The sequence below is a fragment of the Hymenobacter lapidiphilus genome (assembly GCF_003417065.2).
GTDB lineage: Bacteria > Bacteroidota > Bacteroidia > Cytophagales > Hymenobacteraceae > Hymenobacter.
Genome location: NZ_QVLT01000008.1, coordinates 56,977 through 155,708 on the forward strand (window position 1 = coordinate 56,977; position 98,732 = coordinate 155,708).

General features: G+C 61.0%; 97 protein-coding genes and 2 pseudogenes (1 of these 99 running past the window's edge). 65 read left to right on the top strand and 34 right to left on the bottom strand.

The window, feature by feature from the left end:
- Positions 1-661 carry the 5' end (the start) of a TonB-dependent receptor gene (locus tag D0N36_RS06585; RefSeq protein ID WP_116940609.1) on the bottom strand. It extends 1,592 nt beyond the left edge of the window, so 661 of the gene's 2,253 nt are visible here — the first part of the coding sequence; the start codon lies at positions 659-661; its stop codon lies beyond the left edge, outside the window.
- A gap of 93 nt (positions 662-754) precedes the next feature.
- On the bottom strand, positions 755-1,195 hold the full coding sequence (locus tag D0N36_RS06590; RefSeq protein WP_147320773.1) for an HYC_CC_PP family protein: 441 nt from the start codon (positions 1,193-1,195) through the stop codon (positions 755-757).
- Positions 1,196-1,390: 195 nt separating this feature from the next.
- Between D0N36_RS06590 and rsmH the strand changes: the two genes are divergently transcribed.
- The 12 genes from rsmH (at position 1,391) to ftsZ (ending at position 17,785) form a co-directional block, all read left to right on the top strand.
- Positions 1,391-2,320, top strand: coding sequence for a 16S rRNA (cytosine(1402)-N(4))-methyltransferase RsmH (gene rsmH, locus D0N36_RS06595; protein ID WP_116940702.1), 930 nt, complete (start codon positions 1,391-1,393; stop codon positions 2,318-2,320).
- Between the two features lie 4 nt (positions 2,321-2,324).
- Positions 2,325-3,053, top strand: a complete 729-nt coding sequence (locus D0N36_RS06600) for an FtsL-like putative cell division protein (protein WP_190242553.1) — start codon at positions 2,325-2,327, stop codon at positions 3,051-3,053.
- The gene (locus D0N36_RS06605) at positions 3,050-5,215 is read left to right on the top strand and encodes a penicillin-binding protein (protein WP_116940611.1); all 2,166 of its coding nucleotides are present in this window, start codon (positions 3,050-3,052) and stop codon (positions 5,213-5,215) included. The genes D0N36_RS06600 and D0N36_RS06605 overlap by 4 nt, the downstream gene beginning before the upstream one ends.
- A gap of 87 nt (positions 5,216-5,302) precedes the next feature.
- Positions 5,303-6,769, top strand: coding sequence for a UDP-N-acetylmuramoyl-L-alanyl-D-glutamate--2,6-diaminopimelate ligase (locus tag D0N36_RS06610; protein WP_190242554.1), 1,467 nt, complete (start codon positions 5,303-5,305; stop codon positions 6,767-6,769).
- Between the two features lie 220 nt (positions 6,770-6,989).
- Positions 6,990-8,210 carry a phospho-N-acetylmuramoyl-pentapeptide-transferase gene (mraY, locus tag D0N36_RS06615; RefSeq protein WP_116940612.1) on the top strand — a complete coding sequence of 407 codons (1,221 nt, stop codon included), beginning with the start codon at positions 6,990-6,992 and terminating at the stop codon, positions 8,208-8,210.
- Between the two features lie 92 nt (positions 8,211-8,302).
- Positions 8,303-9,667, top strand: a complete 1,365-nt coding sequence (murD, locus tag D0N36_RS06620; protein WP_116940613.1) for a UDP-N-acetylmuramoyl-L-alanine--D-glutamate ligase — start codon at positions 8,303-8,305, stop codon at positions 9,665-9,667.
- Between the two features lie 216 nt (positions 9,668-9,883).
- Positions 9,884-11,056, top strand: coding sequence for an FtsW/RodA/SpoVE family cell cycle protein (locus D0N36_RS06625; protein ID WP_116940614.1), 1,173 nt, complete (start codon positions 9,884-9,886; stop codon positions 11,054-11,056).
- A gap of 83 nt (positions 11,057-11,139) precedes the next feature.
- Complete coding sequence (gene murG, locus D0N36_RS06630) at positions 11,140-12,234, top strand: undecaprenyldiphospho-muramoylpentapeptide beta-N-acetylglucosaminyltransferase (RefSeq protein WP_116940615.1); 1,095 nt, start codon at positions 11,140-11,142, stop codon at positions 12,232-12,234.
- A gap of 126 nt (positions 12,235-12,360) precedes the next feature.
- Positions 12,361-13,875 carry a UDP-N-acetylmuramate--L-alanine ligase gene (locus tag D0N36_RS06635; RefSeq protein WP_116940616.1) on the top strand — a complete coding sequence of 505 codons (1,515 nt, stop codon included), beginning with the start codon at positions 12,361-12,363 and terminating at the stop codon, positions 13,873-13,875.
- A gap of 97 nt (positions 13,876-13,972) precedes the next feature.
- Complete coding sequence (locus D0N36_RS06640) at positions 13,973-14,731, top strand: cell division protein FtsQ/DivIB (RefSeq protein WP_116940617.1); 759 nt, start codon at positions 13,973-13,975, stop codon at positions 14,729-14,731.
- A gap of 84 nt (positions 14,732-14,815) precedes the next feature.
- Positions 14,816-16,195: a cell division protein FtsA gene (ftsA, locus tag D0N36_RS06645; RefSeq protein WP_116940618.1), complete on the top strand. Its 1,380-nt coding sequence runs from the start codon at positions 14,816-14,818 to the stop codon at positions 16,193-16,195.
- Positions 16,196-16,300: 105 nt separating this feature from the next.
- Positions 16,301-17,785 carry a cell division protein FtsZ gene (gene ftsZ / locus D0N36_RS06650; protein WP_116940619.1) on the top strand — a complete coding sequence of 495 codons (1,485 nt, stop codon included), beginning with the start codon at positions 16,301-16,303 and terminating at the stop codon, positions 17,783-17,785.
- Positions 17,786-17,859: 74 nt separating this feature from the next.
- On the opposite strand, the gene D0N36_RS06655 is transcribed toward ftsZ, so the two are convergent.
- The 5 genes from D0N36_RS06655 to D0N36_RS06675 form a co-directional block, all read right to left on the bottom strand.
- Positions 17,860-18,024, bottom strand: a complete 165-nt coding sequence (locus tag D0N36_RS06655; RefSeq protein ID WP_190242555.1) for a hypothetical protein — start codon at positions 18,022-18,024, stop codon at positions 17,860-17,862.
- Positions 18,025-18,154: 130 nt separating this feature from the next.
- Entirely contained in the window at positions 18,155-18,682 is a 528-nt protein-coding gene (locus D0N36_RS06660; RefSeq protein WP_116940620.1) for an NADPH-dependent FMN reductase, read from the bottom strand.
- A gap of 119 nt (positions 18,683-18,801) precedes the next feature.
- Positions 18,802-19,557, bottom strand: coding sequence for a succinate dehydrogenase/fumarate reductase iron-sulfur subunit (locus tag D0N36_RS06665; RefSeq protein WP_116940704.1), 756 nt, complete (start codon positions 19,555-19,557; stop codon positions 18,802-18,804).
- Between the two features lie 132 nt (positions 19,558-19,689).
- A complete protein-coding gene (locus D0N36_RS06670; protein WP_116940621.1) occupies positions 19,690-21,624 on the bottom strand; it encodes a fumarate reductase/succinate dehydrogenase flavoprotein subunit in 1,935 nt (644 codons plus the stop codon).
- Between the two features lie 26 nt (positions 21,625-21,650).
- Positions 21,651-22,421, bottom strand: a complete 771-nt coding sequence (locus tag D0N36_RS06675) for a succinate dehydrogenase cytochrome b subunit (RefSeq protein WP_116940622.1) — start codon at positions 22,419-22,421, stop codon at positions 21,651-21,653.
- Between the two features lie 237 nt (positions 22,422-22,658).
- Between D0N36_RS06675 and D0N36_RS06680 the strand changes: the two genes are divergently transcribed.
- On the top strand, positions 22,659-25,505 hold the full coding sequence (locus D0N36_RS06680; RefSeq protein ID WP_116940623.1) for a T9SS type B sorting domain-containing protein: 2,847 nt from the start codon (positions 22,659-22,661) through the stop codon (positions 25,503-25,505).
- A gap of 203 nt (positions 25,506-25,708) precedes the next feature.
- Complete coding sequence (gene fabD, locus D0N36_RS06685; RefSeq protein WP_116940624.1) at positions 25,709-26,596, top strand: ACP S-malonyltransferase; 888 nt, start codon at positions 25,709-25,711, stop codon at positions 26,594-26,596.
- Positions 26,597-26,682: 86 nt separating this feature from the next.
- Here fabD and folK read toward each other — a convergent pair whose 3' ends face one another.
- The 3 genes from folK to D0N36_RS06700 are packed head-to-tail and all read right to left on the bottom strand — an operon-like array spanning position 26,683 to position 28,662.
- A complete protein-coding gene (gene folK / locus D0N36_RS06690; RefSeq protein WP_116940625.1) occupies positions 26,683-27,177 on the bottom strand; it encodes a 2-amino-4-hydroxy-6-hydroxymethyldihydropteridine diphosphokinase in 495 nt (164 codons plus the stop codon).
- A 4-nt stretch (positions 27,178-27,181) separates the two neighbouring features.
- Positions 27,182-27,778 carry a hypothetical protein gene (locus D0N36_RS06695; protein WP_116940626.1) on the bottom strand — a complete coding sequence of 199 codons (597 nt, stop codon included), beginning with the start codon at positions 27,776-27,778 and terminating at the stop codon, positions 27,182-27,184.
- A gap of 5 nt (positions 27,779-27,783) precedes the next feature.
- Entirely contained in the window at positions 27,784-28,662 is an 879-nt protein-coding gene (locus D0N36_RS06700) for an alpha/beta hydrolase family protein (protein ID WP_116940627.1), read from the bottom strand.
- 168 nt (positions 28,663-28,830) lie between these two features.
- Between D0N36_RS06700 and D0N36_RS06705 the strand changes: the two genes are divergently transcribed.
- Positions 28,831-29,811 carry a polyprenyl synthetase family protein gene (locus D0N36_RS06705; RefSeq protein ID WP_116940628.1) on the top strand — a complete coding sequence of 327 codons (981 nt, stop codon included), beginning with the start codon at positions 28,831-28,833 and terminating at the stop codon, positions 29,809-29,811.
- A gap of 31 nt (positions 29,812-29,842) precedes the next feature.
- Entirely contained in the window at positions 29,843-31,282 is a 1,440-nt protein-coding gene (locus tag D0N36_RS06710) for a hypothetical protein (RefSeq protein WP_116940629.1), read from the top strand.
- Positions 31,283-31,455: 173 nt separating this feature from the next.
- Here the strand turns inward: D0N36_RS06710 and D0N36_RS06715 are convergent, their stop codons facing one another.
- From D0N36_RS06715 to D0N36_RS06725, 3 genes are all read right to left on the bottom strand, one after another.
- Complete coding sequence (locus D0N36_RS06715) at positions 31,456-31,752, bottom strand: hypothetical protein (RefSeq protein WP_116940630.1); 297 nt, start codon at positions 31,750-31,752, stop codon at positions 31,456-31,458.
- A 172-nt stretch (positions 31,753-31,924) separates the two neighbouring features.
- On the bottom strand, positions 31,925-32,791 hold the full coding sequence (locus D0N36_RS06720) for a universal stress protein (RefSeq protein ID WP_116940631.1): 867 nt from the start codon (positions 32,789-32,791) through the stop codon (positions 31,925-31,927).
- Between the two features lie 127 nt (positions 32,792-32,918).
- Positions 32,919-34,226 (bottom strand): peroxiredoxin family protein, encoded by a 1,308-nt coding sequence (locus tag D0N36_RS06725; protein ID WP_116940632.1) that lies wholly within the window; start codon positions 34,224-34,226, stop codon positions 32,919-32,921.
- A 233-nt stretch (positions 34,227-34,459) separates the two neighbouring features.
- Here D0N36_RS06725 and D0N36_RS06730 point away from each other — a divergent pair, with 233 nt between their 5' ends.
- The 4 genes from D0N36_RS06730 (at position 34,460) to D0N36_RS06745 (ending at position 39,343) form a co-directional block, all read left to right on the top strand.
- On the top strand, positions 34,460-36,757 hold the full coding sequence (locus D0N36_RS06730; RefSeq protein ID WP_116940633.1) for an aconitate hydratase: 2,298 nt from the start codon (positions 34,460-34,462) through the stop codon (positions 36,755-36,757).
- Positions 36,758-36,894: 137 nt separating this feature from the next.
- Positions 36,895-37,377 (top strand): hypothetical protein, encoded by a 483-nt coding sequence (locus tag D0N36_RS06735; RefSeq protein WP_147320774.1) that lies wholly within the window; start codon positions 36,895-36,897, stop codon positions 37,375-37,377.
- Positions 37,378-37,486: 109 nt separating this feature from the next.
- On the top strand, positions 37,487-38,473 hold the full coding sequence (locus tag D0N36_RS06740; RefSeq protein ID WP_199798315.1) for an SEC-C metal-binding domain-containing protein: 987 nt from the start codon (positions 37,487-37,489) through the stop codon (positions 38,471-38,473).
- Between the two features lie 174 nt (positions 38,474-38,647).
- Entirely contained in the window at positions 38,648-39,343 is a 696-nt protein-coding gene (locus tag D0N36_RS06745) for a TIGR02117 family protein (protein ID WP_116940635.1), read from the top strand.
- Positions 39,344-39,649: 306 nt separating this feature from the next.
- On the opposite strand, the gene D0N36_RS06750 is transcribed toward D0N36_RS06745, so the two are convergent.
- The gene (locus tag D0N36_RS06750) at positions 39,650-39,865 is read right to left on the bottom strand and encodes a hypothetical protein (protein ID WP_116940636.1); all 216 of its coding nucleotides are present in this window, start codon (positions 39,863-39,865) and stop codon (positions 39,650-39,652) included.
- A gap of 260 nt (positions 39,866-40,125) precedes the next feature.
- Positions 40,126-42,909, bottom strand: coding sequence for a S8 family peptidase (locus D0N36_RS06755; protein ID WP_207190721.1), 2,784 nt, complete (start codon positions 42,907-42,909; stop codon positions 40,126-40,128).
- 361 nt (positions 42,910-43,270) lie between these two features.
- On the opposite strand from D0N36_RS06755, the gene paaN reads away from it, so the two are divergent.
- Complete coding sequence (gene paaN / locus D0N36_RS06760) at positions 43,271-44,953, top strand: phenylacetic acid degradation protein PaaN (RefSeq protein ID WP_116940638.1); 1,683 nt, start codon at positions 43,271-43,273, stop codon at positions 44,951-44,953.
- 195 nt (positions 44,954-45,148) lie between these two features.
- On the opposite strand, the gene D0N36_RS06765 is transcribed toward paaN, so the two are convergent.
- The 8 genes and pseudogenes from D0N36_RS06765 to D0N36_RS06800 form a co-directional block, all read right to left on the bottom strand.
- A complete protein-coding gene (locus D0N36_RS06765) occupies positions 45,149-45,325 on the bottom strand; it encodes a hypothetical protein (RefSeq protein WP_207190722.1) in 177 nt (58 codons plus the stop codon).
- A 222-nt stretch (positions 45,326-45,547) separates the two neighbouring features.
- Positions 45,548-46,296, bottom strand: a pseudogene (locus D0N36_RS20235) (LytR/AlgR family response regulator transcription factor).
- Between the two features lie 155 nt (positions 46,297-46,451).
- Positions 46,452-47,621 (bottom strand): sensor histidine kinase, encoded by a 1,170-nt coding sequence (locus tag D0N36_RS06775; protein ID WP_147320775.1) that lies wholly within the window; start codon positions 47,619-47,621, stop codon positions 46,452-46,454.
- Complete coding sequence (locus tag D0N36_RS06780) at positions 47,621-48,223, bottom strand: DUF7010 family protein (RefSeq protein WP_116940641.1); 603 nt, start codon at positions 48,221-48,223, stop codon at positions 47,621-47,623. Before D0N36_RS06780 ends, D0N36_RS06775 begins: the two co-directional genes overlap by 1 nt.
- A gap of 49 nt (positions 48,224-48,272) precedes the next feature.
- Positions 48,273-49,175, bottom strand: coding sequence for an alpha/beta fold hydrolase (locus D0N36_RS06785; RefSeq protein ID WP_116940642.1), 903 nt, complete (start codon positions 49,173-49,175; stop codon positions 48,273-48,275).
- A gap of 135 nt (positions 49,176-49,310) precedes the next feature.
- Complete coding sequence (locus D0N36_RS06790) at positions 49,311-49,640, bottom strand: hypothetical protein (RefSeq protein ID WP_116940643.1); 330 nt, start codon at positions 49,638-49,640, stop codon at positions 49,311-49,313.
- A gap of 85 nt (positions 49,641-49,725) precedes the next feature.
- Complete coding sequence (locus tag D0N36_RS06795; protein ID WP_116940644.1) at positions 49,726-50,277, bottom strand: hypothetical protein; 552 nt, start codon at positions 50,275-50,277, stop codon at positions 49,726-49,728.
- 55 nt (positions 50,278-50,332) lie between these two features.
- Positions 50,333-51,013 carry a hypothetical protein gene (locus D0N36_RS06800; RefSeq protein WP_116940645.1) on the bottom strand — a complete coding sequence of 227 codons (681 nt, stop codon included), beginning with the start codon at positions 51,011-51,013 and terminating at the stop codon, positions 50,333-50,335.
- A gap of 128 nt (positions 51,014-51,141) precedes the next feature.
- Between D0N36_RS06800 and D0N36_RS06805 the strand changes: the two genes are divergently transcribed.
- Together D0N36_RS06805 and D0N36_RS20240 are read left to right on the top strand one after the other, a co-directional pair.
- On the top strand, positions 51,142-52,059 hold the full coding sequence (locus D0N36_RS06805) for a TonB-dependent receptor (RefSeq protein WP_116940646.1): 918 nt from the start codon (positions 51,142-51,144) through the stop codon (positions 52,057-52,059).
- Complete coding sequence (locus D0N36_RS20240) at positions 51,993-53,273, top strand: TonB-dependent receptor domain-containing protein (RefSeq protein ID WP_410504153.1); 1,281 nt, start codon at positions 51,993-51,995, stop codon at positions 53,271-53,273. The genes D0N36_RS06805 and D0N36_RS20240 overlap by 67 nt, the downstream gene beginning before the upstream one ends.
- 162 nt (positions 53,274-53,435) lie before the next feature.
- Here the strand turns inward: D0N36_RS20240 and D0N36_RS06810 are convergent, their stop codons facing one another.
- Together D0N36_RS06810 and D0N36_RS06815 are read right to left on the bottom strand one after the other, a co-directional pair.
- Positions 53,436-53,726 (bottom strand): hypothetical protein, encoded by a 291-nt coding sequence (locus tag D0N36_RS06810; RefSeq protein ID WP_116940648.1) that lies wholly within the window; start codon positions 53,724-53,726, stop codon positions 53,436-53,438.
- Between the two features lie 41 nt (positions 53,727-53,767).
- A complete protein-coding gene (locus D0N36_RS06815; protein ID WP_116940649.1) occupies positions 53,768-54,244 on the bottom strand; it encodes a hypothetical protein in 477 nt (158 codons plus the stop codon).
- Positions 54,245-54,394: 150 nt separating this feature from the next.
- Here D0N36_RS06815 and D0N36_RS06820 point away from each other — a divergent pair, with 150 nt between their 5' ends.
- Entirely contained in the window at positions 54,395-54,679 is a 285-nt protein-coding gene (locus tag D0N36_RS06820) for a GNAT family N-acetyltransferase (protein ID WP_116940650.1), read from the top strand.
- Positions 54,680-54,772: 93 nt separating this feature from the next.
- Here the strand turns inward: D0N36_RS06820 and D0N36_RS19915 are convergent, their stop codons facing one another.
- The 3 genes from D0N36_RS19915 to D0N36_RS06835 form a co-directional block, all read right to left on the bottom strand.
- The gene (locus D0N36_RS19915) at positions 54,773-56,422 is read right to left on the bottom strand and encodes a Calx-beta domain-containing protein (protein WP_116940651.1); all 1,650 of its coding nucleotides are present in this window, start codon (positions 56,420-56,422) and stop codon (positions 54,773-54,775) included.
- A 32-nt stretch (positions 56,423-56,454) separates the two neighbouring features.
- The gene (locus tag D0N36_RS19920) at positions 56,455-57,102 is read right to left on the bottom strand and encodes an endonuclease (RefSeq protein WP_116940652.1); all 648 of its coding nucleotides are present in this window, start codon (positions 57,100-57,102) and stop codon (positions 56,455-56,457) included.
- 181 nt (positions 57,103-57,283) lie between these two features.
- Positions 57,284-57,775, bottom strand: a complete 492-nt coding sequence (locus tag D0N36_RS06835; RefSeq protein ID WP_242478826.1) for a fasciclin domain-containing protein — start codon at positions 57,773-57,775, stop codon at positions 57,284-57,286.
- Between the two features lie 571 nt (positions 57,776-58,346).
- Between D0N36_RS06835 and D0N36_RS06840 the strand changes: the two genes are divergently transcribed.
- From D0N36_RS06840 to D0N36_RS06855, 4 genes are all read left to right on the top strand, one after another.
- Positions 58,347-59,594 carry a site-specific integrase gene (locus tag D0N36_RS06840; protein ID WP_116940653.1) on the top strand — a complete coding sequence of 416 codons (1,248 nt, stop codon included), beginning with the start codon at positions 58,347-58,349 and terminating at the stop codon, positions 59,592-59,594.
- Between the two features lie 286 nt (positions 59,595-59,880).
- Positions 59,881-60,219, top strand: coding sequence for a helix-turn-helix domain-containing protein (locus D0N36_RS06845; protein ID WP_147320776.1), 339 nt, complete (start codon positions 59,881-59,883; stop codon positions 60,217-60,219).
- Between the two features lie 10 nt (positions 60,220-60,229).
- Entirely contained in the window at positions 60,230-61,186 is a 957-nt protein-coding gene (locus D0N36_RS06850) for a hypothetical protein (protein WP_116940655.1), read from the top strand.
- A gap of 265 nt (positions 61,187-61,451) precedes the next feature.
- On the top strand, positions 61,452-62,333 hold the full coding sequence (locus D0N36_RS06855) for a hypothetical protein (RefSeq protein WP_147320777.1): 882 nt from the start codon (positions 61,452-61,454) through the stop codon (positions 62,331-62,333).
- A gap of 1,388 nt (positions 62,334-63,721) precedes the next feature.
- Here the strand turns inward: D0N36_RS06855 and D0N36_RS06860 are convergent.
- From D0N36_RS06860 to D0N36_RS06870, 3 genes are all read right to left on the bottom strand, one after another.
- On the bottom strand, positions 63,722-65,089 hold the full coding sequence (locus D0N36_RS06860; protein WP_116940659.1) for a site-specific integrase: 1,368 nt from the start codon (positions 65,087-65,089) through the stop codon (positions 63,722-63,724).
- Positions 65,090-65,091: 2 nt separating this feature from the next.
- Positions 65,092-66,087: a DUF4236 domain-containing protein gene (locus D0N36_RS06865; protein ID WP_116940660.1), complete on the bottom strand. Its 996-nt coding sequence runs from the start codon at positions 66,085-66,087 to the stop codon at positions 65,092-65,094.
- Between the two features lie 244 nt (positions 66,088-66,331).
- Positions 66,332-67,063 carry a LexA family transcriptional regulator gene (locus D0N36_RS06870; protein WP_116940661.1) on the bottom strand — a complete coding sequence of 244 codons (732 nt, stop codon included), beginning with the start codon at positions 67,061-67,063 and terminating at the stop codon, positions 66,332-66,334.
- Between the two features lie 378 nt (positions 67,064-67,441).
- Between D0N36_RS06870 and D0N36_RS06875 the strand changes: the two genes are divergently transcribed.
- From D0N36_RS06875 to D0N36_RS06940, 14 genes are all read left to right on the top strand, one after another.
- Entirely contained in the window at positions 67,442-67,798 is a 357-nt protein-coding gene (locus tag D0N36_RS06875; protein ID WP_116940662.1) for a hypothetical protein, read from the top strand.
- A 3-nt stretch (positions 67,799-67,801) separates the two neighbouring features.
- Positions 67,802-68,038 carry a hypothetical protein gene (locus tag D0N36_RS06880; RefSeq protein ID WP_116940663.1) on the top strand — a complete coding sequence of 79 codons (237 nt, stop codon included), beginning with the start codon at positions 67,802-67,804 and terminating at the stop codon, positions 68,036-68,038.
- Positions 68,039-68,052: 14 nt separating this feature from the next.
- The gene (locus D0N36_RS06885; RefSeq protein ID WP_116940664.1) at positions 68,053-68,376 is read left to right on the top strand and encodes a hypothetical protein; all 324 of its coding nucleotides are present in this window, start codon (positions 68,053-68,055) and stop codon (positions 68,374-68,376) included.
- A 30-nt stretch (positions 68,377-68,406) separates the two neighbouring features.
- Positions 68,407-68,652, top strand: coding sequence for a hypothetical protein (locus D0N36_RS06890; RefSeq protein WP_116940665.1), 246 nt, complete (start codon positions 68,407-68,409; stop codon positions 68,650-68,652).
- Positions 68,653-68,654: 2 nt separating this feature from the next.
- On the top strand, positions 68,655-68,843 hold the full coding sequence (locus D0N36_RS06895) for a hypothetical protein (protein WP_116940666.1): 189 nt from the start codon (positions 68,655-68,657) through the stop codon (positions 68,841-68,843).
- 67 nt (positions 68,844-68,910) lie between these two features.
- Positions 68,911-69,651, top strand: a complete 741-nt coding sequence (locus tag D0N36_RS06900; protein ID WP_116940667.1) for a hypothetical protein — start codon at positions 68,911-68,913, stop codon at positions 69,649-69,651.
- On the top strand, positions 69,641-70,432 hold the full coding sequence (locus D0N36_RS06905) for a hypothetical protein (RefSeq protein WP_116940668.1): 792 nt from the start codon (positions 69,641-69,643) through the stop codon (positions 70,430-70,432). Before D0N36_RS06900 ends, D0N36_RS06905 begins: the two co-directional genes overlap by 11 nt.
- A 28-nt stretch (positions 70,433-70,460) precedes the next feature.
- Positions 70,461-70,886 (top strand): hypothetical protein, encoded by a 426-nt coding sequence (locus tag D0N36_RS06910; RefSeq protein WP_116940669.1) that lies wholly within the window; start codon positions 70,461-70,463, stop codon positions 70,884-70,886.
- A gap of 45 nt (positions 70,887-70,931) precedes the next feature.
- A complete protein-coding gene (locus tag D0N36_RS06915; protein WP_116940670.1) occupies positions 70,932-71,654 on the top strand; it encodes a hypothetical protein in 723 nt (240 codons plus the stop codon).
- Between the two features lie 62 nt (positions 71,655-71,716).
- Positions 71,717-72,883 carry a hypothetical protein gene (locus D0N36_RS06920; RefSeq protein ID WP_116940671.1) on the top strand — a complete coding sequence of 389 codons (1,167 nt, stop codon included), beginning with the start codon at positions 71,717-71,719 and terminating at the stop codon, positions 72,881-72,883.
- Positions 72,840-73,562 carry a hypothetical protein gene (locus D0N36_RS06925; RefSeq protein ID WP_190242557.1) on the top strand — a complete coding sequence of 241 codons (723 nt, stop codon included), beginning with the start codon at positions 72,840-72,842 and terminating at the stop codon, positions 73,560-73,562. The genes D0N36_RS06920 and D0N36_RS06925 overlap by 44 nt, the downstream gene beginning before the upstream one ends.
- A complete protein-coding gene (locus tag D0N36_RS06930; RefSeq protein WP_116940673.1) occupies positions 73,559-73,834 on the top strand; it encodes a hypothetical protein in 276 nt (91 codons plus the stop codon). The genes D0N36_RS06925 and D0N36_RS06930 overlap by 4 nt, the downstream gene beginning before the upstream one ends.
- 58 nt (positions 73,835-73,892) lie before the next feature.
- Entirely contained in the window at positions 73,893-74,603 is a 711-nt protein-coding gene (locus D0N36_RS06935; protein WP_116940674.1) for a hypothetical protein, read from the top strand.
- Between the two features lie 53 nt (positions 74,604-74,656).
- On the top strand, positions 74,657-75,196 hold the full coding sequence (locus D0N36_RS06940) for a hypothetical protein (RefSeq protein WP_116940675.1): 540 nt from the start codon (positions 74,657-74,659) through the stop codon (positions 75,194-75,196).
- Between the two features lie 124 nt (positions 75,197-75,320).
- Here D0N36_RS06940 and D0N36_RS20245 read toward each other — a convergent pair.
- Positions 75,321-75,374 (bottom strand): annotated as a pseudogene (locus D0N36_RS20245) (hypothetical protein); the annotation flags it as partial.
- A gap of 154 nt (positions 75,375-75,528) precedes the next feature.
- On the opposite strand from D0N36_RS20245, the gene D0N36_RS06950 reads away from it, so the two are divergent.
- From D0N36_RS06950 to D0N36_RS07005, 12 genes are all read left to right on the top strand, one after another.
- The gene (locus D0N36_RS06950) at positions 75,529-75,831 is read left to right on the top strand and encodes a hypothetical protein (RefSeq protein ID WP_116940677.1); all 303 of its coding nucleotides are present in this window, start codon (positions 75,529-75,531) and stop codon (positions 75,829-75,831) included.
- Between the two features lie 96 nt (positions 75,832-75,927).
- Positions 75,928-76,686 carry a terminase small subunit gene (locus tag D0N36_RS06955; RefSeq protein ID WP_116940678.1) on the top strand — a complete coding sequence of 253 codons (759 nt, stop codon included), beginning with the start codon at positions 75,928-75,930 and terminating at the stop codon, positions 76,684-76,686.
- A complete protein-coding gene (locus D0N36_RS06960; protein WP_116940679.1) occupies positions 76,683-78,173 on the top strand; it encodes a hypothetical protein in 1,491 nt (496 codons plus the stop codon). The genes D0N36_RS06955 and D0N36_RS06960 overlap by 4 nt, the downstream gene beginning before the upstream one ends.
- Positions 78,173-78,874: a hypothetical protein gene (locus D0N36_RS06965; RefSeq protein ID WP_116940680.1), complete on the top strand. Its 702-nt coding sequence runs from the start codon at positions 78,173-78,175 to the stop codon at positions 78,872-78,874. The genes D0N36_RS06960 and D0N36_RS06965 overlap by 1 nt, the downstream gene beginning before the upstream one ends.
- Complete coding sequence (locus D0N36_RS06970; protein WP_190242558.1) at positions 78,805-78,957, top strand: hypothetical protein; 153 nt, start codon at positions 78,805-78,807, stop codon at positions 78,955-78,957. The genes D0N36_RS06965 and D0N36_RS06970 overlap by 70 nt, the downstream gene beginning before the upstream one ends.
- 3 nt (positions 78,958-78,960) lie before the next feature.
- On the top strand, positions 78,961-79,401 hold the full coding sequence (locus tag D0N36_RS06975; protein WP_116940681.1) for a hypothetical protein: 441 nt from the start codon (positions 78,961-78,963) through the stop codon (positions 79,399-79,401).
- Between the two features lie 5 nt (positions 79,402-79,406).
- Complete coding sequence (locus tag D0N36_RS06980; RefSeq protein ID WP_116940682.1) at positions 79,407-79,883, top strand: hypothetical protein; 477 nt, start codon at positions 79,407-79,409, stop codon at positions 79,881-79,883.
- Entirely contained in the window at positions 79,883-81,289 is a 1,407-nt protein-coding gene (locus tag D0N36_RS06985) for a hypothetical protein (RefSeq protein ID WP_116940683.1), read from the top strand. Before D0N36_RS06980 ends, D0N36_RS06985 begins: the two co-directional genes overlap by 1 nt.
- 2 nt (positions 81,290-81,291) lie before the next feature.
- On the top strand, positions 81,292-82,167 hold the full coding sequence (locus D0N36_RS06990) for a hypothetical protein (protein WP_116940684.1): 876 nt from the start codon (positions 81,292-81,294) through the stop codon (positions 82,165-82,167).
- A 14-nt stretch (positions 82,168-82,181) separates the two neighbouring features.
- Entirely contained in the window at positions 82,182-82,403 is a 222-nt protein-coding gene (locus tag D0N36_RS06995; RefSeq protein WP_116940685.1) for a hypothetical protein, read from the top strand.
- 5 nt (positions 82,404-82,408) lie between these two features.
- Entirely contained in the window at positions 82,409-82,921 is a 513-nt protein-coding gene (locus tag D0N36_RS07000; protein ID WP_116940686.1) for a hypothetical protein, read from the top strand.
- Positions 82,922-82,976: 55 nt separating this feature from the next.
- Positions 82,977-85,073 (top strand): glycoside hydrolase family protein, encoded by a 2,097-nt coding sequence (locus D0N36_RS07005; RefSeq protein ID WP_147320778.1) that lies wholly within the window; start codon positions 82,977-82,979, stop codon positions 85,071-85,073.
- A gap of 30 nt (positions 85,074-85,103) precedes the next feature.
- Here the strand turns inward: D0N36_RS07005 and D0N36_RS07010 are convergent, their stop codons facing one another.
- Entirely contained in the window at positions 85,104-86,234 is a 1,131-nt protein-coding gene (locus D0N36_RS07010) for an acyltransferase family protein (RefSeq protein ID WP_116940688.1), read from the bottom strand.
- 163 nt (positions 86,235-86,397) lie between these two features.
- Here D0N36_RS07010 and D0N36_RS07015 point away from each other — a divergent pair, with 163 nt between their 5' ends.
- From D0N36_RS07015 to D0N36_RS07030, 4 genes are read left to right on the top strand one after another with little or no spacing between them, the layout of a single operon-like run.
- On the top strand, positions 86,398-86,817 hold the full coding sequence (locus tag D0N36_RS07015; protein ID WP_116940689.1) for a hypothetical protein: 420 nt from the start codon (positions 86,398-86,400) through the stop codon (positions 86,815-86,817).
- Positions 86,817-88,865, top strand: a complete 2,049-nt coding sequence (locus D0N36_RS07020; RefSeq protein WP_116940690.1) for a hypothetical protein — start codon at positions 86,817-86,819, stop codon at positions 88,863-88,865. The genes D0N36_RS07015 and D0N36_RS07020 overlap by 1 nt, the downstream gene beginning before the upstream one ends.
- A 4-nt stretch (positions 88,866-88,869) precedes the next feature.
- Positions 88,870-91,959: a coiled-coil domain-containing protein gene (locus D0N36_RS07025; RefSeq protein ID WP_116940691.1), complete on the top strand. Its 3,090-nt coding sequence runs from the start codon at positions 88,870-88,872 to the stop codon at positions 91,957-91,959.
- 8 nt (positions 91,960-91,967) lie between these two features.
- Positions 91,968-92,216: a hypothetical protein gene (locus D0N36_RS07030; protein ID WP_116940692.1), complete on the top strand. Its 249-nt coding sequence runs from the start codon at positions 91,968-91,970 to the stop codon at positions 92,214-92,216.
- On the opposite strand, the gene D0N36_RS07035 is transcribed toward D0N36_RS07030, so the two are convergent.
- On the bottom strand, positions 92,213-92,815 hold the full coding sequence (locus tag D0N36_RS07035; protein WP_147320779.1) for a DUF4468 domain-containing protein: 603 nt from the start codon (positions 92,813-92,815) through the stop codon (positions 92,213-92,215). The two genes, D0N36_RS07030 and D0N36_RS07035, sit on opposite strands and share 4 nt — an antisense overlap.
- A 101-nt stretch (positions 92,816-92,916) precedes the next feature.
- Between D0N36_RS07035 and D0N36_RS07040 the strand changes: the two genes are divergently transcribed.
- From D0N36_RS07040 to D0N36_RS07070, 7 genes are all read left to right on the top strand, one after another.
- A complete protein-coding gene (locus D0N36_RS07040) occupies positions 92,917-94,104 on the top strand; it encodes a Clp protease ClpP (RefSeq protein WP_116940694.1) in 1,188 nt (395 codons plus the stop codon).
- Positions 94,105-94,166: 62 nt separating this feature from the next.
- Positions 94,167-95,267 (top strand): hypothetical protein, encoded by a 1,101-nt coding sequence (locus tag D0N36_RS07045; RefSeq protein WP_116940695.1) that lies wholly within the window; start codon positions 94,167-94,169, stop codon positions 95,265-95,267.
- Positions 95,268-95,357: 90 nt separating this feature from the next.
- On the top strand, positions 95,358-95,933 hold the full coding sequence (locus D0N36_RS07050; RefSeq protein ID WP_116940696.1) for a hypothetical protein: 576 nt from the start codon (positions 95,358-95,360) through the stop codon (positions 95,931-95,933).
- 15 nt (positions 95,934-95,948) lie between these two features.
- Positions 95,949-96,548, top strand: a complete 600-nt coding sequence (locus tag D0N36_RS07055) for a hypothetical protein (protein ID WP_147320780.1) — start codon at positions 95,949-95,951, stop codon at positions 96,546-96,548.
- A 59-nt stretch (positions 96,549-96,607) separates the two neighbouring features.
- Positions 96,608-97,924: a hypothetical protein gene (locus D0N36_RS07060; protein WP_116940698.1), complete on the top strand. Its 1,317-nt coding sequence runs from the start codon at positions 96,608-96,610 to the stop codon at positions 97,922-97,924.
- Positions 97,905-98,429, top strand: a complete 525-nt coding sequence (locus tag D0N36_RS07065) for a DUF6712 family protein (protein WP_116940699.1) — start codon at positions 97,905-97,907, stop codon at positions 98,427-98,429. Before D0N36_RS07060 ends, D0N36_RS07065 begins: the two co-directional genes overlap by 20 nt.
- Before the next feature lie 29 nt (positions 98,430-98,458).
- On the top strand, positions 98,459-98,732 hold a 274-nt coding region (locus D0N36_RS07070), incomplete at its 3' end, for a hypothetical protein (protein WP_147320781.1).

The following is a 98,732-nucleotide window of genomic DNA, read 5'->3' on the forward strand; positions in this document are numbered from 1 at the left end:
AGCCCATGCCCTTAATAATGTCGATGCTTTCAATCCAGGGGCCGGCGAGGTAGCCCAGGCGGTATGGCGTGGCCAGCCCGCGTAGGGCCGGCAGGTTTTCCAGCGTCAGCAGCGTGTAGGCTCCATCGAGGCCCAACAGCTGAATCTGCTTGGCGCCCGAGGTCGCGTCGGTGGTCGATACTTCGACCGAGGCATTGGTTTCGAAGCTCTCGGCCAAGTTGCAGCAGGCCGATTTGGTGAGGTCGCGACTGGTGATGACCTGGGTGTTGGTAGGCGTGAGGCCCGAGTAAGCGAGGGCGCGGGCTTCTACCTTCACCTCGCCTAGCTCGGCAGAGCGGCGCAGCGGCACGCGCAGGTAGCGTGTGCCCTCGGCCCGCACGGTATCGGCCAGGTAACCCAGAAAGTTGATGATGAGCCGGTTGTCGGTGCCAGCGGGGCGCACCAGCGAGAAGGCGCCCTGGGCGTCGGTGGTGGCGGCCCCGGCGGGGTTGCTCAGCCAGCGGACGACTGCGCCGGGCACGGGCGAGTTGTTGGTGGCGTCGAGCACCTGCCCACGTACTGGGGCCACAGAAGGGTCGGGCGTTTGGGCCTGCGCGGCAGTGGCGGCCAGCACGAGGCCGGCTACCGCCAGCGCCCGGCTGTACCGGATAGAGGAATGCATAAGAAGCAGATGTTTAGCGTTTTCCGAGGTAAGCACCGGCCCAATCGGGCCTGGCGAAGCGGGCTGCCCAAACGGCAGCCTCCGGAAAAAACACTAAACGACCAATACGCCCACCCGCGTGAGCAGCGCCCGCCCGCCCAGCGGCGGCGACGAATCGGCCGCGTACCAGCGCGGGGCCGGCTGATGCAGGCTGGCAGCCTTAAAGGCCGGGAACGGGGCAGCGGGCCAGGCCGGCAGCAAAGCCGGCACCGATACTTTCGCCCAGTTCAACTGAGCCGAAGCGGCATCGAGCTTGTGAAAATCAGCCCCAAACTCGCAGCACGACTTCAACAGGTGGCCTGCTTCGGCCTCGTGGGGCTCAGCGGCTACTTGAACTGGCGCACAGCCGTGGCTGGCCGGCTGGAAAATAACGTCGGTGCTGCTTTGGCCGCTTTGCAGGCACAGATGCTGCTGCACCGCCAGGCCCACCGAGGAGGTGAGCACCAACAGGGCCAGCCAGACACTGAAGAGCCGATGGAGCAGTGGACGTTTCATAAGCAGCAGCCACAAAGATACGGAATACCACGCGGGGGCTGCGTGCGGAATTGCGAGGGGCGTGTTCAGTATTAGGGGTTTTAGAAAGCTGTGCCCCAAGAAAAACCGGTTTGCAGCCCTGGGCCGTTGGCGTTGCCCTTTGGATGCGTACTTTTGATTTTCGCCGATTTCAACGCGGAACCCGAATTACCTGCCGTGAACGACTACGCCAACGATACCGCCTACCACCGCCCGGTGATGCTGCGCGAGTGCCTCGAAGCCCTCGATCTGCAGCCCGGGGGCCGCTACGTGGACGTTACTTTCGGCGGCGGCGGCCACTCGGCCCGCATGCTGGAGCGCCTGCAAAGCCCCGGCCACCTCTACAGCTTCGACCAGGATGCCGACGCCGAGGCCGAGGCCGCCCAGCTGGCACGCCCCGAGTTCACGTTCATCCGCGCCAACTTCCGCCACCTGTTTCAGGAGCTCAACCAGCGCGGGGTACTGCCCGTCGATGGCCTGCTGGCCGATTTGGGCGTGTCGTCGCACCAGTTCGATACGCCGGAGCGCGGCTTCAGCACCCGTTTCGACGGGCCGCTGGATATGCGCATGGACCCCGACGGCCCCGACGCCTCGGCCGCCGACCTCATCAACGAGTACTCGGAGGCTGAGCTGCACCGTATTTTTGGCATGTATGGCGAGGTAACTAATGCCCGCACGCTGGCCGCCACGGTGGTTTCGGCGCGGCGCGGGCAGTCCATTACCACTATTTCGGCCCTCAAGAAAGCCATTGCGCCCTGCACGCCGCGGGGCAAGGAGAACAAGTACCTGGCCCAGGTTTTCCAGGCCCTGCGCATCGAGGCCAACGACGAAATGGCCGCTTTGCGCGAGATGCTCGAACAAACCACTCAGGTGCTGCGCCCCGGCGGCCGGCTGGTGGTCATGAGCTACCACTCGCTCGAAGACCGGCTGGTGAAGAACTTTCTGGCTAAGGGTAAATTCTTCGGCGAAGCCGATAAGGATTTGTTTGGCCGTACCGATTTGCCCTTCGAAGTCGTTACCCGCAAGCCCATGGAGGCCACGGCCGAAGAAATTGCCCTCAACAGTCGCGCCCGTTCGGCGAAGCTGCGCATCGCAATCAAAAAGTAAGAAGATGTCCGCCAATACCGTTCGTCCTGCTACCAATCCGCCTCGCACCAACGCGCCCCGCGCCGTGGAGCCAGCGCCGGTGCGCCCGCCGGCAGTGGCCGAGCCGGAGCCGGAAGCGGCCCCCGAGCGGGCACCCCGACCAGTGCGGGCGGCCCGGCCGGTGGCCCCGAAGCGGAGCACGTGGAGCGTGTTTACGCTGCTGGAGCGGGCCACGCCCATGGACGGGCTGTTTCGGGAGGGCCTGCCGGTGCGGCTGCTGCCGCATCTGCTGTTCATCATGTTTCTGGTGCTGCTCTACATCGGCAACACGCACTACGCCACCCGTATGAACCGCAGCATTCAGAAGCTCAAGACTGAAACTGAGGACCTGCGGGCCGACTACACCACGCTCAAATCGGACTACATGGAGGCCAGCAAGCAGAGCGAAGTGGCCCGGCGCGTGGCCGCTTACGGGCTGGCCGAAAGCTCCTCGCCGCCTTTCCGCATTGCCGTGCCCGCCGGGGGCCTCGATGAGGCCAAGCTGGACATGATGCCCGGGCTTACGGCCGACTCGGTGGCCGCCATGACTGCCCGCGCCCGCGTTGACTCGTTGCGCCGGGTAGTGGGCCCGGCCCTGGGCATCGACTCAGTGGTGGAAGTGGGCGCGCCGCCCGTTCCTATCGGCACCGACCTCAACGGCGAGCCAGCTCCGGCCGCCGCTTCATCCAACCGAGCTACAACCCGCCGTCGATGAAAGGAAACGTTAAAAAAAGCATTGTTACCCGCGTACGGCTGGCCTTCCTGGGGGTCTGCCTGTTTTCGGCGGCCATTGTGTGGCGCATCACCCATATTCAGTTTACCGAAGGAGCCAAGTGGAGCGCCCTGGAGCAGGAACGGCGCGTTATCTACCAGCCGGTATTTGCCACCCGCGGCAATATATACTCTGATAATGAGAGTATTATGGCTACCTCGCTGCCCTTTTACCGGGTGGCCTGGGACCCTAGCGTGGTAAACGATGCGCTGTTCAACCAGAAGGTGGACTCGCTGGCCGGGCTGCTGGCTGGCTTTTTTGGCGACCGAAGCAAGCAGGAATATTTCCGCAAGCTCAAGAACGCCCACGACCCCAAAAAGGGCGTGCGCTATATCCGCCTCAACTCGCGGCAAATCAATTATCAGGAGAAAAAGGAGCTGACTTCGTGGCCCATCTTCCGGGAGGGTAAAAACCGGGGCGGGGTTATTTTCGAGAAGATTGATAAGCGCTTCCGGCCCTTTGGCGGGTTGGCCCAGCGCACAATTGGCTTCGTAAACGAAGACAAGAATGGGGCGGGCCTGGAATTCACCTTCAACCGCCACCTGGCCGGCCGCGACGGTGAGGCCCTGTTCGAGCGCCTGCCGGGCGGCAATAAGCCCATCTACGACGGTACCGAGGTGAAGCCCCAGCCGGGCTACGACGTGAAGACGACGCTCGATATCAACCTCCAGGACATGGCCGAAAGTGCCCTCTACAAGTCGCTGGTGCAGAACAACGCCCAGTATGGCACTGTCATTCTGATGGAAGTGGCCACCGGCCACATCAAAGCCGTAGCCAACCTGGGCCGGGTCGCCGACGGCGTGTACCGCGAAAACTACAACTACGCCATTGCCGACCAGGGCCGCACCGAGCCGGGCTCGACCTTCAAGCTGGCCTCGATGATGGCCGTATTTGAGGAAAACCCTGATTTGCAGCTTAACGACACGATTGACACCGGCCGCTCGGGGGCCATGCGCATCGGCGGGGCCGTGAAGACCGACTCGCACCCTTATGGCCGGATTTCCATCCAGCAGGTGTTCGAGAAATCGTCGAACATCGGCGTAGCGCTGCTCACCGACCGCACCTTTAATAAGAACCCCGAGAAGTACACCGACCACCTGAAAAGCTACGGACTCGATAAGCCGCTGGGCTTCCAGATGGCTGGCGAGGCACGGCCCTACATTAAGGACCCCAACGACCGGAGCTGGAGCCGCACGTCGCTGAGTACCATGAGCATCGGCTACGAGCTGAAGCTGGCTCCGCTCCAGACGCTGGCCTTTTACAACGCCGTGGCCAATAATGGGGTGAAGATGCAGCCCATGATTGTAAGCGAAATCAAGCAGGCCGATAAGGTGATTGAGCGGTTTGAGCCGGTGGTACTCAACCCCAAAATCTGCTCCGAGGAAACCTTGCAGAAAGTGCGCACGATGATGGAAGGCGTGGTAGAGCACGGCACGGCCCGCGGCATCCGCACCAGCGACTACCTGATTGCGGGCAAAACCGGTACGGCCTGGAAGTTCAAAAATGGTGCTTACACCCGCACCTATTCCACCAGCTTCTGCGGCTACTTCCCGGCCGACAAGCCCAAGTACAGCTGCATTGTAGTAGTCGATTCGCCCAAAAACGGCCGTATTTACGGTGGCGACGTGGCCGCACCGGTGTTTCGCGAGCTGGCCGACAAGGCTATGGCCCGCGACGCGGCCTCGGAGCGGCCGCTGCTGGCCCGCGCCCCGGTGCGTCGCTCGCCCGTGCCGCTGGTGAAGGCTGGCCTGCAGGACGAGCTGACGATGATGTTCAGCCAGCTGGGGGTGCGCCACCAGGCCACGGCCCCCACCGAAGACTGGGTGCGCACCGCCCGCCCCGACTCGCAGGCCGCCGACGTGCAGCTGCTGCCACTGCCGCTGCGCCCCGGCCGCGTGCCCAACGTGGAGGGCCTGACGCTGCGCGACGCGCTGTTTCTGCTCGAAAACCGCGGCTTGCGGGTACGCACCAGCGGCTCGGGCCGGGTAACCAGCCAGTCGGTAGCCGCCGGCACGCCCGCTAAGCGCGGTACTACAGTAGTGTTGCAGTTGGAGCCGATTGGTATGCTGCCGCCGCCGCTGGCAGTGGTTACTACTGTGCCTTAATAATTGAACTGAGAAATGGCGTAGAGACGCAAAATATTGCGTCTCTGCACCGTTCAATAGTACTGCGAAACACTGCGAGAAATCAACTTGAAAAACCTGCAACTCCTCACCCAGAGCGTAACCGTGCTCGACCAGCGCGGGCCGACGGACGCTCCCGTTACCGCCCTCACGCTTGATTCGCGCCAGGCGGGGCCGGGAACCGTGTTTTTTGCCCTGCGCGGCACGGCTGCCGACGGCCACCAGTTTATCCAGAAAGCAGTAGAAAGGGGCGCGACCGTGGTAGTGTGCGAGGAGCTGCCGGCCGAGCTGAACCCGGCCACCAGCTACGTGCAAGTGGCCGATTCGGCGGAGGCCATGGCCCTGATGGCGGCCGAGTTTTACGGGCATCCGTCGCGGCAGCTGCAGCTGGTGGGCATTACGGGCACCAACGGTAAAACCACCTGCGCCACCATGCTGCACAAGCTGTTCCGCGAGCTAGGCTACCACTGCGGGCTGCTGAGCACGGTGCAGAACCAGATAAACGAGCAGGTGATTCCGAGCACCCACACCACGCCCGACGCCATCCGCCTGAACGAGCTGCTGGCCCAGATGCTGCGCGCCGGCTGCACCCACGTATTTATAGAAGTCAGCTCGCACGCCGTGGTCCAGCACCGCGTTACGGGCCTGCACTTCGCGGGCGGCGTGTTCACCAACCTCAGCCACGACCACCTCGACTACCACGGTACCTTCGACGCGTATCTGAAGGCCAAAAAGGGCTTTTTCGATATGCTGCCGAAGTCGGGCTTTGCCCTGAGCAACGCCGACGACAAGCGCGGGGCCGTGATGCTGCAGAACGTGGCCGGGCGCCGCGAGCTGTACTCGTTGCGCGGCCACGGTGAGTTTCGGGCGCGGCTGCTGGAAAACGCGGTGCACGGCCTCCACCTTGAAATTGAGGGCCGGGAGGTGCAGTTCCGGCTCATCGGCGTGTTCAACGCCTACAACCTGCTAGCCATTTACGGTACGGCGGTGCTGCTGGGTGAGGACCCCACCGAAGTGCTGACGGTGCTGTCAGGCCTGACCTCGGCGCCCGGCCGCTTCGAGCCGGTGGTATCGGAGAAAGCGCGCATCACGGGTATCGTAGATTACGCCCACACGCCCGACGCGCTGGAAAACGTGCTCCAGACCTTGGCCGACATCCGCCAGCCCAGCCAGCAGATTATTACGATAGTGGGCTGCGGCGGCAACCGCGACGGAGCCAAGCGCCCCGAAATGGCCCGCCTCGCCGCCGTGCTGTCCGACCGCGCCGTGCTGACCTCCGACAACCCGCGCTTCGAAGACCCCAACGATATTCTCGCCCAGATGCAGACCGGCGTACCGGCCGCCGCGCTGGGTAAAGTCCTCACCATTGCCGACCGGCGCGAAGCCATCAAAACCGCCGTAGCCCTGGCCCAGCCCGGCGACATCGTGCTGGTAGCCGGCAAAGGCCACGAAACCTACCAGGAAATCAAAGGCATCAAAAACGACTTCGACGATAAGCAGGTGCTGATAGAGCTGTTCGCGCTGCTGGGGAAGTGAGTTTGGTAGTTGAGAAAGAACGTCATGCAGAGCGCAGCGAAGCATCTCGCGTGCTGACGTTGAGTTACCATTCCAACGTCAGCACGCGAGATGCTTCGCTGCGCTCTGCATGACAGGTTCTATTTCACCCTTCATCCTCCAAAAACTCCCCACTTACTATTAATCACTAACCACTAAAATCTACCTTTGCGCTTCAACCCGCCCGCCGACCACCGCGCCCATGCTGTACTACCTGTTCAATTACCTTTATAAGGTACACCACATTCCGGGCACCGGCGTGATGCAGTACAGCTCGTTTCGGGCGGCGCTGGCCATCGTTTCGTCGCTGATTATTGCGCAGTACTTCGGCGCGCCGCTGATTCGGCTGCTGCAGCGCCAGCAGATTGGCGAAACCATTCGCGACCTGGGTCTGCAGGGGCAGGCCGAGAAAAAGGGCACCCCCACCATGGGCGGCCTCATTATTCTGCTGGCCATTCTGGTGCCGGTGCTGCTGTTTGCCAAGCTCGACAATATCTACATCATCCTCATGCTGCTCAGCACCGTTTGGCTGGGGTTGATTGGCTTCGTCGACGACTATATTAAGGTGGTGAAGAAGGACAAGGAGGGGCTGGCCGGGCGCTTCAAGATTCTGGGCCAGGTGGGCCTGGGCCTCACGGTGGGCTGGGTGCTATTCTTCAGCAACGACGTAACCGTGCGCCAGTATGTGCTGGCCGACGGTTCATTTTCGGCCGTAGATGCCAGCACAGTGTACCAGGACGTGAAGCTGATGATTACCACGGTGCCGTTCATCAAGAACAACGAGCTTAACTATGGCGACCTGTTTGCCACGGCCGGCGACTTTTTCAACGAGTACTACGCCTTCTTCTACATTCCCATCGTCATCCTCATCATCACCGCCGTCAGCAATGGGGCCAACCTCACCGACGGCCTCGACGGGCTGGCGGCGGGCACCTCGGCCATTATTGGTACCACGCTGGCCGTTTTTGCCTTCGTGAGCGGCAACGCCCTGCTGGCCGACTACCTCGATGTCATGTTCATTCCGAATTCGGGCGAGCTGGTCATCTTCTGTGCCGCTTTCGTGGGGGCTTGCGTGGGCTTTCTGTGGTACAATAGCTACCCGGCCCAGGTGTTTATGGGCGACACCGGCTCGCTGGCCATCGGCGGTATCATTGCCGTGCTGGCCCTCATCGTGCGTAAGGAGCTGCTGATTCCGGTACTCTGCGGGGTGTTTCTGATTGAAAGCCTCTCGGTGATGGCGCAGGTGAGCTACTTCAAATACACCCGTCGCAAATACGGCGAGGGCCGGCGGCTGCTCCGTATGTCGCCCTTGCACCACCACTACCAGAAGCTTGGTTATCACGAGTCCAAAATAGTGTCGCGCTTCTGGATTGTGAGCATCATGCTGGCCGTATTGACTTTGGTTACCTTGAAGCTCCGCTAACAATTTTTCACGCAGGGTCTCGCAGTGGCTGACGCAGTGTCGCGCAGTGAACGACCACCGCGAGATCCTGCGTGAACCCCAAAAGAACAACTATGCACTACGTAATTCTGGGAGCCGGCGAGAGTGGGGTAGGGGCGGCGCTGCTGGCCCAGGCCAAGGGCCACACCGTTTTCGTGTCCGACCAAAGCCCTATTCAGCCCAAATACCAGGCGAAGCTGCGCAACGCCAATATCCGGTTCGAGGAAGGCGGGCACACGCTGGCCGAAATCCTGACGGCCGATGAGGTGGTGAAAAGCCCTGGCATCCCGGAAAAAGCGGCCGTTATTCAGGAGCTGCGCAAAAAGGGTACGCCTATTATTTCCGAAATTGAGCTGGCCGGGCGCTACACCCGGGCCCGGTGCATCGCCATTACGGGCACCAACGGCAAAACCACCACCACGCTGCTCACCTACCACTTGCTGAAGGAAAGCGGCCTGAACGTGGGGCTGGCCGGTAACGTAGGCTACTCGCTGGCCGAGCAGGTTATTGCCGATGCGCACGACTACTACGTGCTGGAATTGAGCTCTTTCCAGCTCGATGATACCTACGACTTTCAGCCCTGGGTGGCGGTGCTGCTCAACATCACCCCCGACCACCTCGACCGCTACGACTACTCGCTCGAACAGTACGCCAAGGCCAAGCTGCGCATCACCCAAAACCAGGACAGCAGCAATTTCTTCATCTACAACGCCGACGACGAAACCATCCAGCGCTACTACCCCGGCGCGCTGCGGCCGGTGCGCCAGCTGCCCTTCAGCCTGCACCACCGCCCCGATTTCCACCTGGCCGGCTACTACACCGAAGAAGACGAGGTACGCGTGGATTTGCTGCCCGGTTTCTATAGCAAAACTGAGGCAATCAGCACCGCTGCGTCGCCGCTCATCGGCCAGCACAACCGCCAGAACGCGCTGGCCGCCATTCTGTGCGCCCGCCTGGCCGGCCTGGAAGCCCCGCAGATTGAGGCCGCTCTGGCCTCGTTCCGCAACGCTGACCACCGCCTGCAGTTGGTGGGTGAGCACAACGGCGTGCGCTTCATCAACGACAGCAAGGCCACCAACGTGGAGGCTGCCTGGTACGCCCTCGACGGCATCAGGGTCCCGATTGTGTGGATTGCGGGCGGCACTGACAAGGGCAACGACTACAGCAGTCTGCAGCCGCTGGCCGAAAGCCGCGTAAAAGCGCTAATTTGCCTGGGGCTCGACAACGAAAAGCTCCGCGCCAGCTTCGGCAGCGTGGTGCCGCACCTCGAAGAAACCCAAAGCATGGCCGCCGCCGTGCAGCGGGCCGCCGCCCTCGCCGCCCCCGGCGACGTGGTGCTGCTCTCGCCCGCCTGCGCGTCGTTCGACCTGTTTCAGAACTACGAGGACCGCGGACGGCAGTTTGCTGCCGCCGTGGCCGCGCTGGAGGCTGAAGTGTAGATGTCGTAAAAGAACGTCGTGCTTCATCTGGCGTCCGCTTGCCGAAGCAGTTCTACCGCTTCGTTGCAGTAGTAATCCAACGGCATATTTACCGGTGCGGTAGAGATGCTTCGACTACAACTTGCGCCTTCGCAGACGACAGATGCAGCATGACACGTTCGTGTTCCTATTCGAACATAAAAAATTAGTGCAATCACCTCTAATCAACAAAAATTAGTGATTAATAACTGGCTTCGGAAAAACCTCAAGGGCGACCCTATTCTGTGGGGTATCGTGCTGCTGTTTTCGCTGATTTCCATTGCCGTGGTGTATTCGGCGACGGGCACGCTGGCCTACAAGAGCCGCGGCGGCAACACCGAGTACTTCCTCTTCAAGCACACCAGCCTGATTTTTGTGGGCCTGCTGTTTATGTGGCTGGCACACCGCATCGACTACCGCCACTACTCGCGCCTCTCGCTGTATGCGCTGCTGGCCTCGGTGCCGCTGCTCATCTTCACCTTCGTGATGGGCTCGACGCTCAACGAGGCCTCGCGCTGGCTCACCATCCCGGTCATCAACCAGACCTTCCAGCCCTCCGACCTGGCCAAGCTGGCCCTCATTACGCACCTGGCCTCCATGCTCAGCCGCCGCCAGCAAAACGTGGGCGACTTCAAAACCACGCTGCTGCCGGTAATGCTGTGGGTGGGCGTCATCTGTGGGCTTATTATTCTGTCGAATGCCTCCACAGCGCTGCTGCTGTTCGCCACCTGCCTGCTGCTGATGTTTATTGGGCGCGTGCCACTCAAGCAGATGGCTGTGATGGTAGTGATTGGCGTTGTGATTGGCGGCGTGGGCCTGGTGGCGGGGCAGCGCTGGAAAACGGTGCAGTCGCGCATTGAGAGCTTCACCGACAAGAGCAAGCCGGTGCCGTTTCAGCTGGAGCACGCCTACATTGCCGAGGCCACCGGCGGCCTGTTCGGCAAGGGGCCCGGCAAAAGCACCGAGCGCAACATCATGCCCCACCCATATTCCGACTTCATCTACGCCATCATTATCGAAGAATACGGCCTGTTTGGGGGCGTAATAGTGCTGTTCCTATATCTGGCCTTTCTCTATCGAGGGCTGAAAACGGTGATGAATAGTTACGGGGCCTTCGGGGGGCTGCTTTCAGCGGGCCTTACCTTTAGCTTGGTCCTGCAGGCGATGGTGAACATGGGCGTGGCCGTGGGCCTGGGCCCGATTACCGGCCTGCCGCTGCCGCTACTGAGCATGGGCGGTACCTCGCTTATCTTCACTGGCATCAGCATTGGCATTATTCTGGCCGTCAGCCGGGGCGAGCGGGAAATCCGCCCCATGACCGACCAGCCCGCCGATACGGCCCGCATCCCGAAAGTATCGGTCAGCTATTAGCCGATAATTATGAGCTGTTAGCTCTCGTCCATAATGCAGTTGGCGGTCAAAAGCTAACAGCTCTCAGCTAAAAGCTCAAAACCATGAAACTCATCATCAGCGGCGGCGGCACCGGGGGGCACATTTTTCCGGCCGTGGCCATTGCCAACGAAGTGCGCCGCCGGTTTCCCGCCGCTGAAATTCTGTTTGTGGGCGCCAATGGGCGCATGGAGATGACGCGGGTGCCCGAGGCCGGCTACGAAATTATCGGCCTCGATATTGCCGGCCTGCAGCGCAGCCTGACACCCAAAAACCTGCTGTTCCCGATTAAGGTAATGCGGGCCGTGCGCAAGGCGGGCAAAATCATCGAGAAATTCCGGCCCGATGCCGTAGTGGGCGTAGGCGGCTACGCCTCGGCCCCGGTGCTGCTGGCGGCCACCTCGCGAGGCATTCCGGCCCTTATTCAGGAGCAGAACTCCTACGCCGGCCTTGTAAACAAGCTGCTGGCCAAGCGGGTGCAGCGCATCTGCGTGGCTTACGAGGGCATGGACAAGTTCTTCCCCAACGACCGGCTGACGCTGACCGGCAACCCCGTCCGCACCGAAATTACCGCCGGCCAGCGCGCCGAAGCCCTGGCTTTCTTCGGGGTCGATGCCGCCCGTCCGGTGCTGCTCGTTATCGGGGGCAGCTTGGGGGCGCGCACGCTCAACCAGGCCACCGCCGCTGCCCTGTCCCGTCTGCAGGAGGCCGGCGTACAGCTGCTCTGGCAAACCGGTAAGCTCTACTTCCCCGAAGCCGAAAAGCAGGCCGCACCGTTTGCCGCCGCCGGTTTGCAGGCCCTGGAATTCATCCGTCGCATGGACCTGGCCTACGCCGCCGCCGACGTAGTGGTGAGCCGGGCCGGAGCCCTGTCGGTGTCGGAGCTGTGCCTGACGGGCAAGCCCAGCATCCTGGTGCCCTCGCCCAATGTGGCCGAAGACCACCAGACCAAGAACGCCCTGGCCCTCACTACCAAGGATGCGGCCCTGCTCGTGCGCGACGCCGATGCCGCCGCCACGCTCTACGACGAAGCGTTGGCGCTGCTCCGGAACCCAACGCGACAGCAGCAGCTGGCCACCAATATCCGGCAGCTGGCCCGCCCCCAGGCCACGGCCACGATTGTGGATGAACTGCTGAAACTGATTCCGAACGCGGGGTGAGAAATACGGCCGTAGGGGTGGGGCTTGCCCCCACCCGCCGTTAAACGACTGTTCCACCTGTACCCAACGGCGGGCGGGGGCAAGCCCCGCCCCTACGGCCACCATCCAAGCTCTTCACCCCTTAAAATGAAATCCAACGTCTTCTTCCTTGGTATCGGTGGCATCGGCATGTCGGCGCTGGCACGCTGGTTCCGGGCCAACGGGCACGTGGTAAGCGGCTACGACAAAACCCGCACGCCCCTGACCGATGCCCTGACGGCCGAGGGTATCACGATTCACTATGACGACGCGGTGGAAAGTATTCCGGTGGCCGTGCGCGAAAACCCCGCCGACACGCTGGTCGTGCTCACGCCTGCCATTCCGAAGGACCATCGCGAATGGGCCTGGCTGCGTGAATGGGGCTACGACATCCGCAAGCGCAGCCAGGTGCTGGGCGTGCTCACCGCCGGCCGGCCCACCATTGCGGTGGCCGGCACCCACGGCAAAACCACCACCAGCAGCATGGTGGCGCACCTGCTGCATCATGCCGGTGTGCCGTGCGCCGCGTTTCTGGGTGGTATCAGCGTAAACCTAGGCTCGAACCTGCTGCTGCCGGAATCAATTAAAAATTTGAGTGTAGAAAGTGATAATCAGGCGGCAGAAACGAGTAATGAAACAGCAACTGAAAATATTCCCGTCGTAGTTGAAGCGGATGAGTATGACCGGAGCTTTCTGACGCTGTTTCCAACGGTGGCCATCGTGACGAGTACCGATGCCGACCACCTCGATATTTACGGGGATGCCGAAACGCTGCTGGAGTCGTTCCGGCAGTTTGTGGGGCAGATTCAGCCGGGCGGCACGCTAATCATCAACCACACCGCCGATGCCAGCGTGGCCGCCGCCGCGCCGGCCGGGGTGCGGGTGCTGCGCTACGGCCTCTCGCCCGAACAGGGGCCGGAGCTGTATGCCACCAATATTACCGCCGAGGGTCACTTGTTCCGCTTCGATATGCATGGGCCAACCGGGCCGGCCACGTTGAACGAGCCAGAGCGGACGAAGCTAACAGCTAAAATAGAAGGGCTGGAGTTGGCCGTGCCGGGTTTTCATAACGTGGAGAACATGCTGGCCGCCGCCTGCGTGGCCCGCCTATATGGCCTCAGCGACGAGCAGCTGCGCGCCGCCGTGGCCGCTTACCGGGGCGTAAAGCGCCGTTTTGAGTTCATCGTGACGGCCGGCACGCCTGAGCAACCCAAGGTGTACGTGGACGATTACGCCCACCATCCGCGCGAAATCGAGGCCTTTCTGCAGTCGTTGCGGGCCCTGTATCCGGGGCGGCGGCTGCGGGTGGTTTTTCAGCCCCACCTCTACAGCCGCACCCGCGATTTTGCCCCCGGATTCGCTGAGAGTCTGAGCCTTGCCGACGAAGTGGTGCTACTCGACATCTACCCGGCCCGCGAGCAGCCGCTGCCGGGCGTCACGTCGGAGTTGATATTGTCCCAAATCACGGCGCCGGTAAAATCTCTCCAAACCAAGGCCGAAATTTTGCAGAATGCCGAAACCAATCCGAATTTTGACGTATTAGCCACCGTAGGCGCCGGCGACATCGACCAGTTAGTGCCTCAATTAAAGAATATTTTGAATATTCGCTGGCTGAATGGCTGAGCTGCCCGGCCGGCCGTGTGCTGGCAACCAGGAACCGCTCCTATAGCAAGACCACCACGTCATTCATTTTTCTTTTGACCCCAGTACCAAACCTCGAATGAAGCGCGACGCCAAGAATCTGCTTATTGCCACCATATGCCTGCTACTGCTGCTGGGGCTGGGGGCATTTGCGGCCGTGCGGCAGGCCAACCGCAAGGTAGGGGGCGTCATTGTGTCGGTCAGCAACGAGTTCAACAACTTTTTCATCGGCCAGCGCGAAGTAACCGGCCTGCTGACCCGACAGGGCCGCGACCGGCTGGAGGGCTCCGCGCCCTCCGACATCGACCTGAAGGCCCTCGAAGCGCGCCTCAAGGCCCACAGCTTCGTGAAGGAGGCCCAGGTGTACCGCGACTTGGCCGGCAACCTGCACGCCGACGTGCGCCAGAGCCGCCCTATTGCCCGCCTCGTGCACGCCGACTCGCGTCAGGACAGCTACCTCGATGCCGACGGGCGCCGCCTGCCGCTTTCCTCGCTGTTCACGGCCCGGGTAGTGCCCATCTCGCGGACTGGCGGCGTACCGCTGGCCGCCTCCTTCTTTCAGGACAGCAGCGGCACACGTTACCTCAAGTTTCTGCGTTACATCGACGAAAAACCGTTCTGGCGCGCGCAGGTCGCCGAAATATTTGTGGCGCCTAATGGAAAGATTTCATTCACCCAACAGGTAGGTGACCAGCGGGTCGAATTTGGCTTTCCTGATAATATTTCTGAAAAATTCGCGAAACTGATGGTATTTTACCGTCAAATTCCGCCGGTGCTTGGCTGGGACACGTACCACCGCGTCAACGTCGAATTCAAGGATCAAATCATCTGCGAATAAAATTATCCGTCTAAAACGCTACCTTAAAGCGGATTAAACGCCCTTTCCCTGCCTGCACCTGCCAACCTCTCGCCCATCCTCCTCATGCAACACGATAAAATTGTAGTCGGCCTCGATATCGGTACCACCAAAATATGCGCCTTGGTGGGTCGCAAAAATGAATTTGGCAAGCTTGAAATTCTTGGTTTGGGCAAGGCCGTGTCGGAAGGCGTGGTGCGGGGAATTGTGTCGAATATCGACAAGACAGTAGACGCTATCAAGAAGGCCATCAAGCAGGCGGAGGAGCAGTCGGGCATCAACATCGGCGTGGTGAACGTGGGCATTGCGGGCCAGCACATCAAGAGCCTGCAGCACAACGGCAGCATCACGCGTGCCTCGGCCGAAACCGAAATAACCCAGGCCGACGTGGAGCGCCTCACCAGCGACATGTACCGCCTCGTGACGCCCCCCGGCTCCCAGATCATCCACGTAATGCCCCAGGACTACAAGGTGGATTACGAGGAGGGTATCTTGGACCCCGTGGGCATGTCGGGGGTGCGCTTGGAGGGCAATTTCCACATCATCACGGCGCAGAGCACGGCCATCAACAACGTGTATAAGTGCGTTACGAAGGCCGGGCTGGAGATTGACAACCTGATTCTGGAGCCGCTGGCTTCGAGCATGTCGGTGCTGAGCGATGAGGAGAAGGAGGCCGGCGTGGCCCTGGTTGACATTGGCGGCGGCACGACCGATCTGGCCATCTTCAAGGACGGCATCATCCGCCACGCGGCGGTGCTGCCCTTCGGCGGCAACATCATCACTACCGACATCAAGCAGGGCTGCCAAGTGATGCAGAACCAGGCCGAGCAGCTTAAGGTGAAGTTCGGCAAGGCTATTGCCGAGGAAGCCTCGGAGTACGAAATCGTGAGCATCCCGGGCCTGCGCGACCGGGCCCCGAAGGAAATCAGCCTGAAAAACCTGGCCTACATTATTGAGGCCCGGATGGAGGAAATCGTGGAGCTGGTGTACGCCGAGATTCAGCGCCTGGGCTTCCAGGACAAGCTGGCGGCCGGCATCGTGATGACCGGCGGCGGCTCGCAGCTCCAGAATCTGGTGCAGCTGGCTGAGTACGTTACCGGTCTCGATACGCGCATCGGCTACCCCAACGAGCACTTGGGCAAGAGCAAGATTGAAGCCGTGAAGTCGCCCATGTACGCCACCACGGTGGGCTTGGTGCTGGCCGGCTACCGTTCGCTCGACGACCGCCTGGCCCAGCGCGGCTACGAGGAGCCCGAGCAGGAGCAGAACTACTACGTGCCCACGCCCGAAGCGCGCCCCGCAGTGGCGGCGCAAACTCCGGGTACTCCGGCCGCTCCGGCAGCCGAGAAGGCTGCCAAAAAGCCGGGCGCCGGTGATTTTTTTCAACGGATTCTTAATCGCACGAAAGACCTGCTGATTAACGATTTCGACGACAAACAGTATTAATGTCAATTGAAAATTAAGAGTTAGAAGTTAGGAGTTGTTGTTCTGCCAAGACCGTCAATTTTTAATTTTTAATTTTTGGCTTTTAATTCCTAATTGACCCTACGCATGAATTATACCTTCGACATTCAGCCGCAATCGACCTCCATCATCAAAGTGATTGGTGTGGGGGGCGGCGGTTCCAATGCGGTCAAACACATGTATGCCCAGGGCATAAAAGACGTGGAGTTTGTTATCTGCAATACCGATAAGCAGGCTCTGGCATCGTCGCCCGTACCCAACCGCATGCAAATCGGCATCGACCTGACCGAAGGGCTGGGGGCGGGGGCGAACCCCGAGCGGGGCAAACAGGCTGCTATCGAGAGCCGTGAACAGATTCGGGAGCTGCTGAGCAATGGTACCCGCATGGTGTTCATTACGGCAGGCATGGGCGGTGGCACCGGTACCGGGGCCGCGCCGGTAATTGCCAAGGTGGCCAAGGAGCTGGGCATTCTGACAGTAGGTATCGTAACGGCCCCGTTTCTGTTTGAGGGCCGCAAGAAGCGCCAGCAGGCCGAGCAGGGCATTAAGGAGTTGAGCGAAGATTGCGACACGGTACTGGTAATTCTCAACGACAAGATCCGCGAGATGTACGGCAACCTGCCCCTGAGCGCGGCCTTCGCCAAGGCCGATACCGTGCTGACGACGGCGGCCAAGTCGATTGCCGAGATTATCACGGTGACTTCGGACGTGAACGTGGACTTCGAAGACGTGAAAACGGTGATGAAGGACTCGGGCGCGGCCGTAATGGGCAGCAGCGTAACGGAGGGCGAGAACCGCGCTGCCCGTGCCGCCGAAGAGGCCCTGGCTTCGCCGTTGCTCAACAACACCGACATCCACGGTGCCCAGCGCATCCTGCTCAGCATCATGTCGGGTGACCAGGCTGAGCTGGAGATGGACGAGCTGACCGAAATCACGGAGTACATCCAGGAGAAGGCCGGGCAGAACGCCGAGGTTATTTTCGGCCACGGCATCGACCCTTCGCTGGGCCAGAGTATCCGCGTAACCGTCATTGCCACCGGCTTCGCCCGCGACGCCCACAACATTACGGCCGTAGTGCCCCGCGACGATGCCCGCGCCGACCCCAAGACCGGGCCGGACCGGCAGGATGAGGAGCCTGCTGCGGCCGCGCCGTTTGTGCCTACGTTTGGCAGCCCCGCGCCCGTCGAGCCCCCGGTAGTAGTCCGCGACCTCGATACCACGCCCCCGCAGCACAGCACCGCGCCGGTTTCGGCGCCCTCTATGCCCGCGCCCGAGCCACAACTGCAGTACCAGTATCCGCCGCAGACGCCTGTGGCTACCCTGCAGCACAGCATACCCCGGCCCTCACTGGAAGCCCGGGCCGAAGACCGACGCCAGCGCCTGCAGGCTCTGAGCAACGGCCTGACCAATGACGCGCTGAAAGATCAGCTGGAAACCCCCGCGTACCTGCGCCGACAGGTGAAGCTGGAAAACGTGGTGCCTTCTTCGGAGCAGAACGTGAGCCGCTTTAACCTGTCTGACGATAACGAGCTGCTGGGTGATAACCGCTTCCTGCACGACAACGTGGATTAATCGGCAGACTTAGCAGCCTACAAAGCAAGAGGCCGCCCCGAGGAATTCGGGGTGCTCTCTTTGTAGGCTGGCTTCTATCGTAACGAATCTGTCCGCGTGGGCTGGGCCGAATCGGCCGGGAATTTGCCGGGGTGCATCATTTCGCGTTCGGGGGCAAGCTGGCTGTTTTTGCCCCGCCGGGGCGTGAGCGTACAGGCGCTCAGCAAGGCTAAACCAGAAAGCAACAGTATATATTTCATCGGCAGAATACAGTTGAACGAAACAGCGCTTACGCAGATAGCCGGCTTTCAGCCATCAGTTGGTTCGTCAACGGCATCGGCCCCGCCGTATTGTGCCTGCCTTGGCCGCTTTCTGCTACCGTCAGGTTGCCTAAAACTTCATTAAGTGCGTTATCTGCTCGCGCAGCAGCAGCTGGTAGAGGGGTTCCGTCAGTTGGCCGTCATCGTTCAGGTGCTTATCGATGAAGGGGAGGCGCACACGTTGGGGGAGTACAGCCGTTCCCAGATACATGAGTATATCGGTGAGGTGGTTGAGCGGTAGCAGGCCGCCCTGTCCGCCACTGCTTAGTCCTACCAGCGCCGCCTTTTTGTTGCTTAGCGCCGACGGATAGGGCAGACCATCGATAAAGGCCTTCAGCACACCCGGAAACGAGCAATTATATTCGGGAACAATAAACACCAGTTTGTCGGCGGCACTAGCCTGCTTAGCCAGGCGATTGAAGCCATCATGGCTGCCGGCATTATCATAGAGCGCCGAAAATGTGAAATCGGCTGGTAGCTCCAGCAAGTCCAGAATAGAGGCCTCGACCTCGTGCTCAGCCAGCAGGCGGGCGTACAAATCGGCTAGGCGGCGGGCGCGGGAATTGGGGCGGTTGGTGCCAACAACAATTGTGAGCATTCGATGAGTCAAAAATAAGGCGAAAGGCAAAGATAGCGGCCGTCTTTTGGCCACAAAAAAGGCGAAACGGGAGCCCGTTTCGCCTTTTCAGGGAATCCTGACAGGATAACCGCCGAAGCTTACGCCAGGTTATTAGAAGTAGCCTTGGCCGATAGGAATTCTTGGTTGAGAATGGCAATGTTTTCGAGCGAGATACCCACCGGGCACTCGGCGGCACAGGAGCCGATGTTGGTGCAGGCGCCGAAGCCTTCCAAATCCATCTGGGCAACCATGTTCTCAACACGAGTCTTGCGCTCCACATGGCCCTGGGGCAGCAGCGCGAGCTGGCTCACTTTTGCCGACACGAACAACATGGCCGAAGCGTTTTTGCAGGCTGCCACGCAGGCACCACAACCGATGCAGGTTGCAGCCTCAAAAGCGCGGTCAGCAATATCCTTCGGAATTGGGATTTCGTTGGCGTCGGGCGTACCACCAGTGTTGATGCTCACATAGCCCCCCGCCTGAATGATGCGGTCGAAGGCCGAGCGGTCTACACTCAGGTCTTTGTTGATGGGGAATGCCGCTGCGCGCCAGGGCTCGATGGTAATAGTGTCACCATCGGAGAACTTGCGCATGTGCAACTGGCAGGTGGTCGTACCTTGCTCAGGACCGTGGGCCCGGCCATTGATGAACAGGTTGCACGAGCCACAAATGCCCTCACGGCAGTCGTGGTCGAAGGCTACCGGCTCCTGGCCCTGGCGCAGCAGGTCCTCATTAAGCACATCGAGCATTTCCAGGAACGACATGTCGGGCGAGATGTCCTTTACCTTGTAATCGACGATGCCACCCTCGCTGACACGGTTTTTCTGCCGCCACACCTTCAGGGTGAGGTTCATTGGTTTGGCGTTGGGGTTACTTCCGGCCATTGTTTTATTTGCTTCAAGCTTTCAGCAACAAGCTGCAAGCTTTTCAATTAGAAATTAAGACTACCGAACTGACCTTGCAGCTTGCGGCTTATAGCTGGCAGCTTACTTGTAGCTGCGCTGGGTGAGTTTCACGTTTTCGAACGTCAACTCCTCCTTATTCAGCTTTTCGGGCTGGTTGTCGCCCATGTACTCCCAAGCGGCCACGTAGGCGTAGTCGTCGTCGTTACGCAGCGCCTCGCCCTCGGGGGTCTGGTACTCCTCGCGGAAGTGACCACCGCAGCTTTCGTTGCGGTCCAGCGCATCATCCACCATCAGCTCGCCCAACTCCAGGAAGTCGGCCACGCGGCCGGCCTTCTCCAGGGCCTGGTTCATTTCGGTTTCGGTACCGGCCAGCTTCAGGTCGCTCCAGAACTCCTGGCGCAACTTAGCAATTTCCTGCTTGGCGAAACGCAGGCCCTCGGCATTGCGCGACATGCCGCAGTACTCCCACATCAGGTTGCCGAGCTTCTTATGGAAGTCGTCGGGAGTGCGGGTACCGTTGATGGACATCATCTGCTGCACGCGGGCCTGCACAGCGGCCGTAGCCTCGGCAAAGGCGGGGTCTTCGGTCGTTACAGGCTTGGGCGGCGTAGATGCCAGGTAATCGCCAATAGTGTAGGGAATCACGAAATACCCGTCGGCTAGGCCCTGCATGAGGGCCGAAGCACCAAGGCGGTTGGCACCGTGGTCGGAGAAGTTGCACTCGCCGGTAGCGTAGAGGCCCTTCACCGTGGTCTGCAGGTTGTAGTCAACCCAGAGGCCACCCATAGTGTAGTGAACGGCCGGGTAAATGCGCATGGGCCGCTCGTAGGGGTTTTCGCCGGTGATTTTGGCGTACATATCGAACAGGTTGCCGTACTTCTGGCTCACTGCCTCGGCCGAGGTGCGCTTGATAACGTCCGCGAAGTCGAGGTACACGGCCAGGCCGGTTGAGCCTACGCCCTTGCCCTCGTCGCACATCTGCTTGGCATTGCGCGAAGCCACGTCGCGGGGCACCAGGTTACCGAAAGCCGGGTACTTGCGCTCCAGGAAGTAGTCACGGTCGTCCTCCTGAATATCGTTTACATCGATTTCGCCCTTGCGCAGACGCTCGGCCGTTTCCTTGGTAGCCGGTACCCATACGCGGCCGTCGTTACGCAACGACTCCGACATCAGCGTCAACTTCGACTGATAGTCGCCCGACACGGGAATGCAGGTGGGGTGAATCTGGGTGAAGCAGGGGTTGGCGAAGTACGCGCCCTTTTTGTGGGCCCGCCACGCGGCGGTGGCGTTGCAGTACATGGCGTTGGTGCTCAGGAAGAACACGTTGCCGTAGCCGCCAGTGGCCAATACTACCGCGTGGGCCGCGTGCTGTTCGATTTCGCCGGTGAGCAGATTGCGGGTGATGATGCCGCGGGCCTGCCCGTCCACCGTCACCAGGTCCAGCATTTCGGAGCGGGTGTACAGTTTCACCTTACCATAGGCAACCTGCCGCGAAAGGGCCGAGTAGGCACCCAGCAACAGCTGCTGACCGGTTTGGCCACGAGCGTAGAACGTACGGCTTACCTGGGCACCACCGAACGAGCGGTTAGCCAGCAGCCCACCGTATTCGCGGGCGAAGGGTACGCCCTGGGCCACACATTGGTCGATGATGTTGACCGATACCTGGGCCAGGCGGTACACGTTGGCCTCGCGGGAGCGGTAGTCGCCGCCCTTCACAGTATCGTAGAATAGGCGGTAGATGGAGTCGCCGTCGTTCTGGTAGTTCTTGGCGGCATTGATACCGCCCTGAGCCGCAATGGAGTGGGCCCGGCGGGGAGAATCGTGGTAGGTGAAAGCCTTCACGTTGTAGCCCAGCTCGGCCAGGGAGGCCGCGGCCGAAGCACCAGCCAAGCCGGTGCCCACTACGATGATGTCATACTTCCGCTTGTTGGAAGGGTTGACGAGCTTGACGTTGAACTTATGCTTCTCCCACTTCTCGGCTATCGGGCCTTCGGGAAGTTTGGAATCAAGTACCATAAAGGGCAGAATAAGAAGGTGGGAAATTAGCGCAATACGGCTGGTTCCTCGGTCAGCGACTGCTCAACGGTCTGGCCGGTGGCAGGGCGGGGCTGGTACTGATCATCGAAGAACATGACGATCGGAACAAGAGCAAACAGAACCGAAATCACTACTGAGAAAGCGTAACCCGTGTAGTAAACAGCAGGTGTGTATTTAGGATGCTTAAGGCCCAGCGTCTGGAAGCCGCTGCGGAAGCCGTGCCAGAGGTGGTAGCCGAGGGCAATCTGAGCAACTGCATAAAGGGCTACGTACCACGGAATTTTGAACGAGGCGGCGGCTACCGAATACAGGTCGCCGACCGGGTGGTCCATGTTGGGGACCTTCACCATTGCCAGGCCGCCAAAGGCGTCGAAGCGGGAGCGTACCCAGAAATTCATCAGGTGGATAATGAGGAAGATGAGCAGCAGCGTACCCAACAAGGCCATGTTGCGCGAAGACCATTGCGAGTTCTGCTCGGAATGATTGACCACGTAACCCTGGGCACCGCGGGCCTTTTTGTTGTGGTAAGCCAAGGCCAAGCCCTGGTAGATGTGCACGGCAAAGCCCAACATGAGCACGATTTCCATGAACCGGATAACGGGGTTGGTGCCCATGAACTCGGCCCAGAAATTGAAGCTGGCCCCACCATCGTGGCGTAGTAGCTGCAGGTTAATCAGAAGATGCACCACCAGAAACGAGCACAGAAACAAACCTGTGGTGGCCATAACAATTTTGCGGCCGATGCTGCTGGTGAGGGTTTTGGAAATCCAACTCATAGAGAGCTACTAAGTAGGGGTGGGGAAGTCGATTATAACGGTCAAAGTTAAGTGCCCGGCTAGTAGGAAACAATCTGAATAAAGGCCGCGGTCCGGCCGGAATCAAATGAAAGCCAACTCCGTTAGTATCTTGCTTCGGTCTAACAACCTGCGCCGCCCGACTTTTGTTAGGTTTCCGCCGGGTTTTTCCGGACCTTACTTCCAGCAGTTTCTCTGCCCGTTTAGTTGCCTGATTCTATGCGTATCGCTCTACCTATCCGTCCGTTGCAGCGTTGGCTGGCGGGGCTATTTCTGCTGATAGCCTTTCTGACGGCCGCACCGGCTGCCCGCGCCACTCACCTGGCCGCCGGTGATATTCAGGCCCGTACCGACCCCAACAACCCCCGGCGCATCTTTTTTACCCTTTCGCTCTACGTGCGCATTCCGGGCCCCGATGTGGCCGAGGAGCCTTCGGTTATTATCTTTTTCGGCGATAATACTTCCCAGGTCGATATTCCATTCGTATCGCAGACCCGCGTGGCACCAGAGTATCTGCTCAACGTGTACAAGTTCGAGCACACCTACAACTCTACCGGGGCTTACACAGTGGGCTACGCCAGCGTAAACCGGCCGGTGGGGGTGCTGAATATGGCCAACTCGGCCAATGAAAGCTTTTATATCTCGACTACCGTTCTCATCAACGCATTCATTCAGAACACTTCACCCCAACTGCTGGCACCAGCCATCGACAAGGGTAGCGTGGGCCAGGTATTTCTGCATAACCCGGCCGCCTTCGATGCCGAGGGCGACTCACTGGCGTACGAGCTGCGGCCCAGCCAAAAGGCCGGCGACCCGCGCATCGCGCTTGCCAGCGGCAACCGGCTAATCCCTGTAACTACTACCAACTTCACTTTTCCCAACAACCTGCCGGGCATTGATGCCCGCCAGGTGGCCTACAGCGGGCCGCCCGTCGGGGCGCCCGGCGACAAGGCCATCTTCACTATCGACGCTTTCACTGGCCAGGTAGTGTGGAATGCGCCGGCCCAGGTGGGCACGTATAATGTGGCCTTTGTAGTGAAGGAGTACCGCCGCACACCCGGCCGGCCCACCCAGCCCACGCTGCTGAGCGAGACAATCCGCGACATGCAGATTATCGTGCGGCCTCCCAACAACCTCCGCCCCATCATCAACGTGCCGCCCGATGTGTGCGTGGTGGCCAATACACCGGTGCCCGGCGGTACTATAACGGCCACCGACCCCGATGGCAACCCGGTGTTGCTCGAAGCATTTACCGGCCTGCTGCCCATGCCGGCCTCGTTCCAGCAGAGCACCAAAGGACCACCCGTTGCCCGTGCCCTGTTCCAATGGACACCGGCCTGCTCTTTCATCCGGCGCCAGCCCTATCAGGTGCTGTTCAAGGCCACCGATGAGCCCGCGGGCAATATTTCGCCTCTCATTGACCAGCGCATCTGGAACATTACGGTGGTGGGGCCGGCCCCGCAAAACCTGCAAGCCACCCCGCAGGGCAACAATATGCGCCTCGACTGGAACAGCTACAGCTGCCAGAACCCGGGGGCTCAGATTCTGATTTTCCGCCGCGAAAACTGCTTTGCCTTCACGCCTACTACCTGCCAGACCGGGCTGCCCGCCGGCTCGGGCTACGTGCAGATTGGCGCCGTGGGCGTGGGTACCCGCACCTTCCTCGACGACAACAACGGACAAGGCCTGACCCGAGGTAAAACCTACTCGTACCGCATTTATGTGAGGTTTGCTCAGCCCAGCGGGGGCGAAAGCCTGGCTTCCAACGAGGCCTGTGTGAAGGTGGAGGGCCGCTCACCCCGCCTCACCAACGTGACCGTAGACCGCACCGACGTGGCTACGGGCCAGATTACCGTTCGCTGGAACCAGCCGGCTCCGCTGGCCAAGTTTGCCGAGCCCCGCGGCTACCGCCTTTACCGGGCCACCGGCCTCAACCCGGCCGCAGCTGACTTCCGCAAGGTGTTCACCACTAACAACCTGCGCGATACCACCTTTGTGAATACCGGCCTCAACACGCAAGCCAACGCCTACACTTACCGACTCGATTTTTTCAGCAACTCGGCCTTAGCGGCCGACTCGGTGGAGCGTACCCAGCCGGCTTCGAGCGTACGGCTGACGGCTACGCCCAACCCGCTGGCCAGCACAATAGCCGTTAGTTGGGTCTACAATGTGCCCTGGGACAACAGCAAGCGGCCCAGCACCGTGTATCGGCGCGAGCCGGGCGGTACGTTCCGGCCCGTGGGCAAGGCCACCAGCACCACTACCGGCGGCACTTTCGTGGATGATGGTAAGGTGCTGCCGCTGGTGAAAAACCGCACGTACTGTTACTACGTGAAGACCAACGGCACCTACGACATTGCCCTGCCCGATTCGCTCATCAACCTGAGCCAGGAACAGTGCGCGCCGCTGCGGGCCGTGCCCTGCACGCCCATCCTCACGCTCAAGCCTACCAACTGCGACAGTCTAGCCAGCCGCCTGTTCGATTTGCCGACCACGCCTACCTCGGGCATGCGCTTTACCAACTCGCTGAGCTGGACGCTGAGCAACCTGCCCACGCAGGACTGCAGCCGCGACATCGCACAGTATATCATCTACTTCGCACCTACGGCGGCCGACGAGCTGACTGAACTGGCCCGCGTGCCCGGCACCCAGACCACCTATGAGCACACCAATCTGGCTTCGGCCCAGGGCTGCTACGCCATTCAGGCCGTCGATGTGAACGGGGCTGTGAGTGCGCTGAGCAACAAGGAGTGCAAGGATAACTGCCTGTTGTTCCTGCTGCCTAACATCTTTACGCCCAACGGCGACTCGAAAAACGATACGTTCCGGCCCAAGGTGTTCAGCCCGATTGAGCGCACGTCCATTCGGATTTACAACCGCTGGGGCACCAAGGTGTACGAGGGTAGCCAGGACCCGCTCATCAACTGGAACGGGGGTGGCACGGGTGAAGGCAACTCCAACGGCAAAGTGTCGGATGGCATGTATTTCTACCAGGCCGAGGTAACGTTTAAGGATGCCAACCGCACCACCCGTACTTTCAAAGGCTGGGTGCAGATTAACCGCTAGTCATTGTGGTAAAGCCAGAAAAGAGCCGGAATTCCCGTTGGGAATCCGGCTTTTTTTTATGGGAAAGTAGCGGGCTTCTGGGTTGCCCTTGGGGCAGCTGCATCGGGCAGTACCACATTTTTATGCAGCTTGCGGCCGTAATTTTTTCGCCTGCCCCGGCGGCGCTTCCAGCTAGAAGCCGTCGTGGGGCTTATTCTGACCACATGAAAGCAGTTATCTTCCCCGGCCAGGGCAGCCAGTTCAGCGGCATGGGCCGCGAGCTGTACGAGCAGCACCCCGAAGCCAAACGCCTGATGGACCAGGCCAACGAAATCCTGGGCTTTTCGCTTACCGACGCCATGTTTGCGGGTTCCGATGAGGAGCTGCGCCGCACCGACGTAACGCAGCCAGCTATTTTTCTGCACTCGGTGGCATTGGCTGCGGTCCTGCCCGATTTTCGGCCCGATATGGTGGCCGGCCACTCGCTGGGTGAGTTTTCGGCGCTGGTAGCTGCCAAGGTGCTGCGCTTTGAAGACGCCCTGCAGCTGGTAGCGCAGCGGGCCCGTGCCATGCAGGCTGCCTGCCAGGAGCAGCCCGGCACCATGGCCGCCATTCTGGCCCTCGACGACGATACCACAGTCCGCATCTGCCAGGAAATAACGGCGGGCGGCGATATTGTGGTGGCCGCTAACTATAACTGCCCCGGCCAGCTGGTGGTGTCGGGTTCGCAGCGCGGCATCGAGCTGGCCTGCGAGCAGTTGAAGGCCGCCGGGGCCAAGCGCGCCCTGCCGCTTCCCGTGGGCGGCGCTTTCCACTCGCCGCTTATGCAGTCGGCTGAAGCGGCACTGGCCGAAGCCATTGCCAAAACGAGCTTCGCAGCCGGCATTTGCCCGGTATATCAGAACGTGGACGCCGCCCCGCACACCGACCCCGACGAAATCCGCGAAAACCTCGTGCGCCAACTCACCGCCCCCGTCCGCTGGACCCAGAGCGTGCAGCGCATGGTGCAGGACGGTGCCACCGAGTTCGTGGAGTGCGGCCCCGGCAAAGTACTCCAGGGCCTGGTAAAGAAGATTGCGCCGGAAGTAACGGCTGGCTCAGCAGTATTGTAATTCGCTTCAATGCTACCGAAAAGGTCCTGCCAATTCACGGCAGGACCTTTTTTTGTGATTCGAATTTTCTGTTTCACACGCTAGAATCAGCGAGGCTCGCCATCTACCCGCGTAACCGTAAGCTCGTCCGGGCACTCAGCCAGCAGTTCGGCCACGGTGCGGCGGAGCCCCGGATGCACCACAGTTTCCGCAATTTCGGCCAGGGGCAGCAGGGCAAAGCGGCGCTCCGGCAGGCGCGGGTGAGGCAGTTGGAGCTTGGGCGTATTGAGTACCAGGTCGTCGTAGAGCAGAATATCTACGTCGAGGGTGCGGGCACCCCAGCGCACCAGCCGCAGCCGGCCCGCGTGCTGCTCGGCGGCCAGGCAAGCGGCCAGTAGCTGGGCGGGGGAGAGGCTGGTCTGGACTTTTAGGGCTTGGTTGAGGAAGGCTGGCTGCTCGGTCAGGCCCCAGGCAGCTGTTTCGTAAAGGCCCGAGGCAGCCGTTACGGAGCCGGCTGTGCGGCCCAGCTCCCCCACAGCGGTCTGCAGCGTGGCGGCCCGGTCGCCGAGGTTGGAGCCCATCAGGAGGTAGGCAGTCGGCATAAGATCAGGCGGCGGACACAGCAGGAACATAGAACCGTCGATACACCAGCCACGCCCCCAGCCAAAGGCCTGCCAGGATCAGAAACAGGATAGAAACCGCTGCTTCCGATGTACGCGCGACAGTTGCCGATAGCAACAGCCCGCCCATCAACATAGCCGTGGCAGCAAACCCCGGCCGGTCGAAAAAATCGAGCCCCCGGTAGAAGCCCAGGTAGAGCAGGGCGATGGTGAAGATTTGCGGAAGGTCGTATATCTGCCCGTCGCCCACGCCGTCCAGGAAATTTCCGGGTAGCGCCAGCGTTAGCAACAGCAGCAGAAACAGGGGAATACGGGATATAGAAAAGTTTTTGGACTGGGCCAGCAGATCGGTTTTACTGGTGTTGCCGACCACCGCTTCGCCAGGGCTCTGCCAGTTGACGCGCGAGCGGAAAACCTGGTAAACGATGCATCCAATCAGCACGGCCACCACTATCCCCACCCCCATTTCGGGCGAGATAGGGCCCTGCAAGAACGTGTACAGCGTTGCTGCCACGCCCACGAGGGCTGCGCCAAAGTAAAAGTTAACGGCCAGTACCAGTAGGCCGGTAAGTAGTTTCTTCATGGGTTTTAAGCCTGCAAATTCTGCTCAAAAAACTCTGCCGTGGCCTCGGCGGCCTGCTTAGCCTGTTCGGGCAGTTCGGCCGAGGGCCAGGGGTGGGCACCGCCGAAGTTGTGCGTAGCGGCAGGCAGCACCTTTAGCTCGGCAGCGGGTTGCCACTCGTGCAGCTGGCGGGCACGGTCCAGGGGCACGGTTTCATCCTGGTCGCCGTGCAGAATGAGCACCGGCCGGTCGTGCAGGCGCTGGCGCAGATTCTGCTCGATGTTGAGGCGGGGGCGGTTTTGGTAGTAGTTCTCGACGAGCTGGTAATAAAGCGGTAATTGCTGCCTGGTGCGCGAGTTTTCGACGTGCATTACGCCCTTCTGCTGCCAATGCGTCATTTGCTGCTCCGTCCAGCCCGGGTTTACGTTGCTTATGGCGGCCCAGGTAGCCACGGCCCGTACGCGGGTATCTTCGGCCGCTTTCAGCAGTACCAGGCCGCCACCCCGGCTGTGGCCGATAAGGGCTAGCCGCGAAAGGTCCATCTCGTCGGCCGAAATGCCCGTCTGGTCCGGCGTGTGCAGGGCATCAAGCAAAGCTCCCAAATCATCGAGTTCGATACTGAAATTATTGCGGCCAAACGCCTCAAGATCCTCCAAATCGCCCGACCCGCCCACTACCACACCGTTGTGCGAGAGGTTGAGCTTCACAAACACGAAGCCCCGGCGGGCAAACCAGTCGGCCAGTACGTTGAAATGGCCCCAGTCTTTGAACCCCTTGAAGCCGTGTACAAACACCACTACCGGCTTGGCCCGGCCGTCGGGCACGAAGCGGGCATCGGCCGCAAACGGGCGCTTGTGGCCGGGGCCGGACAGCAGAAACTCGACAGAAACAGGCAGGTTGGGCATAAAAGCGAAGGTAAGAAGGGAGGGATAAACTGTTGTTCCAGTAAAGAAAGAAGCGGCGCAGAACTCTCGGCTTTGCTTGCGCTATTTCGAACCAGATTTTTCATTCGTCGGAATGACAGGTGGCCCCTGCGCCTTTTCCCGTATCATTGCATTGCCCAATTACGCCGCATGACCATTTCGCTGGACCAGATACAGGCTCCGATTGCCTTGGAGATGGTGGAATTCGAAAAGAAATTCCGCCAGTCGATGCAGACTAAACAACTGCTGCTCGACAAAATCATGGGCTACATAGTAAAGCGCAAGGGCAAGCAGATCCGGCCGATGTTCGTGTTTTTCACGGCCAAAATCTGCGGTGGCGACCCGCTGCCCGAAGCGACGTTCCGCGGGGCAGCGCTGATTGAGCTGCTGCATACGGCTACGCTCGTGCATGATGATGTGGTAGATGAAAGCAACTACCGACGCGGCTTTTTTTCCATCAACGCGCTATGGAAGAACAAGATAGCGGTGCTCGTAGGCGATTATCTGCTGAGTAAAGGCCTGCTGCTGAGCTTGGAAAACGACGATTACGCCCTGCTCAAGATTGTGAGCAATGCGGTGAAGGAGCTCAGCGAAGGCGAGCTGCTGCAGATTGAAAAGGCCCGTCGCCTCGATATTACTGAGGACGTGTACTTCGACATCATTCGCCAGAAAACGGCCTCGCTTATTGCCTCCTGCTGCGCAGTAGGCGCCTCTTCGGCCGGTGCCAACCCCGAAACGGTGGAGCGGGCCCGGCTGTTTGGCGAGAAGGTGGGCATGGCTTTCCAGATAAAGGACGACCTATTCGACTATGGTACGGCCGAAATCGGGAAGCCGCTGGGCATCGATATCAAGGAGAAAAAGATGACGCTGCCGCTGATTTACGCGCTGCAAAAAGCCGACTGGCTCACCAAGCGCCGCATAATTTTCAATGTTAAAAATAACGACGGCCGCCGCGACCGGGTGCAGCAGGTAATTGAGTTCGTGAAGCAGTCGGGCGGGCTCGACTACGCCATCAGCGTAATGGAGCGCTACCGCGACGAGGCCCTGACCGTGCTGCGCACCTTCCCGGAGTCGGCCTCGCGCACCTCGCTCGAACAGCTCATCAACTACACCATCGAGCGGGAAAAGTAGCCGCCTCGCGTTCCGAAGCAAGCCTGCCCGCATGAGAACCCGCTACCTGCTACCGCTGCTGGTGCTGTTTGTGGCCCTCGACCTGGGCTATACCTACTGGCAAAACTACCGCATGCCGCTCGATGGCGACCTGGCGGGTATCGTGCTGCCCGCTCCCCGCAGCCAACCGGTACTGTCGGACCCGTTCGGGTGGGCCGCCCTAACGCGGCGCGAGGTATACGTGGCGCCCAACCGTTTTTTCGCGCACTTCGCGATGGTGAGCTACTTTAAAACGGTGCCGTTTGCGTTGCAGCGGTTCATGCCGCCCATCGAAAGCGTGTATGTGGCCTGCGGGCTGTTCAGCGCCGCCGTGCAGGCGCTGGTGCTCTACGTGCTGGGGCTGTACGCCACTGGCCGTGCCCGCCTGGGCCGCCGCTTCTGGCTGACGGTGGCCGTGCTGGTGCCGCTGTTTCAGTCGGCGGGTTACCACAACCAGATGGGTATCATCGACAACGCCATCACCTACACCTTCTTCTACGCCTTTCCGCTGGCGCTGCTGGGCCTGTTCTACTGGCCATTTTATCGGGCGACGCAAGGTGCGGAGGCCTTCCGGCCACGCTGGTGGCAGTATGGGCTGCTGGCGGGGCTGGCCGTGGTGCTGAGCTTCAACGGGCCTGTTATTCCGGGCGTGGTGGCCGTGCTCAGTACCGGCATCTGCCTGCACTGGCTGAGACGACAGTGGCGGGCAACGGGCGGAAACTGGGCCGCCGTGGTGCGGCACGTGCCGTGGCCGGCGTTTAGTCTGCTGCTTTTGCTGGGGGCGCTGTGCCTGTACTCGTTTTACGTGGGGCAGTTCGAGCTGGAAAGCCGTAACACCACTATTACACTGGCCGAGCGCTACCGCCGGCTGCCGACGGGCCTGAACGAAACCTTCTTCCGGCGGCCCGCGCTGGCTATTCTGCTCGGGGTGGTGCTACTGAACATGCTACTGACTGGTCGGCTGCTACCGGCCACCCCCGAAAGCCGGCGACTGCGGCAGCTGCTGGGCTGGCTGGCCGTGTTTGCCGTTGCCTATATGCTGCTGCTGCCGCTGGGTGGCTACCGCGAGTATCGCCCCTATATTATCCGGCGCGACTCCATTATGCCCGTGCTGCTGGGCCTGATGGCCCTCTACGGCGCCACCACCTACTACCTGGCCACGCACCTGACGGGCCGCCGCCGCGCCGGGTACTTAAGCTGGGTAGCGGCGCTGTGCCTGTTTTATACCGTTTCCGACAACTCGTGGCGCTACCCCACCAACGGCTGTCAGCGCGATGCCCTCGAAACGCTGGCCCGCGCCACAACGCCCACCGTCGATCTGCCCCAAAACTGTCCGGTGCTGGCCTGGGGCCCCATCCCCACCTACGCCGAGTCCGATATCCAGGCCCAGCTGCTCGCCTACTGGAACATCACCTGGGGCAAGCGCCTGTACAAACAGCCGACGACAGAATAAATCACCGATGGTGCAGCTAATGCAGATTCGTTCTGAATGGAATAATGAAAGCGGCAGATAGTCCAGAACAAATCTGGGTTATCTGCCGCTTCATCGGCACCATCTGAGACTGAAAAGCCGCCGATAACCCAGAACGAATCTGCGTTAGCTGCACCATCTGCCACAGCTGTGATTTAGTGTTGCACTTGATAGTACACCTGTTCGGCCTTCACTTCCAATACTTCGAAGCGTACGCCCTTAGGGTTACTGGTAACCGTTATTTCGTGCGTCATCTCGCAGGTGGGGCACTTAAGCTGCTCGGTTTCGTACTGGCCATCATCGGGCATGGTGGCGAAGTGCTCGGCGGCGGGAACCCCGATGGAAGCCGTGAAAACATCCTGCTGGCATTTGTTGCACTCGAACTTGAGGCCCACAGTATGGCCCTGGAGTTCATCGACGGGGGCGGGGGTATTTTTCTGCTGAATCCACATAAGAACGGATGGGTTTTGGTGAACAATAGGTGGCAATAACGGTGAGGCCCAGGGCCCCAACTGGTGTACGCAGAAATGCCAACGCGGGGTTGGGACGGTACTAGACCGGCCCAACCCCGCGTTGGCGTGTGTACTTACCAGGCAGCGTGGGCGTGCCAGCCGATACGACTGCTTACAAGTGAAACGTGAGTACTGGCTGAGCCGACTCGGTAGCCACCTTCTCGGCAATGCTACCCTGGAAAAACCGGCTGAGCGCCGAGCGTGCGTGGGTGGGCACTACCATAAGGCCGGCACCCAGCTTACGGGCCGCATCTTCGATACCGCCCTCAATGCTGCCAGCCTCCATCAGCACGGCTTCGGCGGGCGCCAGCTGATGGCGGCCGATAAAGTCGTCTATCTGCCGGCGAGCCGAACCTGCATCCTCATCTGTTACGCGTAGCAGGTGCAGGCGGGCATCCGGAAACAGCTGGCGCACCTGCCGCAGGCCGGGCACGGCCTGGTCGGCTTCGGCCGAAAAATCGGAGGCAAATACAATATCGCGCACTGCATCGAGGTCGGCAGCGTGCTTAACGGCCAGTACCGGGCAGGGGGCCAGGCGCACCAGTTGCTCGGTGTTCGACGAGGCAAAGAAGCGCTCCAGCGCATCGTGCTGCTGGGTGCCGAGCACCACCAAGTCGATGTGGCGCTGCTCAATTACCTTCAGAATAGCCTCACCTACGCCTATTTGGTCGGTCAGGTCGTGCACTGGCACGCCGGGGGCCAGCTCGGCGGCCTCGGCCAGCAGCAACTGCATGCGCTGGCGCGTGGCCTCAAGCAGCTTAATAACGAAAATCCGGTCGATGCCCTGGCTGTTGGGCAGCTCGGCCCCGCTTACCGGCCCGCCAAAGGTGCTGAAGTTGGCCGTGCGCTGCTGGTCGGGCAGGGCCAGCACATGGAGCAACGTAACCGAGCCGCCCGTGCGCCGGGCCAGCTGCAGCGCGGCCCGGAAGGCATGATGCGCCTCGGCCGAAAAGTCGGTGGGAACCAGAATGTTTTTCATGAGCCGGATGGAATAGAGATGGAACAGAAATGACTCAGGAGCCGGCCGCACACCAAAACCTGGTGGTGGCCGGCTCCTGCCGCTTGCTTATACGCAGGCAAAGCTCAACTGTCGGGCATAGCGCGTCTTACTCGGCCAGCAGCTGGTCAATCGTCTTGTTGAAATCGGCGTTCTGCTGCTCGTAGTACTGGCCGGTGCCGGGGCCCGAAAAGCCGGTATGAATCTTCCGGACTTCGCCCTTTTTATCAATGAAGATGGTGGTCGGGAAGGCCAGCACTTTCTGGATCTGGGGCAGCGACTTGCTGGCCATGTCCTTGTCGGCCACGCCGGCCACGGCCAGGTCATAGCCCACATTCATGCGCTCCTTCATCTTAAGCAGCCTGCGGGCTGCCACCTCCTGGTCGGGCGTGCGCTCGTAGCCCAGGCCAATAATTTCGACGCCGCGCTGCTTGTTCTTCTCGTACCAAGGCGCCAGAAAGTTGGTTTCGTCCATGCAGTTGGGGCACCACGAGCCCAGCAGTTGCACTACCAGCACCTTGCCGCGGTACTTGGGGTCGGAGGGCGAGATGCTGCCGCCTGCGAGAATGTTAGGAAACTTGAACTCCAGCTTCTTCTGGCCGGGCTTCATGCCGGTCAGGGCGTTGGCGTCGGGCAGTTTGGCGTTCGGGTCTTTCACCGCAGTCCAGGTTTCGTGGCCCGTCAGGCCCGAGTAGAAGTCGCCCTCAATGCGCGTGGCGCTATCGGGGGTGGTGCTTCCGGGCTGCTTGCCGGTGAACAGGAAGCCGTGGCTGCCGTCGAAAGTGCTTAGCATAAGCGTATTGCCATCGGCCTGCCCCGAAAGGTAGCGGTAGTCGCCGGTGCTGGTAAGAAACGTGCCCGTAACGCCCGCCGGTGTTTGCGTGAATACGCCCACGGCCGGGTACGTCTTGCCGGTATCATCCTTGAAACTGACTTTCCAGGTGCCGTCGAAGGAGGCTACCTTCTGATCGGCCATTACCGGAAACAGCGGCTGCGCACCCAGCTCAGCCGTAAATGGTACGCGGTACGGCTTGTCGGCGTCATACTTCACCCAGGCACCCGTCAGCTTGCCTTCGCCGGCAGCCCGCACCACCAGCGCGGCATCAAACACGCCCAGTTTAATGGTGGTCGAGTCGCCGGCCGTTGTTATTTCGTCGAGCTTGAGGCGCTCCTCGCCGTTGCGCAGCGTTACGGTGGGCTGGCCGCCGGCGGTGGCTACATCGAACAGAAACGGTATTTCCTGGCCCTGGGCCGAGAGTACGCCGCGCCAGGTGCCGGCCGTGAGAGGCGAAGCAGCCCCGTTGGCCGCAGTGGCTTCGGTGGTTTCGGTGGTTTTGGAATCAGACTGGCAGGCAGTGGCGGCCAGCGCGAGGGTGGCCCCAGCTATGGCCTTGCGCAAAGAGAAGGCAACGGGCATGGTTGAAAAAGAGTAAAAGTGAAACAGGGGCTAAACTACGGTACCGCCCGCATAGTTTGGGTGGGCCCGCGCCGGCGGGTGGCCGCAGCCGCCAGCCGGGTTCTTTTGAGCGCTTCTAAATAGGTCCTTAGCCGAACCCGGCGGCACTTATTTGACTTGCCGGACCCCGGCGCTTAGCTATATTTGCATGTCTGCCCCGGCAGGCTCGTTCTCTCCACTTTTTCAACCTGATTATGGCATTCGATTTAGAGATGATTAAGGCCGTGTACGCCGGCATGGGCACCCGCATCGAGGCGGCCCGGTCGGCGGTCGGCCGTCCGCTCACCCTGACGGAAAAAATTCTGTACGCCCACCTATACGGCGGTACCGTTTCGCAGGCGTATGAGCGGGGCGTTTCCTACGTCGATTTCGCGCCCGACCGCGTGGCCATGCAGGATGCTACTGCCCAGATGGCGCTGCTGCAGTTCATGCAGGCCGGTAAGGCTACGGCCGCCGTGCCCAGCACCGTGCATTGCGACCACCTCATCCAGGCCAAAGTAGGCGCGGATGCCGATTTGGCCACTGCCAACTCCGAGAACAAGGAGGTGTACGACTTCCTGGCTTCGGTTTCCAATAAGTACGGCCTTGGCTTCTGGAAGCCCGGTGCTGGCATCATCCACCAGGTAGTGCTCGAAAACTACGCCTTCCCCGGCGGCATGATGATCGGCACCGACTCGCACACGCCCAACGCGGGTGGCCTGGGCATGATTGCCATTGGCGTAGGCGGCGCCGATGCCGTCGACGTAATGGCCGGCATGGCCTGGGAGCTGAAATTCCCGAAAGTAATCGGCGTGAAGCTGACCGGTAAGCTCTCGGGCTGGACGTCGGCCAAAGACGTGATTCTGAAAGTAGCCGGCATCCTGACCGTGAAGGGCGGCACCGGCGCCATCGTGGAGTACTTTGGTGATGGCGCGGAGAACCTTTCGGCTACCGGCAAAGGCACCATCTGCAACATGGGCGCCGAAATTGGCGCTACCACCTCGGTGTTCAGCTTCGATGAGAAAATGGCCGTGTACCTGCGCGGCACCGGCCGGGCCGAAGTGGCCGAGCTGGCCGCCGGCGTGGCCGCGCACCTGCGCGCCGACGACGAGGTGTACGCCAACCCCGAGAATTTCTACGACCAGCTCATCGAAATCGACCTGAATACGCTGGAGCCCTACGTGAACGGTCCGTTCACGCCGGACGCCGCCTGGCCGATTTCGGAATTCGCCGCTGCCGTGCGCGAGCATGGCTGGCCCGAGAAGCTGGAAGTGGGCCTGATTGGCTCGTGCACCAACTCGAGCTACGAAGACATTACCCGCGCTGCCAGCATTGCCAAGCAGGCGGCCGATAAGGGCCTGACGGTGAAAGCCGAGTATACTGTAACGCCCGGCTCGGAGCTGGTGCGCTACACCGTGGAGCGCGACGGCCTGCTCGACACCTTCGCCGAGATGGGCGGCGTGGTGCTGGCCAACGCCTGCGGGCCGTGCATCGGCCAGTGGGCCCGCCACACCGACGACCCCAAGCGCCGCAATTCCATCATCACGAGCTTCAACCGCAACTTCGCCAAGCGCAACGACGGCAACCCCAACACCCACGCCTTCGTGGCCTCGCCCGAAATCGTGACAGCTTTCGCTATTGCTGGCGACCTGACCTTCAACCCACTCACCGATTCGCTGACCACCAAAAATGGCGAGCAGGTGAAGTTTGATGAGCCCGTAGGCATCGAGATGCCGCCCCGCGGCTTCGCGGTGGAGGATGCCGGTTACCAGCAGCCCGCCGCCGACGGCTCGGGCGTGAACGTAATGGTGTCGGCCGACTCCGACCGTTTGCAGCTGCTGGAGCCCTTCAAGCCGTGGAACGGCACCGACCTGCTGGGTCTGCGCCTGCTCATCAAGGCTAAGGGTAAGTGCACCACCGACCACATTTCGATGGCCGGCCCGTGGCTGAAGTACCGCGGCCACCTCGACAACATCTCCAACAACATGCTCATCGGGGCTATCAACGCCTTCAACGAGCAGCCCAATGCCGTGAAAGATGCCCTCACCCAGGGTACGCCGTACTCGGCCGTGCCTACGGTGGCCCGTAACTACAAGGCGCAGGGCATTGGTTCGGTGGTAGTTGGCGATGAGAACTACGGCGAAGGCAGCTCGCGCGAGCACGCCGCCATGGAGCCGCGCCACCTCGGCGTGCGCGCCGTGCTAGTGAAATCCTTCGCCCGGATTCACGAAACCAACCTCAAGAAGCAGGGCATGCTGGGCCTCACCTTCGACAACAAGGCCGATTACGACTTGGTAGAAGAAGACGATACCATCGACATCCTCGGCCTGACGGACTTCCAGCCTGGCAAGCCCCTGCAGGTGCGCCTGCACCACTCCGACGGCGACACGGACCTCATCACGGTGAACCACACCTACAACGAGGGCCAGATTGCTTGGTTTAAGGCCGGCTCGGCTCTCAACCTGATTCGCCAGATGCAAAGCGGCGACGCCCAGCTTTCGGAGCGCATCTAGCAGTTTGGAGTTAATTAAAAAGCCGCCTTCCCGGATAGGGGAGGCGGCCGTTTTTATGAATATAGCTTGCAACTGTTTCTTGTGAATGAAGCTCTGGTAGTTGATTAACTTCCTTTCACCGTTTAATTTTTTATCATATGAAACCAGTACTTACCTTATTGGGCGGCCTGCTGCTAACGCTGGCTCTGAACGGCTGCGCTACCCGCGACGACGAAGTCGAAAATCTGCAACCCTGCCAGTCCGGGCCGATTTCCGTTAGCAGCCTGGAAGCCGAATACGGCTGCACCTATAGTCGTTGGATAGACCTGAGCACAGGACCGGCACCGGTCATTATCCGCAGCCAGGCACAGTTCGATCAGCAGGCCAAGGGCCAGTGTCATCCGCAGGTTGATTTTGCCAGGTACGATTTGATTATCGGGCAGCAGCCGCAGTTGGGTGGTGCGGCCAGCGCCACTGCTACTTACGACTACCAGCGTAACTGCTCCGACCTGGGACGGACGTTACAGGTGGTGCTGAAAAACGGTGTGACGTTCGACCTCGCCACCTATACCTACCACGTGCTGGTGCCCAAGCTGGCCCCCACCGAAACGGTGAAAGTAGAAGTGCAGGTGACGCAATAGGTGAAATAGAGTGAGGTAAATCAAAGGCCGCCTTCCTAAATTGGGGGCGGCCTTTTCTGTGAGCAGAATGAACGTTGCTGGCCCTAGTCTTCCTTTAACCCCTCTCCCAATGACCTCCGTTCCGGCTTTTGAGCACCCGATTTTCGAGCAGCTTTATCAGCGCGACTATTTCATTGACGACGCTGTGCTGCGCGAAATCCTGGCCCTGGGGCCGGCCGTGGCGGTACCCGAGTTGCTGAAAATAACCGCTGCCACGCTCGCCGATTTCGACTATGATAACCCCGGGCCCAACTGGTATCACAACTTCCATTTCCCCCACGCGCTCTACCTGCTGCAGGAGCTGGCGGCCCCCGAAGCCCTCGATATGCAGCGGAAGCTGTTGCGCCTGAGTCCGGAAAACCTCGAATATTGGTTTGGCGACTTTATGGGGGAGGAACTGCCCGAAATGCTGGCCACAGCGGGTCGTACGAAGCCTGCCGAGCTGATGGCTTTGCTGGAAGATGGTTCGTACCTGCTTCATAACCGCTTGCTGGTGGGGCAGGCCCTGCTGCGGCTGGCCCGCGAACAGCCCGGCCTGCGCCCCGAAATTGTGGATTTTCTGCGCCGCTATCTGCGCCATATCATCGGCCACGCAGCTCAGGCCCAGTTGCTGTTTCCACCCGACCAGGACTTTTATGCCTACGAGCTGGATACTTACCTGGGCCTGCTGCTGGCCGAAGTGCAGGATGCCGGTCTGCGGGAGCTGGAGCCGGAAGTGCGGGAACTGTACCTCCTGAAGCTGGTAGATGAGTCGATTAGCGGTGCCGAGGCCGACATTGATTTTGACCAGGGCCGCCCGCTGCCGCCCGCCGATGACATTTTCGGGCGCTACCAGAAGCTGCGCGAGTGGCCCGAAAACGACTCGCCGTTCCACCCCGACGCGGCGGGCATTGCCGGGCGTAAGGCGCAGGCCGAGGTGGCGCGGCAGCGGGCCCAGGCCGAGTATTACCAGCGGGGCACCCCGCCGCTGCCCCGGCAGGCAGGCCCCCAAACCGGCCGCAACGACCCCTGCCCCTGCGGCAGCGGTAAGAAACACAAGAAATGCTGCCTGGTGTAAGGCCGGGCCACTGCTTACCGTAGGGCCTCTGTATTAGGTAGTAGTACTGCCTGACGAACGAACCGACTCCCGAAGCGCGGCGACGTGCCGACGAAACGCGGCCGGGTAACCGGGGCCGGCAGACGAGCCTTTTGAAACGAAGCTCGTATAGGCAGACTTCACTCTTGCTTTCCTATGAAAAAATCGAACCCGCTCTATCCAGTAATTGCCGCCGTTGCCTACACCGGCATCGGTATCATCGGGCTGGTGGCCGTGTATGTAGTAGCCTCGGTGGTACTGTCGGCCGTTCCGGTAGCCGGTGCCGAAACGAAGCCCGCCCCCGGCGAAACCGTGGAGGTGTACCTGCTCTCCAACGGCGTGCACACCGACCTGGTGCTGCCCGTGCGCAATGCCCAGAAAGACTGGACCAGGTTCATCTCCTACGCCGATACGCCTGCCAACGACACCAGCCAGGACTTCGTGGGCTTCGGCTGGGGCGACAGGGGCTTTTACCTCGACACGCCCACCTGGGCCGAGCTCAAGCTCAGCACCGGTCTGAAGGCCATGTTCTGGCTTGGCACCACGGCCATGCACACCACCTTCCACCACCGCCCCAAAGAAGGGCCCAAATGCGTGCTCCTCCAGCTCACGCCGGTCGAGTACGCCCGGCTTGTCCGCTTCATCGAAACTAAGTTCGATTTGGATGCCCAGGGCCGCGCCCAGCAGATTAAGGGCCACAGCTACGGCCAGAACGACGCCTTCTACCTAGCCAACGGCACCTACAACCTCTTCGACACCTGCAACAGCTGGACCAACCGCGGCCTGAAAACCGCGGGCCAGCGCGCCGCCCTCTGGACGCCCTTCGACTTCGGCATGTTCTGGCACTATTGAGTTGAGCTACTGAAGCAGTTTAGAAAGTAGTAAAACCGTCATGCCACCACTTCGTGGACGCCAGATGAAGCATGACGTTCTTTTGACTTTCTGAGCAGCTTCAACAGCTTCGTAGCTGACCGCTATTCGCGGACAGCTTTTTTGGTGGAGCGACCTTGTCTGACAACCAGCCTCCGGCGCATAAAAAAACCGGCGGCTTCCGGGTAGCGAACCAGAAACCACCGGGTTAGGGAGGAGTGAATAAGGCTGTTTTGCCCAGCAACTACAAGCGCGGAAGCTACTAGCTTTCAGCTGAAAGCAGACAGCTCAATTAAGCCAGACCTGGGCCACGGGCTCAAAGCGGTGTCGGGCAAAGGCGCCATAGGGGCGCTCGGCATAGAAGCCTAGCACGTGCACCTGCCAGTCGCCGCTGTGGGCGTTGCGCCGCAACTGCACGGGGTACACCTGCCCGCGCGCAGGCCAGTCGCCGATGTAGTCAGCCGGACGGTTCCGGGCATTCACGCACCGCGCGTACTGCTGCATCGGAAGGGGGACGGGAAGCTTCGTTTTTGGCATATACAAATATACGTATATTTATCAATAAAACTAAATTAGTTAGTCAGATAAACCGTGAATTTGTGACTGATGTCACTTATTAAATCAGCGGTTTTTTATCGTTGAGCTAGCCTATGCCACAAAGGTTCGATATTAGTTATAATATCTTTATAAATAAATATTGTAACTAATTGCTAAGAAATTTGGACGTAATTGGCTGATCAGATACGATCCGGGCGTACAGCTGGCTATGGACGCTTCAGTACCCGATAGTTGCCCACTCCGGCTGCCGTTTCTATGCGCAGCAGATACACACCGGCCGGGTAGGCCGATAGGTCGAGGGAGGCCGTTGTCTGCCTGAAGCTGTACGTGGCCAGCTGTTGTCCCAGCACCGATAGTACCCGCACCGTGGCCGGAGCGCCGGCAGGCAGATCCAGTTGCACAGTGCCCGAGGTAGGATTGGGGTAGAGCCGAACGCCAGCCAGCATGAGCGGCTTCGAGGTGGTGGGCACCTGCTGGTAGCCGGCAGCCGCTGCATCGGCTGCAGCCTGCAGCTCGGCCAGCGAAGGTGCCGCCAGCACCGCAAAGGCTACCGTCATTGAGTCGGCCGGGGCCAGGTAGGGCAGGGCCGCGCCCACTACCTGGGCCGCATCGGTGCCGATAGACAAGCCGGTGGTTTGGTTAGCGGTGCCACTGCTCAGCGTCAGCCACTTCTCAGCCCGGCTGAATCCGTCATTCAGGCGCACCGGCCCGGCGGGAGTATTTGAACTGTTATCGAGGCTGAATACGCTGGGCTGGCCGCCGGCCAGGTGCTGCACGCCGGCATAGATGGTCTGGCCGGGCGTGTCGTACACGTATCCCAGGCGGCGGGCCGCGTCCCAGCCGGCCACGTTGCGGGTGGGGTTGTCGGGCAGGTCCCAATCCATAAATAAGCCCAGATGCAATGGCCGGAGCGTGTCGGCAGTAAGGTTGGTGAGCTGATATTCGAGCAGCACGTAGTTCTGGTGGGGCGCGGCAGCCCGGGCAGTGGCCCGCTGGCGCAGGGCCACACCTACGGCCAGTGGGTTGGTGGCCGGTAACTTTGCTTCCCGTAGCCTGCCTTCGGCCCGTTGGTCGAGTGACCAGTTGGCGGCGGGCAGGCGGTGCACCTGGGCTACTGCTGTAAAATCGGCATCGTTGCCGCGCTTATCGTTGCGTACGTTGCTGGCCAGGCGCGTGGCCGAGGTAGCGAGCAGCAGCCCGCCTTCGGCCAGCAGCGGCGGCCCCTGGCGGTAGCTGATGCCTTCGCCGAGGCTGGGGCTGGTGGCCTCGTAGCCCAGATTGCCGCGGCTGGTGAGCGTGAAACGCAGGTTGTTGGCATCGAGCACCACGTAATCGGCGTTGAGCAGCAGGGTCTCATACTGGTATTCGGTGTAGCCACTGGCTTCGTGGTGCAAGTGGTAGCGCAGAACGGCCTTGGTATTGAGCGGTACACCTGCGGCCGCCACGACCAACCGGAAAGGCGTGGCAGCGTTGTTGGCCTCGGCCAGGCTGGCCAAAGGGCCGGTGCTGAACTCGCCCTGACGCACCATTACGTAAGGCGAAAGCGAGGTGAGCGTTACGGTAAGGCCCGGCAGCTCGCGTAGCAGGTTCTGTACCCGCACTGTAAGGCGCAGCGTGTCGGCGGGCTGATAGAAGGCGCGGGCCGGGGCGGCCGTGCGGGCCACCACACGGGCCGAGTAAGGCTGCTCCGATACGGCCCGGAATACGTTCAGGCGGCCCGAGCCCAGCCGGCCGGCGTAGGCCACGTTGCCTGGTAGGTTGTCGATGAAATCGGTGGTGCGTCGGATTTGGGCGGCCACCTGAGCCGCGTTGAGCTGCGGAAACCGGGCCCGCACCAGTGCGGCAGCCCCCGCCACCTGGGGCGCAGCAAACGACGAACCGCCCGTTTTGGTGTAATCGGTATCGGTAACGCCAAGCGTCGTGATAATTCCTTCGCCGGGGGCCGATAAATCGATCCGGTAGCTGAACGTGCCGCTCACGCTACGCTCGTCGGTGCGGGTAGTTTGGGCCACCGACACCACATGCTGGTAGCTGGCGGGGTAGAAGTCTAGGTCCTGGGGCGTGTTGCCGGCGGCGGCCACCACTACCACGTCGTGGTTGAGCGCGGCATAGCTGATAATTTCCTGCTCGAAGCGCGAAGGCGCGCCCGCACCGCCCCACGACAGGTTGACGACCCGGCAGCCATGGTCGGCGGCGTACACAATGGCCTCGTAGCCGCCAAATGAGCCTTCGGGGGTGGAGGGATAAATTTTCAGGGGCATATACCGCGACTTGTAGCCCACGCTGGCGATGCCCCGGCCATTGTTGGTAGCCCCGGCGGCCACGCCGGTTACCATCACGCCGTGGGCCAGGTCGGTGGGGTTGCGGGTGCGCTCGGGGTCGTTGTCGTGGTCGGCAAAATCCCAGCCGTAGTAGTTGTCTATGTAGCCGTCGCCATCGTTATCAATGCCATCGATGGGGTCGCGGCGGTTGAGCTGGTTCTTGCCCGCCAGGTCCTCGTGGGTGAACCGGGTGCCGCCATCCGCAATGCCGATAACGATGCTCGTATCGCCCTGGGTAACGTTCCAGGCCTGGTAGGCGCGGATGTTTCTGAGGTAGTACTGACCGCCGGTGCCGGCCGAATCGGCCTGCGGGTCGTTGGGCTGCTGCAGGGGCTGGTAGTCGTAGAGCGGCTCGGCGTACTCCACCAGGCCGGTTTTAAGCAGCCGCTGCCGCAACTGATCCGGCGAAGTGCCTGTGGGCAGGGTCAGCTCGTAGAGCAGCCCCAAATCCACGGCTCCGGTCTGGGCGCGGGCGGCAGTGGGCGTGGCGGCCCGCGGGAACTTGGGCCGGGCCGTCGCGCCAAGGGCCTGGAAAGTAGTCGTGAGGGCCGCCGGCAGCCCGGCCGGGCCCGGCCGGCGCGGCTGGGTGGCGTCGGTGGGGGCAGCTTTCAGCCGGAAAACCAGCACGCCCGGCCGCACCGTGCGGCTGGGTGCGACTGATTGAGCCACAACTGCGGCAGTACTGACCAGTAGCAGTGCGGCGCAGCAAAACCAACGTAGAGGCATAAGCATAGCACCAGAGAAATAGGGTAGAAGCGCGCGGTGGTCCGGTAGTCTGGCTAACGAAACTGCAGCCCCGGTGGATTGGTTCGGGCGGGTTCGGGGCCAATTCCGTAAATTTAGCCACCCCGAAGCAGTCCATCCACGCTTTTCGATGAAGTGGCGGCCTGGGTCGACCAGCGGCGGGTACATCGTTGCCCGGACGGGGCCAACGTGGCCGGCAAAAAACGGTTTGCCGCAGCCTGCTGTTTACGCTCCGGCCGCCGCTATTGTAGCGTAGTACTCTACTTTCCCACCCTTATTTTTCTACATGACCACCACCACCACCGACACCACCCAGAAGCACCAGGCGACCCTCGACGCGGCCGTGGAGGCCCTGCACGGCCGCACGTTCTTCGCTGCCTTCCCCGAAAATCCTTCCCCCGAAATCTATGGTGCCGATGCCGACAAGGAAGGGCGCGCCAGCTTCAAAGCCCACCGCGACCAGCGCTTTATGGAGTTGCAGCAGGGCGAGCCCGCCGGCTGGGCCGGCCAGGAGGAGTCGCCCTACGAGCAGGCTGGGCTGGGCATCGAATATCCGTATTACCAGCCCGAAACGCTGGTGGCCAACGCCCAAGAGGTGTTCGGGCAGTGGCGCAAGTTGAAGCCGGCCGACCGCGCCGCGCTGCTCACCGAAACGCTGGAAGGCATGAAGGAGCGGTTCTTCGAAATTGCCTACGCCACCATGCACACCACCGGCCAGGCCTACATGATGTCGTTCCAGGCCAGCGGCCCGCACGCCGCCGACCGCGCCCTGGAGGCCATTGCCGCCGGCTACGAGGAGCAGACGCGCTTCCCCGAGGAAACGCGCTGGGAGAAGCCCATGGGCAAATACAACATCACGCTGCACAAAACCTGGCGCGCCGTGCCCAAGGGCGTGGCCCTGGTAATCGGCTGCTCCACGTTCCCGACCTGGAACACGGTGCCCGGCATGTACGCCTCGCTGGTGACCGGCAACCCGGTTATTATCAAGCCCCACCCCAAGGCCGTGCTGCCCATTGCCATTGTGGTGGCCGAGGTGCAGAAAGTGCTGGCCGCCCATGGCCTCGACCCGCGCATCTGCCAGCTGGCCGTGGATGCCAACGACCACCTGATTGCCAAAGAGCTGGCCGAAAACCCGGCCGTTAAGCTCATCGACTACACCGGCGGCTCGGCCTTCGGCGAGTACATCGAGGGGCTGAAGGGCAAGACGGTGTTCACCGAGAAAACCGGCGTTAACTCCATCATCATCGACTCCTGCGACGACCTCGACAAGGTGGCCCAAAACCTGGCCTTCTCGGTGAGCCTGTACTCGGGGCAGATGTGTACCGCGCCCCAGAACTTCTTCATCCCCGAAGGTGGCGTGAAGGTAGCTGGTGAGCTGGTGCCCTACGAAGATGTGGTGCAGAAGCTGGCCGCCGCCGTAACCAGCCTGGCCCAGAACCCCAAGGCTGGCCCGCACGTGCTGGGCGCCATCCAGAGCGCTGCCACCCAGGAGCGGGTGCGCGATTTGGCCCTCGAAGGCAGCCGTTCGGTGCTGGCCCACGGCACCGTCGATAACCCCGTGTTCCAGAACGCCCGCACCTGCTCGACGAGCATTCAGGAAGTGGATGCCAGCCGCGTCGAGCAGTTCAGCCAAGAGCTGTTCGGCCCGATTATGCTCGTCATCAAAACCCGCGACACCCAGGAAAGCATCCGCCTGGCGGCCGATTTGGCCCGCGAGTACGGCGCTATTTCCTGCGGCGCCTACACCACCGATTCGGCCATTAAGGAGCAGATTATGGACGAAATGAGCCTGGCCGGCACGCCTGTCAGCTTCAACCTGACCGGCGGCATCTACGTGAACCAGAACGCGGGCTTCTCCGACTTCCACGTAACCGGCGGCAACCCGGCCGGCAATGCCTCGTTCACCAACCCCGAATTTGTCATCAAACGCTTCACCTGGGTTGGTTTCCGCGAACCGATTACGGCCTAACCCGTAATGCCAGACGCTTAGTGGTCTGACCATAAAAACGGCGTCCCCGCTTGCTTTAGCAAGCGGGGACGCGTTTTTATAAGTGGCTGTCTACAGAATCAAAAGAACGTCATGCTTCGACAAGCGGACGCCAGATGAAGCATGACGGGCTCATTAGTAGCAATGATTTTCTAAGTAACTCCAGCCCAGCCCTTATTAGCGGGGCTTTTTATACTTGTACTTTTTGGGCGCATCCACCATACGGAATTTCTGGGGGTCGTTGGCTTTCAAATCGATGCCCAGGCCGATAGGACTGCGGTTTTTGTAGGAGCGCGAATTGTCGTTGGAGCGCTTGACGGAGGTGGTATTGAAGCGGGTTGGGCGCTCCATCATTTTATCTTCACTGGAGCAGGATGCAGAGCCCAAGAGCAACAGGCCCAAGGCGGAGTTTAGTAGCAGAATTTTCATGTTAGGTGAGGCAAAGTGACAATTGATAACCGGCGCATCGACAACAGTTTGCTGCAGTTGCTCAGTTACTTATTTTGTCTTTGTACACTAACCCGCCTCAAAAGGATACAGTTGTCGCCGAATAATGCCAGAAGTTCTTTATAAGGCTTAAAGGCTCAATAATTCCCGAAACCGCGCCGACTGCTGGCGCGATACCTCCACCTCGGGCCCGCCCCGCAGTCTGATTTTAAGCGTATTGCTGAACCAGGGCTCGATGCTTTCCACCCATTTCAGGTTGATAATCTGCTGGCGGTTGGCCCGGAAAAAAGTGCGCGCATCCAGCCGCTGCTCCAGATGCTGCAACGTGCGCGGAATCAGCGGCCGGTGCGTATCGAAGTAGATTTGGGTGTAGCCGGCGCTGATTTCGAACAGCCGTACCTCGCTCAGGCGCACAAACCAGCACTGTTCGCCGTCGCGCACAAACACTTGGTCGTTTTCGGTGAGCGGGGTGGTAGCCGCCTCAGCCGGGGCTTCCGGGGCCGAAGCTGCGGCCGGGTCGGGCAGCGCGGCGGCTCTGGCCCGCGCTTGGCCAGTGCCGCTGCCAGCCGTTCGGTCTGCACCGGTTTAAGCAGGTAGTCGAGCGCGTTTACCTCGAACGCCTGTAGCGCGTACTCGTCGTAGGCTGTGGTGAAGATGACCTGGGGCGTGGCCTCCAGCGAGGCCAGCAACTCGAAGCCGGTTTCGCCGGGCATGTGAATGTCGAGCAGCAGCAAATCGGGCCGAACGGTGGCCAGAAGTTCGCGGGCCTCGGCGGCGTGGCGCGCCTCGCCCACCACGGTTACGTCGGGAAAAGCGCCTAGCAAGTGCCGCAGCTCGGTACGGGCCAGCCGCGAATCATCGACGATAACAACTTCCATAAATCACTGATTAGCGCTGATTATATTGATTTCGCTGATTTTCGGCAGGAGTAAAGCGGACAAAACAACGGTCATGCTGAGCATGTGGCGAATTGAGCCAGGGTGCGGAGCCGTAGCCGAAGTATCTCTACTGCAATGATAATCCTGATGACTGGTCACTGGAGCGGTAGAGATGCTTCGGCTACGGCTCCGCACCCTGGCTCAATTCGCCACATGCTCAGCATGACCGTTGTTTTGTCAACTATACTTTGCACTGGCAGCTGCAAATGGGCCACTACGGTGTTGGGGCAGTGCGGGTCGTTGGCCAGGTGCAGGTGGGCGGCGGGGCCGAAGAGCAGCGCCAGTCGCTCGCGGGCATTGCGCAGGCCCACGCCCTCGTGGCCGGGTATGGGGGCGAAGCGGCCGGTGTTGCGCACGCGCAGGTGCAGCGTATTGGAGTCGTTGAGCTGGGCCGTGAGCTGGATGGTGCCGCCTTCGGGACGGGGCGCGAGGCCGTGCTTGATGGCGTTTTCGATTAGCAGCTGCACTGTCATGGGCGGGATAAGGGCTGTTAGTGCGGCCGGGTCCACGTCGAGCGAGTAGCGCAGGCGTTCTTCGAGCTGGACGGCTTCGAGCTGCAGGTAGTGCTCCACAATTTCCAGCTCGCGGGCCAGCGGCACCTGCTCGGTGCTGTTGAGCTGAATGGAGTAGCGCAGCAAATCGGAGAGGTGCGTAATCATGGCGCGGGCGCGGGCCGGGTCCTCCATCACCAGGGCCCGGATATTATTGAGGCCGTTGAACATGAAGTGCGGATTTATCTGGGCCTTGAGCGTGCGCATTTCGGCCTCGCGCACGGCGGCCGTCAGCCGCCACTTATCCACCTCGGCCTGTCGCGAGCGGCTCAGGTAATGCCAGCCGAAATAAAAGCCTTCCCAGAGCCAGAGTAGCAGATTAATGTTGAACGCGTAGCCGATAAACTGCCCCCAGCCGTAGGGCTGCCCGTTGGGAGCCGGGCGCACGACCCAGTAAATCAGCGCCCAGATGATAACCTGGCTCAGCACCGCCAGCAGCAGGTTGGCCACCAGTAGCCGCCCCAGCAGCGGCAGCGGCGCCAGCTGCTCCCAGCCTCGGGCCCTGATGTGGTAGCGTAGCGCGTGGGTCAGGCCCAGCAGCGTCAGCGCAATGGTCAGGCTGATGGGAAATATATCGACCGAAAATCGGCTCAAAATGGAGAAGACCACCACGTTGAACGCGGCGTAAAGCGTCCAGCCCACGGCCTGGCAGTACCAGTAGGAGCGGGTGGGGGCTGGCACGGCAGCGTAGGCAGATAGTAGGGAGCCAAGCATCAGGTGAGGGCCGGAACGACGGTGGGGCCAGCCGTGGCCACGTACAGTTGCCGGTGGCGGCGGTACGAAACGAAAAGCAGGCCGGCCAGCAGCAGCAGTGCCCCCACCAGAAACAGCGGAATCAGGTACAGCTCGGCTGGGTTGTTTATCCATAGGCCCAGCGCGGCGCAGCCTATTGCAATAAACCCGGCCATAAAGGCGTAGGCTTTGGTGTCGTAGAACCAGGCGTAGGGGAAGAAATGGGCCCCGGTGATGATGCCGTACACCATGATGAAGTGCTGCGGATAGCGGCTGAACACGAACAGCAGAATGGGGAAATAGAACAGCTGCGCGAAGTTCAGCCACAGCCCCAGCGGCTGTAGCGGGTTGTGCGGCAGCACCCAAGTGGTGCTCAATACCTTCGACAGCAGCCCGGCCAGCGGCAGCACCAGCGCCGCCACAAAAAACGTGATGAAGCCCAGCCGGGCCGGCGAATAAGGTAGCGTCCAGATGAAGGCAATACCGGCCCAGACGATGCAGGCGGCCCCGATGAAGTCGAGCCCGTTTTTCGCCCGGACCGATAGCTCCAGCTTCAAGGCCGAAAAGTCCTGTGCAGTTACCATCAGCTGCGTTTTATAAGTGTAAGAGGAAATCGCCGGGGCAAGATAACCACTACTTGCGGGCCGCCGCCGACTGCTTCAGGAAGGCGTCAGTCTGTTGGAAAAACCAGGCCGTATCGTCGTACATCAGGAAGTGGCGGCCGGCCTCCGACATCTCCACGCGGTGGCCGGGCAGGGCGGCATACTGCCGCTCGAAAATGGCCTTGGTGCTCTCCTTGGTCGAGCCATAGTCTTTGTAGGCGGCCCAGGCCCCGAGCACCAGCACCGGCTGCCTAATGCGGCCCAGCTCGGCGCGCAAATCGGTGGTGTAGAGGTCGTACATGGCCTGGCTGATGCGGGCGGTGTCAGTCATCATCGTGGCCGACATCTGGCGGGCCATGGCGACGGGCATTTTGCCAGTCATTTGCTGGCGCATATTAGCGGCCATCGGCCGGGCCATAGCCACGGTCATGTCGGGGTTCAGCATGGCGGCCAGAAACGGCAGCGAATCCACGATAACCAGTGGCCCTACGGCTTCTGGGCGGGTAGTGCTCAGCCACAGGGCCATGAAGCCGCCCAGGCTGTGGCCCACCACTACGGGCTTGCTCAACTTCTGGGTCTGGATGTAGGTCAGCAGCTGGTCGCGCACGTTGCGCAGCAGCGAATCGGTGCTGGCCGGGGCCGCCGCGCCGCCAAAACCGGCCAGGCTGACGATGTGGCACTGGTACTGCTTCTGGTAGCGGGCCACCGTCTCGTCCCAGACCGCGCCGGGGCAGGTCAGGCCCGGAATCAGCACCATGGGCGCGCCCTTGCCCACTACCCGCACCGAGAAGTTAGGATGCGCGGCCGGATTATCGGCTACGGCGGTAGTAGTGGGGGCTGAAGCCGGAGCGGCGGTGGCGGCGGCGGGCAGCGAGGTGGTGGCTAGCAACAGGGCGGCGGCAGCGAAGGGGCGGAGGGTGGCAGTCAGTTTCATACGGCGAAGGGGTAGGGGGTTGGAGTAGATGATTCAAACCTACTGCTCCCCCGGCGCCTATAAAACTACTTTTCCGCGAACGGTCAATCGGCCCGCCGAATGGCGGGCCGGGCCGCCCGAATGGCAACGGCGTTTTTACAGCAGTTCGCGCAAATCCTGCCGCAGGTTCTCCACGCCACGCCGGATTTCCTCCCACACGCCCGTTTCGGAACCAGCCGGGGCGGCAGCCTCATCGGTGGGCGAGTCGGCCGTGGCCTGACCGAGCTTCTCGAGCAGGCGGGCGCACTTGGACTCTAGGGCCTCGGCGTGCTGCTGATAAGTAGCAGTAGAGCCGGCCACGGTGGCGTGGGCCCGCCGATGCAGGGTCTGGATTTTATCATCCAGCTCATCAAGGGCCCGCTGCAGGTCGGCGGCGCTCAGGTAAGCCGGAACGCGGATATGGTCGGGGTCGGGAACAGTAGCCATTGCCAGGGTTGTAGGAGGTGAATTGGGGCCGGACGAATGAGCAGGCCGCCGCTAAAGAAACGGCGGTTTTTCGTCCGGGTTACTTTCAGGCATTGCCCCAGACAGCCGGCAGGTCCAGCTCGCGCGCCAGCGGGGCGGCGGCCGAAGTGTAAAGCATCCTCAGCAGTTCATTTACGGCGGGGGCGTATTCAATGCGGTAGTCTTCGTGCAGCTTGTCGATGGATTTGAGCACGTCGTGGGTGCGGCGCGTGAGGTGCTGGAGCAGCGGCTGGGTGGGGCCGTGCAGGCGGGCCGTGGCTTCGGGCTGCTGGCGCAGCACGTTGGTCAGCAGCCGCAGCGTCAGCTCAATTTCGCCGTGGGTGTCGGCCGTTATTTTGGCGTGGTAGGCCAGCCGCTGCTGCAGCTGCCGCACGATATGAAGCAGGTCGTTGGGTGTCTGGTGGAAGCCGCGCACCGGGTCATCTACCTGCTGCTGCAGCGCTTGACGGCGGGTTTCCAGCGCGTCGTCGCCCTCCAGCAGCCGAAACGCCAGCTGCTCCAGCAGCACGGCATCTTTGGCCACCAGTTTCGTGAGCAGCTGGTCTTTCTCTTTAGTCGGCAGGGCCAGCAGCGCACGGCGCAGGTCAGGGGAGAGCATTATTTGGAGCTATTAGCTTACAGCTTTTGTTCGGTTTATCGTTATGTCAGCCAACTCAACGAGCCCACCAGCCCCGCCCGAGCCGGTAGGCGGACGCGGCACCGATGAGCAGCAGAAGCAGCACGGAGTTGCGCCAGTCGTGGGTCCATAGTTGAACTAACTCACTTCCTAGCCAAGACGTGGGGTTGTGCTCACTACCATACTCTACTATGCTGTCGCACATTACCAGATTATATAAATCAGGAAACTTTTTATCTGTCTGCTCAGGCTTGGAAGTGAATACATACAGAGCGTAAGGCTCATGTTGGATGTCAATCCAATACTGCTTCATATTGTACACATTGCACCAGTCCAGCAGCTGAATCAGGCTGGAATAGCTAGCATGCTGACCAATTCGTACTTGTAGGCCCCGGTTGTGGTTGGGGTCGGCTTCCAAGTGACGAAAAACGGCTTGGGCGTTACGCAAGGCAAAGTAGTCTTCAAACAGGTTGCCTGTTACCGCCAAGGTTTGCCAAGGGCGGAAGGCTGCAATTTCCTGTAAGGAAGCATCGACGGAATAGCTCCAAAGATTTTTGTGAAGCGGCGGAAAATTGACTTCCATTACGTGTTGCGGCCGCACCCCCCGCACCTGCGGCACAGCCACGCAGCCCAACCACAGCAGCCACGCCAGCGCCGGCAAGCCGGGCGGTAGCAGCAGGCGGCGGCGGTGGCGGCGGGGCAGGGTGAGAGGAAGCATAGAAGGCGGGGATAAAGTGTAGCAGTAACCCGCGGAAGATAAACAGTCTGCAACATAGATTTCGCCTGAACTCAACCCGGTAGCTGGTTTTACGGTTAGCAGGGGCAACTGCCTATTCCTCCGCACCCATGTCTTACCGCTTCGCCGCGCCGCTGTGGCTGCTGCCCGCTACTGCCTTCGCCCAAACCACTGCCCCGCCCGACACTACCCGCGCCGTAGCCCTGCCCGAGGCTACCGTGGCCGGTTACGGCCAGCAGCTGCCGCTGCGCTGGGTGGCCGCCGCCGTAGGCACCCTCGACCGGGCCGATTTCGAGCGGTTTCCTGACAACGCCCTGACCCAGGCCGTGAACACGCTGCCGGGGGTGCGGCTGGAAGAGCGGGCTACGGCCAGCTACCGCCTGAGCGTGCGCGGCAGCACGCTCCGCTCGCCTTTTGGGGTGCGCAACGTGAAGGTGTATTACCAGGGCCTGCCGTTCACCGAAGCCAGCGGCAGCACGCCCCTCAACCTGCTCGACCCCAGTCTGCTGGGCGGGCTGGAAGTGATTAAGGGCCCGGCCGCCAGCGTGTATGGGGCCGGAACCGGCGGGGCCATCCTCCTGACCGGCCGTCGCCCCACCACGCCCGGCACGCACGTTTCGGCGGGCTTCACGGCGGGCAGCTACGGGCTGCGGCGCACCACGGCGGCCGTCGAAACGGCCACTGCCACCGGTTACCTGCACGCCGCCTACGCCCGCCAGACCCTCGACGGCTACCGCCAGCAAAGCGCCCTGCGCCGCGACGTGCTCGCGCTCGACGGCGAGTGGCAGCCCACCGAGCGCCAGGCCGTGAGCCTGCACGCACTCTACGCCGACATCGACTACCAGCTGCCCGGCGGCCTGACGCGGGCGCAGTTCGAGGCCGACCCGCGCCAGGCCCGGCCGGGTACGGTCACGGCGCCCGGCACCGTGGCCCAGCGCACCTACTACGCTCGCGCACCGGCCTGCTCGGGGCCAACCACGAAGCCCGGTTCACGGAGCGGCTCACGCTGCGCTCGGCGCTGTACCTGAGCGGCAGCCGCATCAACACGCCCTACCTGATAGATTTTGAGCGCAACACGCTGCTGGGCGGGGGCGGGCGCACGGTGCTCAGCTACCGCACCGCCCTAGCCGGCCGCACCCTGCGCCTGCAGGCCGGCGCCGAGGTCCAGACGGGTTTCAAGAGTGCCCGCAGCTACCAGAACCGCGCCGGCCAGCCCGGCCCGCTGCGCTACGACGACGAAATCCGCAGTCTCACCGGCTTTGCCTTCGCCCAGGCCGATTACGAGCTGCCCGCCGAGCTGCTGCTCACGGTAGGGGCCAGCTACAACCGCCTGCGCTACCGGATCAGCCGCCTTTCGGATGCCGCAACCAACCCCACCGGCTACGAGCTGAGCCGCGACTTCCGGCCTCAAGTGTCGCCGCGGGTGGCATTGCTGCGTGAGTTCGGGCCGGGCCTGTCGGTGTACGGCAGCGTGAGCACAGGCTTTTCGCCGCCCACGGAGGAGGAAATCAGGCCTTCCGATGGCTCCATTAACCGGGCCCTGCAGGCCGAACGGGCCACCAGCTTCGAGCTGGGTGCGCGCGGCCAGTTCTGGAGTCAGCGGCTGCGCTACGATGTGGCCCTTTACGACCAGCGCCAGCACCAGACCATCACCACCCGCACCACCGATCTGGGCACTCAACTATTCCTCAATGCCGGTACCACTCGCCAGCGCGGAGCCGAGGCGGCCGTTAGCGGCTGGCTCTGGCAATCGGGGGCTTCAAGCTCCAAGCCGCCAGCTGCAGACTTATCGGGTGGTGCTGATGATAGGGTAGCCGGGTTGCCCACCGGCTTACGGGCCTTCGTGAGCTACGCCTACAATCACTACCGCTTCGGCAGCTACGAAACCGGGGGGAAGGATTTCAGCGGCAACCGCCTCACCGGCACCGCGCCCCACACGCTCACGGCCGGCCTCGATTTCAGCCAGCGGCTCGGCTTCTACCTCAGCCCCACCGTCAACCACCAGGCCCGCCTGCCGCTCAACGATGCCAACACGGCCTACGCCGCCGGCTACTGGACCTTCGGCTCGCGGGGCGGCTGGCGCGGCCGCCTCGGCCCGGTACGCCTCGACGTGTTCGGCGGCGGCGAGAACCTGGGCAACCGCCGCTATTCGTTGGGTAACGACCTCAACGGGTTCGGCGGCCGCTACTTCCAGCCGGCTCCCGCCCGCAACTGGTATGCTGGGCTGGCCGTGAAATGGTAAATGGGCGTAATGCGCCGGTTGGCTAGGTTTCGCAATAAAATCAATACTAAAATTCTGCCGTAAGCCACCAAAAAGCCCCTTTACCGCGAGGGTAAAGGGGCTTAAAAAGGCTCGATGAACGAATGGCCTGAAAGGAGACTCCGGGCAGCTCGTTCGGCGGACTTAGCGGTTGTTATCGTTAATCGGGTTGTTGAATCCGGTTATCCGCAACTCATCGGTGGTTGACTCGGTATCGGGGTCGGGGCCGGTGGTGGCGCCGCTGGGTGTACCCGACATGGCGTCTTCGAGCTGGCTGCTCGTATCGAGTGTACCTTCTTCGTCTTTTTTATAGCTGTACAGCTCCTCGCGGTGCTTGCGTTGCTCCTCTGTCAGGTTGGAATTCTTGGCGTCGAGGGCAGCAGCGGGGTCCTGGTTCAGCTTATCGTTCGCTTCGTTTTTTTTATTGTTGCTCATCAGAAGGGTCAGTCAGAAGTGAGGAAAAAGACGCGGCGCGCTTAATCGTTGTTGGGCATTTCGTTCTCCTTGCCCGAGCCGGGAATCCCGCGGCCATTGTCGGCGCGGAAGGCGCTGAACTCGTCGGGGTTGTCGTTGGTGCCCACATTGGGGTTGCTTTCCTCGGCCGCGTCGGAAGCGGGAGCTTCGGTGCGGTTGGCGGGCTCGGCGGTGGGCCAGTTGCGGGTGCCGCCGCCGTAGCGTGGGTCGTCTTTGGCCCAGCCCTCGCGCTGTTCACCATACTCAGCATCTTCGGCCTGGCGCACGGCGGATGGGTCGAGGTTCTGCGGCGCACTGCCGCGCTGCTCGGCAAAGGCCACCGAAGGAGCCGACTCGCCGCCCTTGGTTACGCTTTCACCCTCGCTAACCGACTGGTTGGAGGCATCGGGGTGGCCGAATTCGCCATATTTGGGCGTGTCATGGTTGGCTTTGGCAGGGTCGTGGGAAGGGTTGGTGGGATTGAGTGGGGTGGTCGACATATTAGAGAGAAAGAGTAGGGGAGAATAAGCAGGAATCGGAGGCGCGGATGGCCACCGTTGCTATTCATACGTAAACTTTCAGGAAATGGCGGTGTCCGGTTGTGCTTGCGCCGGTGCTGCTCCCTATTCTTTCCTCCTTTTGTTTCTTCTATGTCTCTCCCAATTCAGCACAAGCCCGAAAACCAGGAATTTACCGTCTCTCAGGATGGCCACTCGGCCGAACTATCCTACAGCCTCCCCGCCGAAGGCGTTATCGACTTCACCCACACTTTTGTTGAAGAGGGGCTGCGCGGCCAAGGTATTGGCGATGAGCTGGCCAAAGCCGGCCTGGCCTACGCCCGCGAAAAAAAACTGAAAGTGCGCACTACCTGCTCCTTCATGGCTGGCTACGTTGCCCAGCACCCCGACTACCAGGACCTGACGGAGGCCGGCTAGAAACGGGCTCCATCAGCTCCTTCGGCAAGCAAAAAGCCCCTGACATCGGTATCGACATCAGGGGCTTTTTGCTTGCCGGAATGGCGGGCCCTTTTACCGGCGTACTTCCACGCGGCTGGTATAGGTTACGCCATCGGCGGTTACGCGCAGCAGGTACAGGCCTTCAGCCAGCGGCTGCACATCGAGCGTGGCTACCTCGGCAGCCGACAGCAGCTGGCTGCGGCTGAGTACCTGCTGGCCCAGCATATTGTAAAGGCTGATACCAGCCGCCTGCCGGCCTTGCAGCTGCGGCAGGCGTACCTGCAGGCGGCCGGTGGCCGGGTTCGGGAACACCTCCAGGCCTTCGCCCAAACGGGCCGCGCCGGTGGTGCTCGTAATGGTTACGCAGTTGCTGGTATGGCGCCCGATGTTGTCGTACACATCGGCACCCACCGGCGTCCATTCGGTCAGGGCATTGGTCCAGCGCTTCTGGCCCCGGTTCACGGTCGCCTTGCGCACCAGCGTGGCATCGGTGGTAGAGCCGCCGCCGGTCAGCTGCCAGCCACCGGCCGGCTGCTGCCCGATAACGCCGATAATGTCGAGCGTGTCGGTGCCATCCATCAGCAGCAGCGCATCATCGCCATTGAAGAAGCCAATGTTCGACTCCAGATCGGTTTGGGCTTTTACGATGGGCGAGGCTACGCCGGAATTGGCAATAACGTACACGTCGCCGGGCGCAATGCTTCCGGTCAGCTCGGCCGTAGCGGTAGGGGTGGTTTTGCCGTTGGCGAACAGGCTCACCGTAATGCCCTCCAGGTCGATGGTGGCATTCGAAGGGTTATAGATTTCTACAGCCTTGGTATTGCCAACCTTCGCCTCAATGTACTCCGAGAAGAACAGCGTAGCGCAGGGCGCGGCCGGCAGGGCTACATCGTCGTTGAGGATCGTCAGCTCGTGAGTCCGGATGGCCCCCAGCACCGCGCCGCCCGTGGTGGGCGTGCCCAGGGCAAGCAGTACGGTTTCGTTGGGCTCGGGCAGCAGGTCGCCTGCTACCGTCAGGGTTACGGTCTGGGTCTGGTTTACCTGGCCGGCCACAAAGGTAAGGCTGGTCGTAGTCAGGGTATAGTCGGCGGGCGTAGTGGCGGTAGTACCCGCTGCCTGTACGGTTACCGGCACCGTTATGGCAGCCGTGGGGGCCGTGCCGGTCAGCGTCACGTTCACGGTGTAGGTAGTGGTGTTGTCGTTGCCTTCCGTCAGGCTGCCTTTGGCGGCTGCAAACTGAATGGTCGGAGCCGCGCCGTCATCATTGAGGATGAGCAGCTCGTGCTGAGCCGGGCCGCCCACGGCTGCGCCGGCCGAAGGGTTGGTCAGGGCCAGCACCACGGTTTCATCGGCTTCAGGCGTCAGGTCGCCATTCACGATTACCGTAACTGGCTGGGTGGTCTGGCCGGCGGTGAAAGTCAGGGTCTGGGGCGTGGTGAAGACGAAATCCTGGCCGTTGGTGGCCGTTGAGGTTGTGGCAACCAGGCTTAGCTGCACCGTAAGCGGGGCAGTAGGAGCGGGGCTGATGGTAACGCTGGTCGTGTAGGTGCTGGTGCCGCTATTGCCCTCAGCAATGCTGCCGGTGGCGGTAGCAAACGCGAAGGTCGGCAGCACCTGGAATCCCCAGGCGCGGGCCACCAGGTCGGGGTAGGCAATGTAGGGGTTGAAGTTGCCCTGGCTTTTGGCAGCGCGGCGGTTACGCTCCCGCTCGCGGGCATCCACCGGGTCGGCCTGGTGCCACTGGTAAAGCGTGTTCAGGTCGGCCGCGGCGTAATTACGTCCTTACCCGGGTCGAACTGCTGGCCCTGGTGCATGGTGTAGAAGTAGAAGATAGCCCGCGCCAGGTTGCCCTTGTGGTCTTCGCGGGGCTCGAACCGGGAGTTGGTGTCCTCGCTGAACTCGTCGATGTTGCTGGTGGGCACGGTTGCTTGGCTGGTAGCACCGCGCATCCACTTGGTGGTCTGGTTGTCCGGGATTTCCGCAAACGGATCAGAGCCACGGTCGGAATTCCACTGAATGAATGTCGGGAACAGGTGGTGAATATCGGTGCGCATGCGTACGCGCTCATCAAACCACGACTGTGGAACGGTATGCTCGCAGTTTATCTGCTTCACTACGCCGGTGCTGGTATTGCTCGAATCGAGAGGCGTATTTTCGGTGTAGCCCGAGTACACGCATACCACGCGGCCGCTCTGGTTGTCTACGTAGTTATACATCTTACCGCGGGCGGTGCTGTAGTCCAGCTCTACGCGCTTGCCGTCGTACCAGTTCTGGCGCAGCCAGTCCTTCAGGCTCTGGCCCTGCAGGCTGGTTGGTGGGGCCGCAGGCATGGTCTGGGCCGAGGCCGTTCCCAGGCCCACGCACAGCACGGCGGTCAACATCCAGGCGAAAAAGTGTTTCATCAAGCAGTAAAAAGGGTGGAAAGCTAAACTGTCTGTAAAGATCGGCAAAGATTTTCCGCCCGCAAACAGCCAGCCACTGATGCTTTTTTAAAGGGGCATTGTGCTTGCCGGAACGCACAAAAAAGCGCCCGACCCTATACAGGGCCGGGCGCTTTGTCAATTTTCAGGGCTATCGAAAGCCTTATTTAGCGGGCATCAGTACCGTATCGATAACGTGCGTAACGCCGTTTTTCGACACCGCATCGGCTACCGTTACGGTGGCTTTACCACCTTTGGCATCGTGCAGCATCACCATGTTGCCGGTGCGGTGCACCATCAGGGTCTCGCCCTGCACAGTGGTCAGCGTCTGGCCATCCTTTAGGTCGGCGGCCAGCAGGCGGCCGGGCACTACGTGGTAGGTAAGAATGGTTGTGAGCTTAGTCTTGTTTTCGGGCATCACCAGCGTGCTCACGGTGCCGGCCGGCAGCTTATCGAAAGCGGCATTGGTAGGAGCAAATACGGTAAATGGGCCGTCGCTCTTCAACGTGTTTACCAGGTCGGCAGCCTTCACGGCGGCTACCAGCGTGGTGTGGTCAGAGGAGTTAACGGCATTGTCCACGATGTCCTTGTCAGGTGTCATCATAGCGCCACCCACCATTACTCCGGCCGATTTGGTCGTGCTCATGTCTGCCATGTCGGCTCCTTCGCGGGGCTTGGTGGTGGCCTTCATCTTGACTCCATTGGCCGATTTGCCCTTCACCTTGGTTTTGCCGTCGTCGGCTACCTTGGTTTTGGTCATCATCCCGTCTTCGGTCGTGACCTTGGTTTTTTCGTCGTCCGATTTCTTGGTCATCTTACCCTGGGCTAAGGCCGAGCCGGCACTAAGGGTAAAGGAGAGGGCCAGCGCGGAAAGCATGTATTTGTTCATGGGTAGGCAGTTTAGTAGAAGATAAATCTAGGCGTACCGTTGAGGTAATGAGGTAAACGCCCGCCTTGTACGACGCATTTTGGGTAAAGGATGCGTTGCCCGCATGATGCGCACAAAAAAAGCCCTCTGCTTTCAGACAGAGGGCTTTGGTGTGGTCGCGCTAGGACCACAACCGTTATATTTCATTGTATTTGCTTGTATTTAAAAGTGCCTTTTCTGGCCCGTATGCGTATATTTGAGTGCAAGCGGGGCCGGGTAAATACAACCAGGTGCAATAAACCCGGCCCCGATACCGGCCCCGCTTTTTCTCAACCCCAAAACTCAAGCCCCCGCACTCATGGCAAAGCATAAAGCTCGTTTCATTCTCAGAGACCCCCAGGCTAAGGCCTCGACTGCTATCTATCTAGTCTTTGACTTCGCAGGCGGCCGGCTCAAATACTCGACTGTCCACAGCATAGAGCCGGCCCTTTGGGATAGCGAGGCCCAGCGTCCCCACGTCGGCAAAAAGTATCCAGCCACGCAAGCGGACTTGAAGGCACACCTCGACACCTTAGCCGTAGCTGTTGCGAAGTGTCATCTTCAACTGCTTAACGACGGGAAAAAAGTAACTACGGCAATCCTCAAAGATGCCCTAGAGGAAAAGACCGGCAAGCGGGCCGGCAAGTCTGAATCACTCGCAGACTTTGCCGAGGCATTTTGCAACGAGGTAACAGCAGACCGCAAGCCCAATACTATTTTGGCGTATCGTACTACGATTAAGAAACTACGTGCCTACGAACAGAAAAAACGTCGGCAATATTCATTTGAAGAAATTACGCTCGATTGGTATAATGATTTTAAAAAATTCCTAGTTGCTGATAGTCTTTCTGAAAATTCAATCGGAAAACATTTTAAAACGGTAAAAACTTGGATGAGCCAAGCGAGGGAGCGGAGATTGCATAACAGTGAAGATTATTTATCTAAACGGTTCGCAATTCATAAAGCACCTGCTGACAGCATTTATTTACCCGTAGCCGACCTTGAGCTATTCGCCGCGCTACAAGTAGATAAACTATCATTAGAGCACGTTAGGGATACGTTTATTCTATCCGCTTTCACTGGTTTGCGGCATGGAGACGTTAGCCGGGTTAACACCGCTCAAGTAGTGGAAATGGCAGGCGGTAAGGTGCTGAAAGTTCAAACCGAGAAAACCGGGAAGGTTGTGAAAATTCCGCTTCACCCGATTGCCGAGGCCATATTGAACAAGTATGACGGTATGCCCCCACAGTACACCAACGCAGGTACTAACCGGCTCCTAAAAGACCTTGCCCAGCTTGCCGGGTGGAACGATGTTGTAGAGGTGAAGGTAGGGAAGGATACTATCAAAAAAGAGCGTTGGGAGCTTGTCAGCATGCACACGGCCCGCCGTAGCTTCATAACCAACGCCTATAAGTCAGGCGTCCCCCTTTATGCCTTAATGCAGCTCACTGGCCACACCAAAATAACCACCCTACAAACGTACTTGCGTATCAGTGCCGAGGAAAACGCCGAAACGCTGCTGCAACATGATTTTTTTAAAGCTGCCCCGATAATGCGAGTAGCCTAGAAAGCTGCTGAAAGTAACTTTAGAGTCAAAATATCCAGGCCAACCCGCAATTAGTAGCGGGTTGGCTTTTTGTATTTTTAGAAGATTATTAACTTAATTACGTTTGTGTATTTATTATTTATAATATATGCACCATTGAACTTGAAAAGCCTATTTGTTAAATTATATTTTGTTTTGTATCAAAATAATAATTACAACTGATTATGTAATTGTTTTTTAGGTGCTTGTTTGCTCGTTTTTAGCCTTGTTGTTTTGGGAATATAATCGTACCCAAAACCCCGAAACGATGCAAAGCGAACCCGTAATGATGTTGCCGCTTACCCTAACAGAATTTAGGGCTCAAATCCGCGAAGCAATAGCCGAGGAATTAGAGCAAGCCGCAAGCAATAGAAAGCCGACAGAGCAAGCTAAATATATGACTGCCGAACAGGCAGCCGAGTTCCTTAAAATTGGAATAACCACGTTGCGAACCAGCACAACAAAGGGCCTATTTACGGGCTACCGTGTAGGCTCGCGGGTGCTCTACAAACAGTCGGAACTAGAGGCCGCATTGAAGCGCACCGACCAATACAGCATAGGGGGCAAAAAGCGGGGCCCGAAACCGAAAAACCAGGCCAACGCCTAAGCTCTTACTGATGCTGCTGTTTCTGCTGCTATTGGCCGTGTACGACCGTATTCTATTTTCCGCACCAATGCCCCAGGGCCTAGAGCTTGCCCGTTGGCTAGAGCTTGCCCCAGCGTGGGCAGACTACGGGGGCGAAATAGAAAACGGTGTACTGGTTCACCACTACGGCCCGCACGATACTGGCAAGCTTGTCCTACGCTACAACGAGGCATCAGACAGGCTCACAGTAGCAGGCAGCTTGCACACGTTCCGTTACGGGCATAATTCATGCTCGTTCCCGTTCGCAGAGGCCCGTGCCACATGCGAGGCCCTAGCCGCCGCGCTACTGCTAGCCCCAGACGCGCTACGGGTACACGTCCTAGAGACGGGGGTAAACGTGGCCCTAACAGCCCCGCCGACCTCGTTCCTCAACCAGGTAGCCCGCGCTAGCTACGGGCCGCTCCTGACGCCGTTCTATGGCAAACAGCCCCCAGCCGGGCAAGCCGCCCCGTTACTCTACACGGCGAACTATGCTCAGTATCGGGTGAAGGTGTACGACGCGGGCACCTACAACCGATTGCGAAAAAAGCCGGCCCCAGTAGGCAACAGCCTACGCTTTGAGGTGCTATATCTCAAGTCTCAGAAAGCCGCTCAAGTGCTAGGCTGGCAAGGTGCCCTTTCTCTCCAAAACCTGATGCAAGCCGACGTGTACACGGCACTAGCCGACGCCCTGCTAGCTAGCTGGCATCGGATACACTTACCCCCAGAACTCACCACGATGGACAATCTCAGCATAGACGAAAGCGCCCTACTCATAGCCGGACAACAGCCCGACTTTTGGGAGCACGCGAAACGCAATACCCCCCGCGCTACCTACCATCGGAAAAAGGCCCTCTTCAAAGAATTGCAGGGCCGGGCTTCAACCGATAACCCCGCGCCCTACACACCACAACTTGAGCACGAAATCCGGGCCGGAATGCCAGACTAGGTTTACCTCTCTTATGGGGGTAAAAAGGTTATCAGATTTGAGACTTTCCATCTCTCCAGCACCTGCACCAGCACCCCGCGCCGCCCCCTCTGGTTCCTCTCTCTCCCTCGACTAATAGTTACTTTTTTTCTCATCTGGATATGATGTACTACACCAACGAGAGACACGCCCTAGTCTGTCATGTACAGACCTACACCTACCTAGTCAAAGGCCGCAAGTACATGGGTACAGCCTCAATCATGGGTTGGCTAACAGTAGCGGGTATATGCAAGGGCATGAATGGCCAGTATCTGATGAATTGATTTTGAAGCTCTCCGAAGCTCCAGCATCAAAAATACTTCACTCCGAACAACCCGCCAACATGGATAAGCCCCAGGACAAACCCGATAAACTATTGTCCCTCAATAAATTGAGTCAAAAGAGCCGGCAAAAGTTACTTTTTGATGCCTTCATAGACTATCCTACGGGCTTTGGCTACTCAGACAGGCTACACGATATGGCAATAAGGGCCAACGTGAAGCCCCCTCTCATGTTCCAGCACGCTCGCAGGCATGGATTCCAGCAACTACTAGAGCAGGTCCTAGAAGAGCAACGCAAAGACGAAGCCTTTGCTCAAGCATTAGACAGCACAAACCCCCAAAAGGAAGTGCCTTTTAGCTCTCTAGTGAAGCAGGTAAAGAGCCTTAGCGTTCTGCTGCTGGGGACCGCGCAAAAGGTAGTGCAGGCGGCTGCCTATCAGATTCACTACAACGGCTCACTGATTGCCCGGACGGTATCAGAGGCCGGAAGTTGGGGGCTCCTGAATCCAGAGCAGCTAACCAGAATCGAGGGCTACCAGACCAAACTAGCAGCAGCAGCCAAAAGCATAGAGCAGTACCTGAAACCGGGGGCTATTGCTCAACTCTTGGCAACGGTCAACTTTAGCCAACAGATACCGGATGACGCTGGAGAGGTCGATTCAGCGGCCTTCACGGTTGCGGCTCTAGCCTTCAAGATGCGAGAGCTAGGGCTAATAGACCCGGCCTTTGCTAATCCAGACCGCGCCGTTGCCGGCTACACGTCCCCAGAGGGTTTACCAGAAATAGACGGGTGGCAACCAAAACCAGATAACCCCAGGCCCCAGGGCCCGAACCAACCAACAGAATAATTCACCACTAACCCCCAGCATCATGTTTAACTTTCCAATTGGCAGCGGCACGCCGGCCCTCAAAACATAGGCGAGCCTCAGAGAGACCTCAAGAAAATAGAGCTAAGCCCCGCACCGTACGGCGTTCTGCTGTCTAGCCTCTTCGCTCAGTTACCCCAGCATTTCGCGTTTCTGGTTGACAAGAACTCCAAAGTGGCTCAGGATAGCCGGGCCCGTTTGGGCAATACGTACGGTACCCGCTTTACGTGGGAGGAGTTTGTGGAGTACGCCACAACGGAAGTATGGCCGAACAAGGGCCCCAAGTTGCGCCACTGCCAAGATTCAGAGGCTTTTCTAGCTGAACTAGGCCGGATAGAGCCCTTTTTCCAAAACGCCCGCCTGGCAACAGGCCACAACCGCTAAGGCTATGCAGCAGCACCCCAGGCCCCAGCAACAGGCCACGCTATTCAAGGCTAGCTTCCCAACAACTAGCCCGCCGTTGGTAGATAGAATTTACCCCGTTCTGCTGTTCGTTGGGCCGGAAGCCTCAAAGTGTCGGCTCCCTGCCCTTGCCCGATTAGTTCACCTTAGCTAGCTAGACTATGCCACGCGCCACCAACCAGTTCAACCCCTCAGAGCTTCGCTTGCTAGCGGTGGCGCTGAATAGCTCTAGGCAGCTACACTACACAGACGCCCAAAGGCAGATGTTACCCAACGTGGCCCGCAAGCTGTCAGACTTACTCTGCGAGGCTTCGGGGGCACCGTCGTACACAGATGCCGAGCACACCAGCAGCACGGCCCCAGCGCCGGCCCCGAAGCAAAAGCGGCCCAAAAAGCCCAACCGGCCCAAAGTAGGCTTTAATCTAGGTCCGGGTAGCGAAGGGTACGAACAGCGTCAACAGCTATTCAGGGAGGCAGACGAAACGCTAGCGGTCCTACGTGGGGAGCTTAGAAAGCCGGCCCCAGACGAACAGCCGCCCCAGGATGACACAGAGACGGGCCCCGAAGATTCAGACGCCGTAGGAGGGCCTTAAAACGCTTTTCACTTTCTGGCCTCTCAGAGCGTCCCCAGGAGCATCCGATACCAACCAGCCCCTAGATTCTGGTTATCTTTGGAGTAGGGGAGGGTTTCGGTTCCCAACCTTGTAAAAGCCTTAAAAGCCCGTTGTCTCGATGACAACGGGCTTTTTTGTGTCTCCAGTACGAAAGGGGAAAATTTATTTAGTTGGCCCCGATACCGGCCCCGGTAAAGAAAAAACCCTTGTAAGTATCTGACTTACAAGGGCTTCTGTTTTAAATGGTGGTCGCGCTAGAAGCCGCACGCTCCGGTAAGCCGTGGCAAGCCCCGGTACAATACGGTAAACCGTGATAGATAGGGCCGTTTATACCTGACCTGCCTTTACCATACTTTACCGCTCGTTGCCATCGTTTGCCAGGTCTCGTCGCACACCAGCGGCCTCTGTGTGTGAAGCCCGCAGCTTATCAAATGCCGAGAGCGTGGCCACGTGCCGCTTGGCTTCCCGGCTCTTGGCGTAGCGGCGGGTGGTGTTAATGCCGGAGTGGCCCAGACTATTCTGCACCTGGCCCAGATCCGCGTCGCCGTCGAGCAGCAAGGTAGCAAAGGTGTGCCGGGCCAGATGACAGGTGATGAACTGCCAGATGGGGCCGCGCCGCTCGATGCGGTGGGGCCCGCGCTGGCGCACCTGCAGGATGGGCCTATCGAGTCCGGAGAGTTCGGCCGCCTGCTTGATGTACTCGTTCATTTTCTGATTGGAGAACACGGGCAGCCGGCCGGCATACCGTTCCCAGATTTCGACCGCTACCGGGTCCATGGCCACGCGCACCTTCGTTTTCTTGCGGCGGCCCTTGATCTGCACATACTCCAGAATGTGGCTGCCCAGCTCAACTACTACGTCCGAAGGCTGCAGCGCTTTCAGGTTGCCGTAGCGGGGCCCGGTAAAGCAGTTGAACACGAACACGTCGCGCGCCTGGCTCAGGTGGCCGGGTGGGAGTGGGGTTTCGTAGAGGCTCACTACCTCCTCAAATAGGAGCGGCTCAATTTCCACCTCGTAGGTGTACTCATCGGTGAGCCAGGCGAAGGGCAGACCCGCGAACTTGAGCAGCTGCCGGGTGGCGCCCACGTAGCGGCCGACGCTGTTGGATTCCAGCCCCAGCCCGCCCGACCGGTTGGGCGCATCCTCAATCAGGTACTCGCACCACTTCTCCACCAGGTCGGAGCGGCGGGTTGTGGGGTCGGGTAGAATGTCCTGTAGCGTCGTGCCGGGCCGGAACAGCTCCCAGTGCATGGCCACGGGGTCTACTTTGCGCAGCGTGTTGCTGGCATACTTGGAACGATAGAAGGCTTTCCACTCGGCCGCTACCTGCTCGATGCGCTGCTGGGGTAGGGCTAACGGTGCTGCTGGCTCACTAATAGGAGTGGGGGCGTCGGCTGTCAGGTTGAGCTGCTCCAGTAGGGCGGCCCGCATCTGCTCGGGGCTCACGCGTTGGCGCTGCTCCTCGGCCGTCTCCAGCAGCTTCTCGGCGGCTTTGTGCAGCTTGCCCAGCTTGCGGTTGATGCGCACGCAGCGGCCTTCATCCTGGGTGGAAACGCGCTGCTTTTTCGTCCAGAACTTTTTGAGCACTGAATCGCGCACGCCCAGGCGTACGGCGGGGCTAGTACCCGGCTCGGCGGCCGGATGGCGGGCCCAGCGCACCTCTACGTAAATAGGATGCCGGCCCTCCGTGGCGTTGTTATGGAGGTAGAACCGGATGGTCATGACTATCTGATAACAGCTTTGGTCACGATGCCGGCATGAATATGGAAATAACTACCCGTTGTTTTGCTACCATAAACAAGCGTTTCCCGCTCTTTCCCATTTACTGATACCTTCTCAACCTTCGTTGGTTTGCCGAAGGCGTCGATTACTTGCTCGTGCGACATACCAATTATTATCTGATGAGCAATGAGCTGGCAAGCGGTTGCCTCATCATATTTAGTCTTGATCATATCTACGCGCGCCTTCTCTGCATATAATTCGCGGGCTAATCGATTTACCTCCAGCTCTAATACAATAAATCCGTATTTCTCGTCATCAGCCCGCTTCTGCCATGTAGCCAATTGCTCTTTGCTGATCAACCCCTCCACGTAAAGAGTATAAGCAGGAGCTAACACTTGCTGGATTTCAGATCTTCTTAACTCCTGTTTTTTTGCTTCGGCTTCTCTCAGCTCAATCCGTTGCCTTTCCAGTTTCTCCTCTTTCTCTCGAATGCCCTGCTCAATAAGCATTTGCAAGGCTTCGGCTTCATCTGCCTGCTTCTTAATAAATGCTTCGTATTTAGCCTGTTTGGCTTTGCGTCTAGCGCCGCGAACTGCCCACCATATGGCCGTAACTGCGGCCCAGAAGAAAGCACCCCCTAATAATGACCAATCCGTTTTCGCTGAAATGGAATTTATGAAAGAAGCTAGAGAGACTAATGTGAAAAAGCTAAAGAGGGCGACGCCAAAGCTGTACCAGCCCTTATTAGCTGGCTGAGGATCCTGCGGAATAGAGGTGGCTGCATTTGAGTAGTTAGTGTTTCTGCCACTACCACTACCGCCTATTTTACTGCGGCTCGAAATACCTGTACCAGGAATGCTCGCATTTAAATAAGCGCCTTTCTTTCCTATGTTAACGCTGGCGCCGCGCCCACCAACAGTTGTGCTAAATCCGCTCTTACTCACATTGAGCTTAACGCCGGGCATTATTTTAAAGCTCTTACGAAATCGGAATGCCATAGCAATTTTACTTTACATGAGTAATTATTAAAACTAACAGCCGCAGCCTTTACCAACAGTCCAAAAGCATTTGCTCGACGCCTGGCAATCAGCTTTATTGTATTTGCTGCAGCCGCATTGGCTACCGCCCTTAGAGCTGGATGGGGAGGGGTCGCCGCCGCCGCTACAGGCAGCGAAGAATGTTACACACAGGATGAGTAGAGCTTTTTTCACGGGTCTTAGAATATGGGTTGGTGTAATTGAATTAGCGAATAGGCACGTCGACGCCCCGTATCACGCGCCACATGCCGTGGATGTCGTCGATGATGACTTCCTCAATGCCGCCCTCGGCGTTATCGGATTCGAGTATCACCTTACCCGTGGCCCGGAGCGTGTTGTGCTTGATGCGCTTGATGACGAAGTGGTGCTGGAACACGACGATGTACACGCCGGGCCGCGCGTCCTTCCACTGGTCCACGTTGGATAACTCCTCGACCAGCACCTTCATGCCGCTGCGCAGCTGGGGCTCCATCGAGTCGCCGTCGATATCGACGACCAGCCCTTCCTCGGGGTCGCCAATCATGCGGATGACGGGGAATAGCGGCAAGTCCCGATAGTCGTAATCGTTCATAAAGGATTCAGCGAAAGTGGCCCGCGCTCCAATTTCCAGGCGACGGTAGTACACCATCTCCTTTTTGTCGAAGTGCGCGGCGAAGCGGGCATTGCTTTTGTCGGACATGAGCGGACCCAGCGGGTGCTCCTCGGGGGCTACCTGCATGATAGGGGCGGGGTGCTTGCCGGTCTCGATGTATTCGGGGGTGGTTTTGTAGGCAGCGGCAATCTTCTCTAAAACTTTAGGTCGAATGCGCGCAGCGTCATCCGCTTCATAGCGATGAACCGTTTGCCTGCTTTTATCAATGGCCTTACCCACCTCTTCCAAGGTCATGTCAGCTGCCTCTCGGAGCTTGGCAAGTCTGATGCCGCGTGAATTAGCCATGTTTCCGTGATATTTCGGAACAAAGCAACACAGTTTGTAACAGTTTGTGAAGGAATTTCACAACATATCCTTTGTTGTTCCGTTTTATCACGTATATTTGTCATACCCCATCACACTTTACCGCCATGTCAAATACCCAAACCCCCAAATTGCACCCCGTTCGAGGTGAGGTTGACTCTGCCACGAAGGAGGCTATGCGTGACGAACAAGAGCGTTTACGCAAGGAAACAGGCCGCCGCCCATCCTTGAATGAGGTTGTCGGGCGGTGGCTTACTGAGAGAGCAGGGCACCTAGCAGAGGCCTAATATTTTTTTGCCCTCTATTTCACGTTTTGTTCCATTTATTCACATCTCATCACTTTTAACAAAGTCCCCTCCCATGCAAACCACTCCCTCTTCCCACCTTACTGCCTCCGCCGGCGGGGCGGCCGTCAACCAGAACTGGGTGACGATGCTCGAAATCAATGCCCGCGCCTCGGCCGAAGCCGAAGTGAGCACCCGCACCTATGTGCAAAGCCCGAAGCAGAGCCAGGAAAAGAAGTATGACGACCGCCTGCACATCCGGCTGGGCTGTGGCAAGACCAAGGCCTACGAGCTGCTCAAGGCCTATGAGCTGGGCCAGGAGGGCGGGCTGCGCCACCAGCGCATTGGCAATAAGTACATCGTCACGGAGCAGGCCGTGCAGGAGTTTTTCGGCGACGCGCCGATGCAGGTGAGCACTTCTAAAGCAGCCTAACTCATGCAGCTCACCACTACCCACACCAACCGCATCAACCCGGCCGAGCTGCGCTATCTGCGCACGGCGCTGGCTGCCTGCACCATCGGCTGCCGCTACTCGGCTATGCAGGCCATTGTCGTCTACGCGCACCTGCATGACGGGCTGGAACTAACCGATGAGGCAGCCTATCTGACGGCTGAAATGGCCGCTGCCGAAGCCACCAGTAACGCGCTGCACCTGAGCGCCACCGCCCGCTAACACCGTCCGCTGCCATGTCCGAAATCGTCCTGATCCGCCCCGAGAACCTGAACGCGCCGGCCAACGAGCTGATGTGCCAGTCGCTGCGCAATAACATCTACGCCGTGCTCTCTGGCCCCCTCTTCCACCGCTACGAGCGGGTGAAGGCCAAGCTCAATTGCGTGCAGGTACACGATGCCGGCCAGCTCCAGCGCTACTACGCCGCCGTGCAACGGGAGCGCACCAAGCGCGAAGCCAATGCCGGTCTGGCTGCCCGCTACGAGGCGCTGCCTGCTGAGCAGGACGAGGAGGCCTTTCGGCAGCAGGAATACGACGAATGCGACCGAGACGCTGCTTAACTGATTCTCTCACCCTCACATCATTGTCCGATGCTAACTGTCAAAATCACTACCCATCATGGCCGCCGTGAAATCACCGCCGTCGCCTCTGATTCGCGCTACGGCGACTTGGCCAGCGAAACCCGCACCGGTACCGGCAGCCGCGCGAAATCCGCCCTCGAAGTAGAAGTGCGCCGCCTGGGTGAACAGCAGCTCAGCGCCCTCAACCGGGCTGGTGCCGTGCAGGCCGCCGCCGGTAGCATCACCGAAACCCGCCTCATTGGCCAGCGCCTGTAGCCATGCACTACTACCAACGACCTGCCTATTCCGCTGCCGAGCGCCACGAGCGCCGCACCAGCCTGGTGCGCTATGCTGTCATCACGACCACGCTGCTGCTGGTGTGCGCGCTGCTGAGCCTGGCATTGCCCGGCTGCAGCGCCGGCCCCACGGCTGAGCAGCGCGCCGAGCACGCCATGCCGGCCCGCTAAACGCAATAGGGCCGCCCATTGCCCGGGCGGCCCTATCACTCATTTCACTCTAACGACTGCAAAGCTAATGCAAACCTCCGAACAACTAGCCGCCTTCCGCGCCCTGTGCAAAGCCAACCTGCTGGGCAAGGCCGATGTGTGGCAGCACAAACAGTCCGGCAACTGGATTATCGGCCGCGCCGGCATCGAGAAGATTCAGGGCCTCAACAACATTCAGGTGGGCATCGAGCTGGCCGCGGCCGGGGCAGACTTCGCCATCGTGAAAGCCGCCGCCGTGCGCACTGTGGAGCGCAAGAAAATCAAAGTCGAGTCGCTGGGCTCAGCCAATGCCAAGAACAGCCAGGTGAGCTACTACGCCGAGATGGCTGAGAAGCGGGCCAAGTCTCGCTCCATCCTGATGCTGATGGGCTTCTACGAGTTGGGCGTGTACGGGGAAGAAGAGGCGGATGATTTCAGCGCTGCCAAGAATAGAGATGCCGCCCGGTTAGAGGATGAGCAGCCGGCACCTGTAGCCGCTCCAGCCCCGCGCCCCACTCAGCCGGCCGCATCCGCGCCCATGCTGCCGGCTTCGGTTCCTCTGGTTCCCTCCGCTGGTGCCGCCCTAAGCAGTGAGGAGCAGGATGATCTGCCCATGGATAAGCTGGTGGTATTGAGCTTTCTGAAAGAGGCTGAAACGCTGGAGGAATTGCAGGCCGCCTGGCTGGGAGAGGCCAAGGGCTGGCACCTGGATCAGGATGTGTATGCCGCCAAAGAAGACCGCAAAGCTCATTTATCCGCCAACCAAACCCTTGCTACTCATGGCCGCTAAACCAACCCGCATCTGGAGCGCCGCCGAGCTGGCCGTGCTTACTACCGAATACCCGCTGCACGGTGCCAAGCATACGGCCGCGCTGCTAGGCCGGGCCGTTTCGGCCGTGCACACCCGCGCCCACCGCCTGGGCCTTGCGGCCGGCAGCTGCCAGAGCTGGAGTACTGAGCACACTGCCCTGCTGCATAAGCACTATCCCATCGATGGCCCTACCACGGTGGTAGGCCTGCTGCCCCACACGCGCACGGCCATTCTCAAGCGGGCGCAGATACTGGGCCTCACGTCCGGCAAAAAAGCCGGGCAGCGCCGCTGGAGCACCGAGCACGCCGCCCTCTTCGCCCGTGACTACCCTGCTGGCCGGCCGCTGGCGGAGCTGGCCAATGAGCTAGGCCGCAGCACGGCCGCGCTCGTTACCCGCGCCCACCAACTGGGCCTGCTGCGGCTGCCGGGTAGGAAGCCGGCCCGGCCCCGTGCTCACCCCCCAGCCCGCCGTGCTACTGTCCTGGCTCCGAAGCCAGCTCCAGTTCCGAAGGCCGCACCGGCAGCCAAGCCGCCGAAGCCGCCGAAGGATATCCGACTCGCAGTGAAGCAGAAGGCCAAAGCCCAGGCAGCGAAGAAGCAGGCCCCTAAAAAGCCCACCACCGCCAAGAAGTGGTACCACTACCGCATGGGCTCACCTGAGTACGAGGCAGGCCTGGCTGCTACTACCGCCGGCAAACAGCGCACCACCATCCTCGATGAAAACGGCCGCACGGCCATCGTGTGGCGCAACGCCGCTTAAGCAATCCCCTTTTCTAAATCCCAAACCCATGATGGAACAGAACCTTTTCGCCGGCATGGAGTCGGCCGCCCGCCGCTCCCACCTCGAAGCCGAGGCCTACAAAGTAGTCGAAGGGGAGCCCTATGACCGCCCCTTGGAAGATGGGGAATTGGATGAGCGCAAAAACGCGCTGCTCACCACCCTGGAGAAGATGGACTCGCTGGGTGATGAAAAGAAGGAAGTGATGGCCGAATTCAAATACCGGCTCGACGCTTTCAAAAAGGCGCTCGGCACGCTCAAGCTGGAGCTGCGCACCGGCCACACCCGCTCGGTGGGCACGCTCTACTACATCCCCGACTACGACGCCCGCCGCATGGGCCTCTACACCGACGAGGGTACGCTCATCAGCAGCCGCGGCCTACTACCCGAAGAGCGCCAGCAGAACGTGTTCATGCGCCGCTCGGCCGGCGAATAAGCAGCCGCCTTTCCTTCGCTATTCAATTCCTCACAACTGTTTGCCATGAAATCCAATACCGAAAATCAGGAAGTATTCGCCATCAACGCTCCCGGCGAAACCATCATCCGCCACGGCCAGGCGGCCCCCATCCGGGAGCCCCGGCAGCTGGCTTACACTGGTCGACTCGATTCGCCCCGGCAGTTTCTTCAGCCGAAAGTCGAGCTGTATGATTTCAAGCAGGCCACCGTGTTCATCAACCAGACGTCCGGCACCCTGAAGCTGGTGCTGGCTGAGAAGTCGGAGCTGTTTGATAGCGTAACCGGTAGCCTGGAGCTGGCTCCGGAGCTGGCCCAGTTCAAGATTAACACCGACCAGAAGTACACGGTCTCCGAGCTGGTGAAGTTTCTCAAGCGCACCCGCTTTTTCTTCTCCGATAAGGACTCCCATGCCGTGCTGCTCAGCAGCCTGATGAACTTCTCGGCCAAGGTGCAAACCAAGATTGAGCAGCAGCAGAGCACCAACGGCAGCAGCAAAAACAACCTGGAGCGGGAGGTGCACGGCATTGAGTGGAACCGGGAGTTCGTGCTGACCACGCCCATTTTCAAGGGCTACCCTGCCAAGTCCTTCCGGGTGGAAATCGGTATCGACCCGACTGATGCCAGCGTGAAGCTCTACCTCGAATCGGCGGAACTCTTCGAACTGGAGCAGCAGTACCGCGCCGAGCTGCTGGCCGAGGAGGCCGCCTACTTCGAGCAGTGGGGCTGCTCGGTGCTCTACCAGTCCTAAGCCACTAGCCTGAAGCCCGCCGGGCAATTGTTCGGCGGGCTTTTCGGTGCTCTTCCTCTGCTATGAGCCAGCCCCACCGCTTCCTGCACGCCGATTCCGCCGGCGCCTTTACCCCGCCTAGCACCCGCCCTATGCTACCCATCCGCCAGAACCTCAACCGTCTTACCGCCCTCAACCGCACGCTGCGGGCGGTGCTGATTGAGGTGGCGGGCCTAGCGGAGAACGGTAAGCACGGCGCCTTCACCGGTAGCAATGAGCTGCTGAGCCAGAGCGTGGGCGGCACGGTGCGCACCATCACCCGCGCGCTGGCCGAATTGCAGCGGCTGGAGCTGCTCACGATTGAGGGCGCCACCAAGCTGCGCAGGGTCGCTACCACGCCGCGCCTGCGGGTGTGCTACACCGGTTCCGGAGCCGAGCAACTGGCCGCCGTGGAGGCCCTGAATTCGTCCCTGTCTATAGACAAAATGTCTATAGACACACCGGCAAAACCGGGACTGTCTATAGACAACGGTGGTCGTGTCTATAGACATTCAGGGTCAGTGTCTATAGACATTCAGGGTATGCCTTATAAGGAGACCAAGAACTATAACCAAGATAACCAAGAGGAGGAGGAGGAGGAGGAGCAGGAAGGGCCGCTTCGCTCCAGCTCCGCCTCCGAAAAAAAAATAGGGGAGCTGGAAAATGAAAACCAGCGGCTGGCCGCTGAGTTGGCCGACATGACCCAGCAGCGGGATATGCTCCGCGCCTCGCTGCTGGCCATTCGTCCTGCCAGCTCAGTCGGCGCCACCGCGTCGGCTCCGCACACTGGGGCCGCGGCGGCTGGCCGCAAGATGCCCTACGCCGAATCCCGCTACGCCACGCCGGACGGTTTCACGGCTCTGGCCGCTCAGCTCAACTACTCGGCGGCCTACGCCCCGCACTACCTGGCCCACATCGCGGCCGCAGCGGCCCACGAGGCCAACCGCGACGAGCGGGGCTGGCAAAACTTCACCCGCTGCTTTCTCTCCAACGACGCCAACTCGGCCCGTGGCCTCATCACCACGGCCCCCAAAGACGCTACCCATGCAGACGAATCCCACTACCCTCGCCAAAACCGTGGCGCCGAAAACCGTGGCGCTGGCTACGGTCAGCCCCGCGCTACGGGCCGCCTTGACGTTGAGGCAGCCGTCGCCGTCGCTGGAGCTTTTGCTAGCCTCAGCGCACCAGCGCGACCCGATGGCGCTGCTTAGTGCCATGATGGAGGTGCGGCCTGAGCTGGCGCTGGCCGGCCCGCAGCTCAGTGCCCTGCGCGCCGCCGATGCGGCCGCTCCGGTGCAGGCCACGGCGCGGTTGCTGGCCTACGTGGACGGCATGTTCAACTTCGCCGATAACAAGCGGCTCAACACGTTGCAGGTATCGATGCTGGCCAACGACCTGGTGCAGCGCTACTGGCGTCTCAAATTCGATGAGCTGGTCTACGTGCTGCGCGAAGGAGCCAACGGCCGCTACCACACCTTCGACCGCATCGACGCGGGCGTGATTCATGGCTGGTTTGCCGAGTACCTGGCTGAGCGGGATGCGCTGCTGGAGGTGCAGATCCACAACGAGCATGTGGCCTACCAGGAGCGGGCCGTCCAGGTGGCCAAGGATATGCCCATCAGCGCGCTCTACGTCCGTCAGAAGTGCGCGGGCTACCATCCGTCCGAACTGCTACGGCTCCAGCGGTGGGTGGCCGGCAAGTGGCCGGCGGAGCCGCTACTAGCGCAGGCCGTGAACGACTACGATGCGGAGCTGTGGCGCAAAGAGCGGCTGGCAGCGGCGAAACTAGCGGAGGCCCGCGGCAAAGCCCGGCTGGTGCTGGCTGAGTTTGCGCAGATAGAGCAGCAGTGGGCAGCAGCAGAAATGCAGCCCGAAGCCGACGCCGCATGAAAAAGCCGCATGAGTACCTCTCTGATGCGGCCAGCGTGGCCGGCATCTACGACCAGGCCCACGACTCCGAAGCCCACTGGAGCCGCATTGCCGAGGCTGCGGTAGTGCTGTGTCAGCAGGATGCCCAGCGCGAAATCGAGGCCCTGCAGGAGCAGCTACTTCTCAATGCCGAGGCCCTCACGCAGCACATGACCCGCAACGGCCCACCCCCGCGCCGCTTGGGTGAACTGTCCAGGCCCAGCTACCCAGGTGGGGACTACCCGCCCTTCTGATAGTCGAAACCGAAGCCCGCAAACGAAACCTGCTACCCTCACCTCTCACGCTACCCGCATGAAACTCCGCTTCATCACCCCCGCCACTACCGCCCACGTTCGCCAGAGCACGGCCCGCACCATCACCGTCGCCCGCAAAGCCGGCAGCCTGAGCTTTTCCGCCGCCCTGGTACGCGAGCTGGGCCTGAGCACCACCGGCCCCGGCGCTACGCTCACCGAGGACGCCGACGCACCCGGCAGCTGGTACGCCCTGTTCGGCTCGACTGAGCCCGCCCATGATAGCCGCCCGCTGCGGGGCAAGTCGGCCGAGAAGGACCGCAAGGAAACCCAGGGCCTCAACTTCATCAACACCCCGCTGGCCCGCGCCGTGCTCGACAGCCATCAGGTGCCGGCCGATACCAACCGCCTGGTGCTGCAGGTGCTGCCCGAGCCGGTGGAATTCGAGGGGATGGTGCTCTGGCCGCTGCGTGTGGGCGCCCAACCGTCCGCCGTGCCCGCCAAAGCCGCTACACCCGCGAAAGTTCCTGCCACGCCAGCGCCCACGTTGCCAGCGAAACCCGAAGCCCCGGCTCTTTCGCCCGTTGCGGCCGGCCCTTCCCGCCCGGTGGCCAGCATTGCCGATGCGTCGGATGCCCGACTGGAGCAGCGCCATGAGCACCTGCTGGAATCCAGCAAGCCTTTAACCGGCAAGGAGGTGGCCGAGCTGTCGGCGCTGCGCTCGGAGCTGCAAAAGCGCGGGGTGCTGGAGCTGGCCAGTGAGCCCTACTAGTCCGCCTTATCACCCGCTAAGTCAATCATTCCTAACTCCAATAAAACCAGACGATGAAAATCCTTAGAGGAGAACTCGACACCATGCAGGCGCTGGAGCAGGCAGCCAGCCCCGGCACTTGGCGCTACAACCCGTACGACGCCACGGTAACCGCTTTTGGCGAGCCCACGCCCACTGGCGTCCCGCCCGGACAACAGCCACGCCCGGAGGACTACGACGTGTCTGTGTCAGCGGTCTTCAACATCCATGAAGAGCAGGATGAATTGGAAAATCTGGAAAGCGACGCGGAGTTCTGCTGCGCCGCCCGCGACTTCGTGCCCCGCGCCATTGCGGCCCTGCGCTTCACCGAGGCCAGCACCGAGGAGGCGCTGGCTATCCTCGACGACGCCATAGGGCTGGCAAACGTCGCCTCCCCATCGCAGCTCTCTGATGCAATCGAGCTGGCCATTCAGAAGCTACGCCCCGAGCCTACGCCGGTACACGATACCGCCGCGCTGGAGCAGCTGGCCCGGGCGCATCCGATTGAGCTACCGTGGCTGGACGAGGTGTGTGGGAATTGTGGCCATGAGGCGAAGGCCGGATGCTGCCCATGATAAAAGCCATCCAAGACCAGATGGATGCAGCCAAGGCCGCCGGCAAGGGGAAATCCCAGGCCGGCGGCCAACGTGCGCCCACCCGCCGCCGCAAAGCCACCAAGCCTATCACGCCCGAACCCGCTGCCGAAGAAGTGGAGGAGGAGGAAGTAGAGCCACTACTACAGCCCGACCCCACGCCCCGCTACTACACCAGCACCAGCCGCACGCCCAATGGCCTGCTGATGGCCCGCCTCGTCGGCTACTCCGAAGCCCAGCTGCAGGAGGTGTACGCCTTCACCCAGGCCCGGCATGGCGCCCGGCCCTACTGATTCACCCTATTTCGATCTGCCATGCTACCTGTATCCCTCGCTACTCCCTGGCTGCCCCATGCCGAGCACCTGCGCCAGACGCTGGCGCAACTCGACCCGACAGAGCGACGCCGCATCCTCGACTACATCACGACCCCGCCCGAGCCGCCGAAAATCCGCAGCTACCCGATTGGTGAGTGCATGGCCGCCGCCCGCCGTGTGGCCCAACTGCTGAGCGCGCACCCGAGCTGGAGCCAGGCCCATGCCCGGCGGGATACGGCCCGGGAGATGGGCGTGAGCACCGTGCAGCTGCGGCGGATGCTGGCCCATGCCGAGGGTGGATGAGGGTGGAGTGCAGTTGGGCGACGGAATGGGTTGGGTTCGCGGCGTTTTGAAGGTGCGGGCCTTGCTTGGTGGGGCTTAGGGTAGGAAGTTCGTGTCATGTCCGCCCAAGCCAAGAAGTCTGCCAGCCCAAAGCCCGACGCAAAGCAAAAGCGCTTCGTGTCGCTCTTCTGTGCCGACCCGGCGCTGAACGCTACTCGGGCCGCTATTGGTGCGGGCTACAGCGAGAAGACGGCCGCTCAGCAGGCAAGTCGGTTGTTAAGAAATGTTAAGGTCCGCGACGCTATTGAAAAGGTGCTGGCCAAGGCGGCGATGGGTACCGAAGAAATTGCGGCCCAGTGGTCAGCTATCGGTCGCGTTAACCTGTCGGACTTCTTTGATACGGTGCGCCGCTACAGGCATCCGCAGGTGGAAAAGCCACTGGCTGAAGTAATTGCCGAGCGGCAGGAGCAAATCGATTTCGAGGAAGAGTTTGCCGACGCATCCGACCTGACGGAGAAGCAGCAGGACGACCACTTCGTTGAGCAGCAGCTCCGTAAGCACGAGGTGCTGCGGTTGCAGATTGAGCTGCGGCGCAATCCGGCCGCCACGCGCATCGTGGCTGGGCCGGTGGAGTGGTACGATGAGATGGAGCTGAACCTGGCCAAGGCCCACGCGCTGGGTGTGTTCGATCTGGCCAAGTCCATCAAGCCCACCCAGCACGGCATTGCTATTGAGCTGCCTGACCGCCTGGGGGCATTAGAGCGGCTGGCCAAGTGGCAGGGCATGTTCGTCGACAAGGTGGAGCACAGCGGCTCGATGGGCATCGTATGGGAAGAAACCAAAGCGTATGAGGGTGGGGAGGCCCAGGCTCTATGAAGCTCACGCTGAAGCAGACGACGGCCCTCGATATTTTAGAGGATGACTCAACCACCGAGTTGGTGTATGGTGGTGGAGCTGGTGGCGGTAAGTCCGCGCTGGGCACCTACTGGGTGGCTAAGGGCTGCCTGAAGTATGCCGGCTCCCGCTGGCTCATCGGCCGCGCCAAGCTCAAGAACCTGAAGGATACCACGTTGCTCACGCTGCTGGAGGTACTCGGCAAGCAGGGCCTCACCGCCGCCCACTACCGCTACAATGAGCAGGCAGGTACGCTCACGTTCTTCAACGGAAGCATCATCTTTCTCAAAGACCTTTTTCAGTACCCTTCTGATAAGAACTTCGATAGCCTGGGCTCGATGGAAATCACCGGCGCCTTCATCGACGAATGCAATCAGGTGGTGCAGAAGGCCTGGGGCATCGTCAAGTCCCGTATCCGCTACCGCCTCAACTTCTACTGCCACCAGTGCGGCCGGCCCAACCAGGCTTCGGGCGACCATACGGGCAATGAGGTGCTAGGCTACGACGATAACGGGCAGCCCAACCAATGGAAGTGCCGCGGCTGCGGCTGCGTGACCCGCGGGCTCATGCCCAAGGTGCTGGGCAGCTGCAACCCAGCTAAGAACTGGGTGTACGCCACCTTCTACAAGCCCAGCAAGGACGGCACGCTCAAGCCCTACCGGCGCTTTGTGCAGTCGCTTCTTTCCGATAACAAGTACACGCCGGCCAGCTACCGCGAAACGCTGCTCACACTTGACATGGCTAGCATCGAGCGCCTGTTGCGCGGCAACTGGGAGTACGACGGCGACCCGGCCACGCTCATCGCCTACAACCGCATCTGCGACCTGTTTACCAACTCCTTCGTGGAAAGCGGCGCGCCCGCCATCACGGCTGACGTGGCCCGCTTCGGTGCCGATAAGGCAGTGGTAGGCGTGTGGCTGGGCTTTCGGCTGGTCAACGTCGTGGTGATGGACAAGAGCAAAACTACTGAGTTGGTGGCCCTCATCCGGGGGCTTGCCACGACGCACAAAGTACCGATGTCGCGCATCGTTGTCGACGAGGATGGTGTGGGGGGCGGCGTCGTGGATGGACTGCCCGGCTGCATTGGCTTTGTCAACAACGCCCGCCCCATGCCGTCGCTGGAGGAAGTAGAGCGTGCCCGCTCGGAAGGCCGCGAGCCCAAGCCCGAGAACTACGAGAACCTCAAAGCCCAGTGTCAATACCTGCTGGCTGGCTGTATCAACGCCGCCGGCATGTTCATCGCCGAAGCCGCCCTCACCTCTGAGCAGCGGGAAGCGCTCATGGAAGAGCTGAGCGTGATTAAGCAGCGCGACATGGATAAGGACGGCCCGCTGAAGGTGCTGAGCAAGGATGATATCAAAGAGCTGATTGGCCGCTCTCCCGACTACTCCGACATGATGAGCATGCGCATGCGTCTGGAGCTTCAGCCACCAGCCCCGAAACCTATCACCCACTACCAGTCCTTCTGATGTCGACACCCCACCTCGCTACCGCCCTGCACCAGCTGCCCACTCGCTGGGCCGATGTGACCCTTGCACAGGCTGCGGACCTCTCTGCCCTTCCTGAAGGCGCTACCGTGCAGGACTGCCTGGCCCTGCTGCTGGGCTGCGCAGGCGCTGAGCTGCTACACCTCTCGCCCCAGGCCCTTGCCGGGGCGCTGGGCTCGGTGCTATTCTTAAGTGAGCCCGCCCCCGAAGGCCTGCAATCCTTCCCCCGCGTAGCCGTGCTCACCATGGACGAAGTCGAAGTGCCAGTGCCCGACGTGCTCGAAGACCTCACGTTCGGCCAGGCCGCCGACATCGGGGCCGCTATCCGCGATGCGGGCCACGACGTGCCGCGCCTGCGCATCGTAGTGGCCGCCATCATCCTGCAACCCGCCTACGACGGCATGCCCTACGACTCGGACCGGGCCCAGGCGCTGGAGGCGGTTGTAGGCCAGATGAGCCTGGCCGAAGCGCTGCCGCTCACTGATTTTTTTTTGCCGAGTTCGACCGGATTCGACGAAGCCACGCCGCCCGCCTCAAGCCCATTCCTCTCAGCCAAGCCGAGCGGGCCGCCAACATCGGCGCCTTCAGTGCCGAGTGGGACACGCTGGCCGTCGTGGATGCGCTGGCCGGCGGCGACAAAACCCGCTGGGACTACTTCTACCGCCTCAAGTGGGCCGAGGTGAACACCATGATTGAGTTGGAGAACCACAAAGCCTACTACCGCCACCAGGTGCACCTCAAGCAGGAGCAGCTACAGAAACGATAAGCGATGACCTATCCCGTCCCCATCATCCGCGCCTGCGCCGAGGCGGCCCTTCCCGGCTGCCGCGTCGTGCATGGCGAAAAGGAAGAGGCCAACCTTGACCTTGACCGGCTGCGCTACACCGATACCGTGGTGCTCATCGAGGATAAGATGCTGGTGAGCCTCAACCGCAACAAGTTCGGCATCCGCACCACCACGACCTTCCAAACCACGGTGTCCGTGCTGGCCTACTCCAAGCTGGCCGACTCGGCCGATGTGCGCCTACCGCGCATGAACGCGCTACTCACGGCCGCCATGGCCCTGCTGCTGAAGCTGGAGCAACATCCGGCACTGGAGAAGGCGGTGGCCACCAGTATCGTGAGCGCCTACAACCAGTTTGACGGCAACCTCGACGGGGTAGTGCTGCAACTCAACCTCACGCCCGCCGAGCGGGCTTCTATCTGCTAACGGCCGTGAACCTGTCCCAGCTACTCGATACCGAAATTCTGCGCACTCAGCAGGAGCTAGGCGAGAACATCGTGGCCAGCGGGCAGCGCGCCACCGGCCGCACCATTGCCGCGCTGCGCTCCGAATCGGCTCCGGAGCTGGGCCGACTGCTGGGCCCGGCCCATATCGGCGTGCTGGAGGAGGGCAGCGCCCCGGCCCGTGACCCCAATGCCAAGCCGGGCCGGGCCATGGTCGACGACATTCGCCTCTGGCTGGAGGCGCGTGGGCTGGGCCTCAACCCCTGGGCTGTGGCTACGAGCATCCTGCGCAAGGGCACGCGCCTGCATCGGGGCCAGGACCCGCGCTTCGGCAGGCCCACTGGCACGCTGCGGGATGTGTTGGCCGCTTCCCGCGCCCGCCTGCGCCAAGGCATCGCCGCCGAAACCCGCCGCTCCATCAGTAGCGAGCTGTTTGCTGACTTCGCTTCTAAAACCGCTTACTAATGCCGCCACTAGGTTCCGTTCGCGTTAGCGCCCAACATACCTGCCTGCCCAACGGAGCCGGGGCGGAGCTGCGCGTAACGGTGCGCACCACTACCTCCCAGGGCTTGGACGCGCCGTTGCTGTTCGTGTCGGTCCTGGGGCCGAACGGAGCCGAGTACACCGACTCGTTTGCCGGGGCCGCCCACACATTCCGCTTCTCACCTGTAGCCGATGGCGCGTACGCGCTCAGCGCCCGCGACCAAGCCGATAACGAGGCCACGGGTAGCTACACCGTTAGCTGCGGCGGAGCCGGCCCGCCCGTGCCGCCCACCAGCTGCGACCTGGTCCTGACGGATGTGGTGACCACCAGCGCCACCACGGTCGGCGGCACGGGCAACTTTACGGCCGTACTCAACACCAGTGCGCCGCCCGTTACGGCTATCGTAACGCGGCTCTCCGACAACCAGACCGAGCAGCTGGCCCCCAACTACCCCGCAGGGCCTATCGAGTTCTACCGCGTACCGGTTGACGCCTACCGTTACGTGTTCACCGATGCCGCCCGCTGCACGGCCACGCTGGAGGTAACCATCACGGAGCCCGCACCCCCGCCGCCGCCTGATCCGAATGAACCAGCCCCGCCCGCCCCGGCCCCGCGCTTTGTGGCCGTGGGTGGGCTACTGGCCCGCCCGGCGCTGCTCACTACCCCTGTCTTTACCCTGACAGGTGCCCAGGGCCAGCCCCGGCGCGGCCTGCATGTGGAGCTGGAGCTGAGCCGCGAAGGCAGCCCGGCGCCGTTTGCCCGGCTGCGCAAAACCGTGCGCCAGCTCGATGAGCAGGTCGATGCCGCCGCCCTGCTGGCCACGCTGCTGCAACCCGGCCAGCCACGCAGCAACCTGCCGGTATTTGGTGACAACGACGTGAGCCAGGCCTTTACTTACCGCTTCCGGGAAGTAGATGCCGAAGCAGCGGGTGAGTGGCAGCAGGATGCGGGCCGCTACGTGGCCGTGCTGGCCGCGTTGCCCCCGCTGGTGGAAGAAGACGACTACCTGGCGGGCTACCTGAGCTTCTCGGCCTTTCCCAGTGGCCAGCTGGTACAGCAGGTGGGCTACGGACTGGAGCTAACAGCCTGGCTGCCCGGGGCGCGCATCGGCGAGTGGTGGGCCGAGCTGCGCTACCTCGACCAATCAGGCAGTGAGGTAAGCATCGTAACACGCCCCATCCCGGCCTACGTGCCCGCCGGGGTGCTCAGAGTGGCGCTGCCGGCCCGCCCGCCGGTGTGCGCCGCCTCAGTCGAGTTTCGGCTGACCGATACCAACCGCGCTTATGAGGGCACTTGCCCCGATGGCCAGCCGACGACTACGCCGCCTCCAACTGGTGGGCCGCATGACTTCAACATTCTCGACTTCACTGACCCAGACTTCTTATAACCATGGCAACCAGAACCCAATCCCTGGCCGCGCTCGATACGCTGAGCCAGCAGATAGAAGCCGCTTTGCAGCCCGGCGCCAACCTGCCCGGCCCTGCGCTGGCCCAGCTGCTGGTGCGCACGGTCGCCGAAATTAAGGGCGAAGTCGCCCGCGGCGGGCAGCAGCGCTACGGCGCGGGTGTACCGGCGGCCTCGCTCGGCCTCGATGGCGACGTGTACACCAACACGGCCAACGGCTATGAGTACGCGAAGGTGGCCGGAGCCTGGGTGTTTCAGCTCAACAAGAAGGGGGCGGCGGCCACTGCTCCCCAGAAAGGGGTGGACTACTTCGATGGCGTGGACGGGGCCGATGGCAATGCGATTTTTGATAAAGCCTTTGCGCCGCCAGTGGGTCTTTCAGCCGGGGGGCAGGAGCAGCAGGCCGCCAATTACCAGGAGGGCGACCAGTGGTTCCACACCAAGGGCCTGGCCAGCTACGACCGCTACGCCTTCCTGGAAGGGCAGTGGCGGCTGGTTTTTCGGAAAGCTGAGGGAGCCACGACGCCCCCGCCCTCAGCTACCCTAGCTGCGGGCCTGACCATCTCGGCCGCCTCAGCTACGGTGGGCGGCACGGGCATCACTTACGCGGCTACGGCCAGCGGCGGCACCGGGCCTTACAGCTACCTGGTGCAGGCCACCAACGCCAATACGGGCGGCGTACTCAGTATTGGCCCGGCGGCTTCCGGCAGCTGGAGCCCGCCTGCCGCTGGCTCCTACGATATTACGGCCACGGTTACTGACAGCGCCGGGGCTTCGAAAGTATCGGCCGTGCGGCGTGTGGAGGTGACGGCGCCGGTGGGGGCACCACTCCACCGGCCACGGTCTACGACAACACGGTAACTGCCGGCAATACGGTGAAGGGTGTTACGCTTGGAGCGCAACCCGGCGACACGCTGGAGTTCAACAACTTCACCGGCCCCGACAACAGCCCGGCCGTGATGGAACTGTGGCTCAACAACGAGCAGCTGGCGCAGGTGCCTTACGATAACTACTACACCGGCAAGCCCTTCCGCTACACTCGCAGCGGTGGGCAGTCCTATACCAAAAACTTCGCGGCCGGCCGCATAGACCTCTAACCGACATGGCAAACGAAATAACAGAAATCGGCCAGATCGTTACCTACGGCGGCCAACAGCTGACGCTCACCGGCTCGGTGCTGGCCTCGCAGCTTACCTCACTGCTGACCCGCGAAGGGTCGGGCGGCGCACGCGGCTGGCGCATTTTCGATCCGGCCAAAGCTGAGTTTCTCAGCAGCAAGAAAATCCTGAACCCCGGCGACATCGTGCTGGTGAATGCCAAGACGGTGCCGATGAACTTCACGGTACAGAGCAGTGGTGGTGGTGGTGGATCGGATATAATCATCCTCAGCGGACCGGCTGCCGACATCACTGAATTTGAGGAACTGTTCACCGCGACATCGGCCGCTGCGCCCGCCATTTTCTTTAGCTCCGGAGCCGGCAGCGTGCAGTATTCTGTCAACAACGGCAGCAGCTGGGCCGCGCTGCCGGCTTCCATTCCGGCCAATACCCCCTTCCGGCTGCGCGTGCAACACAGCGCCGCTTTCTCTGCTTCCATCACCCTGACCTACGCATAATATGGCGACTATCCTTGCAACCCGGAAAACGAGCACCGGCTCCAGCTCCCCCCGCGTGCTCTACACCTCCGCCGCCGGGGCCGTATCGGATGCCGACCTGGCAATGGCAACCACCAGCACCAACGCCAATACCACCGACAACACGGCTGTACTGCAAGCCCTGATTGACCAGGCTTCCACCACGGGGGCTAAAATCATTTGGGACGGTAAGTATGCCCACAGCGGCCTGCTGCTCAAATCCAACGTGCATATCGAGGTATTGCCCGGTATGGGCTGCTGGCTGCGTACCGGGGCCAACAAGCCGATATTTCGCACCGTTCGCTCGTTTGCCGTGCCCCTGACGTTTAACGTACGGATTTCGGGCATGATTGCCCACGGCAACCCCGGCGGGCAGACCGGCCGGGGTACGCCGCAATTCGGCCTGAATACCGCGTACTCCATCTATGGGGTGCAGAACTTTATTCTGGAGAACTTTACTACCCTTGCCCACCGCACCTATGCCTTTCATGGGATGGGCATTCGTAATGGCATTGTCCGCAACGGCGTGACGGACTACGGTGCCGTGAAATGGGAGAACCAGGACGGTATTCACTTCGACGGGTATTGCCGTGATTGCCTGGGAGAAAACCTGACGCTGACCACTGAAGACGATGCCATTACCTGCAACGCCGACGATGGTTACCGTGCGCCAGGGTGGGGCGAAGGCTGGTGTGGTGATTTCTATTACCGAGACGAGGAGCCCGGCGGCCCGGCCAATGGTATTACGTTTCGCAACATCAACATTCAGGCGTTCCGGTGCGGTGCCCGCATCCTGAGCGCGGGCAGCAGGGTAGATAATATACTGTTGGAAAACATCTACGGCAATACCTCCGAAATGGGCCTCGTGGTAGATTCTTACCAGGGCTTCGGCGGGGTAAGCGTACCGGGCACCGGCAACATCGGCCGCATTACGGTGCGGGACTGGAGCCTGAACGTAGCCCGCCGCGTGGGCAGCTTCTCCAAGCCGGCCAACACGCAATTCGGCTGCGACATTGAGCAGCTGGTAATTGAGAACTGGCGGCGCACGCTCTTTGACACGGACGAATATCCGACGCTGTATTTCTACACCGGCAACATCAAGAACGTGCAGGTGCGCGGCTACGTGCAGCGCAATGCGGTCAACAACATTGCTACTCCGTTTATCAAAAATGACGGGGCCACCATCGGCAACATTTCCATTGACGGGGCCATCGTGGAGCGGACGGGTACGACCAATTTCTCGCCCGTTTTCAAGCAGACGGCCGGCTCTTTTGGCGTGCTGAGCCTGCGTGGCATCATCGGCAAGAACATTCACAACATCATAGAAATCGCAGCCGGCACGGCCGGCATTGTCAAAGTGGCGGACGTGACGCACACCGGCAGCACGGAGTTTTCCTTCTTCTCTGCCGTGCCGGTGCCGGTGCTGGTGGCCAGCAATGTGTACCCGGCCACGGCCGCGCTCATTAACTCTGCCACCAATTTCGCCAACAAGGCGGGCGACGCCTTCGGCTCCACGACCACGACCCCGCCGCCAACCGACCCCGGCGGCACCCCGAACTCGACGCCGATTTGGGTGGACGACTTCGCCACCGCAACGAAGGACGCACGGTGGACGGAGCAATATTTCGACAAGCCGCAAACCGGCACCCGCATACAGCAGAATGGCCGCCTGGAGTTAACGCCGCTGGCCAACGCGGAAAGTTTCGCGGCCTACACCGAGGCGGCGGCGCAGAGCTTTTCCAACGGCGCGCTTCAAGTTGAAGTGGTTACGGCTCCCGCCGCGCCAACTCAATTCAATACCGAAATGGGCATCGGAATTGACACACTGAACCGTGCCCGGTGGGTAACGGAAGCGGGGGTGCTGTATGCTCAGACCGTTTCGCCCAACGGCAATACCGGCGAAAGCCTCCCCTACGATGCTGTGGCGCACCGCCACTGGCGCATTCGCCATAGCTCCACTACGAACCTGCTCTACTGGGAAACCAGCCCGGATGGGGTGGCCTGGGTATCACGGTTTAATGCCGCGCCGCCATTCCCCGTCACGGGGCTGATTAAAACTTTTATCGGGGGATACCTGCCGACCACGGCCACGGCCACGGCCACGGCCGTGTTCGACAACGCAAAACGGTTTTAAAAACAAAGCCCGGCCAATCGGCCGGGCTTTTTATGCAGTTGCTAACGCCTTAGCCTTGGGCCGTGCACGAAGCTTTTGTTGAAGGGGCTCTTCCAGAAGCCGGTATACGGCAATGGAAAGAAACACCATCAGCGGAAAAAACAGAATAGGGCTGTCCGTTATGTGGCGCTTGATTAAGGTTGCAAAGATGCCAAAGTGAAGAAGGTAGAAAGCATAGGAACTTTTGCCTAGCAAAATCATCAGACGGGTTTCAAGCATGTTCCGCAGCCATGTCTGTTCCGTTATCAGGCCGCGAAACAGTGATACTATTCCTATCGGCAACAAGAAGTTGTTGAACAGGATACCGCCTGAGCTATACGCCTCCGGGGTTGGAGGCGTGGGATTCACAAACGTGCCCGCTACTACGCAGGCAGCTATCCAGGCAATACCGCCCCAAGTGTAGAAGCCGCCCCGGCCAGATTGGTTAGCGTTTCGCTGCAGGAACACAGCTAAGCCGATACCATACAGAAACTCCATGCACCGTCCGAAAAACGTGTAGGTAAGCATGAAATTAAAGCTGTTGAAGAACCCCAACTTGTGTGGGACCAGCAGTACGATAGCGCAACCAGTGGCTAGCAGGGTAACCCCATACGCAGCTAAGAGCCCATACCTTTTCGTGCTTCGTGCTAGGCCTATGAGTAGTAGAGGTGCTAGGACATAAAAGCATTCCTCCACCGTAAGCGTCCAGCCCTGGGCAATGCCCGTAAACACAAAAGGATAGAAAAACGCCTTTGTAAGTGTGAAATTCAACCCAGCAACTAACACCATGTCTTGAGTAGTATAGCCCGCCCAACGTCCGATCAGGTCGTAGTCAGGACGCAGGTAGAGCACCACGAACGTAGCCAGGGTCACCAGAAAGTACACTGGATAGATGCGCGCGAAGCGGTTGCGGATATAATTGAATAGCCAGCCGGCCGTCAATTCCACCCGCTGCCCATAATTGGTGGCAATTAAGAATCCACTCAGCACAAAGAAGGCAGTAACGCCACTGTTGCCTTCTCGCAGGAGAAGACCGAGCCAACTGGCTTCTGCAAATGGGTTATAGTGAGTGAGAAAGACGGTATAAGCCGCGAGGGCACGGATACCAGTAAGGGCTGGGAAATATTGTTTGCTAGACGACATAAGGCCGCAAACCTACCAACTTCCGCCCACAAAGCCCCGCGCCCCACCGGCCGGGGCATTTTGCTGCCCACCCACCAACCCAGCGGCGGTTTGCCCCAGCTTCCCGGCGTTTCGGCCCTACCCCGGTTGCTCCCCATTTTCCACCGTGGCACCTTCGCCTACGATGGAATACACCGCCCCCTACACCGTCCGCCTCGACCACTGCCCTGCCCCCGGCATCTACCTGCGCTGGCTCTCGCCCTTGGGGGCCTGGGATGGCTGGCTCTTCGATGGGGACTTCGACGACGCCAAAATGCCCGAGGCGGGCAGCGTATTCCGGCCCGCAGCTTCCGCAGCGCCCCAAGTGCTGCAGCGGCCCGGTGGCGCCCGCCAACTGCTACGGGCGGGCGACCTGAGCCCGGCTCAGCATGAGGCATTAACCAGCATCATGACCTCTCCGCAGGTATTCGTGCAGGCTGCCAGTGGCCGGCTAACTCCGGTAACCGTGGTACCCGTTACCACCGGCCGCACCAGCTCCGACACCCGCACCACCTTCGACGTGGAAATCGAGCTGCCCACGCCCAACGCCCTGACCCGCGCCTAATGTCCAGCCCTGCACTCATACTGGCTGATGGAGGCCGCCTGCCGCTGGCGGACGGGCAGCGCGTGGCCCTGACCATCCAAGACAACAACATCCTGCAGCCCGCCTCCGTGCAGGCCGCCTACTCCAACACGCTCACGCTGGCCGATGCGCCGCCGGTGCGCGCGGCCCTGGCCCAGGCCCAGCATGGCCCGGCCCTGACGGTTGCGCCCTACCAGCGCCTGGCATGCGCAGTCGAGGCCGGCGGACTGGAAGTGCTGCCCGGGGCGACAGCCTACGTGGAGGCGCACACGGCCGGCGAAGGCTTCGAGTGTCAGGTGGTGGGCGGCAACCAGGACCTGTACAGCGCCCTGGAAGGCAAGAAGCTGCGGGAGCTGCAGTTCCCGGCCAGCACCGCGCACGAATGGACCCGCACCAACGCCGCTATCGGCTCGGGCCGACTCGACTGGCGCCAGGGCTACGTGTACGAGCTGCACGACCGGGGCAAGGGCGGGCCGGAAGAAGGCGCACGGGTGCATATCTACGAGGAGCTGGTATTGGCTTCGGTGTACGCCCGGGCCGCGTGGGAGCAAATCTTCACCGAAGCCGGCCGCCAATGGTCGGGCCCCATGCCCGAACTATTTGACCGGCTCACGCTGCCCACGGTGGCGGGCGCGGCCTACTCCGAAGCTTTCCGCAACGCCCGGCGGCTGGTGGCCGGCATCGGGGGCAATCGCGGCGAGTATGGCCGCGCCTACGAAGGCCGGCCCGAGTTGATGCGCACCGTGCCTTACGACACGACGCCGACTGAAACGGGCTTTCTGGCCCCGTCTGAGTCGCTGGTATGGAACCCGGTAACGCACTCTTGGCGGGCCAAAGAAGCCTGCTACGTCAGCGTGGATGCCAGTCTGAACGTGGAACTGAGCAGCCCCTTTGGTTCGGCCAAAGCCCAGCTGTTTGCGCTGGTAAACGGTAAGCAAGTCAGCAAACAGGTCGAGGGCCAGCCCGTACCTGTGGCTGGGCCGGCGGCCGAAAGCAAGAAGGGCGCCGACTCCACTTACGTCACGGCCACGCTCAACGAGAGCCGCCTGCTGCTGGCCAGGGGCGACGAGCTCAGTATCCGCGTGCGCCTGAACCCCGCGCAAAAGGGCTTTGGGGGTAGCCAGAAGTGGGGCTACGAGATGTTCGCTTTCCGGGTGATTACCGTCGCCGGCAACACGCTGCCGCTCGACAAGTTCAGTGTCACGGTGCTGGCCGACTTCCCGCCCGGCGGGCTGGTGCGGCTGGCCGACCTGCTGCCCGACTGGAGCCAGAAGGACTTTGTGAAGGCCATCATCGGCCTGTTTGGCCTGACTCAGCAGACCAACGCCTACACCCAGGCCGTGCGGCTGGCGCCCACCGGCCCGGCGCTGGCCCAGAACCTTTCGGGGGCCGCTGACTGGAGCGGGAAGGTGGATGGCAGTGCGCCCGCCACTCGCAGCTTTCACCTGCCCGACACGGCCCGCCGCAACTTCTTTCGCTGGAAAGAAGATGACACCAACCCGGAATCTGCCCAGCAGCTAGGGGATGGTTGCCTCGATTGTCCCGATGCTACGCTCGATGCCGAGCGCGACGCGCTGGTGCTGCCGTGGGCCGCTACGACCACCGGCACCAACGGGCTGCCGCTGCTGCCCACCTTCGCCCGGCAACTGGGCACGCCGTCGCTCACGCCCACCTACGAGAAGCGCACGCCCCAGCCCCGGCTGCTGGCCCGTACTGGCCGCACCCGCCGGGTGCTGCTCACCGACGATACGGGCAGCAGCACCGTCATCTTCCCCATCTCTGATTTTGCAGGCCTCGACTTTGCCGTCGACCTGCTGCCCGCCTACTATACCCACCTGCGGGCCGCTTACGCCCGACCCCTGGTGCTCAGGCCCCTGGTGCGGCTGAATGGAGCCGAGGTGGCCGCCTTCGACCAGCTGCGGCCGGTGTGGCTGGAAAGAGAGGGCAGCTATTTCTACTGTAATAAAATCGACGGTTGGGAGGCGGATGCCGCCTCTACCCGCGTCGAGCTGCTGCGCTTAACCTACTAGCCCCATGGCCCAGGACATCACCGAAAAGGTCTTATTCGAAGTTCGGCTCAATGCCGAGCAGCTCAAAACCGAGTCCGATGCCGTGCGCAAGCAGCAGGCGGGGCTGGCTACAGCCATTGCCACTACCCGGGCCGAGCAGAAGCAGCTAGCCGCCGAGTTCAAGGCCGGCACCAAGTCGGAAGCGGAGTACGGCGCAGCGGCTCAGGTACTGACTGAAAAGCTGCGCACCCAAAGCAAGGAGCAGGCTGCGGCCGGCAAGACGCTGGAGAACCTGGGTAAGCTCAGCGGAGAGGCCGAGGGCTCGATCAACCAGTTGCGGGCTGAGCTGGCCTTAACCACCGCGTCCTACAATGCGCTCAGCAAGGAGGAGCGGGCTAGCTCCGAAGCCGGCAAGGCCCTGCAGGTCCGCACCCGCGCCATCAGCGACGAGCTGAAGGGGCTGGAGTCAGCCGTGGGTGATAACCGCCGGGAGGTAGGTAATTATCGGGGCGCGTTTCAGGACCTGGTAAAGGAAATGGTCAAGCTCCAGGTTCAGGAAAAGAATCTGGTGGCCGGCTCCAAGGAGCTGGCCGAAAACCAGCAGCGCCAAATCGGTTTTCAGACCGCTGCCAGCGCGGCCGCCGCCAAAGCGGGCAAGAGCTACGAGCAGGCCGAAAAGGACATCACCAACTACGCGGCCGCCATCCGGCCCGCCGTTGCCAGTCTGGTAGCCTTAGAGGTCGAACAGGCCCGGGTGGTGGAGACGGCCGGCGAAACGAGCGAGGCGGCCCGTAAAATAGGTTTTCAGGTGGCCGCCGCCACCCGCTCACTCGAAGAGGCAGGCCCGGCTACTGAGTCCTTCAGCGGGGCGCTGGTGGAGGCCGCCGGGCAGAGTGACGCGCTGGGTGGGGCCGTGGGTACGCTCTCGGGCGTGCAGGAAAAATACATTCAGGTGCAGAATCTGGCCCGCCTAGCCATGGGCGCCAGCACAGGCGCGGCCCGCATTCTAAAGTTAGCCCTGATTGCTACGGGGCTGGGGGCCTTTCTGGTCGTCATTGGCAGTCTGATTACCTACTTCACCCAAACGGCTGAGGGCGGGCGCATCGTCGAAACCGTGATGGCCAAAATCGGGGCTACGATCGACGTGGTAACCGACCGCATAGGCAATTTCGGCAAGGTGGCAGCGCAGTTTTTCAGTGGCAATTTTTCGCAGGCTGCAGAAACAGCCCGGGCCAGCTTCCGCGGCATCGGCGACGAAATTGCCCGCGAAACGAAGCTGGCTGGAGACTTGAGCAAGGCCCGACAGCAACTCGATATCGACCAGGCCAACAACATTGCCACCAACAAACGCCTGCTCAACGATGTGGAGCGGCTCAAAAACCTGCGCGACGACGAAAATAACAGCCTGGCCGTGCGCACCCAGGCCAATGAGGATGCCTATAAAGTGGAACTGCAGCGGCAGAACACACTGGCTGACCTGGCCAAGCGCAACTTTGGCCTACTCAAGGCCGATATTGACCGCCGGGGCGGTGCTGCCAAGGCTACCGTAGAGCAGCGACGGGCGCTAGGTGAGGCGGAAAACGAGTACTATGACATCCTCGAAGACAGCGCCGGTAAGCAAAACGAACTCATCACCAACCGCTTCAGCCTGCAGAAGGAGGGAGCCGAGAAGCTGCGTAAGCTGCGCCAGGACGCGCTGAATCTGGAGCTGGCCCAGCTCGATGCGCGGCTGGCCAAGGTAGTCGTCGGCTCGGGTGCCGAGTTGCAGCTGCAGAAGGATAAGCTCAGTAAGCAGCGCGCCATTGCGTTGAGCGAAGCCGAGCTAACGGCATCCGCTAAGAAGGCTATCGAGGTGAAGTTCCGACAAGATGTGGAGCAGCTCGACCGTGACCACCTGCAAATCCTGCGGGCCCAGGCAGTCGAGGCCCAGCAGACGGCCATTGCCACCCAGCTGGCCCAGGCGCGCGCGGGCAGCAACGAAGAATTCCTGCTCAAGGCCGAAGCCATTCAGGCGAGTCTACAGCAGCAGCTAGCCGCCATCGACACCCGCCAGTCCGCCGAAGCCCAGCAGGCCCAGGGCGACCGGGCTCGGGCCGAGGCCACCCGCCAGCAGGCCGAACTGGAGTTCACCCAGGCGCTGGCCAATCTCGAAACCTACCTGGCTGAGCGGCGCACGCTCACCAATGCCCAGTACGCGAGCGGCGAAATCACCAAGGCTCAGCATGAGCAGCAGCTAGCCGCCATCGAAAAGGCGGGTGGGCAAGCCCGTATCGTCGTACTCCAGGACTACGGCCGCGACGCGACAGCCGAGACGGAAGCCCAAAGCCAGCGCGAGGTTACGGCTACCGAGCAGACGACGGAGCGCAAAAAGGAGTTGGCTGAGCAGGAGCAATCTATCCGCTTAGCCGTGGCCAGCACTGCCGGCGACGCGGCCGATCTGGTCATTGAGGCGCTGGGGGAGGAGTCGGCGGCCGGGCAGGCTGCGCTGGCCCTGAAGAAAGCGGCCGCGCTGGCCACCATCGGCATCAACCTGGCTACGGAATTATCGGAAATCGGCAAAAATGCCGCAGCCAATCCGCTCAACATTCCCACCGCGGGCGTGGCCGGCCTCTCCCAAGCCACCATCCTTTCAGCCATTGCCATCGGCAAATCCGTGCTGGCCTCGGCCCGGGTGCTGGCCTTCGCGGACGGCGGCCGGGTGGTAGGCCCGGGCGGGCCGAAGGATGATCTAATCCCGGCCCTGCTCTCCAACGGCGAGGGCGTGATGACAGCCCGGGCCATGAGCCTGTTCGGGCCAGTGCTGAGCTGGATGAACCAGGCCGGCGGCGGGAAGAGCTTCGGCTACTCAGACCCGATGCCGGCGGCCACCATGGCCCGCTACGCCGAGGGCGGGGTAGTGCGCTACGATGCCAGCTACATGGCGGCCATGTCGGGCCGTAGCGGGGGCAGCCAGCAGCCCATTGATTATTTGGCCCTGGCTCAGGCCATTGCTCAAGAAGTAGGCCCCGTGTTTTATGAGGCCAACAAGGCGCTGCCAGTGCCCGATCTCAACATCACCGAATTAGCCGCCAAGCAGCAGCGGGCTGCCCGAAATGAAGCCCGCGGCACTATCTAGCCCCACCTATGAAAGTAATCGACCTGCTCAACGCGCTCGACGACGCCGGCCAGCTCAACACGCTCTACCAGGCCGGCTGCCTGAACATCCGCGCCTACAACATGCGCGATATCTACCAGCGCTGGCAGACGCTCAAATCGTCGCTCCGTTACGCTGATGACAATGGCGGGGCTGTACGGGCGGTAGCGGCTGAGCTAAGCGTGAGCACCGACACCGTATACCGGGCCGTGGCAGGCATGGAGCAGCGGGTGGCTTAGAAGTCAGAGTTGGATACGCCACCCGACTGAGCTGCCGTCAGCGCAGCCTTGATGCCAGCCTGAATAGAACGAACTGTTTCGTCTGTTTGCTTTCGGTAGCTGGCAATAACCGGACGCAACTCCCCCTTCTTATTGTGGGTAGCGCTGTTCTTCGTCAGCAGGTTAGCTTCGGCTGGCGTGCGCGCCGTTTGCTGGGCGGCGCTCATCACCGTAACCTTCGGGTTGTATTCGCCCTGGTATTCCAAATCTGTTACAATGCTGCGGTAGCGGCCATCCTTGCAGTCGAGCTGCACTAAAAACCAGAGCTTGAACGGATTGCCGAATCCCATTACGACGATGTTGATGCGGTCCCACCCACGCGCCACTACCCGGCCGGTCGCCGCATCAGAGAGCTGCACTGTGGCATCGGTGGAAGGGAAGGTCTTGGCGGCCCACAGCTGGGCCCGCGCATATAACTCAGCCTGTGTAGCACCTGGCACCTGCACCACGTCGGAGTAGGTGACTTTGCCAGTATCTGGATCGACTGGAAAAACAATCTCTTGGGCCCGCGTGACGAAGCAGCAGAGCAAAAACACAATCGTGAGTAGAGTAAGGCGCATAGAGAGGAAGTTGTAATACGCCACCAAGATAGGGGCTTACCGCAAATCTGTGCGGCAGAAAGCCCGCGCCCGGCTGGCTCGGCTGCCACCTTCGCAGAGTAATGGTAGAAGCCCAGCTCTATATCGACGGTAAGATTGTCTCGCAGATTCCCTGCGACGAGAACGGCCTGCCCTTGCCCGGTCCCTTTGCCCTGCTCTCGGGCCTGCAAAGCCAGCTGGAGTGGCAGCGCCCCTACGATACGATTCGGGTACAGATCAATTCCCCGGGCGGCGAAACCACCCAGGGCTTTGCGATGGGCGACTGGCTGCGCAGCCTGAATGTGCCCATCACGACGGTGGCCATCGGCCAGTGCTCCAGCATCGCGACGGCCCCGTTTCTGGCCGGCTCTACCCGGTTGGTGCACCGCAATACCGAGATGCTGATTCACCTGCCTACGGGCGGGTTTCAGGGTACCGGGGCCAACGCCGCCCAGTCGTTTGCCAATGACATGGCCGACTGCGAAAGCAAAATCATCGCCCTCTACGTGGAGCGCACTGGCGGCGACGCCTCCGAAATAGCTGCCCTGATGGCCAAGGAAACCACGCTTACGGCCGACATGGCCCGTGACATGGGTTTTGCCACGCAAGTTCTTGAGCCCATCATGGCGCTGGCCGTGCTGCCGACCCCCAACCCCTCATCGAATCCTTCACTTACGCCGGCTGACCCGGACACTACGCTCATGAGCAAGTTCAACAATTTCCTCAACCGCATGAAGACGGCCCTGTCCGAGCTGGAGAAGGATGCCCCCAAAACGGCACTGGCCGTCACCACCACCGGCGACTCGCCCGTGGAGCTGACTATCGACAGCGGTGACCGGACGGCCTACGAAGTAGGCGACATGGTGTACTCGGATGCCGAGATGACCAGCGCTGCGGCTGATGGCGACTACGTGCTTACCGATGGCAACACCATCACGGTAGCCGAGGGCGCTATTTCGGCCATCACCGAGCCCAACACCGACTCAGCCGCTGATGGTGACGTGGCGCAGGCGCTGCAGTCGCTGGCCGAAAGCATGGTGGTGCTCACCAACGAGGTGCGCAGCATGAAGACCTCCAACGCCACCCAGGCTCAGTCGCTGGCCACAGTGAAGGCCCAGTACACGGCCCTGGCCCGGGGCGTGAAAACCAACGCCGCTGCCTCGCCCGCCGGCAAGTCCGGTGCCGATGATGATACCGACGACGCCGACCCGATGAAGGTAGCCGCGGCCAACCGGGCGGAGCGGCGCAAAAACCGCTACGCCAAGTCCTAGCCGCTTGCCCAAGCCGGCCGGACGCACTCTTCCTGTTTTCCCGAACCTAAGTTTTTCAACCCATGTCTCTCTTCGCTGCTGCCGTTATCGCCCTCGGGTGCACCTACGGCCCCCAAGACTTCCGGGAAATCATCCTGGAACCCATCCTCGACTCGCCCGACCTGCGCTCGATTCTCACCATCACCGATGGCGTGAAAGCCAAGAAGGATGTGCTCTTCGCTGAGCGCATGCGCAAGGTGACCAAGAAGGACACCGGCTGCGGCTCAACACCTACCAAGCCCGTGCTGGGCATCGAGCGCGTCACCTGGGACCCGCAGCCGCTGGAGGCCTGGATTTCTGAGTGCGCCTCCGATCTGGAAGGCTCCTTCATGGCCTGGGGCCTGGGTGTAGGCTACAAGCGTCACGACCTGCAGGAGGCCATCATCAAGATTGCCAAGGGCTACACCGAAACGCCCGAGGAGCAGAATTACTGGAATGAGTTCGTGCAGGACACGATGGAGGAGGCTATCCGCGCCGACATCTTCCGCATCGGCTTCTTCGGCAACCCCACCATCACGGCCGCCAGCCTGACAGTAGCCGGCGACGTGGCCAACTACAACCAGGTGCTGGGCCTGTGGCCGCAGATCATTGCCAAGGGCACGGCGGATGCCAAGGTGCGCGCCTACACGATTGCCGCCAACTCGGCTACCACCGTGGAAGGCCAGAAGCTGGCCCCTGGTGTGTCGGATGAAATCTTCACGGCCCTGGCCATCGGCGGCGACCGGCGCCTGCGCTCGGGCAAGTTCGGCACTCCGGTCATCATGGCCACGCAGAGCATCATCGACAACTGGGCCGCGCTGCGCAAAACTGCCCAACTCGAAACCAGCTTCAAGCTGGTGGAAACCGGCCTGGTAGGCCCCACCTTCGACGGCATCATGGTCATGCCGATGCCCGAGTGGGATGAGATTCTCAACGAGGACTTCAACAAGAACGGCGTCATCGACCGGCCCCACCGCGCCGTGCTTACCACCATCACCAACCTGCAGCTGGGCTTCGACTCCTACGACGAGGCCACGCAGCTGGAGTCGTGGTACGAGAAGAAGGATAAGGAAACCCACAAGCGCGCCAACTACAAGATGGACGCCAAGGTGATGCGCAACTTTCTCACCCGCGCGGCCTACTAGCCGGCCCGCCTGATTCAGCCAACACGGTAACCAAAGGCCCGCCAGCAACCGGGCGGGCCTTTTTCCTTTCAACTACTTTTTCCTACGACTATGGCCGCTTGCGGACAACTCAAAAAGGGCATGCTGCCCCCCTGCATCCCGGCTGCCGGTGGCCTAACCACGGACCTGGTGCTGATTCCCAAATCCTTCCTGCTGGCCGCTGTGCGCAATCAAACCCTGCGCAAAGCTGTCACGCTGAGCCTGGTTGCCGGCAAGAAAGGCTTCCTGTTTCGGGGCCTCAATGACAGCAACGTGGCCCGCGTCACGCTGGCCCCCGGCAAGTACGGCCCCAAGTACACCCACGAGGTGGATTTGGCCAGCTTCGCCAACGATCCGGAAAGCCTCGAAACGGCCGAGGACCTGGGCAAGGAGCCCACCGTGGCCGTTGTGAAGGGCAACGATGACCTCTACAAAGTCTACGGCCTGGGTGCCGGCCTCAAGCTCACCAAGGATGCGGCCGACACGGCCAACGCCGATATCGGGGCCGGCTCGGAGCTGACCATTTCTTCCGATAAGGAGGGGGGGCGCGAAGACGTGCTGTGGGTGGCTGATGGAACCGGGCTCTATGACCCGATTGCCACCAAGGCCCTGTTCGAATCGTTGTTCACGGCTCCAGTAGTCATCTAGCTTATCTACTAGCTCGTGGTGAATTCAAGTGACATGGGGGAGTGGTTGCAGCGCGCCGGCCGGCTAAAGTCAGCCGGCGCGTCTGCTATCGATCCGGCCGAACTCTCGGCCGTGCACGCCGCCCTCTACCCCCAGGCGCCACCCGTGCGCACCGGCTGCCGCAAGTGCGTCATCGACGCCTGGCAGGCCATTAGCCGCTACCTGCGGCTGCATACTGAAACCGATTCTTCCTCTCTTATTTCCCCTGCCATGTCTGCCAATCAGAACCAAGCCCGCTTCATCAGCGACGACACCCAGTACTTTCCTTTCGGTCTGGGCGTAGCCGTCAACAACGACAACATGACCGATAAGATGGCCCGCTACATCCTGGAGCAGGATGCCGATGCTGCCGGTCTGTTCAAAACCCTGCCTGCCGAAGAGCAGGAAGACTCGGACGACTCAGACTCGGACTCTGACAACACCACCGTAGTCGTGTCCGACCGGATGCACCGCGATGAGCTGGAGGCTATCTACCTCGATGCTGCCCCCGATGGCGACGCCAAGGCCTTCGCCAATAAGGCGGACCTGATTACCGCTATCGAGGCGCTGAGCAACGCGCTCAAGCCCGCTAAGTAAGCCGGCTGGCCTGAGTGCCCACCGCCCGCCTATTGTGAACCCCAAGCCTACCGCCCGCCGTGCCGGAATCGACCATCATCGCCAGCCCCAAGCCCCGTGCTCCGCGCTCTATCGACGTGAAGGACTACCTCAAGTGGGGCAAGGATGACCAGGAGCCGCAGCGCTTGCATGAGCTGGTGCGTAGTTCCGGCACGGCGACGGTATGCGTGGCCACCAAGGCCAAGTTTATCGAGGGCAACGGCCTGAAGGACCAGACGCTCTGGAAAACCGTCATCAATGAGAAGGGCCAGACGGTGGATGAGCTGGTGCGCCTGCACTGCCTGGAACTGGCCGAGGGTGAAGGCATTCAGATGCTGCTCAACTTCAACGCCCTCGGTGAGCCGGTCGAAGTGTTGCACCTGCCGTTCGGGCAGTGGCGGCCCGGCCAGCCCACCGAGCGCGGGGAAGTGCAGGTCGTATTTGAAAAGCGCATCCCGCTGCCCGGAAAGAAGAAGGAGAAGCCGATTGCCCGGCTGGTATACGACGCCACTGAGCCCAATGAGGACCGTGCTGAGCGTATCCTGAACTGGGAAGGTGGCCTTGATGCCTACCCAGGCGAAATAGCCTACTACTTCCACCGCCGCCCTTCAGCTGCCGGCTATCATCCGGAGCCCGTGTGGCTGCCGGTGCTGCTCGACATCGAGGTGGACGCGCTGCTCAAGATCAGCCGCCGCACGGACGTAGCCAGCGGCTACACCGATAAGACGATGATTACCGAGTACGGCAACGCCAACCCCACCGAGGAGGTGAAGCAGGCCAACGGCGTCAAGTATGGGGGTTTTGTGGGCCCGCTGGGTGGGCGCGTGCTGCTGCAGTACGCGATGACTCGCGAGCAGAAGCCCGACGTGGATACGTTTCAGGCCCCCAACGCCTCGGAGCGCTACGCCACCGACAAAGCCGCGCTCAAAGTCAGCATCCGGGAAGTATTCCAGATTCCGGACATCTGCTACGGCGAAAGCCAGGCGGGGAAGCTGGGCATGGACGGCGAGTTCGAAGACGCCACCCGCTACGTGCAGAACATGGTCGTCAACACCGACCAGCGGGCCATCGAAACGCTCTACGCTTCGGTGTTCTCGAATTTCCGGACCGCTGAAGGGGAGCCCGTCTGCCCTTCGGGTGACTACTCGATTCAGAACCTGAGCCTGAATGCCCAGGTGGAAGCGGCGGTGCCGAGTGAGGCCGAGAAGACGCTACAGGCCCTCAACAGCCTCTCGCCATTGGTAGCCAATAAGGTGCTCGAAAGCATGAGCGCCGACGAAATCCGTGCCCTGGTTGGCCTGAAAGCCGGCCTTGGACCTGACCCCTCAGCCTCAACCAATGGAACACCTGCTACTTAACCTCGACGACTTCGGCCCTTACTGCGAGCTGCCCGAGAACATGCGCTTCGAGCGTATGGCACCGCATATTCTGGCCGCCCAGCGCCAGCTACGGCCATTGCTGGGCGAGCCACTGTATGCCGAGCTTTCCCGCCGGCATGAGACGAATAGCCTGAGTGGCGACTATCTGGAGCTCCACGCGCTGGCCGTGCCCGCACTGGTGCATGCGGCGCTGGCTTCCTTCTGGCCCTTCTCGCAAACCACGCTCACCAGCGCCGGCCTGCGGCAGAAAACCAGCCAGTACTCGGAGCCGGTGGATGCGCGCACGCTGGCGGCCCAGGCTACCATCTACGACGGGCGGGCCCTCACCTACGAAGTGGAGCTACGGGCCTGGTTGATTGTGACTGCCGACAGCTTCGCCGGCTTCTATCCTTCCGGGCACTGTGAGGGCCCTAGTGTGAGCCGCAGTTCGTCCGTGGTGATGCAGGCCATCACGGCACCTAGCTACGGGGGCGGCCGCTACTAATTCCCTCACCCACTACTGCCTGATGCCCCGTGCCGCTACTTCTCTCTACCGAAGCCATCCTCGACTACCTGAAAACCCTGCCTTGGTTCATCGCGGCGGCGCTCACGGGTGGCTACGCCCTGTTTCTGGTGGCCCGCGCCCCGGTGCAGGCCTTTCTCAGCGGCTACCTCGATAGTCTGCTCAAGCGGCAGCAGGAGGCGCGCAAACAACCCAGCACCCACCTGGCCGCCAACTCGCGCAAAGCCGTGGTGCTGGAGCAGACGGCCGAACGCATGCGGGTGGAAGCCGGCTGTGACCATGTAA

Coding starts and splice junctions, on each gene's coding strand:
- D0N36_RS06590 (WP_147320773.1), bottom strand. CDS start 1,195: ATGAAACGTCCACTGCTCCATCGGCTCTTCAGTGTCTGGCTGGCCCTG.
- D0N36_RS06600 (WP_190242553.1), top strand. CDS start 2,325: ATGTCCGCCAATACCGTTCGTCCTGCTACCAATCCGCCTCGCACCAAC.
- D0N36_RS06605 (WP_116940611.1), top strand. CDS start 3,050: ATGAAAGGAAACGTTAAAAAAAGCATTGTTACCCGCGTACGGCTGGCC.
- mraY (WP_116940612.1), top strand. CDS start 6,990: ATGCTGTACTACCTGTTCAATTACCTTTATAAGGTACACCACATTCCG.
- murD (WP_116940613.1), top strand. CDS start 8,303: ATGCACTACGTAATTCTGGGAGCCGGCGAGAGTGGGGTAGGGGCGGCG.
- murG (WP_116940615.1), top strand. CDS start 11,140: ATGAAACTCATCATCAGCGGCGGCGGCACCGGGGGGCACATTTTTCCG.
- D0N36_RS06635 (WP_116940616.1), top strand. CDS start 12,361: ATGAAATCCAACGTCTTCTTCCTTGGTATCGGTGGCATCGGCATGTCG.
- D0N36_RS06640 (WP_116940617.1), top strand. CDS start 13,973: ATGAAGCGCGACGCCAAGAATCTGCTTATTGCCACCATATGCCTGCTA.
- ftsA (WP_116940618.1), top strand. CDS start 14,816: ATGCAACACGATAAAATTGTAGTCGGCCTCGATATCGGTACCACCAAA.
- ftsZ (WP_116940619.1), top strand. CDS start 16,301: ATGAATTATACCTTCGACATTCAGCCGCAATCGACCTCCATCATCAAA.
- D0N36_RS06655 (WP_190242555.1), bottom strand. CDS start 18,024: ATGAAATATATACTGTTGCTTTCTGGTTTAGCCTTGCTGAGCGCCTGT.
- D0N36_RS06660 (WP_116940620.1), bottom strand. CDS start 18,682: ATGCTCACAATTGTTGTTGGCACCAACCGCCCCAATTCCCGCGCCCGC.
- D0N36_RS06665 (WP_116940704.1), bottom strand. CDS start 19,557: ATGAACCTCACCCTGAAGGTGTGGCGGCAGAAAAACCGTGTCAGCGAG.
- D0N36_RS06670 (WP_116940621.1), bottom strand. CDS start 21,624: ATGGTACTTGATTCCAAACTTCCCGAAGGCCCGATAGCCGAGAAGTGG.
- D0N36_RS06675 (WP_116940622.1), bottom strand. CDS start 22,421: ATGAGTTGGATTTCCAAAACCCTCACCAGCAGCATCGGCCGCAAAATT.
- D0N36_RS06680 (WP_116940623.1), top strand. CDS start 22,659: ATGCGTATCGCTCTACCTATCCGTCCGTTGCAGCGTTGGCTGGCGGGG.
- fabD (WP_116940624.1), top strand. CDS start 25,709: ATGAAAGCAGTTATCTTCCCCGGCCAGGGCAGCCAGTTCAGCGGCATG.
- folK (WP_116940625.1), bottom strand. CDS start 27,177: ATGCCGACTGCCTACCTCCTGATGGGCTCCAACCTCGGCGACCGGGCC.
- D0N36_RS06695 (WP_116940626.1), bottom strand. CDS start 27,778: ATGAAGAAACTACTTACCGGCCTACTGGTACTGGCCGTTAACTTTTAC.
- D0N36_RS06700 (WP_116940627.1), bottom strand. CDS start 28,662: ATGCCCAACCTGCCTGTTTCTGTCGAGTTTCTGCTGTCCGGCCCCGGC.
- D0N36_RS06705 (WP_116940628.1), top strand. CDS start 28,831: ATGACCATTTCGCTGGACCAGATACAGGCTCCGATTGCCTTGGAGATG.
- D0N36_RS06710 (WP_116940629.1), top strand. CDS start 29,843: ATGAGAACCCGCTACCTGCTACCGCTGCTGGTGCTGTTTGTGGCCCTC.
- D0N36_RS06715 (WP_116940630.1), bottom strand. CDS start 31,752: ATGTGGATTCAGCAGAAAAATACCCCCGCCCCCGTCGATGAACTCCAG.
- D0N36_RS06720 (WP_116940631.1), bottom strand. CDS start 32,791: ATGAAAAACATTCTGGTTCCCACCGACTTTTCGGCCGAGGCGCATCAT.
- D0N36_RS06725 (WP_116940632.1), bottom strand. CDS start 34,226: ATGCCCGTTGCCTTCTCTTTGCGCAAGGCCATAGCTGGGGCCACCCTC.
- D0N36_RS06730 (WP_116940633.1), top strand. CDS start 34,460: ATGGCATTCGATTTAGAGATGATTAAGGCCGTGTACGCCGGCATGGGC.
- D0N36_RS06735 (WP_147320774.1), top strand. CDS start 36,895: ATGAAACCAGTACTTACCTTATTGGGCGGCCTGCTGCTAACGCTGGCT.
- D0N36_RS06740 (WP_199798315.1), top strand. CDS start 37,487: ATGACCTCCGTTCCGGCTTTTGAGCACCCGATTTTCGAGCAGCTTTAT.
- D0N36_RS06745 (WP_116940635.1), top strand. CDS start 38,648: ATGAAAAAATCGAACCCGCTCTATCCAGTAATTGCCGCCGTTGCCTAC.
- D0N36_RS06750 (WP_116940636.1), bottom strand. CDS start 39,865: ATGCAGCAGTACGCGCGGTGCGTGAATGCCCGGAACCGTCCGGCTGAC.
- paaN (WP_116940638.1), top strand. CDS start 43,271: ATGACCACCACCACCACCGACACCACCCAGAAGCACCAGGCGACCCTC.
- D0N36_RS06765 (WP_207190722.1), bottom strand. CDS start 45,325: ATGATGGAGCGCCCAACCCGCTTCAATACCACCTCCGTCAAGCGCTCC.
- D0N36_RS06775 (WP_147320775.1), bottom strand. CDS start 47,621: ATGCTTGGCTCCCTACTATCTGCCTACGCTGCCGTGCCAGCCCCCACC.
- D0N36_RS06780 (WP_116940641.1), bottom strand. CDS start 48,223: ATGGTAACTGCACAGGACTTTTCGGCCTTGAAGCTGGAGCTATCGGTC.
- D0N36_RS06785 (WP_116940642.1), bottom strand. CDS start 49,175: ATGAAACTGACTGCCACCCTCCGCCCCTTCGCTGCCGCCGCCCTGTTG.
- D0N36_RS06790 (WP_116940643.1), bottom strand. CDS start 49,640: ATGGCTACTGTTCCCGACCCCGACCATATCCGCGTTCCGGCTTACCTG.
- D0N36_RS06795 (WP_116940644.1), bottom strand. CDS start 50,277: ATGCTCTCCCCTGACCTGCGCCGTGCGCTGCTGGCCCTGCCGACTAAA.
- D0N36_RS06800 (WP_116940645.1), bottom strand. CDS start 51,013: ATGCTTCCTCTCACCCTGCCCCGCCGCCACCGCCGCCGCCTGCTGCTA.
- D0N36_RS06805 (WP_116940646.1), top strand. CDS start 51,142: ATGTCTTACCGCTTCGCCGCGCCGCTGTGGCTGCTGCCCGCTACTGCC.
- D0N36_RS06810 (WP_116940648.1), bottom strand. CDS start 53,726: ATGAGCAACAATAAAAAAAACGAAGCGAACGATAAGCTGAACCAGGAC.
- D0N36_RS06815 (WP_116940649.1), bottom strand. CDS start 54,244: ATGTCGACCACCCCACTCAATCCCACCAACCCTTCCCACGACCCTGCC.
- D0N36_RS06820 (WP_116940650.1), top strand. CDS start 54,395: ATGTCTCTCCCAATTCAGCACAAGCCCGAAAACCAGGAATTTACCGTC.
- D0N36_RS19920 (WP_116940652.1), bottom strand. CDS start 57,102: ATGAAACACTTTTTCGCCTGGATGTTGACCGCCGTGCTGTGCGTGGGC.
- D0N36_RS06835 (WP_242478826.1), bottom strand. CDS start 57,775: ATGGCAGACATGAGCACGACCAAATCGGCCGGAGTAATGGTGGGTGGC.
- D0N36_RS06840 (WP_116940653.1), top strand. CDS start 58,347: ATGGCAAAGCATAAAGCTCGTTTCATTCTCAGAGACCCCCAGGCTAAG.
- D0N36_RS06845 (WP_147320776.1), top strand. CDS start 59,881: ATGCAAAGCGAACCCGTAATGATGTTGCCGCTTACCCTAACAGAATTT.
- D0N36_RS06850 (WP_116940655.1), top strand. CDS start 60,230: ATGCTGCTGTTTCTGCTGCTATTGGCCGTGTACGACCGTATTCTATTT.
- D0N36_RS06855 (WP_147320777.1), top strand. CDS start 61,452: ATGCAAGGGCATGAATGGCCAGTATCTGATGAATTGATTTTGAAGCTC.
- D0N36_RS06860 (WP_116940659.1), bottom strand. CDS start 65,089: ATGACCATCCGGTTCTACCTCCATAACAACGCCACGGAGGGCCGGCAT.
- D0N36_RS06865 (WP_116940660.1), bottom strand. CDS start 66,087: ATGGCATTCCGATTTCGTAAGAGCTTTAAAATAATGCCCGGCGTTAAG.
- D0N36_RS06870 (WP_116940661.1), bottom strand. CDS start 67,063: ATGGCTAATTCACGCGGCATCAGACTTGCCAAGCTCCGAGAGGCAGCT.
- D0N36_RS06875 (WP_116940662.1), top strand. CDS start 67,442: ATGCAAACCACTCCCTCTTCCCACCTTACTGCCTCCGCCGGCGGGGCG.
- D0N36_RS06880 (WP_116940663.1), top strand. CDS start 67,802: ATGCAGCTCACCACTACCCACACCAACCGCATCAACCCGGCCGAGCTG.
- D0N36_RS06885 (WP_116940664.1), top strand. CDS start 68,053: ATGTCCGAAATCGTCCTGATCCGCCCCGAGAACCTGAACGCGCCGGCC.
- D0N36_RS06890 (WP_116940665.1), top strand. CDS start 68,407: ATGCTAACTGTCAAAATCACTACCCATCATGGCCGCCGTGAAATCACC.
- D0N36_RS06895 (WP_116940666.1), top strand. CDS start 68,655: ATGCACTACTACCAACGACCTGCCTATTCCGCTGCCGAGCGCCACGAG.
- D0N36_RS06900 (WP_116940667.1), top strand. CDS start 68,911: ATGCAAACCTCCGAACAACTAGCCGCCTTCCGCGCCCTGTGCAAAGCC.
- D0N36_RS06905 (WP_116940668.1), top strand. CDS start 69,641: ATGGCCGCTAAACCAACCCGCATCTGGAGCGCCGCCGAGCTGGCCGTG.
- D0N36_RS06910 (WP_116940669.1), top strand. CDS start 70,461: ATGATGGAACAGAACCTTTTCGCCGGCATGGAGTCGGCCGCCCGCCGC.
- D0N36_RS06915 (WP_116940670.1), top strand. CDS start 70,932: ATGAAATCCAATACCGAAAATCAGGAAGTATTCGCCATCAACGCTCCC.
- D0N36_RS06920 (WP_116940671.1), top strand. CDS start 71,717: ATGAGCCAGCCCCACCGCTTCCTGCACGCCGATTCCGCCGGCGCCTTT.
- D0N36_RS06930 (WP_116940673.1), top strand. CDS start 73,559: ATGAAAAAGCCGCATGAGTACCTCTCTGATGCGGCCAGCGTGGCCGGC.
- D0N36_RS06935 (WP_116940674.1), top strand. CDS start 73,893: ATGAAACTCCGCTTCATCACCCCCGCCACTACCGCCCACGTTCGCCAG.
- D0N36_RS06940 (WP_116940675.1), top strand. CDS start 74,657: ATGAAAATCCTTAGAGGAGAACTCGACACCATGCAGGCGCTGGAGCAG.
- D0N36_RS06950 (WP_116940677.1), top strand. CDS start 75,529: ATGCTACCTGTATCCCTCGCTACTCCCTGGCTGCCCCATGCCGAGCAC.
- D0N36_RS06955 (WP_116940678.1), top strand. CDS start 75,928: ATGTCCGCCCAAGCCAAGAAGTCTGCCAGCCCAAAGCCCGACGCAAAG.
- D0N36_RS06960 (WP_116940679.1), top strand. CDS start 76,683: ATGAAGCTCACGCTGAAGCAGACGACGGCCCTCGATATTTTAGAGGAT.
- D0N36_RS06965 (WP_116940680.1), top strand. CDS start 78,173: ATGTCGACACCCCACCTCGCTACCGCCCTGCACCAGCTGCCCACTCGC.
- D0N36_RS06975 (WP_116940681.1), top strand. CDS start 78,961: ATGACCTATCCCGTCCCCATCATCCGCGCCTGCGCCGAGGCGGCCCTT.
- D0N36_RS06985 (WP_116940683.1), top strand. CDS start 79,883: ATGCCGCCACTAGGTTCCGTTCGCGTTAGCGCCCAACATACCTGCCTG.
- D0N36_RS06990 (WP_116940684.1), top strand. CDS start 81,292: ATGGCAACCAGAACCCAATCCCTGGCCGCGCTCGATACGCTGAGCCAG.
- D0N36_RS07000 (WP_116940686.1), top strand. CDS start 82,409: ATGGCAAACGAAATAACAGAAATCGGCCAGATCGTTACCTACGGCGGC.
- D0N36_RS07010 (WP_116940688.1), bottom strand. CDS start 86,234: ATGTCGTCTAGCAAACAATATTTCCCAGCCCTTACTGGTATCCGTGCC.
- D0N36_RS07015 (WP_116940689.1), top strand. CDS start 86,398: ATGGAATACACCGCCCCCTACACCGTCCGCCTCGACCACTGCCCTGCC.
- D0N36_RS07020 (WP_116940690.1), top strand. CDS start 86,817: ATGTCCAGCCCTGCACTCATACTGGCTGATGGAGGCCGCCTGCCGCTG.
- D0N36_RS07025 (WP_116940691.1), top strand. CDS start 88,870: ATGGCCCAGGACATCACCGAAAAGGTCTTATTCGAAGTTCGGCTCAAT.
- D0N36_RS07030 (WP_116940692.1), top strand. CDS start 91,968: ATGAAAGTAATCGACCTGCTCAACGCGCTCGACGACGCCGGCCAGCTC.
- D0N36_RS07035 (WP_147320779.1), bottom strand. CDS start 92,815: ATGCGCCTTACTCTACTCACGATTGTGTTTTTGCTCTGCTGCTTCGTC.
- D0N36_RS07040 (WP_116940694.1), top strand. CDS start 92,917: ATGGTAGAAGCCCAGCTCTATATCGACGGTAAGATTGTCTCGCAGATT.
- D0N36_RS07045 (WP_116940695.1), top strand. CDS start 94,167: ATGTCTCTCTTCGCTGCTGCCGTTATCGCCCTCGGGTGCACCTACGGC.
- D0N36_RS07050 (WP_116940696.1), top strand. CDS start 95,358: ATGGCCGCTTGCGGACAACTCAAAAAGGGCATGCTGCCCCCCTGCATC.
- D0N36_RS07065 (WP_116940699.1), top strand. CDS start 97,905: ATGGAACACCTGCTACTTAACCTCGACGACTTCGGCCCTTACTGCGAG.